Annotated in this window: 97 protein-coding genes, 1 tRNA gene and 3 pseudogenes (2 of these 101 running past the window's edge); 51 read left to right on the top strand and 50 right to left on the bottom strand. The window is 66.4% G+C overall.

The window, feature by feature from the left end:
* A protein-coding gene (locus AC0IZS_RS18085) for a response regulator transcription factor (protein ID WP_471636865.1) crosses the window boundary here: on the top strand, window positions 1-394 show its 3' portion. Its footprint begins 209 nt before the window's first position; the window shows 394 of its 603 coding nt (coding positions 210-603); its start codon lies beyond the left edge, outside the window; its stop codon occupies window positions 392-394.
* Window positions 395-400: 6 nt separating this feature from the next.
* On the opposite strand, the gene AC0IZS_RS18080 is transcribed toward AC0IZS_RS18085, so the two are convergent.
* Entirely contained in the window at window positions 401-988 is a 588-nt protein-coding gene (locus AC0IZS_RS18080; protein WP_471636864.1) for a TetR/AcrR family transcriptional regulator, read from the bottom strand.
* Between the two features lie 154 nt (window positions 989-1,142).
* Between AC0IZS_RS18080 and AC0IZS_RS18075 the strand changes: the two genes are divergently transcribed.
* The 3 genes and pseudogenes from AC0IZS_RS18075 to AC0IZS_RS18065 all read left to right on the top strand — a co-directional run.
* On the top strand, window positions 1,143-1,898 hold the full coding sequence (locus tag AC0IZS_RS18075) for an SDR family NAD(P)-dependent oxidoreductase (protein WP_057268040.1): 756 nt from the start codon (window positions 1,143-1,145) through the stop codon (window positions 1,896-1,898).
* A gap of 17 nt (window positions 1,899-1,915) precedes the next feature.
* Window positions 1,916-2,572: an NADPH-dependent F420 reductase gene (locus AC0IZS_RS18070; RefSeq protein WP_471636863.1), complete on the top strand. Its 657-nt coding sequence runs from the start codon at window positions 1,916-1,918 to the stop codon at window positions 2,570-2,572.
* Window positions 2,573-2,577: 5 nt separating this feature from the next.
* Window positions 2,578-2,823: pseudogene (locus AC0IZS_RS18065) on the top strand (response regulator transcription factor); the annotation flags it as partial.
* Between the two features lie 50 nt (window positions 2,824-2,873).
* Here the strand turns inward: AC0IZS_RS18065 and AC0IZS_RS18060 are convergent.
* On the bottom strand, window positions 2,874-3,023 hold the full coding sequence (locus AC0IZS_RS18060; RefSeq protein WP_471636862.1) for a hypothetical protein: 150 nt from the start codon (window positions 3,021-3,023) through the stop codon (window positions 2,874-2,876).
* A gap of 311 nt (window positions 3,024-3,334) precedes the next feature.
* Between AC0IZS_RS18060 and AC0IZS_RS18055 the strand changes: the two genes are divergently transcribed.
* A complete protein-coding gene (locus AC0IZS_RS18055) occupies window positions 3,335-6,040 on the top strand; it encodes a type I restriction endonuclease (protein WP_471636861.1) in 2,706 nt (901 codons plus the stop codon).
* A gap of 253 nt (window positions 6,041-6,293) precedes the next feature.
* On the opposite strand, the gene AC0IZS_RS18050 is transcribed toward AC0IZS_RS18055, so the two are convergent.
* Both AC0IZS_RS18050 and AC0IZS_RS18045 read right to left on the bottom strand, forming a co-directional pair.
* On the bottom strand, window positions 6,294-7,328 hold the full coding sequence (locus AC0IZS_RS18050; protein ID WP_471636860.1) for a purine-nucleoside phosphorylase: 1,035 nt from the start codon (window positions 7,326-7,328) through the stop codon (window positions 6,294-6,296).
* A 726-nt stretch (window positions 7,329-8,054) separates the two neighbouring features.
* Window positions 8,055-9,083: a hypothetical protein gene (locus AC0IZS_RS18045; protein ID WP_436218993.1), complete on the bottom strand. Its 1,029-nt coding sequence runs from the start codon at window positions 9,081-9,083 to the stop codon at window positions 8,055-8,057.
* A 410-nt stretch (window positions 9,084-9,493) separates the two neighbouring features.
* On the opposite strand from AC0IZS_RS18045, the gene AC0IZS_RS18040 reads away from it, so the two are divergent.
* The 5 genes from AC0IZS_RS18040 to AC0IZS_RS18020 all read left to right on the top strand — a co-directional run bounded on the left by AC0IZS_RS18040 (window position 9,494) and on the right by AC0IZS_RS18020 (window position 16,455).
* The gene (locus tag AC0IZS_RS18040) at window positions 9,494-10,168 is read left to right on the top strand and encodes a TetR family transcriptional regulator (protein WP_471636859.1); all 675 of its coding nucleotides are present in this window, start codon (window positions 9,494-9,496) and stop codon (window positions 10,166-10,168) included.
* Window positions 10,169-10,335: 167 nt separating this feature from the next.
* Window positions 10,336-12,210 (top strand): hypothetical protein, encoded by a 1,875-nt coding sequence (locus tag AC0IZS_RS18035; RefSeq protein WP_471636858.1) that lies wholly within the window; start codon window positions 10,336-10,338, stop codon window positions 12,208-12,210.
* Window positions 12,210-13,574: an alpha/beta hydrolase family protein gene (locus tag AC0IZS_RS18030; RefSeq protein WP_471636857.1), complete on the top strand. Its 1,365-nt coding sequence runs from the start codon at window positions 12,210-12,212 to the stop codon at window positions 13,572-13,574. Before AC0IZS_RS18035 ends, AC0IZS_RS18030 begins: the two co-directional genes overlap by 1 nt.
* Before the next feature lie 177 nt (window positions 13,575-13,751).
* Entirely contained in the window at window positions 13,752-14,243 is a 492-nt protein-coding gene (locus AC0IZS_RS18025; protein ID WP_471636856.1) for a nuclear transport factor 2 family protein, read from the top strand.
* A 121-nt stretch (window positions 14,244-14,364) separates the two neighbouring features.
* Window positions 14,365-16,455: a UvrD-helicase domain-containing protein gene (locus AC0IZS_RS18020; RefSeq protein ID WP_471636855.1), complete on the top strand. Its 2,091-nt coding sequence runs from the start codon at window positions 14,365-14,367 to the stop codon at window positions 16,453-16,455.
* Window positions 16,456-16,464: 9 nt separating this feature from the next.
* Here the strand turns inward: AC0IZS_RS18020 and AC0IZS_RS18015 are convergent, their stop codons facing one another.
* Entirely contained in the window at window positions 16,465-17,292 is an 828-nt protein-coding gene (locus AC0IZS_RS18015) for a sulfite exporter TauE/SafE family protein (protein WP_471639550.1), read from the bottom strand.
* A gap of 201 nt (window positions 17,293-17,493) precedes the next feature.
* On the opposite strand from AC0IZS_RS18015, the gene AC0IZS_RS18010 reads away from it, so the two are divergent.
* The gene (locus tag AC0IZS_RS18010; protein ID WP_471636854.1) at window positions 17,494-18,387 is read left to right on the top strand and encodes a LysR substrate-binding domain-containing protein; all 894 of its coding nucleotides are present in this window, start codon (window positions 17,494-17,496) and stop codon (window positions 18,385-18,387) included.
* 69 nt (window positions 18,388-18,456) lie between these two features.
* The gene (locus AC0IZS_RS18005) at window positions 18,457-19,650 is read left to right on the top strand and encodes a hypothetical protein (RefSeq protein ID WP_471636853.1); all 1,194 of its coding nucleotides are present in this window, start codon (window positions 18,457-18,459) and stop codon (window positions 19,648-19,650) included.
* A gap of 10 nt (window positions 19,651-19,660) precedes the next feature.
* Here AC0IZS_RS18005 and AC0IZS_RS18000 read toward each other — a convergent pair whose 3' ends face one another.
* The gene (locus tag AC0IZS_RS18000) at window positions 19,661-22,222 is read right to left on the bottom strand and encodes an ankyrin repeat domain-containing protein (protein ID WP_471636852.1); all 2,562 of its coding nucleotides are present in this window, start codon (window positions 22,220-22,222) and stop codon (window positions 19,661-19,663) included.
* Window positions 22,223-22,329: 107 nt separating this feature from the next.
* Window positions 22,330-22,962 carry a TetR/AcrR family transcriptional regulator gene (locus AC0IZS_RS17995; RefSeq protein ID WP_471636851.1) on the bottom strand — a complete coding sequence of 211 codons (633 nt, stop codon included), beginning with the start codon at window positions 22,960-22,962 and terminating at the stop codon, window positions 22,330-22,332.
* Between the two features lie 127 nt (window positions 22,963-23,089).
* On the opposite strand from AC0IZS_RS17995, the gene AC0IZS_RS17990 reads away from it, so the two are divergent.
* The gene (locus AC0IZS_RS17990) at window positions 23,090-23,746 is read left to right on the top strand and encodes an O-methyltransferase (RefSeq protein WP_471636850.1); all 657 of its coding nucleotides are present in this window, start codon (window positions 23,090-23,092) and stop codon (window positions 23,744-23,746) included.
* A gap of 77 nt (window positions 23,747-23,823) precedes the next feature.
* Here AC0IZS_RS17990 and acnB read toward each other — a convergent pair whose 3' ends face one another.
* From acnB to AC0IZS_RS17965, 5 genes are all read right to left on the bottom strand, one after another.
* Window positions 23,824-26,409: a bifunctional aconitate hydratase 2/2-methylisocitrate dehydratase gene (gene acnB / locus AC0IZS_RS17985; RefSeq protein WP_471636849.1), complete on the bottom strand. Its 2,586-nt coding sequence runs from the start codon at window positions 26,407-26,409 to the stop codon at window positions 23,824-23,826.
* 93 nt (window positions 26,410-26,502) lie between these two features.
* The gene (locus AC0IZS_RS17980) at window positions 26,503-27,186 is read right to left on the bottom strand and encodes a hypothetical protein (protein ID WP_471636848.1); all 684 of its coding nucleotides are present in this window, start codon (window positions 27,184-27,186) and stop codon (window positions 26,503-26,505) included.
* Between the two features lie 22 nt (window positions 27,187-27,208).
* Window positions 27,209-28,234, bottom strand: coding sequence for an HpcH/HpaI aldolase/citrate lyase family protein (locus tag AC0IZS_RS17975; protein WP_471636847.1), 1,026 nt, complete (start codon window positions 28,232-28,234; stop codon window positions 27,209-27,211).
* Window positions 28,231-29,016 carry a trans-aconitate 2-methyltransferase gene (gene tam, locus AC0IZS_RS17970; protein WP_471636846.1) on the bottom strand — a complete coding sequence of 262 codons (786 nt, stop codon included), beginning with the start codon at window positions 29,014-29,016 and terminating at the stop codon, window positions 28,231-28,233. Before tam ends, AC0IZS_RS17975 begins: the two co-directional genes overlap by 4 nt.
* Window positions 29,017-29,036: 20 nt before the next feature.
* Entirely contained in the window at window positions 29,037-30,023 is a 987-nt protein-coding gene (locus AC0IZS_RS17965; protein ID WP_007848463.1) for a malate dehydrogenase, read from the bottom strand.
* Window positions 30,024-30,259: 236 nt separating this feature from the next.
* Here AC0IZS_RS17965 and AC0IZS_RS17960 point away from each other — a divergent pair, with 236 nt between their 5' ends.
* From AC0IZS_RS17960 to AC0IZS_RS17910, 11 genes are all read left to right on the top strand, one after another.
* Window positions 30,260-31,048 (top strand): GntR family transcriptional regulator, encoded by a 789-nt coding sequence (locus tag AC0IZS_RS17960; protein ID WP_471636845.1) that lies wholly within the window; start codon window positions 30,260-30,262, stop codon window positions 31,046-31,048.
* Between the two features lie 133 nt (window positions 31,049-31,181).
* Complete coding sequence (gene sdhC / locus AC0IZS_RS17955; RefSeq protein ID WP_471636844.1) at window positions 31,182-31,616, top strand: succinate dehydrogenase, cytochrome b556 subunit; 435 nt, start codon at window positions 31,182-31,184, stop codon at window positions 31,614-31,616.
* Between the two features lie 81 nt (window positions 31,617-31,697).
* A complete protein-coding gene (sdhD, locus tag AC0IZS_RS17950) occupies window positions 31,698-32,063 on the top strand; it encodes a succinate dehydrogenase, hydrophobic membrane anchor protein (RefSeq protein WP_322591174.1) in 366 nt (121 codons plus the stop codon).
* A 33-nt stretch (window positions 32,064-32,096) separates the two neighbouring features.
* Window positions 32,097-33,902, top strand: coding sequence for a succinate dehydrogenase flavoprotein subunit (gene sdhA / locus AC0IZS_RS17945; RefSeq protein WP_471636843.1), 1,806 nt, complete (start codon window positions 32,097-32,099; stop codon window positions 33,900-33,902).
* 28 nt (window positions 33,903-33,930) lie between these two features.
* Window positions 33,931-34,632: a succinate dehydrogenase iron-sulfur subunit gene (locus tag AC0IZS_RS17940; RefSeq protein ID WP_007848477.1), complete on the top strand. Its 702-nt coding sequence runs from the start codon at window positions 33,931-33,933 to the stop codon at window positions 34,630-34,632.
* Window positions 34,633-34,654: 22 nt separating this feature from the next.
* A complete protein-coding gene (locus tag AC0IZS_RS17935) occupies window positions 34,655-34,981 on the top strand; it encodes a succinate dehydrogenase assembly factor 2 (RefSeq protein ID WP_007848479.1) in 327 nt (108 codons plus the stop codon).
* A 58-nt stretch (window positions 34,982-35,039) separates the two neighbouring features.
* A complete protein-coding gene (locus AC0IZS_RS17930) occupies window positions 35,040-36,350 on the top strand; it encodes a citrate synthase (protein WP_409960238.1) in 1,311 nt (436 codons plus the stop codon).
* Window positions 36,351-37,015: 665 nt separating this feature from the next.
* Window positions 37,016-37,741: a hypothetical protein gene (locus AC0IZS_RS17925; RefSeq protein ID WP_471636842.1), complete on the top strand. Its 726-nt coding sequence runs from the start codon at window positions 37,016-37,018 to the stop codon at window positions 37,739-37,741.
* On the top strand, window positions 37,734-38,204 hold the full coding sequence (locus tag AC0IZS_RS17920; protein ID WP_471636841.1) for a hypothetical protein: 471 nt from the start codon (window positions 37,734-37,736) through the stop codon (window positions 38,202-38,204). Before AC0IZS_RS17925 ends, AC0IZS_RS17920 begins: the two co-directional genes overlap by 8 nt.
* Window positions 38,189-40,258, top strand: coding sequence for an ATP-binding protein (locus AC0IZS_RS17915; RefSeq protein WP_471636840.1), 2,070 nt, complete (start codon window positions 38,189-38,191; stop codon window positions 40,256-40,258). The genes AC0IZS_RS17920 and AC0IZS_RS17915 overlap by 16 nt, the downstream gene beginning before the upstream one ends.
* Before the next feature lie 11 nt (window positions 40,259-40,269).
* Window positions 40,270-40,614: a DCL family protein gene (locus tag AC0IZS_RS17910; RefSeq protein WP_471636839.1), complete on the top strand. Its 345-nt coding sequence runs from the start codon at window positions 40,270-40,272 to the stop codon at window positions 40,612-40,614.
* Window positions 40,615-40,690: 76 nt separating this feature from the next.
* On the opposite strand, the gene AC0IZS_RS17905 is transcribed toward AC0IZS_RS17910, so the two are convergent.
* The gene (locus AC0IZS_RS17905) at window positions 40,691-41,734 is read right to left on the bottom strand and encodes a GlxA family transcriptional regulator (RefSeq protein WP_471636838.1); all 1,044 of its coding nucleotides are present in this window, start codon (window positions 41,732-41,734) and stop codon (window positions 40,691-40,693) included.
* A gap of 214 nt (window positions 41,735-41,948) precedes the next feature.
* Here AC0IZS_RS17905 and AC0IZS_RS17900 point away from each other — a divergent pair, with 214 nt between their 5' ends.
* The 5 genes from AC0IZS_RS17900 to AC0IZS_RS17880 all read left to right on the top strand — a co-directional run bounded on the left by AC0IZS_RS17900 (window position 41,949) and on the right by AC0IZS_RS17880 (window position 47,490).
* Complete coding sequence (locus AC0IZS_RS17900; protein ID WP_471639549.1) at window positions 41,949-43,064, top strand: S-(hydroxymethyl)glutathione dehydrogenase/class III alcohol dehydrogenase; 1,116 nt, start codon at window positions 41,949-41,951, stop codon at window positions 43,062-43,064.
* Between the two features lie 12 nt (window positions 43,065-43,076).
* Window positions 43,077-43,946, top strand: coding sequence for an S-formylglutathione hydrolase (gene fghA / locus AC0IZS_RS17895; protein WP_471636837.1), 870 nt, complete (start codon window positions 43,077-43,079; stop codon window positions 43,944-43,946).
* A 93-nt stretch (window positions 43,947-44,039) separates the two neighbouring features.
* Entirely contained in the window at window positions 44,040-45,827 is a 1,788-nt protein-coding gene (locus tag AC0IZS_RS17890; protein ID WP_471636836.1) for a phosphoethanolamine transferase, read from the top strand.
* A 131-nt stretch (window positions 45,828-45,958) separates the two neighbouring features.
* Complete coding sequence (locus AC0IZS_RS17885; protein ID WP_471636835.1) at window positions 45,959-46,249, top strand: putative quinol monooxygenase; 291 nt, start codon at window positions 45,959-45,961, stop codon at window positions 46,247-46,249.
* Complete coding sequence (locus AC0IZS_RS17880) at window positions 46,249-47,490, top strand: L-dopachrome tautomerase-related protein (RefSeq protein ID WP_471636834.1); 1,242 nt, start codon at window positions 46,249-46,251, stop codon at window positions 47,488-47,490. Before AC0IZS_RS17885 ends, AC0IZS_RS17880 begins: the two co-directional genes overlap by 1 nt.
* Here AC0IZS_RS17880 and AC0IZS_RS17875 read toward each other — a convergent pair.
* Window positions 47,453-48,352, bottom strand: a complete 900-nt coding sequence (locus AC0IZS_RS17875; protein WP_471636833.1) for a LysR family transcriptional regulator — start codon at window positions 48,350-48,352, stop codon at window positions 47,453-47,455. The genes AC0IZS_RS17880 and AC0IZS_RS17875 overlap by 38 nt on opposite strands.
* A gap of 153 nt (window positions 48,353-48,505) precedes the next feature.
* Here AC0IZS_RS17875 and AC0IZS_RS17870 point away from each other — a divergent pair.
* Window positions 48,506-48,599 (top strand) — tRNA-Leu (locus tag AC0IZS_RS17870).
* 30 nt (window positions 48,600-48,629) lie between these two features.
* Here the strand turns inward: AC0IZS_RS17870 and AC0IZS_RS17865 are convergent.
* The 3 genes from AC0IZS_RS17865 to AC0IZS_RS17855 all read right to left on the bottom strand — a co-directional run bounded on the left by AC0IZS_RS17865 (window position 48,630) and on the right by AC0IZS_RS17855 (window position 52,089).
* Complete coding sequence (locus tag AC0IZS_RS17865) at window positions 48,630-48,992, bottom strand: cupin domain-containing protein (protein ID WP_471636832.1); 363 nt, start codon at window positions 48,990-48,992, stop codon at window positions 48,630-48,632.
* Between the two features lie 985 nt (window positions 48,993-49,977).
* On the bottom strand, window positions 49,978-51,090 hold the full coding sequence (locus tag AC0IZS_RS17860; RefSeq protein WP_471639548.1) for a PA0069 family radical SAM protein: 1,113 nt from the start codon (window positions 51,088-51,090) through the stop codon (window positions 49,978-49,980).
* A gap of 132 nt (window positions 51,091-51,222) precedes the next feature.
* Window positions 51,223-52,089 (bottom strand): LysR family transcriptional regulator, encoded by an 867-nt coding sequence (locus AC0IZS_RS17855; protein WP_471636831.1) that lies wholly within the window; start codon window positions 52,087-52,089, stop codon window positions 51,223-51,225.
* A gap of 105 nt (window positions 52,090-52,194) precedes the next feature.
* Between AC0IZS_RS17855 and AC0IZS_RS17850 the strand changes: the two genes are divergently transcribed.
* Window positions 52,195-52,899, top strand: coding sequence for a haloacid dehalogenase type II (locus AC0IZS_RS17850; RefSeq protein WP_471636830.1), 705 nt, complete (start codon window positions 52,195-52,197; stop codon window positions 52,897-52,899).
* A 7-nt stretch (window positions 52,900-52,906) separates the two neighbouring features.
* Here the strand turns inward: AC0IZS_RS17850 and AC0IZS_RS17845 are convergent, their stop codons facing one another.
* Both AC0IZS_RS17845 and AC0IZS_RS17840 read right to left on the bottom strand, forming a co-directional pair.
* Complete coding sequence (locus AC0IZS_RS17845; RefSeq protein ID WP_471636829.1) at window positions 52,907-53,794, bottom strand: methylglyoxal synthase; 888 nt, start codon at window positions 53,792-53,794, stop codon at window positions 52,907-52,909.
* 44 nt (window positions 53,795-53,838) lie between these two features.
* Window positions 53,839-54,738: a LysR family transcriptional regulator gene (locus AC0IZS_RS17840; RefSeq protein ID WP_471636828.1), complete on the bottom strand. Its 900-nt coding sequence runs from the start codon at window positions 54,736-54,738 to the stop codon at window positions 53,839-53,841.
* A gap of 91 nt (window positions 54,739-54,829) precedes the next feature.
* Between AC0IZS_RS17840 and mdlC the strand changes: the two genes are divergently transcribed.
* The 4 genes from mdlC to AC0IZS_RS17820 all read left to right on the top strand — a co-directional run bounded on the left by mdlC (window position 54,830) and on the right by AC0IZS_RS17820 (window position 58,714).
* Window positions 54,830-56,461 (top strand): benzoylformate decarboxylase, encoded by a 1,632-nt coding sequence (mdlC, locus tag AC0IZS_RS17835; protein ID WP_471636827.1) that lies wholly within the window; start codon window positions 54,830-54,832, stop codon window positions 56,459-56,461.
* Window positions 56,462-56,665: 204 nt separating this feature from the next.
* Window positions 56,666-57,682: a Bug family tripartite tricarboxylate transporter substrate binding protein gene (locus tag AC0IZS_RS17830; RefSeq protein WP_471636826.1), complete on the top strand. Its 1,017-nt coding sequence runs from the start codon at window positions 56,666-56,668 to the stop codon at window positions 57,680-57,682.
* A gap of 129 nt (window positions 57,683-57,811) precedes the next feature.
* Window positions 57,812-58,225 carry a nucleoside diphosphate kinase regulator gene (rnk, locus tag AC0IZS_RS17825; protein WP_057199729.1) on the top strand — a complete coding sequence of 138 codons (414 nt, stop codon included), beginning with the start codon at window positions 57,812-57,814 and terminating at the stop codon, window positions 58,223-58,225.
* A gap of 84 nt (window positions 58,226-58,309) precedes the next feature.
* A complete protein-coding gene (locus AC0IZS_RS17820) occupies window positions 58,310-58,714 on the top strand; it encodes a hypothetical protein (RefSeq protein WP_471636825.1) in 405 nt (134 codons plus the stop codon).
* A 57-nt stretch (window positions 58,715-58,771) separates the two neighbouring features.
* On the opposite strand, the gene AC0IZS_RS17815 is transcribed toward AC0IZS_RS17820, so the two are convergent.
* From AC0IZS_RS17815 to AC0IZS_RS17780, 8 genes are all read right to left on the bottom strand, one after another.
* Window positions 58,772-59,890, bottom strand: a complete 1,119-nt coding sequence (locus AC0IZS_RS17815) for an acyltransferase family protein (RefSeq protein WP_471636824.1) — start codon at window positions 59,888-59,890, stop codon at window positions 58,772-58,774.
* Between the two features lie 183 nt (window positions 59,891-60,073).
* Complete coding sequence (locus tag AC0IZS_RS17810; RefSeq protein ID WP_471636823.1) at window positions 60,074-61,027, bottom strand: NAD(P)H-dependent flavin oxidoreductase; 954 nt, start codon at window positions 61,025-61,027, stop codon at window positions 60,074-60,076.
* A 103-nt stretch (window positions 61,028-61,130) separates the two neighbouring features.
* Window positions 61,131-62,921 (bottom strand): acyl-CoA dehydrogenase, encoded by a 1,791-nt coding sequence (locus AC0IZS_RS17805; RefSeq protein WP_471636822.1) that lies wholly within the window; start codon window positions 62,919-62,921, stop codon window positions 61,131-61,133.
* Window positions 62,922-63,001: 80 nt separating this feature from the next.
* Window positions 63,002-63,934 carry an electron transfer flavoprotein subunit alpha/FixB family protein gene (locus AC0IZS_RS17800; RefSeq protein ID WP_471636821.1) on the bottom strand — a complete coding sequence of 311 codons (933 nt, stop codon included), beginning with the start codon at window positions 63,932-63,934 and terminating at the stop codon, window positions 63,002-63,004.
* Window positions 63,935-64,684 (bottom strand): electron transfer flavoprotein subunit beta/FixA family protein, encoded by a 750-nt coding sequence (locus AC0IZS_RS17795; protein WP_471636820.1) that lies wholly within the window; start codon window positions 64,682-64,684, stop codon window positions 63,935-63,937.
* Window positions 64,685-64,822: 138 nt separating this feature from the next.
* A complete protein-coding gene (locus AC0IZS_RS17790; RefSeq protein WP_471636819.1) occupies window positions 64,823-66,148 on the bottom strand; it encodes a mechanosensitive ion channel family protein in 1,326 nt (441 codons plus the stop codon).
* An 829-nt stretch (window positions 66,149-66,977) separates the two neighbouring features.
* Complete coding sequence (locus AC0IZS_RS17785; RefSeq protein WP_471639547.1) at window positions 66,978-67,760, bottom strand: enoyl-CoA hydratase; 783 nt, start codon at window positions 67,758-67,760, stop codon at window positions 66,978-66,980.
* 23 nt (window positions 67,761-67,783) lie between these two features.
* Window positions 67,784-68,689 (bottom strand): histone deacetylase family protein, encoded by a 906-nt coding sequence (locus AC0IZS_RS17780; RefSeq protein ID WP_471636818.1) that lies wholly within the window; start codon window positions 68,687-68,689, stop codon window positions 67,784-67,786.
* A 96-nt stretch (window positions 68,690-68,785) separates the two neighbouring features.
* On the opposite strand from AC0IZS_RS17780, the gene AC0IZS_RS17775 reads away from it, so the two are divergent.
* From AC0IZS_RS17775 to AC0IZS_RS17755, 5 genes are all read left to right on the top strand, one after another.
* Entirely contained in the window at window positions 68,786-69,706 is a 921-nt protein-coding gene (locus tag AC0IZS_RS17775; RefSeq protein WP_322595541.1) for an AAA family ATPase, read from the top strand.
* Between the two features lie 11 nt (window positions 69,707-69,717).
* On the top strand, window positions 69,718-70,758 hold the full coding sequence (locus AC0IZS_RS17770) for a DUF58 domain-containing protein (RefSeq protein WP_471636817.1): 1,041 nt from the start codon (window positions 69,718-69,720) through the stop codon (window positions 70,756-70,758).
* Window positions 70,759-70,828: 70 nt separating this feature from the next.
* A complete protein-coding gene (locus AC0IZS_RS17765) occupies window positions 70,829-72,865 on the top strand; it encodes a transglutaminase TgpA family protein (RefSeq protein WP_471636816.1) in 2,037 nt (678 codons plus the stop codon).
* Window positions 72,866-72,875: 10 nt separating this feature from the next.
* Complete coding sequence (mltB, locus tag AC0IZS_RS17760) at window positions 72,876-73,961, top strand: lytic murein transglycosylase B (RefSeq protein ID WP_471636815.1); 1,086 nt, start codon at window positions 72,876-72,878, stop codon at window positions 73,959-73,961.
* Between the two features lie 42 nt (window positions 73,962-74,003).
* Window positions 74,004-75,044, top strand: coding sequence for a DUF2059 domain-containing protein (locus AC0IZS_RS17755; RefSeq protein ID WP_471636814.1), 1,041 nt, complete (start codon window positions 74,004-74,006; stop codon window positions 75,042-75,044).
* Between the two features lie 30 nt (window positions 75,045-75,074).
* Here AC0IZS_RS17755 and AC0IZS_RS17750 read toward each other — a convergent pair.
* The 10 genes and pseudogenes from AC0IZS_RS17750 to AC0IZS_RS17705 form a co-directional block, all read right to left on the bottom strand.
* A pseudogene (locus AC0IZS_RS17750) lies at window positions 75,075-75,872 on the bottom strand (LLM class flavin-dependent oxidoreductase); the annotation flags it as partial.
* Between the two features lie 270 nt (window positions 75,873-76,142).
* Window positions 76,143-76,409: pseudogene (locus AC0IZS_RS17745) on the bottom strand (LLM class flavin-dependent oxidoreductase); the annotation flags it as partial.
* A gap of 2 nt (window positions 76,410-76,411) precedes the next feature.
* Window positions 76,412-77,344, bottom strand: a complete 933-nt coding sequence (locus AC0IZS_RS17740; RefSeq protein WP_471636813.1) for a transporter substrate-binding domain-containing protein — start codon at window positions 77,342-77,344, stop codon at window positions 76,412-76,414.
* An 8-nt stretch (window positions 77,345-77,352) separates the two neighbouring features.
* Complete coding sequence (locus AC0IZS_RS17735; RefSeq protein ID WP_471636812.1) at window positions 77,353-78,282, bottom strand: ABC transporter substrate-binding protein; 930 nt, start codon at window positions 78,280-78,282, stop codon at window positions 77,353-77,355.
* Window positions 78,283-78,381: 99 nt separating this feature from the next.
* Window positions 78,382-80,235 carry an amino acid ABC transporter permease/ATP-binding protein gene (locus AC0IZS_RS17730; protein WP_471636811.1) on the bottom strand — a complete coding sequence of 618 codons (1,854 nt, stop codon included), beginning with the start codon at window positions 80,233-80,235 and terminating at the stop codon, window positions 78,382-78,384.
* A 34-nt stretch (window positions 80,236-80,269) separates the two neighbouring features.
* Entirely contained in the window at window positions 80,270-80,812 is a 543-nt protein-coding gene (locus tag AC0IZS_RS17725) for a GNAT family N-acetyltransferase (RefSeq protein WP_471636810.1), read from the bottom strand.
* Between the two features lie 22 nt (window positions 80,813-80,834).
* Window positions 80,835-82,034 (bottom strand): M20 aminoacylase family protein, encoded by a 1,200-nt coding sequence (locus AC0IZS_RS17720; RefSeq protein WP_471636809.1) that lies wholly within the window; start codon window positions 82,032-82,034, stop codon window positions 80,835-80,837.
* Complete coding sequence (locus AC0IZS_RS17715) at window positions 82,034-83,383, bottom strand: LLM class flavin-dependent oxidoreductase (RefSeq protein WP_471636808.1); 1,350 nt, start codon at window positions 83,381-83,383, stop codon at window positions 82,034-82,036. Before AC0IZS_RS17715 ends, AC0IZS_RS17720 begins: the two co-directional genes overlap by 1 nt.
* A 21-nt stretch (window positions 83,384-83,404) precedes the next feature.
* Complete coding sequence (locus AC0IZS_RS17710; protein ID WP_471636807.1) at window positions 83,405-84,406, bottom strand: LLM class flavin-dependent oxidoreductase; 1,002 nt, start codon at window positions 84,404-84,406, stop codon at window positions 83,405-83,407.
* 353 nt (window positions 84,407-84,759) lie between these two features.
* The gene (locus AC0IZS_RS17705) at window positions 84,760-86,094 is read right to left on the bottom strand and encodes a branched-chain amino acid ABC transporter substrate-binding protein (protein ID WP_471636806.1); all 1,335 of its coding nucleotides are present in this window, start codon (window positions 86,092-86,094) and stop codon (window positions 84,760-84,762) included.
* A 96-nt stretch (window positions 86,095-86,190) separates the two neighbouring features.
* Here AC0IZS_RS17705 and AC0IZS_RS17700 point away from each other — a divergent pair, with 96 nt between their 5' ends.
* Window positions 86,191-86,580, top strand: coding sequence for an Hsp20/alpha crystallin family protein (locus AC0IZS_RS17700; RefSeq protein ID WP_471636805.1), 390 nt, complete (start codon window positions 86,191-86,193; stop codon window positions 86,578-86,580).
* Window positions 86,581-86,718: 138 nt separating this feature from the next.
* Here AC0IZS_RS17700 and AC0IZS_RS17695 read toward each other — a convergent pair whose 3' ends face one another.
* From AC0IZS_RS17695 to AC0IZS_RS17655, 9 genes are all read right to left on the bottom strand, one after another.
* A complete protein-coding gene (locus AC0IZS_RS17695) occupies window positions 86,719-88,461 on the bottom strand; it encodes a protein kinase domain-containing protein (RefSeq protein ID WP_471636804.1) in 1,743 nt (580 codons plus the stop codon).
* 178 nt (window positions 88,462-88,639) lie between these two features.
* Window positions 88,640-89,452, bottom strand: coding sequence for a formate/nitrite transporter family protein (locus tag AC0IZS_RS17690; RefSeq protein ID WP_471636803.1), 813 nt, complete (start codon window positions 89,450-89,452; stop codon window positions 88,640-88,642).
* Between the two features lie 342 nt (window positions 89,453-89,794).
* A complete protein-coding gene (locus tag AC0IZS_RS17685; RefSeq protein ID WP_471636802.1) occupies window positions 89,795-91,108 on the bottom strand; it encodes a nitrate- and nitrite sensing domain-containing protein in 1,314 nt (437 codons plus the stop codon).
* Between the two features lie 61 nt (window positions 91,109-91,169).
* Window positions 91,170-91,529, bottom strand: coding sequence for a nitrite reductase small subunit NirD (gene nirD, locus AC0IZS_RS17680; protein ID WP_471636801.1), 360 nt, complete (start codon window positions 91,527-91,529; stop codon window positions 91,170-91,172).
* A gap of 20 nt (window positions 91,530-91,549) precedes the next feature.
* Window positions 91,550-94,093, bottom strand: a complete 2,544-nt coding sequence (gene nirB / locus AC0IZS_RS17675) for a nitrite reductase large subunit NirB (protein ID WP_471639546.1) — start codon at window positions 94,091-94,093, stop codon at window positions 91,550-91,552.
* Window positions 94,094-94,470: 377 nt separating this feature from the next.
* Window positions 94,471-95,676 (bottom strand): ABC transporter permease, encoded by a 1,206-nt coding sequence (locus tag AC0IZS_RS17670; protein ID WP_471636800.1) that lies wholly within the window; start codon window positions 95,674-95,676, stop codon window positions 94,471-94,473.
* Complete coding sequence (locus AC0IZS_RS17665; RefSeq protein WP_471636799.1) at window positions 95,676-96,440, bottom strand: ABC transporter ATP-binding protein; 765 nt, start codon at window positions 96,438-96,440, stop codon at window positions 95,676-95,678. The genes AC0IZS_RS17670 and AC0IZS_RS17665 overlap by 1 nt, the downstream gene beginning before the upstream one ends.
* Window positions 96,437-97,834 carry an efflux RND transporter periplasmic adaptor subunit gene (locus tag AC0IZS_RS17660; RefSeq protein ID WP_471636798.1) on the bottom strand — a complete coding sequence of 466 codons (1,398 nt, stop codon included), beginning with the start codon at window positions 97,832-97,834 and terminating at the stop codon, window positions 96,437-96,439. Before AC0IZS_RS17660 ends, AC0IZS_RS17665 begins: the two co-directional genes overlap by 4 nt.
* 168 nt (window positions 97,835-98,002) lie before the next feature.
* A complete protein-coding gene (locus AC0IZS_RS17655; RefSeq protein WP_471639545.1) occupies window positions 98,003-99,331 on the bottom strand; it encodes an efflux transporter outer membrane subunit in 1,329 nt (442 codons plus the stop codon).
* 400 nt (window positions 99,332-99,731) lie between these two features.
* Here AC0IZS_RS17655 and AC0IZS_RS17650 point away from each other — a divergent pair, with 400 nt between their 5' ends.
* The 4 genes from AC0IZS_RS17650 to AC0IZS_RS17635 are packed head-to-tail and all read left to right on the top strand — an operon-like array spanning window position 99,732 to window position 104,704.
* Window positions 99,732-101,333 carry an acyl-CoA synthetase gene (locus tag AC0IZS_RS17650; RefSeq protein WP_471636797.1) on the top strand — a complete coding sequence of 534 codons (1,602 nt, stop codon included), beginning with the start codon at window positions 99,732-99,734 and terminating at the stop codon, window positions 101,331-101,333.
* Between the two features lie 27 nt (window positions 101,334-101,360).
* Entirely contained in the window at window positions 101,361-102,500 is a 1,140-nt protein-coding gene (locus tag AC0IZS_RS17645) for an FAS1-like dehydratase domain-containing protein (protein WP_428002047.1), read from the top strand.
* Window positions 102,501-102,506: 6 nt separating this feature from the next.
* On the top strand, window positions 102,507-103,709 hold the full coding sequence (locus AC0IZS_RS17640) for a CaiB/BaiF CoA transferase family protein (protein WP_471636796.1): 1,203 nt from the start codon (window positions 102,507-102,509) through the stop codon (window positions 103,707-103,709).
* Between the two features lie 32 nt (window positions 103,710-103,741).
* Window positions 103,742-104,704, top strand: coding sequence for a Bug family tripartite tricarboxylate transporter substrate binding protein (locus AC0IZS_RS17635; protein ID WP_471636795.1), 963 nt, complete (start codon window positions 103,742-103,744; stop codon window positions 104,702-104,704).
* A gap of 43 nt (window positions 104,705-104,747) precedes the next feature.
* Here the strand turns inward: AC0IZS_RS17635 and AC0IZS_RS17630 are convergent, their stop codons facing one another.
* From AC0IZS_RS17630 to AC0IZS_RS17615, 4 genes are all read right to left on the bottom strand, one after another.
* Complete coding sequence (locus AC0IZS_RS17630; protein WP_471636794.1) at window positions 104,748-105,077, bottom strand: hotdog family protein; 330 nt, start codon at window positions 105,075-105,077, stop codon at window positions 104,748-104,750.
* Between the two features lie 66 nt (window positions 105,078-105,143).
* Entirely contained in the window at window positions 105,144-105,989 is an 846-nt protein-coding gene (locus AC0IZS_RS17625) for an IclR family transcriptional regulator (protein WP_471636793.1), read from the bottom strand.
* Window positions 105,990-106,057: 68 nt separating this feature from the next.
* Window positions 106,058-106,507, bottom strand: coding sequence for a PaaI family thioesterase (locus tag AC0IZS_RS17620; RefSeq protein WP_471636792.1), 450 nt, complete (start codon window positions 106,505-106,507; stop codon window positions 106,058-106,060).
* Between the two features lie 310 nt (window positions 106,508-106,817).
* The gene (locus tag AC0IZS_RS17615; protein ID WP_471636791.1) at window positions 106,818-107,798 is read right to left on the bottom strand and encodes an AraC-like ligand-binding domain-containing protein; all 981 of its coding nucleotides are present in this window, start codon (window positions 107,796-107,798) and stop codon (window positions 106,818-106,820) included.
* Between the two features lie 217 nt (window positions 107,799-108,015).
* Here AC0IZS_RS17615 and AC0IZS_RS17610 point away from each other — a divergent pair, with 217 nt between their 5' ends.
* The 6 genes in view from AC0IZS_RS17610 to AC0IZS_RS17585 are tightly spaced (at most 49 nt apart) and all read left to right on the top strand, a layout consistent with a single transcriptional unit that may run on beyond the window.
* A complete protein-coding gene (locus AC0IZS_RS17610; protein WP_471636790.1) occupies window positions 108,016-109,209 on the top strand; it encodes an amino acid ABC transporter substrate-binding protein in 1,194 nt (397 codons plus the stop codon).
* A 4-nt stretch (window positions 109,210-109,213) separates the two neighbouring features.
* The gene (locus AC0IZS_RS17605; RefSeq protein WP_436133803.1) at window positions 109,214-110,092 is read left to right on the top strand and encodes a branched-chain amino acid ABC transporter permease; all 879 of its coding nucleotides are present in this window, start codon (window positions 109,214-109,216) and stop codon (window positions 110,090-110,092) included.
* Complete coding sequence (locus tag AC0IZS_RS17600) at window positions 110,089-111,027, top strand: branched-chain amino acid ABC transporter permease (protein WP_471636789.1); 939 nt, start codon at window positions 110,089-110,091, stop codon at window positions 111,025-111,027. The genes AC0IZS_RS17605 and AC0IZS_RS17600 overlap by 4 nt, the downstream gene beginning before the upstream one ends.
* Window positions 111,020-111,784: an ABC transporter ATP-binding protein gene (locus AC0IZS_RS17595; protein ID WP_471636788.1), complete on the top strand. Its 765-nt coding sequence runs from the start codon at window positions 111,020-111,022 to the stop codon at window positions 111,782-111,784. The genes AC0IZS_RS17600 and AC0IZS_RS17595 overlap by 8 nt, the downstream gene beginning before the upstream one ends.
* Complete coding sequence (locus AC0IZS_RS17590; RefSeq protein ID WP_471636787.1) at window positions 111,781-112,491, top strand: ABC transporter ATP-binding protein; 711 nt, start codon at window positions 111,781-111,783, stop codon at window positions 112,489-112,491. Before AC0IZS_RS17595 ends, AC0IZS_RS17590 begins: the two co-directional genes overlap by 4 nt.
* A 49-nt stretch (window positions 112,492-112,540) precedes the next feature.
* Window positions 112,541-112,628: the beginning of an aldehyde dehydrogenase gene (locus AC0IZS_RS17585; protein WP_179684053.1), read on the top strand. The gene runs 1,364 nt beyond the window's last position; 88 of the gene's 1,452 nt are visible here — the first part of the coding sequence; it begins with the start codon at window positions 112,541-112,543; its stop codon lies beyond the right edge, outside the window.

Genomic DNA, 112,628 nt, shown 5'->3' with positions numbered 1-112,628 from the left:
CCCCGGCTACGCTGTGGTCGATTTGAAGCTCAAGGGCGACGCATCGGGTTTGGCCTGCGTGCAAAAGCTGCACGCCGCCAGCGAAGCCATGCTCATCGTCGTGCTCACCGGCTTTGCCAGCATCGCCACCGCCGTCGAGGCCGTGAAGCTGGGCGCCTGCCACTACCTGGCCAAGCCGTCGAACACCGACGACATCGAGGCTGCGTTTGGCTTGAAGGCCGGCGACACCGGGGTGGACGTGACCAACCGCTCCAGCTCACTCAAGACGCTGGAGTGGGAGCGGATTCACGAGGTGCTGGCGGAGACGGGGTTCAATATCTCGGAGACGGCGCGGAGGTTGGGCATGCACCGCCGCACCTTGGCCCGCAAGCTGGAAAAACAGCAGGTGAGCTAAAGCGGGTCAGCCCGCAGTGGGCCAGGTCGACAGCGCCTGGTCCACCACCCCATTCAGCACCTCGCGGCTGAACCCCGCCTTGGCCTGCACCCCCATGCCGTGCAGCACCGTGCACAGGTAGGTAGCCAGCGCCGCACAGTTGGCCTTGGGCGGCAGGTCCCCCTCCTGCTGGGCGCGCTCGAAGCGCTCGCGCAGCAACGCCTCGCCGTTGGCCCGAGCATCGATCAGCGCGCGCCGCACGGGCTCCGCATCGTCTGACCCGGCCAGCACGCCATTGATGCCAAGGCAGCCCGTGTGGTCCGGGTAACGGGTATTGAGCTCCACGGCATTGCGCAGGATGTACTCCGCCACCCCGCGCGAGGTGGGCTGCGTGAGCCCCACCGGGATGAAATCCATGTAGTGCTCGTAATACCGCTCTAGCGCCCGCAGGAACAGCGCCTCCTTGTTGCCAAAGGCCGAGTACAGCGCAGGCCGTTCCACCCCCGTGGCCTGCACCAGGTCGGTGTACGAGGCGCCCTCGTACCCCTTGCGCCAGAACACGCACAGCGCGGCATCCAGCGCCACGTTCACGTCGAACTCTCGCTGGCGCCCCATCAGACCACTGCCTCGGCTTTTTTCATAACGGTCGATATTAAACCGCTTGACCCTTTCTGTCGAATTTCATAACATTCGTTATCATAACGATTGTTATGTTTCGATCTGAGCCATCGTGGCGAGGGCGATCAACTCACCCACAAAGGAGTTTTTCATGCAGAAATCATTGGCAGGCAAGGTGGCACTGGTCACGGGCGGATCGCGCGGGCTGGGCGCAGCCACCGCGCTGGCACTGGCAGACAAAGGGGCCGACGTGGCCATCAGCTACGTGGCGTCGGCCGACAAGGCGCAGGCCATCGTCGAGCAGCTCAAGGCCAAGGGCGTGCGCGCCCTGGCCGTGCAGAGCGACCAGGCAGACCCAACGGCCGCCAAGCCGCTGCTCGACGCCGTGCTGGCCCACTTCGGCCAGCTCGACATCCTGGTCAACAACGCCGCCATTGCCGTGCAAGGCAAGGCGGTGGGCGACCCTGGCCTCGATACCGAAGGCCTGGACCTGCAGTGGCGCATCAACGTGCTTGGCGCCGTGGCCACCACGCGCGCCGCAGCGCCTCGGCTGGCCGACGGCGGGCGCATCGTCTTCATCGGCTCGGGCCTGGGCAGCCGCGTGGCCTTTGCGGGCGTGGCGGACTATGCCGGCACCAAGGCGGCCATCGTCGGGTACGCCAAGGGCGTGGGCCGCGACCTGGGCCCGCGCAACATCACCGTGAACGTGGTGCAGCCCGGCATCATGCCCACCGACATGGCCGCTGGCGCAGCCGGCAACCTGCCCGACAGCATCATGGACCTGCACGCCATACGCCGCATCGCCACCGTGGAAGAAGTGGCCGCTGCCGTGTGCTTTCTGGCCGGGCCAGAAGCTGGCTACGTCACGGGCGGCGTGCTCGATGTGAGCGGCGGCTTCCAGATCTAACACAGGGGCACGCACGCATGGCCACCGTCATCGGCATCATCGGCGCAGGCGAAGTCGGCAGCCACATTGCGCGCGCCGCCATCGCCAACGACTACCGGGTAGTGATCGCCAACTCTCGCGGCCCTGAGACCCTGGCAGGGCTGGTTGCCGAACTCGGCCCCCAGGCCCGCGCCTCCACCGCTGCCAGCGCAGCGGCGGCCGGCGACTTCGTGGTCATCGCCGTGCCCCTCAAGCTGGTCAACAACATGCCCGTGCAGGAGCTGGCGGGCAAGATCGTGATCGACACCAACAACTACATGGCCTGGCGTGACGGCCTGTACGCAGTGGTCGAATCGGGCGAGGCCACGGAGCACGAGCTGCGGCAACGGCAGTTGCCCACATCGAAGGTGGTCAAGGCCTTCACCCACATTCAGGCGCCGCGCATCCTCACCGCAGGGCAGCCCGCAGGGAAGCCTGGCCGGCTGGCGCTGGCGGCATCGAGCGACTACCCCGAGGCAGTGGAGGTAGTGGCGCGGCTGTATGACCAGTTTGGGTTTGACACTGTGGACCACAGCCCGCTGAGCGAGTCATGGCGGAGTGGGCCTGGGCAGCCGGCGTGGACGGCGCATTGGAGGCAGACGCGAGAAGAGCTGGCGGGGAATTTATCGAGGGGTCGTCAGATCCGCTCGGAGTGAAGCTGCTCGGCGCCTACTACGAACTGGCCAAGCCATACAACACAGACGACATCGAGGCCGCGTTTGGCCTCAAGGCAGGCGACACCGAGGTGGACGTGACCAACCGATCCAGCTCGCTCAAGACGCTGGAGTGGGAGCGGATTCACGAGGTGCTGGCGGAGACAGGGTTCAATATTTCGGAGACGGTGCGAAGGATGGGGATGCACCGCCGCACGCTGGCACGCAAGCTCGAAAAGCATCAGGTCAGCTAATAAACCCGGTTCGCTCGCGCCGCGCACACGGCGGCCGGCAGGCCGCCCATTCAAGAGCCCTTTGACGGCAAAGTCGCCAGCACTTGGTTCACCCCTACACCTAGAACCTCGCGGCTGAATTCCGCCTCGGCCTGCACTGCCACGCCATAAAGCACGGCGAACGCATCAGTTACCAGCGCGGCGCAATCAGCTGTGGGCATCAGGTCGTCCTCCTGCGGGGCGTACTCGAATTGTTCGCGCAGTCGGCCCCGCCTTTCGCTCGCGTACCGGCGAACACGCCGTTGCCCAGGCACCTAGCCGGGTACGGCTAGCGGACATTGAGGTACACGGCAAAACCCAGGTCATGGACCCATAGGTTCTTCAAGATGGCATGGAAAAACGTGAATTCAAATTCTTGCAAATTATGTGCAAATCAACTAAAACCCTTTCAAGCTAGACAGTGCAGTGCTTCAGCACATCGTTGAGGCGAGGACATTTTTAAATTCATATAAATCTTCCGACGGCATACGACATGGAAAAAATTCAAACCGGCGCAAGCGAGAGTGATGTTGAGCAAAAGTTCATACTACCGCTCTTGCTCCAAGAAAATCCCATGGGCTTAGGTTATTCAATCACCGATTTTCACACAAAGATTGACTTAAAGAAACTCATGCTGGACAAGGGCGCTCATCGGAAACTATACTATCCAGATTTTGCTATTGTTTGCGATGGCCTTCCACTTCTCATTATAGAAGCCAAGAAGCCTGGCGAGGATTTATCGGAAGCGCTACGAGAAGCACGATTGTATGCAACCGAAATTAACGCAAGCTATCCGACTGGCCTTAATCCCTGCGAACGGATTTTTGCAACTGATGGGCAAAGAATATTTGCAGCGTTTACAGATCAACGCACACCGTCAATTGAATTAACCGAACTGGATCTCACTCCAGTTAGCCAAAAATTCGATGAATTTCTATCATTTGCTTCACATTTTGTATTGAAACGTAGGGCAGATGAACTACTCAAGTCCATTCGAACCACCGCTCGCTATTGGAAACCTGTCTTTATGTTGGGTGGGCGAGCTGTAAAAAATGAAATTATTGGAGACAATTCATTCGGCACGAACGTATCGGTTGAATACAAGTATCTTTTCAACCCGGAATCTCCTGCAGATAGAGCTGCCATCGTTAAAAATGCTTACGTGCCATCTAGAAGAAAGCAAGCTCATGTAGCTCCAATCGATCGGTTAATAAGATCAGCCCTCCCAAGGCAGGTTGTAGATGCCAGAGAAATTGAAGACTCAACCAAGCCTGAGGATCTTCTTTCCGCAGTATCTGATTTTGGAAGAACAAATAGTGAAATCTGCCTACTTATAGGAAGCGTAGGCTCCGGAAAATCAACGTTTACAGATTTTCTGCGCCTTGAGGCTCTCCCAACCGGAACATCTAATAATACCGAATGGGTTAGCATCAATCTAAACAAAGCCCCCTTATCCCGCAACACGATTTACAACTGGGTTGTTAAACAAGCAATTGAAGGAATACAAGCCTTACACCCACAAGTGGATTTCGCCGAAATTTCAGTCCTACTGAATATCTTCAAGAAAGATATTTCGATCATTGAACGAGGTAGGGGTGCGCTTTTTGCCAAAGGCTCTGATCGATACAACGAAATGATATTTGACGAGCTCACCAGGTTGCAGAGTGACGCATCGAATACACTAAACGGCCTCATAGATGTGTTCTACAAACAGCGCGGCAAATTGCTGGTACTCGTTCTAGACAATTGTGACAAAAGAACCCAGGATGATCAGTTATTGATGTTTGAGGTTGCATCTTGGATTAAGAGTACATTTTTATGCATGGTATTTCTCCCGCTCAGAGACACTACCTATGATCAGTACAGAAACGAGCCACCTCTCGATACGGTAATAAAAGATTTAATATTTCGAATTGACCCACCACTGCTAGACAGGGTAATCCAAGCTCGCTTGAATTATGCACTCAGAGAAATAGGCGGCCAGCATACAAAATTCTCGTTTTTGACCGGCAATGGTTTCCGCGTGGATTGCGCCCGCTCGCAGGTAGCGACATACTTGAAAGCCATTGTTGCATCATTGTTTCAAGATCAACTTTTCAAAAGAATAATTTCTGGAATTGCCGGACGCAATATGCGGAAAGGCCTTGAAATATTGCTCGACTTTTGCAAAAGCGGGCACATTAGTACAGACGACATCTTGATGATGAAGACATCGCAAGGTGACCACAGACTTCCGCCACACATCATTGCAAAAATATTATTAAAGGGCAAGAGAAAGTACTATAGCGACATCGAGTCGAATATTAAAAATTTATTCGCATCTGATGAACAGGATGCATTGCCAGACCCGTTTGTACGCATAGCGATACTTCAATGGTTAAAAAATCGGAGCAGAGAAGCAGGCCCAAACAGAATTCTGGGCTACCACCAAGCTGGCTCACTAGTCGCCGGTCTGCAAATTGCCGGCCATGCTGAAAATCGCATCATCGAAGAGCTAAAACTATTAATTTCCTATGGCTGCGTTTTTAGCGAAGCACAGAGCGAAATTATGTCCCACGATGATCTTATATCCATCGCTCCTTCTGGGCAAATACATCTCGAATTGCTTAGAAATATTCATTATCTTTCTGCAATGTCGGAGGACGTTTATTTCAGAGAGAATCAACCGGCCAAAAAAATCGCTGACATGATTTCTGGCAATGGAGAATTCCCATCCGACGGACGTCAAGCTGTAATTTTAAATGGTCAAATTCTTCTTGATTATTTGATAAACTACAAGGACAAGTACTTTTTGGGGCATGCGAAAGTAGTAGATGCAGAAAAAGCAGAGCATCTAGTGGACCTACCCAGTATTCGCGACTACGTACAAAATCTAAAAGATAATGACGGCACTTTAAGAAACCGCACTAAAATGGAATCCGATTATCCAGTTGGAACGGAGGTTGAGGCTCAAATTCGTGCAATCTTGCGATACGGAGTTATCGTTGAATTCGGCCTTTCCGGGCGAGGCCTAGCTCACGAGTCAAATTTTAGTAATATTTCTCCAGCAACAAGAGCTGAATTCGAGGTAGGCGACTGGGTAGTAGTGAAAATCCTACAATTTGTGCCGGAAAGGCGAGGATACAGTCTTGCTTTAATCGGGATATCTACTGGAAACCAGTTTGAGGTGGAAGCACAAATAAGCTCATTGGGGAAGTAGGTCCCGATGAATTTTATTAATCAATCTCTTGTTACTATTGAAGTAGCGAGTCGTCCATACTGATCAAATCTACTTCCCCAAGGCCCCGCGCTCCCATAACAAGCGAGAGCGTGAGGGCTCTCTGATCTAGGAATGTAGGCTCAGGGAAACTTTCAATCACCCTAAAGCTCACAAGTCCGGCGTTTAAAGTCATCGATACGTGAGCGTGGCGCTCAGATACTAGCCACGCTGACAAGATACAAGTTGACGAGCTCTACCGCGCCGGCACTCCACCCCGCCATTGCCCCCAATTCCGAACAATGTGGTCCACCACCCGCGTGCCCACCAGCGCCACGTTCTCCACCGTCTCCGCAAAGCCCCCCGCCGTTTCGCCCGGCGCCGGGTCCAGATGCTGCAGCGTGGTTTCCTTGGGGTTGCCCTGGTCAAAATTGACCGCCCCGCGCAGGCTCATCATGCGGTCGGTGCCGTGGGTGCGCTTGACCACCAGGGCAATGGCGGCGGCCTCCATCTCGGTGATCACATAGTCGTCCGCCCCGTAGAGCTTGGCGATGTACTGGGCCTGCTTGGACATGCCGGGGCCGTGGAAAAACGTGTCGCCGGTCATGTGGGTGCCGGTGATGACGCTGGGGCCGCGGCGGGCGGCCTCGTCGGGGTAGCGCTGGCGGTAGACGCGGGCGCCTTCTGAGTCCTTGAGCGGTGCATCAACGCTGAGGTTCATGGCCCAGTCGACCAGCAGGGGGTTGAGCTGAAAGCGGCGGTATTCCTCATAGCCTTTGCGCGGCATGAAGGTGGGCTCGCCGGCCTTGTTTTCCTCAGGCGCCCAGCGGTGGCCAAGGTCGTAGTCGACCAGCCAGGTGCCCCAGCTCACGTCGCCAATGGTGCCCCGCTGCGGCGGCGTGCCGGCCACGCCAGAGATCACGTAGTACGCCTGCGCAAAGTCGAACTTCGGATTCAGCAGAATGGCCTGCATGGACGACGACGAGTTGACCTTGCCCATGCCCAGCACGGCGCCGCACACGCCGTCGGCGTTGCAGTACACGGGGCCCAGTGCTCCGGGTATGGTGATGGGAGTGGCGTACTTCCAATACCGCTCGTACCAGTGCTGGAACTCACCCGCGCGGTCGCCGGTGTTCTTGCCGATCTCGAACATGGCGGCGACGAAGACCTTGACGCGGATGGGCGCGGTGCTGGTTGTTGCAGAGGGCGACGTCGCGCAGCCGGAAATGGACAGCGCAGCAAGGGCCAGCAACAGCCAGCGCACGGGGTGTAAAGACGGGTTGAAGAGCATTGAAAACACCTTGGCGAGAGAAAGGAAAGCGGCTGTGTGCCATGCTGGCCAACACAAGCCAACGGCACCGCAAGAACTGCGCCATTTTGCGCCCCGAACTCGCCCGCCAACAATCAACCGATACCAGCGCACGGCAGGCTCATTTCACCAGCGGCCGCCAATCCAATCGAGTCTTGTCAACGCGCGTCAGTGGCTGCCCCAGCTCCGATGAGGTGCCGCACCGAAATTGGCGTCTGGCCTGGGTTGAAAGGCCGCGTTCGGGTCGATCAATGCACGCACTTCACCGTCGTTGAATCCGAAGGATAAAAGAACGTCGCCCGTGTGCTCGCCCACGAGAGGCGCTCTTGCGCGCCGGGTTGGACTCTGGTCATTGAAGTGAATTGAGGTTCTCGATCTCTCGGACGCCGGCAAAAGAGGCCCTTGCTGGAGGTCATCGTGATTTCATGATCTGATCCATGAAGGCGCGTCAAACAACTGCCTGCATCAATCCAGCTTGACCATCCGAAATCGTGTGTCCACCTACCGCCCCATTGCCTTTGAGCGCTCTGGCCGGATGAAATCGTCCACTCGCAGAGGGCTGCTTCTGCCTGATGGCTTCATCCAAGCGTCCTCGGCGGCATGGTGCAGGTGGGTGCCGTTGTCCAGAGCAAGCGGCAGTACGTTGGCAAGAGCGACGGCGGGCTCTTTAGGGCAACCGACCCGTGCGCGCTGGAATGAATGCTTTCGTTAGAAGATCCGCTGAATGATGAATCTAACGCGGTCTACCGTTTGTGGCGTTGGCAGGATCAGTTGCAATGAAATGACGTCTCCTACGACAAAGTCCTTCAGCATTTCGCCATCCAGTTGCGTGGTGGGATCGCCGCCGAGATTGCCGTTGCTGGCGAAGGTATATGGCACGCCATTGCGCGCTACATGGGTCTCCGTTCCAACGGGAATGCTCATTCTCATTCGAAATGAGTAGGCGATTCTGTAATGGCCGGCTGCCGTGATGGTGGTGTTCGTACCGTCACTGGTCATGCCGATCGAAGTGGGCGGAAAGACGATGGTGTTGGTCCCCGCGCTGACAACGAAAGGAGTTGACAATTGCAGGCTGGTGTAGGTTGCAGCGAATGCGCCTGTCGGCCCGGTGGGACCTGTCGGCCCTGTCGCCCCCGTGGGACCGGCAGGGCCTGTGGCACCCGTCGGCCCTGCAAGGCCCGCTGCTCCTGCGGGTCCAGCCGGCCCTGCAGGGCCCACGCCTCCCCCGCCTGACGAGCCAGATGCCCCGGCAGGGCCGGGAGGGCCTGCCGGGCCACGCGGGCCTGCAATGCTGCGTCCCACCGAGGTGTCTGCGATGTCTGTGACCGTGAACACGGAGGCGCTGCCGGCCTTGGGCATCAGGGTCAGGTCGTAATAGAGCAGCATGCCGTCTGCCCCGACGATGGCCAGGGCCGGCAATACCAGCCTGGAATTGGCAAAGCTGGCAGGCAGCCCGGGGGCGTCATTGACGGTCAGCGCCCGAAAATCCGCAATGGTCAATTCCGAACCGACCTGCAGTTTCTCGCCCGGTTTGCCACGGAAGGTGACATTGAACGCCCCGGCCCCCGGGATGTTGACGGTCGAGGCCGACAAAAGGCCGTCTGTGGTGGAGTAAATGGAATTTGCAGACGCCAGAGAAGCTGCAGCAGCCCCCATTGCAAATGCCAGGAGCGCAGCCCGGCCGATTTTTTGTAGCTTCATAAATTCCCCTGGATGTGCCGCGGCCAGATCGTCCACGGCGTGCGGGCGATGTTACGAAGGGTTGCCAAGAATGTCTGTCCTCTAACTAGATGACAAATGCCGAAAATGCACTGATCGTTTGGCCAGTGAAGCGCCCGACGCCTGGTGGCTCCCGATGCAAAGCATTCGTGATGGACGTTGGCGTTGGCGCCCTGCTGGATCAGCCATTGCCGTTGCGATGCCCCTCGACACTTACCCTGGAGGGCATGGTGCAGCGGGGTGCGCGCCAGGTCGTCAAGGTGCCGAGGCCGAGGCCGTGGCCACCGGCGGCCTGCGGTCGGCGGTCAGCGGGCGGTTCACCTCTTGCGTGCCGGCAACAGCGCGAGCGCGGTGGGCTCACTGGTCTGCACGCTCCTTCAGGGCAAGCCCTAATGCACATGAATTAATTCAAATGCATTATTCATCCCATGACGACTGCCCTTGCCTCGCCCGCCGACCCATCGGCGCCCTCCCCCACAGACCCCCAGGCCACCCGCACCCGCCTCATCGAAGAGGCCATGCACCTCATGGCGCGCGAGGGCATGAACGCCGTATCGCTGCGGCGCATCGTGATTGCGGCGGGGGCGCAGAACCCCTCTGCCCTGCACTACCACTTTGGCGGGCGCGATGAGTTGATCGAAGCGATCACCAACTTCCTGCAGCAATGGCTGGAGCCGCGGGCCTGTGCGCGGCTGGAGGCCCTGGCCCACCAGCCGGGCTACTCCGTGCGCGATGTGGTGGAGGCGGCCTTTGGCCCCGTGATCGCCATGCTGAGCGAGCCCGCGCTGGGGCGCGATGCGGTCAACTTCATCGGCCGGCTGGGGTGGGACTATGGCGAGAAGGGGCAGGAAATATCGGCCGCCCTGCACCGCCGCACGCTGGAGCTGACCTTGGCCCGGCTGCAGGCGCTGATGCCTGGTGTGGGGCGCGAGACCATCCAGTTTCGGCTGCTGCTGACCATGAACGCCGTGTACTACGGCATCTCGTACCGCAGCTATATGCGGCGCTCGCCCTTTGGGCCGATGGAGCTGGCGGGCAAGGGCGATGAAGAGCGACAACAAACCGAATTCCTCGACTACCTCGTCGCTGGGTTGAGCGGTTAATAAAGCTCTGCTGGCGTCGTTGTTTCGCCTTGCCAGCAGCGCTTTCTTAACCACTAACTCCCTGCCGATTGTCGATACGCGTGTGCGTTGCCTGTGCAACGCACCTGCAGCGCCAGCTTGCGCCCATTTTTTACCCACCGCCTCACACAACCATCAAGGAGACAGGCATGCAGAAGAACAAAAGAGATACCAAAAACCACACCGGCGCGCCCCTGCGCCGCACGCTGCTGGGCCTGACCCTGGCCGCCGCGCTCACGGCCTGCGGCGGTGGCGGGCAGGCGCTGGTGGATGGTGGTGGCACCAACCAGGGCGAGTTCACCATCAGCACGCACGAGCTGGCCAGCCGCGCCAAGGCGGCGCGCACGCCGGGCACGGCAGGCGTGACGGTGGCGGCGGGCAGCAAGCTGGCCACGCAGTTTGGCGCGGCGGGGCCGGATTTGAACCGGGTGCGCTACACGCGCTATGGGCTGGCGGCCAACGCGGGCAAGCCGGTGGATGCGGTGCTGGTAGCCATGCCGGGCACGCTGGCGGCGTCGCACAGCTACCTGATATTGGCGGAGAACCTGGTGCGCCGCATGTGGGCCGACCACCAGGCGGTGGTGGAGGTGTGGGGGGTGGACCGCCGCTCGGTGGCGCTGCAGGACATGGAGGGCCTGCAGATCGCAGAGCGCGAGCGCGATGCGGCGCTGGGCCTGAACTTCTTGTACGGCGGCGAGCTGGGGCTGCCCCTGCCGGCCAAGCTGGCGCGGCGCGCGGTGTTCCACGAAAGCCGCGAGATCCCATTTTTGGCGGACTGGACGCCGCAGGTGCATTCGCTGGACCTGGATGCGGTGGTGAGCGCAGCGCACACGGTGGCGCGCGATGGCAATGTGTTTCTGGGCGGGCATTCGGCGGGCACGGGCTTTGTGGCGCGCTATGCGGCCACGGACTTCAACCTCACGGGCACGGGGCCGGCGCAGCCGGGCTACGCCAAGCTCAAGGGGCTGGTGCTGTTTGAGGGCCCCGGCGGTGCGCTGGCAACGGGCGCGCCCACGGCGGCGCAGCTCGATGCGGTGGTGCGCGCGGCCGATGGCGGGCTGTATGCGGCGGTGGCGTCGGGGGCGGAGCCGGGTTTTGTATCGCGCCCGGGCCTTACGCCGCGCGTGAGCGCATCGACCGAGATCGCGGGCATGCAGATGGCCTTTGAGGGCACGATCAACGGCACGCAGGCGCTGCTGCAGGCGGACCAGGGGGGCGTGGCGGGCAACAACGTGTACAACCGCGTGGCGGACTTCACCAAGCGCGACTTCAGGGTGACGGCGGGCGCGGCGATTGGCACCTTCATGGACGACGACAACCTGCAGCGCACGGTGTTCTATTCGGTGTCGATGGGCGCCCTGGGCCCGGCGCGGGCCGATGGCCTGCGCACCTGGCTGGACAATACCGACCCGCTGCCGCCATCCGCGTTCCGTGACTTCGGCCCGCAGCCGGCCACGCTGGTGGCCAACCCGCCCGCCTGGGGCAAGGAGGTGGAGCCCACCAACCTCAAGCGCATGTCGCGCGCGCTGTTTGTGGGCAACACCACCTACAGCGATTGGTACTACCCCAGCTCGGGCCTGCTGCTGGGCAGCGCCGAGGGCAGCGGCGGCGCCAACCTGGGGCTGGATACCAGCGCCCTGTCGCTGCCCGCCAGCCAGGGCGGGCGCGGCCGGGCCGACATCGTGAACCAGACGCAGGCGAAGAAGATCGACATCCCCGTCATCGCGTTTGGTGGCACCAATGGCCTCACACCCGTGGCCGGCATCTGGCGCGGCTTTGCCGAGGCCATTGCGCCCTGCGCCGCGGCCAGTTGCAAGGCCGGCATTGCGCGCACGCCCGCCGGCCAGCCCACACTGGTGGCCAACCGCCAGTACGGCGGGGTGGAGGGCGGCTTCGAGGTGCACATGAGCGAGGGCTACTCGCACGTGGACATCGTGACCGCCGACGACGATGCGACGAACAACGTGATCCGGCCGCTGGCGGCCTTCATGAAGCGCAACGCGAGCGCCGGGGGTGCCAAGTGATGCGCGGTTGCCTTGCCGCAGCAGCGCTGCTGATCCTGGGCGGCCTGGGCGCCACGGCCCATGCGGCAGAACCCGCCCCGCTCGATTGCCTGGGCCCGGTGCAGCACGAATCGCCCGCACCCGGCTCGGCCGAGTGGAAGCAGCGCGATGCCGACAACATGGCCTGCGCGCGCCAGCGCATCGACGATTTTGCGCAGCAGCCCGCCGCCCTGTTCACCCCGGGCAAGACGCCCGCGCTCGACGCCTACCGCAACCCGGCCAGCCATGCGAACGTGCGCTTTCGCTACACCGAGGCGAGCACGCCATCTTCCGCATCGGGCAAGCCGATTGCGGTGGAGATCTACCGGCCCTGCGCTGCGGGCACCTGCACGGGCATGCCGGCAGGGCTCAAGACCTTTGAAGCGCCCTACCCTGCGGTGGTGATCGTGCACGGGGGCTACAGCTCCAAGCGGTTGCACCGCTCGGCCGCGCAGGTGCTGGCAGAGGCGGGGTACATGACGATCGCGCTGGAGACCACCGCGCCCATGGGCACGCACGGGCCCGATGCGCAGAGCGTGGTGGACTGGGTTTTGGCCACGCCATCCGCCCCGCTGGCCGGCGGTGCCTTCCCGCACGGGAAGGAGCTGGACACGCGCATGGTGGGCATTGCCGGCCACTCGCAAGGCGGCAGCACGGCCAGCCTGATCGGCCAGGTGGACAAGCGCATCAGCGCCATCGTGGCGTGGGACAACCTCACCGCGCTGAAAACCGGCTGGGTCGACAAGATCGGCATGGACCCACCGGCGGACGTGGCTATCCGCACGCCGGCGCTGGGCATGGGGGCAGACTATTACTTCAAGGTGGTGCCCACGGCGGAAGCGCCCGAGCCCGCCAAGACCAACACCCAGGGCGGCCGGGGGCGCGGTGCCGAGCCCCACCCCAAGGAACTGGGCTACCAGGAGCTGAAAGCCGCTGGCGTGGACACCATGCTGGTGGTGCTGCGCGCAGGCACGCACCTGGACTTTTCGCTGTTCGGCGGGCCGGCCAGCCGGTATGGCGAGTCGGTGATCAACTACTACACGCTGGCCTGGTTCGACCGCTACCTGAAAGGCGCGCACGACCCGGCGCTGGCGGCCGATGCGTTCCGGCGGCTTACGGCGCAAACGTTTGATGATTCGGCCGACCGGCACAACATCAGCCAGGGGCTGTACGACAAGGCGGCAGCGGGGGATTCGGTGCTGAAGGGCAACCGCCCCTACCTGGTGGGCGGCACGCCGGTGCGCGACCGGCTGTCGTTCTACTTCGCGTCGCGCTGCGCGATCACCAAGCCAGGCAGCACGGTGCGGGTGGGGTCGGAGGACATGCGGGCGGCGGGCTGCCGCTGAGCCGAGGGCAGCGGGTGGCCGCCATGGCCATCGGATGGCGCGCCGCAGTCATGGCGCGCCATCACGCATGAACAGCGAAACGCAAGAACTTTGGCGTGTGGGCGAAGTCCACCACCTGCCGTGAGGCACCTCGCTGCCCGCCCCGGCAGGCACCATCGTTCAACCACTCACATCACCATGCACCCATCCAAACTGCTCGCCATCGCCGCGCTCGCCATCACCCTCGGGGTGCCGGCATTCGCCCAGACGCCCGTCAGCCCCGCCATGGACCAGGCGGCGCAGCTCGCCAGCAGCGACCCCAAGATCGCCGCCAACAAGCGCCTGGTGTATGACTTCTGGCGTGAAGTCTTTGAGTCGGGCCAGGTGAGTTCGGTAGAGAAATACGTGGCCGAGGGCTACATTCAGCACAACCCCAATGTGCCCAACGGCAGGGCCGCGCTGGTTGGCTTCATTTCAAGCCGGCATGCAAGCCCCAAGCCGGTGGAAGACCGGATCAAGGCGCCCCTGGTTTCGATCACGGCCGAGCGTGATCTGGTGACGCTCAGCTTTGTGCGCGAGTACCCCGATCCGAAGGACGCATCGAAGAAGTACACCACCACCTGGTTCGACATGTTCCGCATCGAGAACGGCAAGATCGTGGAGCACTGGGATTCGGCCCTTCGGCAATGAGGCCAACGGCGGGGCGTGGGCGCGGCTGACAAGGCCGATCACCGGGGGAAGCAAGGGTTGCTGCCGCCAACGGCCCTGCCCGGGTCAGTGACAATGGCACCCCTTTCTCCCGGACATGCCTGTGCACAATTCGCCCACCCCGCCAAAGCCGCCTGCGCGCAGCTGGGCCCACACCCGGATCACCGCCACCGCCGAGCAGCGGCGCGTGCTGGACTCCACGGCGCCGGCCATCATCATCAGCGCGCTGGCGGGCACGGGCAAGACGACCACGCTGTGCATGAAGGCCTGCAACCTGCTGGCCAGCCTGCAGGGCCAGCGCGACGCGGGGCCACCGCGCATCCTGGTGCTGGCGTATTCGCGCGCAGGGGTCACGGCGATACGCGACCGCATGCTGCAGCTGCACGGCGCAGTGCCGCGCCGCATGGAGGTGCTGACCATGGAGCAGCTGTGCGAGCAGGTGCTCAAGGAACAGGGCGACCCGGTGGAGCGGCTCGACGACGCGGTGCGCAGGCGCTTCCTGATCCTGCAGGCGCAGCAGGCCCTGCGGCTGGAGCTGGAGCGCAGTGATGGCGGCTTTGGCAGCGATGGCATCGACGACGCCCTGCTGGGCCAGAACGTGGACATCGACGCCTTTCTGGCCTTCGAGGCGCTGGCCAAGAAGCGGTTGCTGGAGCGCGAGGTGGAGGACTCGGGCCTGGACCTGCGCGCGTTTTGTGAAGACCGCGACCTGGACTACGGCCTGTGCCGCCTGTACGGGCAGTACGAGCGCATGCGCGTGGGCATGAACCACGAGCCGCGCTTTTATGCCGACGGCGACTGCACCTTCGAGCTGTGCCGCCAACTGGGTGCGCTGGACTGGGACCAGCCTTTTGAATGGCTGCAGGAGCGCTACAGCGCCGTGCTGTTCGACGAGCTGCACGACCTGGACGAGGGCGCGCTGATGGTGCTGCGCAAGCTGGTGCAGGGCCGCAATGGCTTCTTCGTGGGCGCGGGGGATTTCAACCAGCACATTCACGAGGGCTCGTTCTCGGTGTTTGGTGGCGGCATGGAGCGCGTGCGCGAATGCCTGCCGGCCGACACGCAGGTGCTCACCATCAACACCACGCGTCGCTTTGGCGCCGAGATCTGCGCGGCGCTGAACCCGCTGTTCGGCGTGGAGTTTGCGCCGGTGGCGGGTAGCTCGGACGCGTTTGCGCACCAGACCTACGACAGCGACGCGCACTGCGCGGCGCAGCTGGTGGAGCTGCATGGGCAGATCGTGAACGGCTGGGGGGCGCTGCAGGAAAGCAAGGGGGACCAAGGCGCACAGCACAACAGTTCGCTGAACGTGGTGCTGCGCAACCCGCAGGACAGCATCTTGCTCGAATGGGTGTTTGGCCACGAGGGCGTGCACTACGGCTGCCAGGGCATGAGCCCCTTCTACCTGCGCCGCGAGGTGGCGCTGGCGCTGGCGTTGATGTGGGCGCTGCAGGGCGATGACGGCCATGAGCGCTACCTGACCCCGGGCATCGTGGGCGCTGCCGTGGAGGGCCTGCTGCACTATGGCCGCCGCACGGCGCGCAGCGGCGCGGCCGACGTGGACCTGCTGGCCCAGGGCCAGTTCGACAACGCGGGCTGGACCGACCTGCCCGGCGCCGACGAGGGCAGCAAGCTCGCCGCCACGCTGCACAGCGGCGCCGCGCGCATGCGCCGCTACATCGCGCACGGCACGCTGAACCCGAATGCGCCCGAGCTCAAGGATGCCTGCGCCGAAATCATGGCCCTGCCCGCTGCCGCGCGGGCCGCCGTGCTGGCCGATGCCGGCGCCTTCTGCCAGCACCCGCTGGTGCGGCGCATCTTTGCCGATGCGCCCATCAACGGCACGGAGCGCAGCGCCTGCCTGGCCAGCCTGCAAAGCCTGGCCCACCTGGCGCACGGCCTGCCGGTGGCGGAGCTGCTGGGCAGACTCACGCTGCTGGTGACGACGAGCATCAGCATGCACCAAAGCCAGGAGCCCATCAGCCTGCGCCTGTTGAGCGTGGACGCCTGCAAGGGCCGCGAGTTCACCTTTGTGGCCGTGCCCTTCGTGGAACGCGGGCGCTTTCCCGGCCCCGCATCGCACCAGGAGGCCTACCGCGAGCGCAACATGCTCTACGTGGCCACCACGCGGGCGCGGGCCGCGCTGTGGGTGCTGGAGAGTGCGGCCAAGCCGGTGTGGCCAGGGCCGGTTTAGGCCCGCCCTTTACGCCGCCTTGTCGCGGCCCATGCGCAGTGCGCCTTCGCCATCATGCGAGGCGAAGCCGTGCCAGGCCAGTGCGTCCGCCACCATGTAGACCCCCAGCGCCAGCAACCCCACCATCAGGCAGCGCCGGAACCACACCGCCGACAGGCGCTGGCGGATGCGGGTGCCCAGGGCCATGCCCAGCACCGCGGGCAACAGCATCCAGGCCGACAGCACGAGGGCGGATGCCGGGTAGCTGGCGTTGAGCGCCAGGCCGCCCGCCAGGGCGATGGTGGAGACGGTGAAGCAGATGCCCATGGCCTGCACCAGCGCGTTCTTGTGCAGGCCCAGTGCCTGGAGGTAAGGAACCGCCGGCACCACGAAGACGCCGGTGGCGGCGGTGACCCAGCCGGTGACAAAGCCCACCAGGGGCGACAGCCAGCGCTCGGCCCGGGGCGGCACCGACAGGCGCGCCCCCACCAGGCCCCAGCAGCCATAGGCGATGAGCGCAACGCCCAACAGCGCGCGCGACCAGGCGCCGGCCGGCGCCCCCAGCACCCAGGCCCCCAGCCAGGTGCCCGCGCAGATGCCCAGCTGCATGCCGCCCAGGCGGCGCAGCAGCGGCCCCAGCGTGGCCCATGGGCGCAGTTGCCACAGGTTGGTGATGAGCGAGGGCATGACGAGCAGGGCCGCTGCCTCGGCCGGTGCCATCAGCATCGCCAACAGGGCCATCGACACGGTGGGCAGCCCCAGGCCGACAATGCCCTTGACGCCGCCGGCCACCAGAAAGACGGTGACGGCACCCAACAGCCAGGCCCAGGAGCTCACGCCGAACAGGCCGGCCATCATGGTTGCGGCCCCGCCCGCAGGCTCTGGCATGCAGGACAATTTTGAAATTGTGCTGGATTCATCGCGGACATTCCTCGGCGGCCCGCACGGTGCAGCAGGCCATGGCCGCCATTCTTGGCAAGGCGGGCGCGCCTGAAAATGCGGAATGCGGCGCACCCAGCCTCAGGCTGGGCCGAAGGCGCTTGTGGTAGGTTGTGGCCCATGCGCTTTGACCTGACCGATCTGCGGCTGTTTTTGAACGTGCACGAGGCCGGCACCATCACCGGCGGTGCCGAGCGCAGCCACATGGCGCTGGCTTCGGCCAGCGAGCGCATCCGCGGCATGGAGAACGCGCTGGGCGTGCCCCTGCTGCTGCGCGCGCAGCGCGGCGTGCAGCCCACGCCCGCGGGCCACACGCTGCTGCACCACGCGCGGCTGGTGCTGCAGCAGATGGAGCAGCTGCGCGGCGACCTGGGTGAGTACGGCGCGGGCCTGGCGGGCCATGTGCGCGTGCTGTGCAACAGCTCGGCCCTGAGCGAGTACCTGCCGCAGGCCATCGCCGGTTTTTTGGCGCGGCACCCGCGCATTTCGGTGGATGTGGACGAGCGCTCCAGCCAGGAGGTGGCCGACGCGGTGCGCGCCGGCCTGTGCGACATGGGCCTGGTGTCCGACGCGGTGGACCTGGAAGGCCTGGCCACGCGGGTGCTGCGGCCTGACCCGCTGGTGCTGGTGGTGCCGCAGGGGCACGCACTGGCCGCGCGCCGCAGTGTGGCGCTGGCCGAAGTGGCGCACCTGGACTTCATCGGCCTGGCCGAAGGCAGCGCGCTGCAGGCCCTGGTGGTGCGCCACGCCCAGCGCCAGGGCCAGCGGCTGCGCTACCGGGTGCGGCTGCGCCAGTTCGAGGCGGTGTGCCAGCTGGTGGGCCTGGGGGTGGGCGTGGGCATACTGCCCCGTGCGGCGGCGGCGCGCCACGCCCGTGCGCAACGCGTAAAGGCCGTGCGCCTGACCGATGCCTGGGCAGACCGGCAACTGGTGCTGTGCCTGCGCAAGCTGGAAGATTTGCCACAGCATGCGCAGCAGTTGGTGCAGCATTTGCTGCCCGTTGCCCAACTCTGAGAAGATGGGTGCCATGCTGCTGCAAAGCCTCCGTCTTGAGACCGCCCCACCCTCTTTCACACCCGCACCATGAGCTACGACCTTCGCGTTTGGGAACCCCCGGCCGGCCAGGCCATTCCGACGTCGTTCGAGGAGGCCCTGCGCAACTGGTTCGAGCTGGAGCTGCTGGAGCCCGGACCCAACCCGAAGTTTGCTGCCTTGGCTGCGCAGATGGCAGCCTACAAGGACTGCGGCGAGGCGCCCTGGGACGGCGATCCGGTCAACGATGCGAAAAACTGCCGCAAGGCCGTGTGGACGTTTTCACTGCCCGCCGAGAACCGCATGAAGCTGCTGGGCGCCGTGGTGAAGCGGGCCAACGCGCTGGGCCTGACGGTGCTGGACGACCAGGTGGGCCTGGCGCTGGTGGCGCCCAACCGCGTGCTGCCGCCCGAGCGCACCGACTTCTGGACACAGGCGATGCAGGTGCTGGAGAACGCGCCCCTGGACTCGGCCACACCCACGCCCGCACTCACTCCCACACCGGCCCCCACGCCCGCCGCAGCGCCCGCGCGTGCGCCCCTGTCCATGGCACTTGCGTCGGCGCGCGATGAGATGCGCTCGGTGCTCTCGTCGATGCTGCCACAGCACGGCTTCATTTCACCCCGGCAGGCGATCGAGGTACCGTACTACAACGCCCAGGCGGAGGCGACGTATTTTCGGCCCACTCCGGCGGGTGGGCAGGGCGTCACCCTGCTGACGTCGAACACCAACCACCTGCCGTGCCTGACCATCGACGTGAATGTGTTCAGTGAAGAAATCGCCAACATCCTGAGGGCCGTCTTTCCCGAGCATGACGAGATGTATTTCCGGCGCCAGCTGAATTTTTATGTCGGGATTTTTCAGGACACTTATGCCTATTTCCCCATCAAGGGTTCGGCAGACCTGCAGCGCATGGTGAAAGAGGTGCAGGACCCGGTGGGGCCCATTCTGGAGATGACCCGCACGCCGCTGGGCATGCACGCCATCATGTCGGGCACCACCGTGTTCCCGCTGGCCGGCAACCCCCAGGGCCACAAGACGCTGGCGGAACACGCCCAGAAGAACTTCGGCTACGCCGCGCTGGTCAGTGCCTGGCTGTATGGCGGAGACCAGTTCCAGGAGATGGCGCAACAGAAACGCGCGCATGAAGAGCGCACCGCGCCTGCCGCCATGAAAAAGGAAATGGTGCAACGGGTGGACAGGCTGGTGGCACACCTGCGTGCGCAGGTGAAGCGAAAAGCATAGGCTGCCACGCTCAGCGCGTTCGCTCCAAGAGCCACCGCTCCGCTTCAGCCTGTTGCTTGAAGCGCGCCCAGTCCAGCGCGGTTTTGCCATGGGGGTCCTTGCGCGCCAGGTCGATGCCCCGGGCCTTGAACCACTGCAGCGCCTGCACCCGGCCCCGCCCTGCGGCCAGCATGGTGGGGGTTTCGCCCCGGCTGGCCATTGCGGGTTCATCGAGCGGCTGGCCTTGCGCGGCCAGCCATTGGAGGCAGGCGATACAGCCGCTTTGCGCGGCCATGTGCACGGGGCCCCAGTCCCAGCGGTTGCGGGCCGACAGGCCGGCCCCGGCCAGCACCAGGCGCTGGGCCGCCGCCAAGTGGCCGCCGTAGAAGGCGCGCAGCAGTGCGGTGTCGCCCAGTTCGCTGTCCTTCTGCGTCTGGCGCAGGTCGGGCTTTGCGCCTGCGCCCAGCAAGGCCTCGATGTGCTCCAGTTGGCCGCGGTGCGCGGCCAGCATGAGCACGCTGGAGCCGTTGGGTGCGAGCAGGTTGGGGTTGGCGCCGGCCGCCAGCGCGGCGCGCAGGGCGGCGGCGTCGCCGGCGTTCTGGGCGTCGAGCAGGCGGCCATCCACGGGGGAGTACGACACGGCGGGCGCCGCCGCCTCTGCCGCTGGCGCCCGGCGCGCCGTGCCAGCCCCCTTGGGCCCCACGACCCACCAGACCACCAGGGCCAGCACCAGCAGCGCGCCCCAGGCCGGGCGGGAATGCTGGGCCCGCACGGGCCGCTGCATGCCGGCCGCAAAGCGGCCACGCCGGTGCGCCCAGGCCTGGGCGAGCGATTGGCCCAGGGCAGTGGCCGCGGCCTCGCCGCCCAGGCCGGGGGTCAGCCGCACCAGCGTGTCACCGGCGCCGCGCGCATACACGGCGTGGTAGCGGTGCTCGCTGGCGCCGCTGCCGCTGGCGTAGAGCAGCTTGTGTACCAAGGTGCGGCTGGCATCGCCGGGCACGGTGTCGGCGCGCGACCAGAGCCACGAGTGGCGGCGCGCGGTGATGCCCCCGTCCTGCACGGTCAGGCTCCAGCGGCGGGTGGCGGCATGCAGGGCAAAGGCGGCCAGGCCGATCCAGGCGCCCGCCGCGAAGAATCCACGCGGCAGCACCAGCCCCTGTGCGCCCAGGCGCCCGTTGATGGCGGCCTCCACCGCCAGCCCGGCCAGCACCAGGCCGGCGGCCCAGCGCCAGCCGGTCTGGGTGAATTCGTAGTGCCAGGCCTCTCGGGTTTCCTGCAGCGTGACCGCAGGGGGCAAAGGCAGGGGGCCCTCATCCGCTTCTTCGGCCTGGCTCAGCGGGGCGATGGGCACCACCAGATTCCAGCCGGCGCGCCGGTCGAAGCGGTCGGGCAGTTCGTCGCCCCCACCAGCGCCGAAGCCGCGCGGTGCGGTCTGCACGGGCAGGTCGTAGGTCAGCTCCACCGAGCCGTCCGGCCCGTGCAGCAGTTCCAGCCGCCAGTCCACCCGCTCGCCGGAGCGCTGGCTGCCGTGCGGGGGCGCATCCGCCGGCAGATCGAAGCGCACGACCAGCCGCAGCCCGCCATCGGCCGTGCGCTGCATGCGCGCCGCTTCGGTGAAGGACTCCACGCAGCGCTCGGGCGAGCCCGAGCTGGATTCGTCCACCCGGTACTGGGCCAGGCGCAGCTGCGGGCGGTGCTCGTGCTGGTGGGCAGCGGCGCGCTCGGGCAGCAGCAGCGTCAGCTCCACCGGGTGGCCGGCACGCGGCCGGGCCGGCAGCGCCGTGAGCGCCGCGCCCGCATAGCGCCAGGCCTGGCGCGTCTGGTGCAGTGCCAAGCCGATCAGCCCCACCCCCACCATGACGAAGATCGAGACGAAGGCCTTGGCGAACCAGGGCGCGCTGTTGTTGGTCCACAGCATGGCGGCCATGGGGAAGGCGATGCCGCACCAGAAGACGGTGAAGAACCAGGTGGCGCCCGCCGACTTGCTGGCAGCGCCCTTTTGCAGCGGCTCGGGCGCAGCGCCCAGCTCGGCCTCCTCCTTCCTGCCGCCCCCGCCCAGCAGGATGTGCACGAAGAACCAGGCCGCCACCAGCCCCACGCCCGTGAAGACCAGGGCAAAGGGCACGCGGAACATCTGCAGCGCCCAGCGGATGGAGGGGTCGATGAGGGCCTGCGCGGGCGCCTGCGGGTTGACCATGATGGTGATGGGCTGCCCACGGGACTGGGCGCTTTGCAGCAGCCCGTGCCAGTGCTGGTGCCAGTCGCCGATGTTGTCGGCGCCGGCCTCGGGGTCGAGCCCCACCCGGGTGCCCTCGTACTGCCGGCCCGCGAATTGGTAGCGGTAGCGGGCGTGCACCCGGTAGGTGGTGCCGTCGCTGGACGTGTGGCGCTTGAGCTCGGTGCCCAGCACCTGGGCCGCCACGGGCTGCCAGCTGCGTACCTCCAGCGCCGCGCGGAGCGTCTGCGCCAGGGGCTGGAGCCCCGCGAAGTAGCCGCCCAGGCCAAAGGCCGCTGCGAAGAGCCCGCTGAACAACAGCATCCCCAGGCGCTTGCCCAGGGTGTCTATGTTTTCGGGGTTGTTCTCTCTTGCCATGGATGTCCCTCCATTTCTTTTTGTTGTTGTTATGGGTGAAGAATGCAAGCCGATCATGACAATTGCATGACAAACAGGCGGCAAACGTGTTGCAACCGCGTGGCAGATCAGCCCTGCTGCAGCGCCTGCAGGTAGGCGCAGAACATGTCGGCCATGCCGTCGGCATAGGCCTTCATCTCGGCCTCGGTGCGCGGGCTGGCGGAAAACTGGCTGCCCAGCGCGCCCATGGTGTCGGTGACCATGGCGCCGGCCAGAGCGCGCCGGTTCGCCGGCGCGTGGGGCAGCACCTCTTGCATGAACGCATCGATGATGCTGTCGGCACTGGCGCGCATGGCCTGCGCCTCGGGTGCATCGCGGTACAGCGGGGCGGCATCGCTCAGGGCGCTGCGCATGCCGGCCTCTTCGCACTCCGAACGGATGAAGGCATGCACCAGCGTGCGCAGGCGCGCCAGCGGCGGCTGGCCGGCATCGCTGAGGATGCTGCGCAGCATGTCCTGCGTCTGCTGCCACTCATCGGCCTGCAGGCGAAACAGGATGGCCGCCTTGTTCGGAAAGTACTGGTAGACCGAGCCGACGCTGACGCCGGCCTTCTCGGCCACCCGTGCGGTGGTGAAGCGGGCCGCCCCTTCCTTGGCCAGAACCTGAACAGCGGCCTCCAGGATGGCGGCCACAAGCCCGGCCGAGCGGGCTTGCTGGGGCTGCTTTCTCGAGGAGATCTGGGGGCGGCGGGGTTCGGTCATGGGGGTGCAAAAGGGCTGCGGCGAATGCGACTGGTGAATGCGACGAATTCATCGCATACTCAAAACGCGACGAATTGATCGCATTCTACGGGAGTGCCCACCGGGCGCTTCCATCCAGGACAATTCCATGAACACACTGCACACCCTTCCCCTGGCGCCCCTGCTGGAGCGCCTTTTTCAGCAGGCCGATGCGGCCACCAGCCCGGCACTGGCCGGCATCTCGCGCGAAGAGCGCGAGCGCCTGATGCACAGCAAGACCGAGTACCTGGATTTCTACAGCCGCATCAAGGACCTGTGGCTGCCGGTATCGCGCAGCACCGGCACCCTGCTCTACCTGCTGGCGCGCAGCACGGGCGCACACCACATCGTCGAGTTCGGCACCTCGTTCGGCATTTCCACCCTGCACCTGGCCGCCGCACTGCGCGACAACGGCGGCGGGCGCCTGGTCACCAGCGAGTTCGAGCCCGGCAAGGTGGCCCGGGCGCGCGAGCACCTGGCCCAGGGCGGCCTGGACGACCTGGTGGAGGTGCGCGAGGGCGATGCCCTGCAGACCCTGGCCAGCGGCCTGCCCGAGGCCATCGACCTGCTGCTGCTCGATGGCGCCAAGGCGTTGTACGCCGACGTGCTGGCGCTGGTGGAGCCCCGCCTGCGCCCGGGCGCGCTGATCGTGGCCGACAACGCCGACTTCAGCCCCGACTACCTGGCGCGCGTGCGTGCGCCGGGCAGCGGCTACCTGAGCGTGCCCTTTGCCGGCGATGTGGAGCTGTCGATGCGGCTGGGCTGATCGGGCATGAAAAAAGCGGCTCCGGGGAGCCGCTTTTTCGTGAGGGGATCGATCAACGATCCCCTGGGGGGCCTCTATCAGGCGGTGACGCCGTCTGCCACGTCCTTGAACTCGGCGATCTTGTCGAAGTTCAGGTATTGGTAGATCTTGTCGCCGTTCTGGTTGATGACACCGATGTCGGCCAGGTACTCTTCCTTGGAAGGAATGCGGCCCAGCTTGGAGCAGATGGCCGAGAGTTCGGCCGAGCCCAGGTAGACGTTGGTGTTCTTGCCCAGGCGGTTGGGGAAGTTGCGGGTGCTGGTGGACATCACGGTGGCGCCCTCCTTCACCTGGGCCTGGTTGCCCATGCACAGCGAGCAGCCGGGCATTTCCATGCGGGCACCGGCCGCGCCGAACACGCCGTAGTGGCCTTCTTCGGTGAGCTGGTGCGCGTCCATCTTCGTGGGCGGGGCCATCCACAGCTTGACGGGGATGTCCTTCTTGCCTTCGAGCAGCTTGGAGGCTGCGCGGAAGTGGCCGATGTTGGTCATGCACGAGCCGATGAACACTTCGTCGATCGCGGCGCCGGCCACGTCCGACAGCGTCTTGGCGTCATCGGGGTCGTTGGGGCAGCAGACGATGGGTTCGGTGATCTCGGCCAGGTCGATCTCGATGATTTCGGCGTAGTCGGCGTTCTCGTCGGGGGCCAGCAGCTGGGGGTTGGCCAGCCAGGCTTCCATGGCCTTGATGCGGCGGCCGATGGTGCGTGGATCGGCGTAGCCCTGGGCGATCATGTTCTTGAGCAGCACGATGTTCGAGTTGATGTACTCGATCACGGGTTCCTTGTTCAGGCGCACGGTGCAGCCGGCGGCAGAGCGCTCGGCCGATGCATCGGACAGCTCGAACGCCTGCTCGACCTTCATGTCCGGCAGGCCTTCGATTTCGAGGATGCGGCCCGAGAAGATGTTCTTCTTGCCCTGCTTGGCCACGGTGAGGTGGCCGGCCTTGATGGCGTACAGCGGGATCGCATGCACCAGGTCGCGCAGCGTGACGCCGGGCTGCATCTTGCCCTTGAAGCGCACCAGCACCGATTCAGGCATATCGAGGGGCATCACGCCCGTGGCGGCAGCAAACGCCACCAGGCCGGAGCCGGCGGGGAAGCTGATGCCGATGGGGAAGCGCGTGTGCGAGTCGCCGCCGGTGCCCACGGTGTCGGGCAGCAGCATGCGGTTGAGCCAGCTGTGGATGATGCCGTCGCCGGGCTTGAGCGAGATGCCGCCGCGCGTGCTGATGAAATCAGGCAGCTCGTGGTGCATCTTCACGTCCACGGGCTTGGGGTAAGCGGCCGTGTGGCAGAAGGACTGCATCACCAGGTCGGAGCTGAAGCCCAGGCAGGCCAGGTCCTTCAGTTCGTCGCGCGTCATGGGGCCGGTGGTGTCCTGCGAGCCGACCGAGGTCATGCGCGGTTCGCAGTACGTGCCGGGCACCACGCCCAGGCCTTCGGGCAGGCCGCAGGCGCGGCCGACCATCTTCTGCGCCAGGGTGAAGCCCTTGCCGGTGGCGGCAGGCACTTGCGGCAGGCGGAACAGCGTGGACGCTGCCAGGCCCAGGGCTTCGCGGGCCTTGGCCGTGAGGCCGCGGCCGATGATCAGCGGAATGCGGCCACCGGCACGCACTTCGTCGAACAGCACTTCGCTCTTGACGGTGAACTCGGCGATGACCTGGCCGTCCTTCAATGCCTTGCCGGCATAGGGCAGCAGCTCGATCTCGTCGCCCATGTTCATCTGGCTCACATCGAGCTCGATGGGCAGAGCGCCCGCGTCTTCCATGGTGTTGTAGAAGATGGGAGCGATCTTGCTGCCCAGGCACACGCCGCCGAAGCGCTTGTTGGGCACGAACGGGATGTCTTCGCCCGTGAACCACAGCACGCTGTTGGTGGCCGACTTGCGGCTGGAGCCGGTGCCCACCACGTCGCCCACGTAGGCGACCAGGTTGCCACGGGCGCGCAGGTCTTCGATGAACTTGATGGGGCCGCGCTTGCCGTCTTCTTCGGGCGTGATGCCGTCGCGCTTGTTCTTGAGCATGGCCAGGGCATGCAGCGGGATGTCGGGGCGGCTCCAGGCGTCGGGCGCGGGCGACAGGTCGTCGGTGTTGGTTTCGCCGGTGACCTTGAGCACGGTGAGCTTGATGCTCTGGGGCACTTCGGGGCGGCTGGTGAACCACTCGGCATCGGCCCAGCTTTGCAGCACGGACTTGGCGAAGGTGTTGCCCTTGTCGGCCTTTTCCTTGACGTCATGGAACTGGTCGAACATCAAGAGCGTCTTCTTGAGCGCTTCGGCGGCGACGGAGGCCACGGCCGCGTCGTCCAGCAGGTCGATCAGGGGGGTGAGGTTGTAGCCACCCAGCATGGTGCCCAGCAGCTGCGTGGCGCGCTCGCGGCCGATCAGCGTACACACCTCGGTACCGTGGGCCACGGCGGCCAGGTAGCTGGCCTTGACCTTGGCGGCGTCGTCCACACCGGCAGGCACGCGGTGCGTGATCAGGTCCACCAGCGTGGCTTCTTCACCAGCGGGCGGGTTCTTGAGCAGCTCGATCAGCTCGCCGGTTTGCTTGGCCGTCAGGGGCAGCGGTGGGATGCCCAGCGCGGCGCGCTCGGCCACATGGTCACGGTAGGCTTTCAACATCATTTTTCTCCGGTTGCGTTCTAAAGTGGGGTGGTTGCGCCGGGGCTGCACAGGCCCTGCGGCGCGGGGGTACCGTGTCTCGTCGGGTTCTGGTTATTTGGTGGCGGTGGCCGCAGGGGCGGCAGCAGCAGCAGCTGTAGGCAGCGGATCGAACACGCTCTGGGGCGGGGCCTTCTTGGCAGCCTCGGCCACCAGGGTCTGCTCGGCGCTCATGCACTCGTCGGCCAGACGCTGGCCCAGCTTCTGGTTCATCAGCATGGACTTGTTGGCGATCTGCAGCCACACGGCGCCGCCCTTGGCGTCTTCCAGGCGCACGGCGCCGGTGCTGGTGACCACGGGGGTCATGTGGTACTTGAAGCCCTTGCCTTCGATGTGGAAGCGGCCAGGGACGGCGGCATCGGCCGTCACGTTGACGAAGGCGCCCAGCTCGCAGGCGATGCGGCCGGTATGCACCTTCTGGGCAATGGCCTGTTCTTCAGGGCTCAGCGCGGCATCGGCGGCGATGAGGCCGGACGCCACCTGGTTGGCCGCCGTGTTCAGCTGCTGGCGGCTGCTGGTGGGCTCGGCCTTGGCGGTCTTCTTGGCGGGGGCCTTGTCCTTGGCCGCGGCCGACTTGGCGGCAGGCTTTGCGGCCGGCTTGGCGGCGGTTTCCTTCTTGGGAGCGGCTTCCTTCTTGGCGGCGGGCGCGCTCTTCTTGGCGGGCTCGGCTGCGGCCTGCGCCAGGGCAAGGCCAGGGGCCACCAGCATCAGGGCGGACGTGAGAATCAGTGATTTCATGGGGAAGTCCTGGAAAAAGGGTTCAGGCGTCGTGGTGGGGAGCGGGGGAAGCAGCAAACCAGTGGGCCACTTCGGGCGGCAGTGCGCGCCCGGTCTGGTGGGCGCGTTCAAGCACCTGCCAGTAGTAGCGGTAGCTGGCGCGGTCGTGCAGGGTGCCATCATGGCTGATGGGCGCCCAGTCGGCCTGCGCCGCCGAAACAATGATGCGGGCCGACAGCGCGATCTCGTCCTGCTGCGGCGCAAAGGCCTGCAGGATAGGGCGGATCTGGCCGGGGTGGATGCTCCACATGCGGGTGTAGCCCAGCTCCTGCGAAGCACGGGTGGCGGCGGCCTGCATGGCAGCGGTGTCGGAAAATTCGGTGACCACGCAGTGCGAGGGCACCTTGCCGTGCGCGTGGCAGGCGGCAGCGATCTCGAGCTTGGCGCGCACCACCAGCGGGTGCTCGAACTGGCCGCGCGAGCCCATGGCCGACGAAGGGATGGCGCCGCCATGCGCCGAGACGAAATCCATGAGCCCGAAGCTGATGCTCTGCACGCGCGGGTGCGCGGCGATCTCGAAGGCGCGGTGCACCGCAGCCGGCGATTCGATCAGCACATGCAGCGGCAGGTGGCCGGCCGATGCGGCGAGCAGCGCCTTTTCGGCGTGCAGCACGTCGTCCACCGACTCGACCTTGGGCACCATGATGTGCGACAGGCGGTGGCCGGCCTCGCCGGCAATGGTGGCCATGTCGTTGGCAAAGGCGGCGTGGTCCACGGTGTGCACGCGGGCGGCCACACGCGCACCGTCGGCGGCGCCCAGCACCAGCGACGCGACCAGGGCGGCGTGCTCACGCTCCTGGCCCACGGGGGCGCCGTCTTCACAGTCCAGGGTGACGTCGAACACGCAGTGGCCGAACTCGGCCGTCATCTCGGCCTGCAGCTGCAGGCTCTTTTTCATGCGCGCTTCCACACCGCTGTAGTGGTCGCACACGGGCAGGCGCAACGCGGCCGCCTGGGCGCCCAGCAGCACGCTGGCGGGGTGGGCGGCGGAGGCAACAACGGCGTTCATGCGGGGCGCTGCGCGACGATGAACATGCGCGGGAAGGACAGCAGGCGGTTGCCGTCGCTGCGCTCGGGGTAGGCCTCGGCGATGCGGCGCTCGTACTCGGCCAGGAAGCTGGCGCGCAGTTCGTCCGTCAGCGGGTCGAGAAAGGGCCTCAGCCCGGTGCTGCGCAGCCAGTCGACGATGGCGCCGGCCGTGGGCATGACGTGCTGGTAGACGGTGTGCCACACGTCCACCACAGCGGCCTCCCTGGCCAGCATGTCGTAGTAGCCACCGATGGTGGCCAGCTCGGTGCGCACGGCATCGGCGTCGCCGATGGGCTCGCGCCAAGGTGCTTCGCCGGCCACGGCGCGCATCAGGCGGTGCGAGGGCTCCTGCCGGTTGTCGGGCATCTGGATGGCCAGCACGCCGCCGGGGGCGAGCAGGCTGAACAACCGGGGAACCAGGGTGTCGTGCCCCGCCACCCATTGCAGGGCGGCGTTGGCGTAAATCAGGTCGGGTGCCACGGCGGGCACCCAGGTGGCGATGTCGCCTTGTTCAAAGGCCGTGCCGGGCAGGCGCTCGCGCGCGCTGGCCAGCATGGCCTCGGAGGTGTCGATGCCGGTGACCTGCGCTTGTGGAAAGCGCCGCACCAGCAGCTCGGTGGAATTGCCCGGCCCGCAGCCCAGGTCCACCACGTGGGCGGCACTGGACAAATCGGCCAGGGGTACCCGCGCCAGCAGCTCAGCGGCCGGGCGCGTGCGCTCGTCCTCGAAGCGGCGGTAAAGCGCGGGGTTCCAGTCGGCCATGAAGGACTTTGGGCTACCGATTACAGCAGGTGCTTGACGCCGTCTTGCTCGCCTTGCAGCTCGGCCAGGGTCTTGTCGATGCGCTCTTGCGAGAAGGCGTCGATTTCCAGGCCTTCGACCAGCTTGTACTCGCCGTTTTCGCAGGTGACGGGGAAGCCGAACATGGTGTCCTTGGGGATGCCGTACTGGCCGTCCGAAGGGATGCCCATGGTGACCCACTTGCCGTTGGTGCCCAGAGCCCAGTCGCGCATGTGGTCGATGGCAGCGTTGGCAGCCGATGCAGCCGACGACAGGCCGCGTGCTTCGATAATGGCCGCACCGCGCTTGCCCACGGTGGGCAGGAAGGTGTTGGCGTTCCACTCCTGGTCGTTGATCATCTTGGCGACGCTTTCGCCGTTGATGGTGGCGAAACGGTAGTCGGCGTACATCGTGGGCGAGTGGTTGCCCCAGACGGTCAGCTTTTCGATGTCGGCCACGGCCTTGCCGGTCTTGGCAGCGATCTGGCTGGCAGCGCGGTTGTGGTCCAGGCGCAGCATGGCGGTGAAGTTCTTGCGTGGCAGGTCAGGTGCCGACTTCATGGCGATGTAGGCGTTGGTGTTGGCAGGGTTGCCGACGACCAGCACCTTCACGTTGCGCGAAGCCACGGCGTTCAGGGCCTTGCCCTGTGCCGTGAAGATGGCGCCGTTGACGGCCAGCAGCTCGGCGCGTTCCATGCCCGGGCCGCGTGGGCGCGAGCCGACCAGCAGGGCGTAGTCGGCGTCCTTGAAGGCGGTCATCGGGTCGCTGTGGGCTTCCATGCCGACCAGCAGGGGGAATGCGCAATCGTCCAGCTCCATCATCACGCCCTTGAGCGCCTTCTGGGGGCCCTCGACGGGAACTTCGAGCAGTTGCAGAATGACCGGTTGGTCCTTGCCCAGCATTTCGCCGGAGGCGATACGGAACAGCAGTGCGTAACCGATTTGACCAGCGGCGCCGGTGACGGCAACGCGAACGGGCTTCTTGCTCATGGTGAGAACTCCAGGGAAGTGAGGAAATCAGGGGGTGTGTGCAACGCAAGCACCAGCGCCTGTTACCAGCAGCCCGTGCCCCGCAAAACAGCCTTGGAGTGTACTGCCGATTCAATACCCCGGTCAATTTGTCTTATGTCTTATATAAGATATGATCGAAGCTCCGAATGCCAGGCTGGGCGAGGCATGTGCCCGCCCGGCCAAAGCTCCCCGCACGGCCCCATTTTTCGACTGCCATGTCCTCGCTACCGCTCAACGCCGACACCCCTGCGCAGGCAACGACTGGCGCGGGCGCTGCCACGCCGGCGTTCAGCCCGCTGTACCAGCAGATCAAGGGGCTCATCCTGCAGAGCCTGCAGCAGGGCGAGTGGAAGCCCGGCGAAGCCATCCCCAGCGAAATGGACCTGGCGGCGCGCTTTCGCGTGAGCCAGGGCACGGTGCGCAAGGCCATCGACGAGCTGGCCGCCGAGAACCTGGTGATGCGCCGCCAGGGCAAGGGCACCTTCGTGGCCACGCATGCCGAGCAGCATGTGCAGTACCGCTTCTTGAAGCTCATGCCCGACACCGGCGATGCCCGCGTGGAAGGCCGCGCCCAGCGCCAGGTGATCGACTGCAAGCGCGTGCGCGCCAGCGCCGACGTGGCGCGCGCCCTGGCGCTGCGCAGCGCCGACCCGGTGATCCAGGCGCGGCGCGTGCTGTCGTTCGCGGGCGTGCCCACCATTCTGGAGGACATCTGGCTGCCGGGCCAGGCTTTCAAAGGGCTGACGGCCGACCAGCTGGCCAGCTACGAAGGCCCTACTTACGCCATGTTCGAAATCGACTTCGGCGTGCGCATGGTGCGTGCCGAAGAGAAAATACGCGCCGTGTTGCCTGATGCCGAACAGGCTGCGGTGCTGATGGTGGCACCGGGCACGCCGCTGCTCAGCGTGGAGCGCATTGCGTACACCTACAACGACGTTCCCATGGAGTTACGGCGCGGGCTGTACCTCACGGACACCCACCACTACCGTAATGAACTGAGCTGACACTACCCTGGCAACTGAGCGGAAATGTCGGCATTAGGGGCGACTTGAAACCGTGTGTGTTGCGTTGCAATAGAATTTTGCGTTCTTTGCATGTCCAAATTACAAAGCAGTTACATCCACGAAAGCACAAAACATGACCGAACTCGCCAAAAAACGGCCTGAATTCCGCAACATCAATGCCTTCAAGGACCTGACCACCTACCGCATGACGCCTGCAGCGTGGGTTTCGATCCTGCACCGCGGCAGCGGGCTGATCATGTTCCTGCTGCTGCCTTTCATCATCTGGATGTTCGACACCTCGGTGTCGTCCGAAATCTCGTTCGCCAAGTTCACCGCGGCGTTCAGCATCGGCATCGGCTTCGTGCCCGGCTGGTTCATCAAGCTGGTGGCCCTGGCGCTGATCTGGTCGTACCTGCACCACTTCACGGCCGGCCTGCGCCACCTGTGGATGGACGTGAGCCACAGCGCCGTGAACAAGCAGTTCGGCAAGACCTCGTCCATCGTGGTCTTCGTGGTCAGCATCACCCTGACCGTGGTGCTGGGCGCCAAGCTGTTCGGCCTGTACTGATCGATCGATAACCCACCCATAAAAAAAGCGGTGAACGCTGCCATCCCGCAGCCAACACCGCCGCACAAGAGGAAAGCACCCATGTCCGTCAATTACGGTTCCAAGCGCGTCGTCGTCGGCGCCCACTATGGCCTGCGCGACTGGCTGAGCCAGCGCGTCACCGCCATCCTGATGGCGCTGTTCACCCTGGCCCTGCTGGCGCAGGTGATCTTCAACAAGGGCCCCATGGGCTATGACAAATGGGCCGGCATCTTCTCGGCCCAGTGGATGAAGGTGCTGACCTTCACCGTGATCATTTCGCTGGCATGGCACGCCTGGGTTGGCGTGCGCGAAGTCCTGATGGACTACATCAAGCCCGTGGGCCTGCGCCTGGCGCTGCAGGTTTTCACCATCGTCTGGCTCGTCGGCTGTGCCGGCTGGGGCATCCAGGTTCTGTGGCGTCTCTGATACCGATCCCCCGCGACTGAAGGCAAACAACAAATGAGCTACTCCAAAGCTAACATCACCAAGCGCAAGTTCGACGTCGTCATCGTCGGTGCCGGCGGCTCCGGCATGCGCGCATCGCTGGAACTGTCCCGCGCAGGCCTGAACGTGGCCTGCCTGTCCAAGGTGTTCCCCACCCGCTCGCACACGGTGGCAGCGCAGGGCGGCGTGTCCGCATCCCTGGGCAACATGAGCGAGGACAACTGGCACTACCACTTCTACGACACCATCAAGGGCTCTGACTGGCTGGGCGACCAGGACGCCATCGAGTTCATGTGCCGCGAAGCACCGAACGTGGTGATCGAGCTCGAACACTTCGGCATGCCGTTCGACCGCAACCCCGACGGCACCATCTACCAGCGCCCCTTCGGCGGCCACACCGCCAACTACGGCGAAAAGCCCGTGCAGCGCGCCTGCGCAGCGGCCGACCGCACCGGCCACGCCATGCTGCACACGCTGTACCAGCAGAACGTGAAGTCCAAGACCAACTTCTTCGTGGAGTGGATGGCGCTGGACCTGATCCGCAACACCCAGGGCGACGTGGTCGGCGTGACCGCACTCGAGCTGGAAACCGGCGACCTGTACGAGCTGCACGCCAAAGCCGTGCTGCTGGCCACCGGCGGCGCGGGCCGCATCTTTGCGGCATCGACCAACGCCTTCATCAACACCGGCGACGGCCTGGGCATGGCGGCACGTGCCGGCATCCCGCTGCAGGACATGGAGTTCTGGCAGTTCCACCCCACCGGCGTGGCCGGCGCGGGCGTGCTGCTGACCGAAGGCTGCCGCGGCGAAGGCGCCATTTTGCTCAACAGCAATGGCGAGCGCTTCATGGAGCGCTATGCGCCCACCCTGAAGGACCTGGCACCGCGTGACTTCGTGTCGCGCTCGATGGACCAGGAAATCAAGGAAGGCCGTGGCTGTGGTCCGAACAAGGACTACATCCTGATGAAGCTCGACCACCTGGGCGCGGACACCATCCGCAAGCGCCTGCCATCGGTGGAAGAGATCGGCCACAACTTCGCCAACGTGGACATCACCAAGGAACCGATTCCTGTGGTGCCCACCATCCACTACCAGATGGGTGGCATCCCCACCAACATCAATGGCCAGGTCGTGGTGCATGACGGCCAGCAGAACCACGTGGTCAACGGCCTCTACGCCGTGGGCGAATGCTCGTGCGTCTCGGTGCATGGCGCCAACCGCCTGGGCACCAACTCGCTGCTCGACCTGCTGGTCTTCGGCAAGTCGGCCGGCAAGCACATCGTGGGCTACGTGAAGGGCTTTGGCGACAACCTGGCAGTGCCTGCCGACGGTGCAGAGCGCACCCTGGCGCGCCTGAACCAGCTGCAGGACTCGACCGAAGGCATCTACGCCCAGGACGTGGCCAACGACATCCGCTCCAGCATGCAGCAGCACGCCGGCGTGTTCCGCACGCAGGCCAGCATGGACGAAGGCACGGTCAAGATCAACGCCATCCGCGAACGCGTGGGCGGCGTGACCTTGAAGGACAAGTCCAAGGTCTGGAACACGGCCCGCATGGAAGCGCTGGAAGTCGACAACCTGATCGAAGTGGCCCAGGCCACGATGACCTCGGCCGCGGCCCGCAAGGAATGCCGTGGCGCGCACACGGTGTACGACTACGAGCACGCTGCCGACCACGCCGAGTTCCCGCTGGGCCGCAACGACAAGGAGTGGATGAAGCACACCCTGTGGCACAGCGCGAACAACAGCCTGACCTACAAGCCTGTGAACCTCAAGCCCCTGACGGTGGACAGCGTGCCTCCCAAGGTCCGTACGTTCTGAAGATCCAGCAGCCTCACGAAAGAACAACATGAAGCGCACCTTTCAAATCTACCGCTACGACCCGGACAAGGACGCCAAGCCCTACATGCAGACCATCGAGATCGAACTCGACGGCCACGAGCGCATGCTGCTGGACGCCCTGGTCAAGCTCAAGGAGCAGGACCCGTCGCTGTCGTTCCGCCGTTCGTGCCGCGAAGGCGTCTGCGGCTCGGACGCCATGAACATCAACGGCAAGAACGGCCTGGCGTGCCTCACGAACATGAACACCCTCAAGGGCACCATCGTTCTGAAGCCCCTGCCCGGCCTGCCGGTGATCCGCGATTTGATCGTGGACATGACGCAGTTCTTCAAGCAGTACAACTCGATCAAGCCGTACCTCATCACCGAGGACCTGGCCCCCGAGAAGGAACGCCTGCAGAGCCCCGAAGAGCGCGAAGAGCTCAACGGCCTGTACGAGTGCATTCTGTGCGCCAGCTGCTCCACGAGCTGCCCCAGCTTCTGGTGGAACCCCGACAAGTTCGTGGGCCCCGCCGGCCTGCTGCAGGCCTACCGCTTCATCGCCGACAGCCGCGACGAAGCCACGGGTGCGCGCCTGGATAACCTGGAAGACCCGTACCGCCTGTTCCGCTGCCACACCATCATGAACTGCGTGGACGTGTGCCCCAAGGGCCTGAACCCCACGATGGCCATCGGCAAGATCAAGGAACTGATGGTGCGCCGCACTGTCTGACCCTCCTGAGACCCGTACTGCCATGTCCGAGACCCTGACCCCCGTCGCCCAGACGCCGGCCCCTACCGACCTGCTGGACGACCGCGAGCGCGCCAAGCTGCACTGGCGCTCGCGCCGCGGCCTGCTGGAGAACGATCTCTACATCGAGAACTTCTTTGCGCTGCACGGGGCCACCATCAACTGGCGCCAGGCCTACGGCATGACCCAGTTGATGGACCTGGCAGACAACGACCTTTTGGACCTGGTGCTCGCCCGCCGTGAGCCAGAAGGTCCGCTCGATACAGAAGAAGTGCGTGAAGTACTCGGCATGCTGCGGCTCAGTGGTGGCGCAGCGCGGCCCCGGGCCTGACCTGGAGACAGGCCCCCTACCACCGGAATTCCGGCAAACCTACCCAAGGAAAGTAACAATGAAGCTAGCTGACAACAAAGCCACCCTGTCGTTCAGTAACGGCAGCCCCAGCGTGGACCTGCCGGTCTACCAGGGCAGCATTGGCCCGGATGTCATCGACATCCGCAAGCTGTACGCGCAAACGGGCATGTTCACCTATGACCCGGGCTTCCTGTCGACGGCAGCAACCCAGTCGGCCATCACCTATATCGATGGCGACAAGGGCGAACTGCTGTACCGCGGCTACCCCATTGAGCAGTTGGCCCAGAACTGCGACTTCCTGGAAACCTGCCACCTGCTGCTGTACGGTGACCTGCCCAACGAAGCGCAGAAGACCGACTTCACCAGCCGCGTGACCAACCACACCATGGTCAACGAGCAGATGCAGTTCTTCCTGCGTGGCTTCCGCCGTGACGCGCACCCGATGGCGGTGCTGACCGGCCTGGTGGGCGCCCTGTCGGCCTTCTACCACGACAGCACGGACATCAACAACCCGCAGCACCGCGAGATCGCTGCCATCCGCCTGATCGCCAAGATGCCCACCCTGGTGGCCATGGCGTACAAGTACGGTGTGGGCCAGCCCTACATGTACCCGCAGAACAACCTGAGCTACGCAGGCAACTTCCTGCGCATGATGTTCGGCACCCCCTGCGAAGAGTACAAGGTCAACCCCGTGCTGGAACGCGCGCTGGACCGCATCTTCATCCTGCACGCAGACCACGAGCAGAACGCATCGACCTCCACCGTGCGCCTGTGCGGCTCGTCGGGCACCAACCCGTTTGCAGCCATCGCCGCCGGCGTGGCCTGCCTGTGGGGCCCTGCCCACGGCGGCGCCAACGAAGCAGCCCTGAACATGCTGTACGACATCCAGGCCCAGGGCGGCGTGGAAAAGATCGGCGAGTTCATCAAGCAGGTCAAGGACAAGAACTCCGGCGTCAAGCTCATGGGCTTTGGCCACCGCGTGTACAAGAACTACGACCCGCGCGCCAAGCTCATGCAGGAAACCTGCAACGAAGTGCTGGCCGAACTGGGCCTGGAAAACGACCCCCTGTTCAAGCTGGCCAAGGAACTGGAAAAGATCGCCCTGGAAGACGACTACTTCGTGCAGCGCAAGCTCTACCCGAACGTGGACTTCTACTCCGGCATCGTGCAGCGCGCCATCGGCATCCCCGTGAATTTGTTCACCGGCATCTTCAGCCTGGCCCGCACCGTGGGCTGGATCGCCCAGCTGAACGAAATGATCGGCGACCCCGAGTACAAGATCGGCCGCCCACGCCAGCTGTTCACGGGCTCCGTGCGCCGTGATGTGCCGCCGCTGGACAAGCGCTGAGCGTTTGCGCTTGCACTGGGAAGGCTTCGGTCTTCTTGGGACAGACAGGAAAGCCCGCTTCGGCGGGCTTTTTTCATGGCTGGAGTGGTTAAAAGGCCGATGCCTTTTGGTCTGCCCCCGGACAGCCAGCAGGCAAGCAGCTGTTGCTGCTAGCAGTTACCTTGGGATGCTCAACGTCCAGCCCGTTGTTCGTGCACTTCCACGATAGTCACTTTTGACGATAAGTAGAACTTCCATACTGCACCTTTTTTCTTTACAAATAGCTACGAATGTCCAAGAATGCGATCCAAATAAGTGCATTGCGGCGCTTTTCGGGCTCTGCAGTGACAACGACATCGGAGGACTACTTGCGCCTTGAGCTACACATGGTCAGGATTTACCAGGACTTGGCCTCCCGAAGTCCATCTACGGCATTCAGTGCTTTGCACCGTCCCGAAACATGCGTTAAGCGCGGCTAAAGCACCGTGTATACAACTCCATACGGCCCGTTTGACGGGAATAGCTGGGAACGGCTCTGCCAGCTTGTCTTCAAGCGAAAATTCGCTGAGGAGGGCTATCTAAATATACCGGCCACGCCAGGTGATTATGGCTTGGAGGGCTTCACGAAAAGCACCGGCTGTGGATACCAATGCTATTGTCCAGACAAATCATACCCAACTAGGGATTTGTACGCCAAACAGCGCGACAAGATCACGACGGATCTAAAAAAACTGCAGGCCAATGAGCTGGTTCTGAGGAAAATTTTGGGCCCCACAAAGCTGCGACGCTGGTATTTGGTCACCCCAACCATCGCTCACAACGATCTTCTAATGCACGCTCAGACGAAAGAAGCGGAGGTCCGTGGGTGGAGCCTTTCAATTCTTGAGCCGGATTTCCAAATACTTGTGCACGACGGAGATCACTATGCGGCAGAAATTCAGGAGATGTTGATCGCAGCAGGCCAAGCCATGAACTTCGGGGGACTTGATACAACGCTCCAGCAAGTAGATGTAAGCGCCAATATATACCAAGCCAATATTACCCGTAAAACGAGAGCGAGATTTGAAGGACGATTCCATGCAGAGAAGGTGCACTTGTTGACCGAGAAAATTTCTCGACAAACATTGCAAGAGTTTCTCGGACATGACGCTCACTTCCGGAGAATAAATGAAGAGGCGCCAACCGTTCACTCGCGGCTTGCGAAGCTCATCAACGGCTATGAGGCATACGTAGTCGAAGCTTGCGCAACATGGGAAGGAACGCCGCAGGAACTTACTGACAAAATTCGCGACGGCTTGACGGACCGCATCGTCAGAGAATTGGCCCCCGCCATTGACGAAACTGAAGCAGCATTGATCGCTCGGCTAATGGTCTCGAGGTGGATTGCTGTGTGTGAGGTTGACTATGGCTGACCTTGTGCCAGAAAAGCGTCACCTCCGCTTTGTGCGCCGTCCATCACCTGTTCTCGTTGAACATCGCCCGCTCTACAAGATCACACAGTTGCTGCTAGTGCTCCAGTTGTCCTCGCGGGGCGGGAAGTCCACACTTGCGCGCCTTCATTTGTTCAATTGGGCAATGAAAAGAACTGACCGCATTCAGAAACTTGTCGAAGCGGCGAAATTAGAGGCCCTCCTCATTACCGCCTGGGGATTTGATCCTGCACTCGCCATTGCCATCCGGTTCGCTATTGCGGAGGACCTGGTGCAACAGACATCGACCGGGTACCGGATTGCAGATAAAGGTAAGGCTTTTATTGCGGAAGTGCTCAAGGACTCCGAAGCATTCGCTAAGGAGCGCAATCTACTGACAGAGATTGGCAAGGACATAACCGAAACTATGGTCGACAAAGTTGCCAAGGGATGGGCGTCAGCATGATAATCCGCGCTATAAAGCTAAGAATCTCAACCAATTCCGGAGAGTTCGGTTTTAAATTCCAGTTTGGACGAGGTCTAACAGTGGTGCGCGGGAGTAACTCAAGTGGAAAGAGTACGCTTTTCAACTGTCTGATCTACGGACTAGGCATGGAGGAACTCATTGGCGGCAAGGGGGAGAAGGTTCTCAACTACGCAGTCAAAGATCACTTCTTACAGGGTGAGACGCGCATTTACTCAGACATGTCAGAAGTCCTTCTAGAGTTGGAGAATGCCAAAGGACGAGTCGTCACCCTTCGCCGTGCCATCCGCGATTCGGCTCGTCACACCAAATTGGTGGAAGTGTTCGAGTGTGCACATGTGACCAGTGATACGCCGTTAGAGTCACCTCGACCGACCTATCTATTCGATCCAGGTAGTGCGCAAAAGGAAGAGGGGTTCTTCCTTTTCCTTGAGGAATTTTTGGGCTATGAGCTTCCTCAAGTCCCGACTACGAACGGAGGCATGACCAAGCTCTATCTCCAGACGATCTTTGCAGCTCTGGCTGTAGAACAGAAGCGCGGTTGGACCGATTACATCGCCAACGCACCCTTTTTCGGGATTCGTGATACCCGCATTCGAGTGACCGAATTCCTTTTGGGCTTGAGCGTTTTTGAACGGCAAGCGCAACGTGCAACGCTCGATGCGGAGTCGCTAGCCATCGACTCCGATTGGCGCAAAGCTTATGACACGCTCCGTCAAGCAACAAGTGCTAACAGGGTCGTAGTCGAGCGTCTCTCTCCCACGCCGACCGCGACGTTCGATGCCTTGACAGTACAACTCGTAAAGTCAGACGGAAAGACGCAGACATCGCTTACTGAACACATGAGCGCCATGCGTAATGAGCACGAGGCGCTAGCTTCCAAGGCGGCAGCCTACGGCAAAGCTACAGGGGCTGAAGCGCTCCAAGAGCTTGAGGCAGTCTCGGCGGAGCTTCAGCGACTGAGCGTTTTGCATGAACGTGCAACCACGAATCACACCTTGCAAAAGGCATCCCTAGAAGAGCTTCGACAGTTGCTTGCGGAAGCCAATGAGGATCTAGAGCGTAACAAGACCGCACTAAAGCTGCGTGTGCTCGGAGCCCAAATGGAGCTAAAGGTTGCCATCGATCTTTGTCCCACCTGCCATCAGGAGGTCGAAAATACCTTGCTTGCGGGAATCGTCTCAGGGCCACAGATGGACCTCGATACGAACATCAAGTATCTCGACAGCCAGCGGCTCATGCTGCAAAGCCAAATCAACGGCGCGCGCGAGGAGATTCGACAGTCTGATATTGCAGTAACTGACATAGCGGCGCGCCTTGCAGCGATACACGACTATCGGAATTCGTTACGCGGGGACGTCAGTACCGGTGTTGCCGAGTCGCGAGCCATCGTGCGTAGGCAAATTCAGATCGAATTGGAGCTGTCCAACCTGCAAGCACTTGAAGCTCAAGCAGCCTCGCTGCTGACCACCCTTGGACAGGTGTCTGATCGCTTGGATGCCAACCAAACAGCTCGGCGCGCGCTTCCAAAAGAGACTTATAGCGCCGCAGACCAGACCCGAATCTCAATTTTTGAAAACTTCTTCCGAAGCAACGCCAGTTCATTCGGCTACGAAAGCGCAGAGATCAAAGACATCCGTATCAGTCTAGACACTCTGACACCCATCCTCTCCGAGATTGAGCTGAGGGAAATTATCAAAGCTAAGGGGCAGCAGACAAGCCTCACCGCTGACTCCAGCGCCAGTGACTTCGTTCGGCTCATTTGGAGCTATCTGCTGGCTCTCTACCAAGCGTCTTCGAGACCAGAAGTCGGAGGTAAGCACCCTGGCATCCTTCTGATGGATGAACCTGGACAACACTCGATGCGAGCCATAAGTCAACATGCTCTACTGCAGTTGTTGAGTGGGCAGGTCGGGCTGCAATCTATCGTCGCAGCTTCGTTTGACGAGATGGAATCGGTGTTTTTGGAAGCGACTGCCGGCTTGGAGTTCCAGCTAATTCGCTGGGAAGGCAAGGTAATTCAGAAATTGAATTGAGGAGCACGACTATGGGAAAAACTGTCCCTATCAGCTTACCCAACGGCCGTAACTGGGCGCGAAAGGGCGATGCGGTTGACCACTTCAAGGACATGCTTGCAAAGTACTCCGACGGGCAACGTGTTGCCGATCCCACCGATCACGAAGACCTTGTTGCGTTACTGCAGGTCTACGACTCGGTGGTGGTCGCAGGGCTGCCCACCAAGACTGGGTCAGGCGTATCGCACTTCGAGCGACGCAAGGATCAAGACCACCCTGGAAATACATCATGTTTCTTCGTCGTGCGTATAGATGGAACATGTATCGATTTCAGCACCCGACGGGCTCTAGACGTCGCGGGCGCCAAGCAAGTCTGACTTCAACCGTGCAGTCGTCACCTAACGATCCGTCTCTGCGCTGCTAGCGGCACATTGCTAAAGATGAGCAAGAGAGTTATCGCCTCCCTGGTCCCCCAAACCTCTCCCGATACGCCTGAGGCGTGATCCCCAACTGCCGCACAAACAGCTGCCGTAGTGCCTGCTCCGACCCCATCCCCACGCGCGCAGCGACGGTCTTGATGGGCAGTGCTCCAGCCTGCGGGGATGACTCCAGCAACCGCCGCGCCCCTTCCAGCCGCGCGGCATCGACAAACGCCGAAGGCGTCTGCCCCGTCTCCTGCACAAACACGCGGCGAAAGTGCCGCTCGCTCATGGCCGCGCGCGCTGCCAGGGCGGCCAGGGGCATGGGTTCGGCCAGATGGTCCAGCACCCAGGTCTGCACGGCCTGGATGTCGCGGTGGGCGGTGCCCTGGCTGGCCAGTTGCACGCTGAACTGGGATTGGCCGCCGGGGCGCTTGAGGTACATGACCAGGTCGCGCGCCACCTCCAGTGCGAGGGCGTGGCCAAAATCTTCTTCCACCAGGGCCAGGGCGAGGTCGATGCCGGCAGTGACGCCGGCCGATGTCCACAGCGGGCCGTCGCGCACGTAGATGGCGTCGGGGTCCACGTCGATGGCGGGGTAGCGCTGGCGCAGCAGGGCGGCCACGCTCCAGTGGGTGGCGGCGCGCCGGCCGTCGAGCAAACCGGCGGCGGCCAGGAAGAAGCTGCCGGAGCACAGGGCGATCATGCGGTCCACACGCGGGGCCACGCGGGCGGCCCAGGCGACCAGGTCGGGCGAGGCGGCCAGCACCTGCTCGATGTTGCGCGAGCCGACCAGCACCACGGTGCAGCCTGTGCCGCCACCATGCCCCTGCTGCTGCTCCAGCTCGGCCAGGGTGTGGGTGGCGTTCAGGGCCATCAGGGTGTCGGACTGCACGGCCCCCGCCTGGGCTGCGACCACGCGCACGGCGTAGCCGTCGGGCCGGCCGTGCTGGCGCAGGTGCACGTTGGCGTAGTCGAAAACGGACATGGGGCCCACGGCCTCCAGCGCCTTGAAGCCGGGGTAGACGACGAGGTCGATGCGGTGGGGCTGGCCGGCGGGGTGGTGGTGTTGATCCATTGAACTAATGGGTGGAAAGAACGCGATGGACTATACGGGAGGCGATGTCCGCCCAGGGCATGTACCGTTGAATTCGGCCATACCCCCAAGGTCTGCGGCCATGGGTTTCTGTATGCCCCACACATGGCCTACAGTCATGCAGTCAATCCGTGCCCGGAGTTCGCAGAGCCTCTGGCCTCCTCCCCCTACCAACCCATTCCCCAACACCATGACCATCAAATCCAAAGCCGCCGTGGCCTTCAAGGCCGGAGAACCCCTGCAGATCGTCGAGATCGACGTGGCGCCGCCCCAAAAGGGCGAGGTGCTGATCCGCATCACCGACACGGGCGTGTGCCACACGGATGCCTTTACCCTGAGCGGCGACGACCCCGAGGGCCTGTTCCCCGTGGTGCTGGGCCATGAGGGCGCGGGCATTGTGGTGGAGGTGGGCGAAGGCGTGAACAGCGTGAAGCCGGGCGACCATGTGATTCCGCTTTACACCGCAGAGTGCGGCGAGTGCCTGTTTTGCAAGAGCGGCAAGACCAACCTGTGCGTGGCCGTGCGCGCCACGCAGGGCAAGGGCGTGATGCCCGATGGCACGACGCGCTTTTCGTACAACGGCCAGCCGATCTACCACTACATGGGCTGCTCGACCTTCAGCGAGTACACGGTGGTGGCCGAGGTGTCGCTGGCCAAGATCAACCCCAAGGCCAACCCCGAGCAGGTGTGCCTGCTGGGCTGCGGCGTGACCACGGGCCTGGGCGCGGTGAAGAACACGGCCAAGGTGCAGGAGGGCGATACGGTGGCGGTGTTTGGCCTGGGCGGCATTGGCCTGGCGGTGATCCAGGGTGCCAAGCTGGCCAAGGCCGGGCGCATCATCGCCATCGACACCAACCCCTCCAAGTTCGACCTGGCCCGCACCTTTGGCGCCACCGACTGCGTGAACCCCAAGGACCATGACAAGCCGATTCAGCAGGTGATCGTGGAGATGACGACCTGGGGCGTGGACCACAGCTTCGAGTGCATCGGCAACGTGAACGTGATGCGTGCGGCGCTGGAATGCGCGCACCGCGGCTGGGGCCAGTCGGTGATCATCGGCGTGGCGGGCGCGGGGCAGGAGATCTCCACCCGCCCCTTCCAGCTGGTCACGGGCCGCAAGTGGATGGGCACGGCCTTTGGCGGCGTGAAGGGCCGCAGCGAGTTGCCCGGCATGGTGGAAGACGCGATGGCCGGCAAGATCCAGCTGGAGCCGTTTGTGACGCACACCATGGGGCTCAAGGACATCAACGAAGCGTTTGACCTGATGCACGAAGGCAAGTCCATCCGTTCCGTAGTGAAGTACGCGGCCTGAGGCTTGGCGCATATGTCCACGACGTTTGAACTGCTCAGCGAGCACGCCTGCTTTGGCGGCGTGCAGCGCTTTTACCAGCACGCATCCACCGAGATCGGGCTGCCGATGAAGTTCTCGGTCTTTCTGCCGCCGCAGGCGCAGCAGGGGCCTGTGCCGGCCCTGCTGTTCCTGGCGGGGCTGACCTGCACGGAAGAGACCTTCATGGTCAAGGCCGGGGCGCAGCGCCTGGCGGCGGAGCTGGGGCTGGCGCTGATCGCGCCCGATACCAGCCCGCGCGGCGCCAACGTGCCGGGCGAGGCCGACAGCTGGGACTTTGGCGTGGGTGCGGGGTTTTACGTGGATGCCACAGCCGAACCCTGGGCGCGCCACTGGCGCATGGAAAGCTATTTGATGAAAGAGCTGCTGCCGCAGGTGCTGGCGCAGTTGCCTTTGGACGGCGAGCGCTTGGGCATTTTCGGCCACTCGATGGGCGGGCATGGCGCGCTGACGCTGGCGCTGCGCCACCCGGGGCGGTTCAAGAGTGTGTCGGCCTTTGCGCCCATCTGCGCGCCCACGCAGTGCCCTTGGGGCGAGAAGGCCTTCACCGGCTACCTGGGTGCGGACCGCACGGGCTGGATCGAGCACGATGCCACGGTGCTGATGCAGCACCAGCCGGTGGCGCCCTACCCTGCGGGCATATTGATCGACCAGGGGCTGGCCGACAAGTTCTTGCCCACGCAGTTGCACCCGGAGCTGTTCGAGGCGGCCTGCCAGGCCATTGGCCAGCCGCTCACGCTGCGCCGGCACGAGGGGTACGACCACGGGTACTACTTCATCCAGAGCTTCATGGCGGACCACCTGGCGCACCATGCGGGGCAGTTGGACGTCCAAACCAAGGTGTGAAGTCCGGCTGGCGCCAAGCCAGCCCGGCCGACGCTAAGCAAACGCTAAGCCGGCATTAATGGCCACTTAAGCCTGGGGCGGGAGACTCCCGCCATGCACCAGACCCTGCCGCTGCTGCGGCCCCTTCCGCCCTCTTCTTCCACCCCGCATGCCACCAGCCCCGACCCCACGGCACCGCCGCGGGAGGAACTGCACCCGGCCTGGGTGGTGCTGCTGATCAGCCTGTGGCTGGCCACGGTGTGCAACGTGCCGCTGTGGCGCGATGTGGCTACGCTGCCCGGCCACGGCAGCCTGCGCGGCTGGGGCTTTGCGCTGGCCTTCGGGGCCATCGTCACGGCCGGCAACGCCGGGCTGCTGGCCCTGCTGGCCTGGCGCTGGACGCTCAAGCCCGCTGCCGCCCTGCTGGTTGTGATGGCGGCCTTTGGCGCGTACTTCATGCTGGCCTATGGCATTGCCATCGACGCGAGCATGCTCACCAACGTGCTGCAGACCGACGTGCACGAGGCCGGCGACCTGCTGAGCCTGCGCATGCTGGCCACGGTGGCCGCGCTGGCCGCACCACCCCTGCTGTGGCTGGTGCGCACGCCGGTGCGGCGGCTGCCGCCGATCAAGCAAGTGGCGCACAACGGCTTGCTGCTGGCGGGCTCCGTCGTGGTCATCGTGGCCAGCCTGCTGGTGGTGTTTCAGGATTTTTCGTCCACCATGCGCAACCACACCAAGCTGCGCTATTTGATCAACCCGCTCAACAGCGTGTACGCGTTGGGCAACGTGGCGACCCGGCCCCTGCGCATGGACAACCGCACGCTGGTGCCTGTGGGCCGCGATGCCCACCTGGGCGCCAGCTATGCGGGCCAGGCCAAGCCGCCGCTGCTGGTGCTGGTGCTGGGCGAGACCGGGCGCAGCGGCAATTTCGGCATCAACGGCTATGCACGCGACACCACGCCCCTGCTGTCGGCGCGCCGCAAGGAGCTGGTGAGTGCGGGCAATGCCTGGTCGTGCGGCACCAGCACGGCGGCATCGGTGCCGTGCATGTTCTCGCACCTGGGCAAGAGCGGCTACGAGGGGCGATCCGCCAACTTCGAGAGCCTGATCGACGTGCTGCACCACGCCGGCCTGGCCGTGCTGTGGCTGGACAACCAGTCGGGCTGCAAGGGCGTGTGCGATCGCCTGGGCGACACCAACACCGCCAACCTGAAAGACCCCGAGCTGTGCGCCCACAAGGGCGAGTGCCTGGACCGCATCATGCTGAAAGACCTGGACGCGCGCATCGCCGCCCTGCCGGCCGAGCAGCGCCAGCGCGGCACGGTGGTGGTGATGCACCAGTTGGGCAGCCATGGGCCGGCGTACTACAAGCGCTCTGCGCCCGATGCCAAAAAGTTTCTGCCTGAATGCGCCTCCGCCGCGCTGCAGGAGTGCGACCGCCAGCAGGTGGTGAACGCCTATGACAACAGCGTGGTGGAGACGGACCGATTTCTCGACGGCGTGCTGCAATGGCTGGGCCGGCAGGACGCCACGGCCCAGACGGCCATGGTGTATGTGGCCGACCATGGCGAGTCGCTGGGCGAGAACAACATCTACCTGCACGGCCTGCCCTATTCGATCGCGCCCGATGTGCAAAAGCACGTGCCCTGGATCACCTGGCTCTCGCCCGCCATGCAGGCGCGCATCGGTGCCAGCACGGGTTGCCTGCAGCGCGACCTGCGCGAGCGGCGCATCACGCACGACCATTATTTTCATTCGGTGCTGGGGTTGATGGACGTGCAGACGGGGGCTTACCAGCCGGAGCAGGACATGTTCACGCCCTGCCGGGATGCGGGGGCTGCGCAGGCGAAGGCCGATGGGGCGGCGCTGCCTGCGGCGGCGGCGCCCCGCAAGTCCTGAGGGCAGTCCGCCGGACGGCGGGATTATTCTTTCCGCCCGGTGCACAGTCTGTGCACTGCACACCGGTTTATCTGCAAGGCACGGAGACCTATCTTCGGTGATCCCATTCACCACCAGGAAGGTTGTCTCCCATGCCGGATCTCATCATTGTTGCGCACGTCAAGGCCAAGCCCGGTCATGAAGCGGCGCTGGTTGCCGCCCAGGTCGAACTGGTCGGCGTCGTCCGCAGCCTGCCGGGCTGCATTGCCTACGAACTGCACGAAGCCGAGGCCACGCCCGGCGAAGTGATCTTCTACGAGCGCTGGCGCGACCGCGCGGCATGGGAGGCGCACATGGCCGGGCCGCACATGGACGCGTTTCGCGCCCATGCGGGGCCGATGATCGGCGTGTTCGAGCTGTTCCAGATGCGGCAGGTGGCGTGATGCGCGGGCTTATCCACCATTCCGCCCTGCAAGCTGCTGCCATTGCACTTGTCGCCGTGCTGGCTGGCACGTCCGCGGCCCATGCGGGTGACGCACCGGTGCTCGAACGTTGGCGCTCCTACTCCGGAGTGAGCTGGGACAACAAGGCAGACGCGGCAGGCCGCACGCCCGCCCGGTTTGCCAACTCGGTCAACGCGCCGATTGCCGGGTTGCACTTCGATGCCAGGGGCCGCGCCTTCGTGAGCACGCCGCGCCTGGTATCAGCCGATGCACCGGCCACGCTGAGCATTCTGGACACCACGGCAAAAAGCGGCCCGGCGCGGCTCACGGCATTTCCGTCGCAAGCCGCCAATGCCGTGGCCGGCCCCGTCGGCGAAGCGCTGCGCAATGTGCTGGGCTTCTATGTGGACCGGCACAACCAGTGGCTGTGGGCGCTGGACATGGGCTTTGTGGCGGGCGAGAAGATGTCCCCGGAAGGCGCGCAGAAGCTGGTGGTGATCGACCTGCGCACGGGCCGCACCGTCAAGGCCATTGCGCTCGATGGCGTGGCGGACCGCAGCGGCAGTTTTTTGAACGATGTGGCGGTGGATGAGCGCCGCAAGGTAGCCTACATCGCCGACAGCGGTATGCGCAGCGCGCCCGACAACCAGGTGGGCCTGATCGTGGTGGACTTTGCCAGTGGCCAGGCGCGCCGCGTGCTCGACCGGCATGCCAGCCTGCAGATCGAGCCGGGGGTGAAGGTCGTCTCGCATGGTGAGGAGGTCTGGCCCGGCAACCCGCTGCTGCTGGGCGTGAACGGCGTGGCGCTGTCGCCCGATGGGCAGACGCTTTACTGGACGGTGACCACCGGCACGCGCCTGCGCGCAGTGCCCACGGCGCTGCTGCGCGATGCGGGTGCCGGCGATGCAGAGCGTGCAGCTGCCATCCGCGACCTGGGTGCCGTGGGGGGCAACACCGATGGCATCGTGGCAGATGCGGCGGGCCGGGTCTACATCACCGACGTGACGCGCAACGGCATCGTGCGCTATGAGCCCGCCACGGGCACCCTGGCCCTGCTGGCCGCAGACGAGGGCGTGCAATGGCCCGACACGCCGGCCATCGGCCCGGGTGGCGCGCTGTACTTCACCTCCAGCCACCTGAACGACCACTTTGCGGACGCGGTGAAGGCCGGGGAGGAGCGCTACGAGCTGTGGCGGCTGCCGCTCAAGCAGGCCCGGGCACGCGCGCGAACCAGTCCTTGAGAAAGGCCACGCACAGCGATACCTTGCGCGGCACGAGCCGCCGCTCGGGGTAGATGGCGTAGAGCACCAGCGGCGGGCGCTCGACGGTGGGGAACAGCTCCACCAGGGTGCCTGCAGCCATCTCATTGCGGGCCACGAAATCGGGCAGCACGGCAATACCCAGGTCGGCCATCACCAGCCGCTTGAGGAACAAGGTGCTGTTGGCGCGCATGCGCGGGGCCACGGTGACATGCGTATCACCCGCCCAGCGCAGAGGCCAGCGTGCGCCGGCCGTGGCGTATGAATAAGCAAAGCAGGCATGGCCCGACAGGCCGTCGGGCGAGGCGGGGTGACCACAGCGGGCCAGGTAGGCCGGCGTGGCGCACACGTGCAGGTCGAACGACGCGATGCGCTGGGCCGTGTAGCTCGAATCCTTGGGGTCGGTGGTGGCGCGCAGGCCCAGGTCAAAGCCTTCGGCGAGCAGGTCCACATGGCGGTCGCCCAGCTCCAGGTCGAGCTCGACCTGCGGGTGTGCGGCCGCAAAATCGGTGAGCGCCGCGCCCAGGTCGGCCAGGCCCAGGGCCATGGGCGCGTTCAGCCGCAGCCGGCCTGCGGCGGCACCGGCCGCACCGGCGGCCTCGGTGTCGGCCTCTTCCACCGCGAGCAGCACCGAGCGGGCCCTCTCCACGTAGCCCGCGCCCACCTCGGTCATTGACACGCGGCGCGTGGTGCGGTGCACGAGGCGCGCACCCAGGGTCGCCTCCAGCTCGGCAATGGCCTTGCTGGCGGCGGATGCGGACATGTCGAGTTCTGCCGCGGCGGCGGAGAAGCTTTCAAGCTCTGCCAGGCGCACCAGCAGGCGGAAGGTGGCGAGTCGATCCATGCACTGGACTGTAGCCGGAGCGGGTGGTCATGGCAGGCTTCAGACGGGTTCGCATTCAACCGTATGGCCAGACGGGAACTGCAGGCGGTGCTGCAGCACAGCAAGGCGATGCAATGACGTCAGGCGGTTGCACGACCGCCTTGGCCAGAAGGTGCCCCGATGGTGACATTTAGAGACGCTGCGGACCTAAAAATCCGCCGCCTTCCGGCCAAGGGGCGTGCCGGTTCGACCCCGGCTCGGGGCACCAGCTTGCCTCCGCCGCAGAAGGAAAGCCCTATCAGGTCGTTGGCACTGCCATCAGTACATAGACCTTGCGCAGGGTTTCGTGCACCTGCCACTCGCCCGTGGTGTGGGCGGGGAAGAACACGGTATCGCCCGCGCGGAAATCCTGCGGTGTGCCATCGGTGGGCGTGAAGGTGCACGACCCGGCCAGGATGTGCATGACCTCGGCATTGGGCAGGTGGCGTGCAAAGCGGCCGGGGGTGGATTCCCAGATGCCGGTGGCGTTGCCGCCGGCGCCCACGAGGTCGATGTCGATGCCGCTGAACTGGGCGGGGGGTTGGGTCAGGGGGCGGGCTGCGGGGCCTTGGCTTTCCAGACCCTGGAGGGTGGCGGTCTGGGGGAGGATGGTGATGTTCATGGAGGGTGCAGGGTTCTGAAAAGAGAAGCTGCAAGCAAGAGCTGGACCGGCGTTGCTGTGGTCCAAGATATGGGTAAACCACGTGCCGATCGATTCAACGGCTTTGGTGTGGTGGTTGCTGCATGCCTTTGCTGTAGTCGGAGGCCGGGGTGTGCGCCCGGCGGCGCAGTGCTTCTGTTAGACCTCATGCCTATGTTGCGGGCGGGAGCCGGGTCTCGGCCCGGCGGCCGAGGTACCTTTCTTTGCGTCGCCAAAGAAACGTACCCCAAAGAAAGGCGACCCCGCTGCCCGTGTCCCCCTCGTACTGCGTACGAGGGGGCAGCCTGCGATGCTCGGTCCTGGGGTGACGCCGAAGAACTCCCTGCGCTGCCTCTGCGAGGCAGCTCCGGTCAGACAGCTTCGGCGAGCCAGATGACGAGGCGCGTGTCCTTCGGCACGCGCTCACCCCAGGCCCTGCGCTTCTCGGCACGGTCAGAAGGGGGTGGGAGCGGGCTCCATACGGGCCATTGCTTCGCTCGGCCCCAACTGCCTCGCTGCGCTTGGCCTGGACAGGGCGGCTGCGCCCGCACCGTCGGCAGCGCACAGCGCGAACCGACCCCAGGCGCAGCTGCGAAGCAGCAGCCGTGTTTGTCCCCGCTCCCCACCCCTGCTGGCTGCGCCGAGAAGCGCAGGGGCTGGGGTGGGCGTGTGTGCCGAAGGACACACACGCTTCGTGGTCTGGCTTGCCGATGCTGTTTGAGCGGAGTTCGAAGAACGCAGCGAGTTCATCGGCACCACCCCAGGCCCGAGCATCGCAGGTTGCCCCCATCGCCCGACAGGGCGATGGGGGTCGCAGACTGGGGGCCGCCTTCTCTTTGGTGACTTTCTCTTGGCGGCCAAGAGAAAGTTACTGCGCCGCCGGGCGCACATCCCGGCTCCCGACCTCCAACAAAGAAGAGAAGCAACCACCAACCCAGAACTCCCCTGCAAGATCGAGGCAAGCCGCTTAAAACAGACACCCCTGATTCCTCGCAAACGCAGCCCGGTACTGCGTCAAATCCAACTCCGTCCGCCCCCGGTTAAGCCCCAACTTGCGGCAAGTGGCCGCAAAGCGCTGTCGCAACATATCGGCCCACAATCCCGTCCCCTTCATCCGCGTGGCAAAGTCACTGGCATAGACCTTGCCCGCAGCGCGCTGCGCAGGGTCCAGCGCATGCAGGTCCTGCACCCGGGCCATCACCCGCGCCGCGCGCTGCGGGTAGTGCAGCTCCAGCCACTCGCGAAACAGGGGGTCCAGCTCCCACGGCAGGCGCAGCACGGTGTAGAAGGCGCTGGTGGCCCCGGCCTCGTGCGCGGCCTGCAGCACCTGTTCCATGTCTTCGGTGATGAAGGGGATCTGCGGCGCCACGCTCACGCCCACGGGGATGCCCGCCTCGGCCAGTGTGCGGATGGTGCGCAGGCGCCGGTGGGGCGCAGCGGCGCGCGGCTCCATGCGGCGCGCCAGGGCGGCATCGAGCGTGGTGATGGTGACGTACACGGCCGTCAGGCGCTGCGCCGCCAGCGGGGCGAGCAGGTCGAGGTCGCGCTCCACCCCGGCGGACTTGGTGATCAGCGAGAACGGGTGGCGCATGTCGCGCATCACCTCGATCAGGCCGCGCGTGAGTTTCAGCTCGCGCTCCACAGGCTGGTAGCAGTCGGTGGCCGAGCCGATGTTGATGAGCTGCGGCACATGGCTGGCCCGGCCCAGTTCGTCGCGCAGCAGCGCGGCGATGTTGTGCTTGGCGATGATCTGCGTTTCGAAATCAAGCCCCGGCGACATATTGAGATAACTGTGCGTGGGCCGCGCGTAGCAGTACACACAGCCATGCTCGCAGCCCCGGTAGGGGTTGACCGAGAGCTCGAAAAATATGTCCGGCGAATCGTTGGCGCAGATGGCGCTCTTTGCCGTCTCCAGATGCACCTGGGTGGTGAGTGGCGCGGGTTGTTCGTCGCCCTCTTCCGCACAGGCGTCCCAGCCGTCGTCCACCACCTCGCGCGTGTCGCGCACGAAGCGGTGGGCCAGCGCCGTGGCCGCCCCCCGACCGCGCACCGCCTGCAGGGGGATGCGCACCTCCTGCATCACCTGGGGGGCGTTGTCGTCGTCGGGCGGAGGCGGCTTCATAACTGTATAAATATACAGTTATTTGGCTTTTCATGCCGGGCTGTTACGTGGTGCGGCCTGCATCGCAATCCACCTGGCGCTGTCGCTGGCTCAGCGCCGCTTGCCGAGTTGTCCTACCAGGTAGTCGGCCAGTTGCTTCAGCCCCCGACCCAGGGGCATGCCACGGGGGCCGGCGCCCACCAGGGCGAGCTCGGTGGGGGGCGGGGGCTCGAAACCTGCAGCGCGGCCCAGCGTGCGGTGTTCGGCCAGCAGCGCCGAGCGGGGCAGCACGCTGACGCCCAGGCCCGCAGCGACCGCTGCCTGCACGGACGTCAGGCTCTGGCTGCCGAAGGCCTGGCGCCAGGGGCGACCCGCCTTCTCCAGCAGCCGCACGGCGCGCAGGCGGTAGATGCAGCCCGCAGGGAACAGCACCAGCGGCACCGCGCCATCGGCGTCTGGTGCGAAGCCCTGGCCGACGGCCCACACCAGGCGCTCGGGCCAGGCGGCGACGCATTCGCCGCTGCCGGGCTCGCGCTTCATCAGGGCCAGGTCTATTTCGCCGTGGACCAGCCGGCGCTGCAGGTCGCTGCTCATGCCGCTCACCGTTTCCAGCCGCAGGGCGGGATGTGCGGCGCTGAAGCCCGCCAGCACGCCGGACATGCGCCGGGCGTCGAAATCTTCCGGCACGCCCAGGCGCAATGCCACCTGCCCCGGGGTGGCGGCCAGCGCGTCTTCGGCCTCCTGCGCCATGGCCAGCAGGCGGCGGGCGTAATGCACCAGCAGCTCGCCCTGTTCGGTGGGCAGGGCCTGTTTGCCGCTGCGGTCGCGCTGCAGCAAGGGGTGGCCTACCCGCTCTTCGAGCTTGGCGATCTGCTGGCTGACGGTGGACTGCGTGCGGTGCACGCGCTCGGCCCCGCGCGTGAAGCTGCCCTCTTCAACGACGCACACCAGGGTTTTCAACAGTTCCAGGTCCAGCATGGCTCATATCCAAAATTCAACTGCATTGCATTTGAACATTTAATTTTCCAATATCGCAAGCCTTGCGCATGCTACGCATCTCATTGAAACGATGCGAACCGAACCATGCCTTTGCACAACACCCCCCGCCCTTTGTGGCTGACCTTCGACTGCTACGGCACCCTCATCCAGTGGGATGAAGGCTTGCAAGAGGCCGTGCGCGAGCTGCTGGCGCGCAAGGGCGCCGCGGGCACCCCGCCCGAAGAACTCATCGCGGTCTACGACCGGCACGAACACGCGCTGGAGCAGACGCCGCCGCACCGCAGTTTTCGCGAGGTGTCGGGCGAAGGGCTGCAGCGCACCCTGGCGCAATTGGGGCTACCTGAATCGCCCGGCGATGCCGGGCTGCTCGCCGGCCGCATCGGCACCATGCCGCCCTTCGCCGAGGTGGTGGGCGCGTTGCGGGCGCTCAAGGCCGCAGGCCACCGCCTGGCCATCGTGTCCAACACCGACGACGACATCATTGCCGGCAACGTGGCGCAACTCGGCGGCTTGATCGACCGGGTGATCACCGCCCAGCAGGCCGGCGCCTACAAGCCCGACCGCCGGCTGTTCGACCATGCCCATGCGCAACTGGGCGTGCAGCCGGCCGAGGTGGTGCACATCTGCGCGAGCCCGCACCTGGACCACGCGGCAGCGCGCGACATCGGCTTTCGCTGCATCTGGGTGGACCGGGGCACCGGGCGGCGCCTGCTGCCCGACTACCAGCCCGATGCCACCGTGGGCGATCTGCGCGGGGTGGTGGACCTTTTTGCGACGCTGGGCTGGTAGCGTTTATCTACGCCCAGGCCCTTGCCCAGGCGTCGGCCATGGCGGGCGTGTGGTAGCAGGCGGCCTCGAAGCTCTTGGTGCATACGGCACGCTCCAGCAATTGGATGTCCGCCTCATGCTGGCGCGCCACATGCACGTCCTCGAAGAAGAGCACCTTGTCGCAGCGCTTGTCGAGCACCAGCTCGGCGATCTGCGCGTCACCCCCCAACGGGCCGCTGCGCAGGGGCTGCACCCACGGCAGGTCGCGCGGCCAGCCGCGGGACCAGGCCATCTCGTTGAGCCGGCCGCCCGTGGTGCCGGTGGCAAAGCGCTCACGTGTCTGCGAGAGCAGGTCGAAATGCCGAAAGGCAAAGTCCACCATGGCCGACTTCAAGGCATCGTGGGCGATCAGTGCGACGGATTGCTTGTCGATGGAAGGCACCATCGCCGGCGGGCGCTCGCGCAGCGAGACCCCGGCCTGCAGCGCAGCCTCCACGGCCACCCATTCGATGGCAGCGGCCACCGTGAGCAGCAGCGGCTTGCCGTGCGAGATGCACTGGCGCTTGAGGGCCTGCGCCTCGGGGTACAGGGACGAGGGGTCGAGCGGGTCCAGCAGGTAGATGGCACCGGTCAGTTCCTGTTCGGGGTGCACGCCCCCCGCAATGCGCGAGACCACCCGCATCACGCCACCCTCACGCCCATAGGGCAGGCGCAGGAGGCGCGGGAAGTGGCCTGCCAGGGCATGCTGCTCGATGGCGTCGGCGCAGCCTCCCACGGCGGCGATGCCCAGTTGCAGTTCTTGCAGGGCAGTGTGCGACGCCGCGGCCCATTGGGCCAGGCCGCCGTCGGCGGTGGAGCGGTGCAGGCGGTGGGCGGCCAGGCCGAAGGTTCGTGGGGGAAGGGTTGTCGTCACCATGTACTCCGAATTCGCATGCCAGTCTAACGCCCGCTCTGGCGGCTCTACTCCTTGAACAGCCCCTCGATCACCGCGCGCAGCCACTGGTTGCCCGGGTCGGCCTCGAAGCGTTTGCTCCAGTGCAGCGACACGGTGAAGTCGCGCAGCGGCAGCGCAGGCTCGATGATGGTGTAGCCGCCCTGCGCCGCAAAGCCGCGTGCGATGTTGCGCGGCATGACCACGGCGAGATCCGTACCGCGCACGATGGAGGGCAGCACCATGAAGTGCTCGGTGGTCAGGCGCAGGCGGTCTTCGAGCTGCAGCAGGGCCAGGATGCGCAGGGTGTCCGAATGCGAGCGCACGGCGACGAATTCGAGCTGGCGCAGGTCGTCGAGCAATGCCGTGGCGTTGCGCCGGCGTTTGGCAAAGGGGTGGCCTTCGCGCAGCAGCACGATGTAGCGGTCATTGAGCAACTGCACGCGCTGCGTGTCCTTCACCGCGGGCAAAAAGCCGAAGGCGAAGTCGATGCGGCCGCTGTCGAGCAGGGGCGCGATCTGGTCACCCGCCACGGGCAGGGTTTCGAGCCGCACGCCGGGCGCCTGCTGGCGCAGTGCGAGCATGAGGTCGGGCAGAAAGCGGCCCTCGCCGATGTCGCTCATGTGGATGCGGAACACCTTGCGCGACTGCAGCGGGTCGAACAGGGCGGATTCGTTGAGCGCCTCTTCCAGCGTGCCCAGGGCGCTGCGCACGGCGTCGGCCAGGCGGTCGGCCTTGGGGGTGGGCTGCACGCCACCGCCGGCGCGCACGAACAGCGGGTCCTTGATCAGCAGGCGCAGCCGCGTGAGCGCCTGGCTGGCTGCGGGCTGCGTCAGGTCCATGAGCTCGGCGGCGCGGCTCACGCTGCGCGTGCGGTAGACCGCATCGAACAGGCGCAGCAGGTTGAGGTCGATGTCCTTGATATGCATTGGGCGAATACCGCTTAGTCGTTTCATTGTATTGATGGATGTGCGGCGGGGGCCGAAGATCGGTGCTTCCTTTTGCTATCCACCCTGCCCCATGCTCCAGGCCCTTGATTCCCGTGCTGCCGGCACCGCCCCCGCCACCGACCTGCGCCCCAGCGTGCGCGAGGTCGTGCTCGACTTGCTGCGCGGCTTCGGCATCGACACCATCTTCGGCAACCCGGGCTCGACCGAGCTGCCGCTGTTCCTCGACTTCCCCAAGGACTTTCGCTACATCCTGGGCCTGCAGGAGGCGGTGGTGGTGGGCATGGCCGACGGCTATGCCCAGGCCACGCACAACGCGGCCTTCGTGAACCTGCACTCGGCGGCGGGCGTGGGCCATGCCATGGGCAATATCTTCACGGCGCACAAGAACCGCACGCCGATGGTGATCACAGCCGGGCAGCAGGCGCGATCCATCCTGCCGTTCGACCCCTTCCTGTTCTCGGGCCAGGCCACGGAGCTGCCCAAGCCCTACGTGAAGTGGAGCATCGAGCCGGCGCGCGCCGAGGACGTGCCGCTGGCCATTGCCCGCGCCTACTACATCGCCATGCAGCAGCCGCGCGGGCCGGTGCTGGTGTCCATTCCCGCGGACGATTGGGATAAGCCCTGCGAGCCGCTGGCAGCACGCACAGTGAGTACCGAAGCGCGGCCCGAGCCACGCGTGCTGGGCGCCATCGGCGACGCGCTCGATGCGGCGCAGCGCCCGGTCTTCGTGGTCGGTGCGGCGGTGGACCGCGATGGCGCATGGGACGATGTGGTCGCACTGGCCGAGCGGCACAACGCGGCGGTGTGGATCGCCCCCATGTCGGGGCGCTGCGGCTTTCCGCAGGACCACCGGCTGTTTGCCGGCGTACTGCCGGCCATGCGCGAGAAGATCGTGGCGCTGCTGGGCGGGCACGACCTGGTGTTTGCGCTGGGCGCAGCGGCCTTCACCTACCATGTGGAGGGCCACGGCCCGCACGTGCCGCCCGGTGCGCAACTGGTGCAGCTGATCGAAGACCCCGGCACGGCGGCCTGGACGCCCGAGGGCACCTCGGCCGTGGGCGGGGTGCGCCTGGGCGTGCAGGACCTGCTGGCACGTCCTGCTCCGCCCACACTGTCTTCGCGCACCACGCCCCCGCTGCGGGCCGTGCGCCCGCGCGCCGAGCCCTCGGCCCTGATGAGCGTGCAGTACGTGATGCAGACCCTGGCCGAGGTGCGCGACGCGCATTCCATCGTGGTGGAAGAGGCCCCGAGTTCGCGCGCCGCCATGCATGCCTACCTGCCCATCCTGCACAGCGAAACCTTCTACACCATGTGCAGCGGAGGCCTGGGCTATGCCATGCCGGCCGCCGTGGGCGTGGCCCTGGCGCACCCGGAGCGCAAGGTCATCGGCCTGCTGGGCGATGGCTCGGCGATGTACTCCATCCAGGCGCTGTGGAGCGCGGCGCAGCTGCGCCTGCCCATCACCTTCATCATCCTCAAGAACCGGCGCTATGCGGCACTGCAGGAGTTTGCGCCGACCTTCGGCTTCGGGCCCGACGACAAGCTCGAAGGCACGGACCTGCCGGACCTCGACTTTCTGGCGCTGGCGCGCGGCCAGGGCTGCGATGCGGTGCAGGTGAGCGACCCTGCGCAACTGCACCAGGTGCTGCGCGAGGCGCTGGCGCACCCCCGCCCCATCCTGGTGGAGGTCGATGTGGCCTGAGAGTGTCTAAAAAATCCCTTCTGGCGTCGTTGCTGCGTCTTGTCGTACTACCCGTACTGCCTGCGACGCAGCGCCTAGCCAGAACCGCTTCGCTGGGCTTTTTTAGCCGCTCAAGCAGCCAAGGATTTGAAAACCCATTCAATTCGCCACCACAAGACAGCAGACCCGGCTCTACCGGGCGCCCCAAGTAACGGAGACAAAACCATGACCGACACCAGCACACGCCTGAACCATCCATCCCTTCATCGCCGCAGCCTAGCCGGCGCCTTAGCCCTGGCGGCGCTCACGGGCAGCGCCCTGCTGCCGGCCAGCGCAATGGCCGATACCTATCCGGCCAAGCCCATCCGCGTGGTGGTCAACTTCCCGGCGGGCGGCGCGGCCGACCAGATCGCGCGCGCAGTGACGGTGCCGCTGCAGGCGGCGCTGGGCCAGCCGGTGGTGGTGGAGAACCGGGGCGGCGCGGGCGGCAACATCGGTGGCGAGGCGGTGGCCAAGTCGCCGGCCGATGGCTACACGCTGCTCATGAGCTCGGGCGGCATGGTCTCGGTGAACCCGCACATCTACCCCAAGATGCCCTTCGACCCGGTGAAGGACCTGGTGCCCGTGGCCGCGGCGGCGCGCGTGCTGGTGTTCCTGGAGGTGCGGCCCACGCTGCCGGTGAACACCATCCAGGAGTTCCTGGCGCACCTCAAGGCCAACCCGGGTAAGCTGAGCTTCGGCACGCCGGGCAACGGCAGCTCGCCGCACCTGGCGGCCGAGATGCTCAAGGCCCAGGCCAACGTGTTCGCGGTACACGTGCCCTACCGCGGCGCTGCGCCCGCCATGCAGGACCTGCTGGGCGGACAGGTGGACTTCATGTTCGACCCGGGCATCGGCCTGCAGCACGTGAAGGCCAACAAGCTCAAGCTGCTGGCCGTGGGCAGCTCCAAACGCTCGCCGCTGTTCCCCGATGTGCCCACGCTGGCCGAGGTGGGCTTGAAGGGCTTTGACGCCGACACCTGGTTCGGCTTCTATGCGCCCGCAGGCACCCCGGCCGAGGTGGTGACGCGCCTGAACCGCGAGATCAACAAGGTGCTGGCCACGCCCGCCGTGCAGGAGCGCATCACCGCCCTGGGCGGCGTGCCCGCGCCCATGTCGCCCGCCGACTTCAATGAGCGCGCAAAGATCGACAGCACGCGCTTCGGCGCGCTGATCAAGGCGCGCAACATCAAGGGCGATTGATCCCTGGGGCGGCAGCGCGGCCAAGCGCCGCGCGCCAAAGCCCGCACGGTGCAGTGCGAGATTGACGGCAAACCCGGCCTGCCGGCCTATAGTCCCGCCCTTTGCAACCACCACCCTGCGAGGTACCCCATGGCGCGCAAGCCCCAGATCATCCTGTCGTCCCTGGACGTCGACCGCATCGAAGCCCTGCTGGCCGCTATTCCCGCCAGCGTCTTCCCCGGCAAGGCCGATCTGCAGGCCGAGATTGACCGCGCCGACGTGGTGGCGCCCGAGGACATCCCGCCGCATGTGGTGACGATGAACTCCACGGTGCAGTTCGCCATCGAAGAAACGGGCAAGGAGTTCTGCCTGACGCTGGTGTACCCGCGCGACATGGACGGCAGCGCCGACCGCCTGTCGATCTTCGCGCCCGTGGGCAGCGCCCTGCTGGGCCTGGCGGTGGGCGATGCGCTGGTGTGGCCCGGCCCCGGCGGCAAGCCGATGACGGTGCGGGTGAAGGCCATCCTGTACCAGCCGGAAGCGGCTGGCGAACTGCACAGGTAAGCCTCACCCCGGGAGGCGTGGCGCATCCGCTGCAAATTGCAACAGGTGTTGCGTTGTCATGCCCTGCTGCGACAATCGACGGCCATGACCGCGCCCCCGCAACTGCCCGATGAACCCAACGCCACGGCAGCGACCCTGGCGGCCGACCCCTTGTTCGACCCGGACTCCACCACCGCCTTCCAGCAGCGCATGGAGCGGGCCCCCGAATGGTTCTGCTCCTTCCTGGCCGGCAACATCCGCGAGAAGAGCCGCCTGAAGCGTGAGATGGCGACCATGAAGGGATCGGTGGCCTGGCTCATGAAGCAGCGCCGCCAGGGCAACTGGACCGCCGAGGAACGGGAGCAGTTGCGCGACGTGATGCGCTCGGCCTCGTCGGTCAGCCCCTACCTGTTCATCTGGGTGATCCCCGGCTCGATGCTGCTGCTGCCCTTCATGGCCTGGTTCCTGGACAAGCAGCGCAAACGGCGCGAAGGCCCGCCACCGGTCTGACGGCCCGCAGGCAGCCCAAAGCCTGCTTCGGGGTAGTACCCACGCGCCTCCGGCGAATCACGCCCAGTTGCTGCCGAGGGCCACCAGCATGCCCGCCCCCACCAACCCAGCCTGCCAGCGCAGCGCCATGGACCAGGTGGGCACGTGGCGCTCCACCCGCTGGTAGAGTTCGCGGCCTGCCAGCAGCGACAGGGCAAAGGCCAGCGCCATGCCCAGGGCGTTGAGCACGGGCGATTCGGGGAACAGGTGCCCCACCACGGCGTTGACCAGCAGGCACACGGCAAAATGTACGAGGAACACCGAGTAGGACATCTGGCCCAGCCGCACCAGCGGCGCCACGCCCTGCCACTGGCGCAGGCGCACCGAGCGCAGGGCAACCACCAGCAGCACGGCGGTCACCAGCGCGACGGCGATGCGGCCGCGGTATTCCAGCGCCAGCGCGGCGCCGCCGAGCAGCACGATCAGCGCAAGCCAATCGGTGGCGCGCGGCGCCTTCACGGCCCAGTAGGCCATCATGCCCAGGCCATAGGCGCCAAAGAAGTACCAGGCCCACATGTCCTGGCCGCTGTCGAGGTTGAACACCAGCAGCGATGCCGCCGTGAGCGCCACCAGCAGGCCCTGGGCCAGCACGGACCCATGGCGGCGCGCCCAGTCGCCGGGAAGCGCCCGTACAGCGGCCCAGACCAGAACGCTGAGCGTGAACAGCTGGAAGTCGATGGCCACGTACCAGACGCCGGCCGACAGCGCGTCCTCGCCCACGATGTCCTGCAGCAGCAACGCATTGGCCAGCAGTTGCGCCAGCGTCGGCTCATCGGGCACGGAGTGGTGGCTCATCCAGGAGCGCACCAGCGCGGCCACGAGCACCGCCAGCAGCAGGGCCACGGCGTAGGGCACGATCAGGCGCACGAAGCGTTTGGTGACCGCCGTGAGCGCGCTGTCGAAGCGCGCCACGCCCTGGGGCGCCAGGCTGGCCGCCGCCAGGTAGCCACCGAGCACCAGGAACACCTGCACCGCCATGCGCCCATAGTCGTACAGCCAGGCCATCAGCCAAGGCGCCAGTGGCGCGGCGATGTCGGACATCGGGCCGTAGAAGGCCAGGTGGTGGCAGACGATGGCGGCGCACGCCAGCCCTTTGACCATGTCGATCAGGGGTGTGCGGGAGGTGGCGGAGGACATGGAGACGGAAGAAGCGAAATGGAATGACCCGCCCGCCGATGCGGGCAAAAGCCCCTGATTATCGCTTGTTACAGAAATTTGCGCTTCGCGGCGCCTGCACGGACACCCGCGGCCAGGCACCGCGCAGAAGGGGGCTCGGGCGGACGTGGGCAGGGCCCGGCGACCGCCTGCGCAGCCAGGCGCTCAGAGCGCCAGGCGCGCGCGGGCGGCCTGGTACTCGCTGCGCAGGCGCGCCACGAACTCGGCCGTGCTGGTCACGGCGTCGATGGAGCCGATGCCCTGGCCGCAGCCCCAGATGTCCTTCCAGGCCTTCTTGGCGTCGCCGCCGAAGTTCATCTTGCTCGGGTCGGATTCCGGCAGGTTGTCCGGGTCCATGCCGGCGGCGCGGATCGAGGGCGCCAGGTAGTTGCCATGCACACCGGTGAAGAGGTTGCTGTAGACGATGTCGTCGGACGTGCCGGCGACGATGGCCTGCTTGTACTCGTCGCTCGCGCGCGCCTCGTGCGTGGCGATGAAGGCCGAGCCGATGTAGCCGAAGTCGGCGCCCATGGCCTGTGCGGCCAGCACCGCATCGCCGCTGGCAATGGCGCCGCTGAGCGCGATGGGGCCGTCGAACCACTGGCGGATTTCCTGGATCAGGGCGAACGGGCTCTTCACGCCCGCATGGCCCCCGGCACCGGCGGCCACGGCGATCAGGCCGTCGGCGCCCTTCTCGATGGCCTTGTGCGCGAACTTGTTGTTGATGATGTCGTGCAGCACGATGCCACCCCAGGCGTGCACGGCCTGGTTCACGTCCTCGCGCGCGCCCAGGCTGGTGATGATGATCGGCACCTTGTACTTGGCGCAGACCTGCATGTCGTGGTCCAGGCGGTCATTGCTCTTGTGCACGATCTGGTTGATGGCGAAGGGCGCAGCCGGCTTGTCGGGGTTGGCCTTGTTGTAGGCCGCCAGCGTCTCGGTGATCTCGGCCAGCCATTCGTCGAGCAGTTCGGCAGGGCGCGCATTGAGCGACGGCATGGAACCCACCACGCCGGCCTTGCACTGCTCGATCACGAGCTTGGGGTTGCTGATGATGAACAGCGGCGAGCCGATGACGGGCAGGGACAGGTTCTGCAATGCGGGAGGCAGCTTGGACATGGCGGGTTCGTTCCAGTTTGAAAGGATGGATGAATGGATCAGGTTCTTGTGGGGTACAGGGCCCGCGCACATCGCGCCGGCCCCGCATGTCTCCCCCGTGCGCTCAGAAGGAGTCGAGCGCCAGCTCCGTCACGCTGTCGGCGCCTTCGACGATGCTGTCGCGCAGGCCCGGTGCCTTGACCAGGATGTGCTCGGCATAGAACTGCGCCGTGGTGATTTTTGCCTGCATGAAGGCGGCATCCTGTCCCTTGTGCAACAGCTCCTGGGCCGCCAGCAGGCTGCGCGCCAGTTGCCAGCCTGCCACCAGATTGCCCGCCAGCATGAGGTAGGGCACGCTGCCGGCGAACACGGCGTTGGGCGAGGTCTTGGTACCACCGGCGACGAAGTCCACCACGTCCAGGAAGGCCTGGCGTGCGGCGGCCAGGCGGCGCGCCACGGCCTTGGCGGCGGGGCTGCCGTTGACCAGCAGTTCGGCCTCGGTCTTCTCGATCTGTGCGGCAATGCCCTTGGCGGTCTGGCCGCCGTCGCGCGCGGTCTTGCGGCCCACGAGGTCGTTGGCCTGGATGGCCGTGGTGCCTTCGTAGATGGTGAGGATCTTGGCGTCGCGGTAGTACTGGGCGGCGCCCGTTTCCTCGATGAAGCCCATGCCGCCGTGCACCTGCACCCCCAGGCTGGTGACTTCCAGGCTCATCTCGGTGCTGTAGCCCTTGACCAGCGGCACCATGAATTCGTAGAACGCGGCATTCTGCTTGCGCGCATCGGCATCGGGGTGGTGGTGCGCGGCGTCGTAGGCGGCGGCGGCCACAGTGGCCATGGCGCGGCAGCCCTCGGTGTAGGCGCGCATGGTCATGAGCATGCGGCGCACGTCAGGGTGGTGGATGATGGGCGCGCTGGCGGCAATGGAGCCATCCACGGGGCGGCTTTGCACGCGGTCCCGGGCGTAGCCCACGGCCTTCTGGTAGGCACGCTCGGCAATCGCAATGCCCTGCACGCCCACGGCGTAGCGCGCGGCGTTCATCATGATGAACATGTATTCGAGGCCGCGGTTCTCCTGGCCCACGAGGTAGCCCACGGCGCCGCCATGGTCGCCGAACTGCAGCACGGCCGTGGGGCTGGCCTTGATGCCGAGCTTGTGTTCGATGCTCACGCAGTGCGCGTCGTTGCGCGCGCCCAGGCTACCGTCGGCGTTGACCAGGAACTTGGGGCAAACGAACAGGCTGATGCCCTTGACGCCCTCGGGCGCACCCTGCACACGGGCCAGCACCAGGTGCACGATGTTGGCGGCCATGTCGTGCTCGCCATAGGTGATGAAGATCTTGGTGCCGAAAACCTTGTAGCTGCCGTCGGGCTGGGGCTCGGCACGCGTGCGCACCAGGGCCAGGTCGGAGCCGGCCTGGGGCTCGGTCAGGTTCATGGTGCCGGTCCACTCGCCGGTCACCAGCTTTTCGAGGTAGGTGGCCTTGAGCTCGTCGCTGCCGGCCGTGAGCAGCGCCTCGATGGCGCCATCGGTCAGCAGCGGGCACAGCGCGAAGCTCATGTTGGCGCTGTTGCACATCTCGATGCAGGCGGCGCCGATGGTCTTGGGCAGGCCCTGGCCACCAAAATCGGCCGGGTGCTGCAGGCCCTGCCAGCCGCCTTCGCCGTACTGGCGGAAGGCGTCCTTGAAGCCCGGGGTGGTGGTGACCACGCCGTCTTTCCAGCTCGACGGGTTCTTGTCACCCTCGAAGTTCAGCGGAGCCAGCACGCCCTCATTGAACTTGGCGCACTCTTCGAGCACGGCCTGGGCGGTATCGAGGCCCGCGTCTTCGAAGCCGGGAATCTGTGCGATCTGTTCAATGTTGGCCAGGTGCTCGATGTCGAACAGCATGTCCTTGACCGGGGCGGTGTAGCTCATGGATGTCTCCGGGAAAAATTCTCAAAAAAAAGGCACCGCAAGCGATGCCCTTCTGTGGCAGTTGGTGCCGTCAGGCCGCCTTACAGCGCCTTGACCAGCTCCGGCACAGCGGTAAACAAGTCCGCCTCCAGCCCATAGTCCGCCACACTGAAGATCGGCGCCTCCGCATCCTTGTTGATCGCCACGATCACCTTGGAGTCCTTCATCCCGGCCAAGTGCTGGATGGCTCCCGAGATACCGGCCGCGATGTACAGCTGCGGCGCCACGATCTTGCCCGTCTGGCCCACTTGCCAGTCGTTGGGCGCGTAGCCCGCATCCACCGCAGCGCGGCTGGCGCCCAGTGCGGCGCCCAGCTTGTCGGCCAGCGGGGTCATCACTTCGTCGAACTTTTCCTTGCTGCCCAAGGCCCGGCCACCGGAGACGATGATCTTGGCGGCGGTCAGCTCGGGGCGGTCGCTCTTGGCGATCTCGCTGTCCACAAAGACGCTCTTGCCCGTATCCGCCGTGGCGGCGGAGGTTTCGGTGGCGGCACTGCCACCGGATGCTGCTGCCGGGTCAAACCCCGTGGTGCGCACGGTGATGACCTTGGTGGCGTCACTGCTCTGCACGGTGGCAATCGCGTTGCCGGCGTAGATGGGGCGCTCGAAGGTGTCGGGGCTGACCACCTTGGTGATGTCGCTGATCTGGGCGACGTCGAGCTTGGCGGCCACGCGGGGGGCCACGTTCTTGCCGCTGGCGGTCGCGGGGAACAGGATGTGGCTGTAGTTGGAGGCGATGGCCAGGACTTGCGCGGCCACGTTCTCGGCCAGGCCGTGTTCCAGGCCGGGGGCATCCGCATGGATCACCTTGGCCACGCCGGCGATCTGGCCGGCGGCCGTGGCTGCAGCACCGGCATTGTGGCCGGCGATCAGCACGTGGACGTCGCCGCCGCAGGCAATGGCGGCGGTCACGGTGTTCAGGGTGGCGCCCTTGACGGCGGCGTTGTCGTGTTCAGCAATAACGAGTACCGACATTTAGATCACCTTCGCTTCGTTCTTGAGTTTCTCGACCAGGGCGGCGACATCGGCCACCTTGACGCCGGCACCGCGCTTGGCGGGCTCGGTGACCTTGAGGGTCTTGAGGCGCGGCGTGACGTCCACACCCAGGTCTTCGGGCTTGAGGGTATCGAGCTGCTTCTTCTTGGCCTTCATGATGTTGGGCAAGGTGACGTAGCGGGGCTCGTTCAGGCGCAGGTCGGTGGTGATGACTGCGGGCAGGGTCAGGGCCAGGGTTTCCAGGCCGCCGTCGACTTCGCGGGTCACGCTGACCTTGTCGGCAGACAGTTCCACCTTGCTGGCGAAGGTGGCCTGGGGCAGGTCGGCCAAAGCGGCGAGCATCTGGCCGGTCTGGTTGGCGTCGTCGTCGATGGCCTGCTTGCCCAGGATCACGAGGCCTGGCTGTTCCTTGTCGACCAGGGCTTTGAGGATCTTGGCCACGGCCAGGGGCTGCAGTTCGACGTCGGTTTCCACCAGGATGGCGCGGTCGGCGCCAATGGCCATGGCGGTGCGCAGGGTTTCCTGGCACTGGGCCACGCCGCAGGAGACGGCGATGACTTCGGTCACCAGGCCTTTTTCTTTCAGGCGCACGGCCTCTTCGACGGCGATTTCGTCAAAGGGGTTCATGCTCATCTTCACGTTGGCGATGTCCACACCCGTTTGGTCCGACTTGACTCGGACTTTGACGTTGTAGTCGACCACGCGCTTGACAGGGACCAAGACCTTCATTGCTGCGGCTCCTAGAGTTGGTTGAATTGACGTTTACGTAAACTGGAACATTCTATGCCGCAGTGCACCCAAAAGGGTGCAGGCCGGCGCCCCATCGGCTGCAGGGGCATAAAAAAGAACGATCGTGCTTTTTCGTGATTATAGGGCACTTGGCGAACCGCCCGATGTCTCGCCGGAGGCACCGGGCTGAACGGCGCCGGAAGGGACGGAAATGCCCGCGGGTGCGGCACCGTCCTTGAACTGCACCACGCGCTGGGGATAGGGGATGTCGATGTTCGCGGCGCGCAGGCCTTCGAGGATGGCGATGTTGATGGCCGAGCGCAGGTTGAGCGAGCCGGCCGAGGGATCGCTGATCCAGAAGTTGAGGCTGAATTCGAGCCCGTCGGGCGCGAAGTTGACGAGGAAGGCCACGGGCTCGGGCTCCTTGAGCACGCGCGGCTGCGCTGCGGCGGCGGCGCACAGGATGGCCTGCACCTGGCCCACGTCGCTGTCGTAGCCGACGATGATGTTGGTGGTGACGTTGAACTTGCGGTCGGCGTCGGACAGGTTCTCCACGCGCTGGGTGATCAGCGTCTCGTTGGGCACGATGGACTCGCGCCCGTTGCCCGCACGGATCAGGGTGTAGCGGGTCTTGATGTCGGTGATGCGGCCCTCGAAACCATCGACGCGCACGTTGTCGCCGATGCGCAGCGAGCGCTCCAGCAGGATCACGAAGCCGCTCACATAGTTGGAGGCGAGCTTTTGCAGGCCAAACCCCAGGCCCACGCCGACCGCCCCGCCCAGCACCGACAGCGCGGTGAGATCCACCCCGACCGCCGACAGCGCGAACAGCATGCCCACGAGCAGCAGCACGGCGCGCACGGCGTTGCCGGCGACCTTGCGCATGGACAGATCGGTGACGGCCGTGCTGAGCACCCGCCGCTCGAAGGTGGCCGAGATCCACAGCGCGGCCACCAGCACCAGGCTGGCCGACAGCGCGCCCTCGATCAGCGTGGCGACACTGACGGTGGACTTGCCGAAGTTGAGCGTGATGCTGTCGAGCTCGCTGCGCACCACGGGCAGCAGCCCCACGATCCACAACACGGCCGCGCCCCAGATGACCCAGGAGAACAGCCCTTCGAGCAGGCGTACCAGGGCCGAGGTAGGGAACGCCATGCGCAGCACGCGGGCGATGAAGCGGATCAGCGCGAGCGAGACCAGCATGGGGACTGCGATGCGCAGCACGAAGACTGGGTGGTAGTGCTCGACCGCCAGGCGGCCTGCAAACGTCAGGACCAGGGCGATCAGGGGGAAGAGCAGGCCGTCGATGGTGTTGCGGCCGATCCAGACGGAGTCGGGGGGTTGGTTGCGGCCTATCAGTCTGGCGGTGAACAGGGCGATGGCGATGGCGATGGCCAGGACGCCGAGTTCCAGCCAGACGCTGGAGTGATTGAAGTCGGTGAGGAGTTTGTCGAGGATTTCCATGCGGTGGTGGTCTGTGTCACACGGGGCTATTTTTTGCCGATGGTGACTGTTTGCTTGGGTGAAAGGCGGAGGCCGGGATGTGCGCCCGGCGGCGCAGTAACTTTCTCTTGCGTCGCCAAGAGAAAGTCACCAAAGAGAAGGCGACCCCCAGTCTGCGACCCCCGTTCGCCCTGTCGGGCGAACGGGGGCAACCTGCGATGCTCGGATCTGGGGTGGGCGTCGATGAACTCGCTGCGTTCTTCGAACTCCGCTCAGACAGCATCGACGAGCTAGACCACGAAGTGCATGTGTCCTTCGGCACATGCACCCACCCCAGCTCCTGCGCTTCTCGGCGCAGCCAGCAGGGGTAGGAAGCGGGTACCACACGGCTGCTGCCTTGGCAGCCGCGCCGGGTGTCGGTTACGCGCTGCGCGCTGCCGACGCAACTGACGCGATCGCTTTGGCGAGCCGAGCGCAGCGAAGGACCACCAGGCCGAGCGAAGCAATGGCCCGTATGGGGCCCCCAGTCCCTTCTGGACGTGCCGAGAAGCGCAGAAGCTGGGGTGGCGCGTGTGCCGCAGGACACACGCGCATCGTCATCTGGCTCGCCGAAGCTGTTTGACCGGAGCTGCCTCGCAGAGGCAGCGCAGGGAGTTCTTCGGCGCACCCCAGCTTCGAGCATCGCAGGTTGCCCGCAGCGAAGCGAAGGGACACGGACAGCAGGGTCGCCTTTCTTTTGGGTACTTTTCTTTGGCGAAGCAAAGAACAAGTACCTCGGCCGCCGGGCCGAGACCCGGCCTCCGCCTTCAGCAAAGGAACTGAAGCAATAAGAACCCATGTCGGCCGACCATCATTTCCAGGCCGGAGCCCGCTTCTCAACAAACGCCCGAGCCCCTTCTTGAGCAGCCCCATCCATCATGTTCACCGCCATCGCCTGTCCCGCCAACTGGTATGCCGCTTCCACTCCCAACTCCCGCTGCTGGTACACCAGCGCCTTGCCCATGGCCACAGCAACCCGCGGCTTCTGCAGGATGGACGCCACCAACTTCTCCACCTCCGCATCCAACCCAGCCGCAGGCACCACCCGATTCACCAGCCCTTGCTCCAGAGCCGTAGAAGCATCAATGAAATCCCCAGTCAACAGCATCTCCATCGCCCGCTTGGCAGGCACATTGCGCACCAGCGGCACACTGGGCGTAGCGCAGAACAGGCCGTAATTGATCCCGCTGGTCGCAAAGGTCGCGCTGTCCGCCGCCACAGCCAGATCGCACTGCGCGACCAGCTGGCACCCAGCCGCAGTGGCCATGCCCTGCACCCGTGCGATCACCGGCACGGGCAGCTTGTGGATGGTGAGCATCATGCGGCTGCACTGCGCGAACAGCTGCTGGTACCAGGCCAGGTCCGGGTGGGCCGCCATGTCCTTGAGGTTATGGCCAGCGCAAAAAGCCTTGCCTTCGGCCGCCAGCACCACGACACGCGCAGTGTCGTCGCGCGCCACGGCATCGAGCGCCTGCTGCAGGGCGGTGAGCATCTCCGAGCCCAGGGCATTGAAGCGCGCAGGGTCATTGAGCGTGAGGGTCACCACGCCGCGAGCGTCCCGTTCCACGCGCAGAGGCTGTTGAGGTTCCGTCATGGTTGCTCGTTTCAATCCAAAAATCACAGGTCGGCCAGCACGCGCAGATGGGCTTCCACACTGCGTGCCAGGGGCCCCATCACATAGCCGCCCTCCAGGCAGGAGACGATGCGCCCTTTGGAATAGCGCTGCGCGATGTCCTTCACGCGCTGGGTGATCCAGGCATAGTCCGATTCGGTCAGGCCCAGCTGCCCCATGTCGTCCTCGCGGTGGCCGTCGAAGCCGGCGCTCACGAAGACCATCTCGGGCTTGAAGGCCTCGAGCCGGGGGATCCACATCATCTCGATGATCTCGCGGATGTCCATGCCGCGCGTGTAGGCCGGCACCGGCACGTTGACCATGTTGGGCGCGGGATCCTGGTCGCCGCTGTAGGGGTAGAACGGGTGCTGAAAAATGCTGACCATCAGCGCCCGCGGGTCATTGGCGAGGATGTCCTCGGTGCCATTGCCGTGGTGTACGTCGAAATCGACCACCGCCACGCGCTGCAGGTTGTAGCGCTGCAATGCGTACTTGGCGGCCACGGCCACGTTGTTGAAGAAGCAGAAGCCCATGGCCTTGCTGCGCGTGGCATGGTGGCCCGGCGGGCGCACGGCGCAAAAGGCGTTCTCCATCTCGCCGGCCATCACCGCGTCGGTGGCGGCCAGGGCGGCCCCGGCGGCGCGCAGCGAGGCCTTCCAGGTGTGGGCGTTGATGGAGGTGTCGGGGTCGAGCTGCGAGTAGCTCGGGCCGCCGGCCAGGATCTCCTCGTTGAGCCGGTCGGACAGGCCGCGCATGGCGGCCACGTGCAGGCGGTCGTGGGCCAGCTCGATGTCGGCCAGGGATGCCTCGGGCGCCTCGCGGCGGTCCAGCGCATCGCCCACGCCGGTGATCAGCAGCCGGTCTTCGATGGCATCGAGCCGCTCGGGGCACTCGGGGTGCCCGGGGCCCATTTCATGCTTCCAGCAATCGCGGTGGGTGAAATAGCCCGTTTTGCTCACAGTCAATCCCCGTCAATTGTCTTTTTCGGATAACGTCGCGCTATGACTATGAATGCACAGCACAAGATCAAATCGCTTCTGGACCAGCTTAACACGGTGATCGTGGGCAAACAGGCCCAGGTACAGGACTGCGTGGCCTGCCTGCTGGCCGGCGGCCACCTGCTGATCGAGGATGTCCCGGGCGTGGGCAAGACCACGCTGGCCCATGCGCTGTCGCGCACCTTCGGGCTGCAGTTCTCGCGCGTGCAGTTCACGGCCGACCTGATGCCCAGCGACCTGACCGGGGTGTCGGTGTACGAGCGCGGCAAGGAGTCCTTCGTGTTCCACCCCGGCCCGGTGTTCGCCCAGGTGCTGCTGGCCGATGAAATCAACCGCGCCAGCCCCAAGACGCAAAGCGCGCTGCTCGAAGCCATGGAAGAAAAGCAGGTGTCGGTGGAAGGCGAGACGCGTGCCCTGCCCCACCCCTTCTTCGTGATCGCCACGCAGAACCCGCACGATCAGCTCGGCACCTTCGCGCTGCCCGAGTCGCAGCTGGACCGCTTCCTGATGCGCATCTCCATCGGCTACCCCGACCGCGCGGCCGAGCGCGTGCTGCTGGCCGGCGCCGACCGGCGCGACATGGTGGACTCCATGCTGCCCCAGTTGTCGGATGAAGAACTGGCCGAGCTGCAGCGCCAGGTGCTGGCGGTGCACACGGCCGATCCGCTGCTCAACTACGTGCAGGACCTGATCGCGGCCACGCGCTCGGGCCGCTGGTTCCTGCAGGGCCTGTCGCCGCGCGCCGGCATCGCGCTGGTGCGCGCGGCCAAGGCGCAGGCGCTGATCAGCGGGCGCGACTATGTGGCGCCCGACGACGTGCAGGCCGTGCTGCCCCAGACCATTGCCCACCGCCTGGTGCCGGTCGGCGATGCCGGCCGCGGCGCGGTGGAGCAGGTGCGGGCCATGGTCGAGTCCGTGCCCTTGCCTTGAGCCCGAGGGACATGGCAACCGCCACATCGCCCACGCCATCGCCCGGCCGGCTGCGCGCCGCCCTGGCGGCGCTCAACCCGCTCACGCGCGTGCGCAAGCGCTTTGAGGCCTGGTGGATGGTGCGCCGGCCGCTGAGCGACACGCTCACGCTGACGCAGCGCAATGTCTACATCCTGCCCACGGGCGCGGGATGGATGCTGGCGCTGACGCTGTTGATCCTGCTGATCGCCTCCATCAACTACCAGCTCAACCTGGGCTACCTGCTGACCTTTTTGCTGGCCGGCAGCGCGGTGATCGGCATGCACATCTGCCACGCCACGCTGCGCGGCATCACGCTGCACCTCAAGGAGCCCGAGCCGCACTTCATGGGGACCAGCGCCACCATCGAGGTCCAGGTATCCAGCGAACGCAAGACGCCGCGCTATGGCATCGGTCTGGCCGTGCATGGCAGCGGTGGCGAGGCGCACCACTGGGCCTGGACCGATGTGCCCGCACAGGGACGCTCCACCGTACACGTGGCCTTCGCGCCCCCGCGCCGGGGCCTGCACCGCGTGCCCGTGCTCACGGCCGAGACGCGGTTTCCGCTGGGCACCTTCCGCGTGTGGACCTATTGGCGCCCGGCGGCCCAGGTGCTGGTGTACCCGGCGCCCGAGCTGCCGCCGCCGCCGTTGCCGCCTGGCGAGCCGCGCGGCGCCGGCACCGGCAGCGCGCCGTCCCAGGGCATCGGCGAGTTCGATGGGGTACGCGCCTACCGGCGTGGCGACCCGCTCAAGCTGGTGGTCTGGAAGAAGGCCGCCAAGACGCTGGGCACCGGCACCGACGACCTGGTAAGCCGCGATTCGCAGCAGGCCCAGCGCCACGAACTCTGGCTGGACCCGGCCCTGGCCGCCCTGCCCGACCCGGAAGCCCGCATCTCGCGCCTGGCGGCCTGGGTGCTGCAGGCCGACCGCCTGGGCCTGGACTATGGCCTGCGCCTGCCCGGCGTGGAGATCTCGCCCGACACGGGCACCGCCCACCGCCGCCGCTGCCTGGAAGCGCTGGCGCTGTGCTGAACTTCTGCCGGCAACAAGCCATCCAAACGCATTGCCCCTTGCCTCCTTTTTTGCGGAAAACCGACGCTCCATGAGCCTGCGCCAGACCCTCGCCACCTTGCCACGCGACGCGCGGGACACGCTGTTCCTGCTGTTCGCCACGGCCTGGGTGATCGCGCCCCAGGTGGCCAACCTGCCCGCCTGGGCCAGCGCGATGGCCTTCGGCATGCTGCTGTGGCGCGGCTGGATGGCCTGGAAAGGACGGCCGCTGCCCGGACGCTGGCTGCTCACGGTGCTGGTCATCGTGGCCGTGGGGGGCACGCTGCTCACCCACCGCACCATCCTCGGGCGCGATGCGGGCGTCACGCTCATGGTGATGATGCTGGCCTTCAAGACCCTGGAGCTGCGTGCGCGGCGCGACGCGATGGTGATCTTCTTCCTGGGCTTCTTCACGATGCTCAGCAACTTCTTCTTCTCGCAATCGCTGCTCACGGCCGCTGCCATGCTGGTGGCGCTGCTGGGCCTGCTCACGGCCCTGGTCAACGCCCACATGCCGGTGGGGCGCCCGCCGCTGGCGCAGACCTTCCGCATGGCGGGCACCATGGCCCTGCTGGGCGCGCCCATCATGGTGGCGCTGTTCATGCTGTTTCCGCGCATGTCGCCGCTGTGGGGCATGCCCAGCGACAACCTCACCGGGCGCAGCGGCCTCTCGGGCACCATGAAGATCGGCGACATGGCCGAGATCGCGCTCGATGAGCGCGTGGCGATCCGGCTGCGCTTCGAAGGTGCGCCCACCGACATCCCCCAGCAGTCCACGTTGTATTTCCGCGGGCCGGTCATGGCCGCCTTTGATGGCCGGCAGTGGCAGGCCGAGCCCTTTCGCGAAGACAGTGCCTGGGCGGCGCGCGTGGCGGTGCCAGCCAATCTGCAGACCCGCGGGCCGGCTGTGCGCTACGAAGTCACCCTGGAACCCCAGCGCCAGCCCTGGCTGATGGTGCTGGAAGCCACGCCCGAGGCACCCGAAGTGCCTGGCATGCAGGCCTACATGACCCAGGACCTGCAGTGGATGACCACGCGCCCCATCACCGACGTGCTGCGCTACCAGGCCGTGAGCTACCCCGAATTCCGCCACGGCCCGCAAGAGTCCATACGCCAGCTGCGCGTGTACACCGAGCTGCCGCCCGGCTTCAACCCGCGCACCCTGGCCCTGGCGGCTGAGATGCGGGCCGACCCCGCGCTGGCCGGGGCCAACACCCAGGCGCTGGTCAATGCCGTCCTGCAGCGCCTGCGCACGGGCGGCTACAGTTACTCACTGGACCCCGGCGTCTTCGGCGAGCACACGGCCGACGAGTTCTGGTTTGACCGCAAGGAAGGCTTTTGCGAGCACATTTCCTCGGCCTTCGTGATCCTGATGCGGGCGATGGACGTGCCCTCGCGCATCGTCACCGGCTACCAGGGGGGCGAGCGCAACCCGGTGGATGGCTACTGGACCGTGCGCAACGCCGATGCCCACGCCTGGGCCGAGGTCTGGATGGAAAACCGTGGCTGGGTGCGCGTGGACCCCACGGGCGCGGTCTCGCCAGGCCGCGTGGGCCAGTTCCAGCGCCTCAGAGCCCCCGAGGGCGCGTTTGCCAGCGCCATGGGCACCATCAGCCCGGGCATGGTGCAATCCTTGCGCGCCGTCTGGGAGGCCGTGAACAACAGCTGGAGCCAGTGGGTGCTCAACTACAGCCAGAGCCGCCAGTTCGACCTGCTCAAGGCCCTGGGCTTCGAATCACCGAGCTGGCAGGACCTGACCACCGTGCTCGGTGCGCTCATCGTGATCGCCGCCAGCGGCGGCGGGCTGTGGACGCTGTGGGAACGCAGCCAGCACGACCCCTGGCTGCGCCTGTTGACCCGCGTGCGCCAGCGCCTGGCCAAGGCCGGCCTGGTGCTGCCCGACACCTTGCCACCCCGCTCCATGGCCCAGCAGGTGACCGCCCACTTCGGTGACAGCGCCAACGGCCTGGCGGCCTGGCTGCTACGGCTGGAGCAGGTACGCTATGCCCCTCTACCTGCCCAGCAGTTCGGCGCCCTGCGCCGCGAATTCAACACCCTTGCCTGGCCCCCGTCCGCACGGGGCCGATGACCCGAACGACATGCGCCTCCTGAAATCCGTTGCCATCGCCTGCATGGCGGTGGCCTGTGCCCTGCCCGCCCTCGCCAGCCCCTCCAAGCCCCCCAAGCAGGCTGCCGCCAAAAAAGCCGCTGCGAATTCCACCGTGCAGGGCGGCGTGCCCTATGCCAACCGACCCGATGCCATGGCCTTTGCCGACGACCTGGCCGCGCGGCGTGGCCTGGACCGCGAATGGGTGCGCCAGGCCATCGGCCAGGCGCGCCTGCTGTCCCAGGTGCCGCGCCTCATGCTGCCGCCGCCCGTGGGCACGCCCAAGAACTGGCGCGTGTACCGCAGCCGCTTCATCGACCCGGTGCGCATCCGTGCGGGTGTGCGCTTCTGGCAGGAGCACCGCGAAGCACTGGAACGCGCCGAGTCCGAGTACGGCGTGCCGGTGGAGATCATCGTCGGCATCATCGGCGTGGAGACCATCTACGGCCAGCAGATGGGCAACTTTCGCGTGATGGACGCGCTGGCCACGCTGGCCTTCGACTTTCCCAATGCCCACCCGCGCGCCAAGGAGCGCCGCGAGTTCTTCCAGCGCGAGCTCGAACAGTTCCTGAGCCTCTCCAACCGCAGCAACATCGACCCCTTCGAGCCGCGCGGCAGCTACGCGGGCGCCATGGGCCTGGGCCAGTTCATGCCATCGAGCTGGGTGCGCTACGCGGTGGACTTCGATGGCGACGGCCGCATCGACCTGTTCCGGAGCCCGGTGGACGCCATCGGCTCGGTGGCCAACTACTTCAAGGGCCACAACTGGACCACCGGCATGCCCACGCACTTTGGCGTGCAGTTCGACACCGCGCGGCTGCAGCTCGACACCCTGCTGGCCCCGGACATCCTGCCCACCTTCAGCGCCGCCAGCATGCATGCCAAGGGCGCGGTGCTCGACGCCGCAGGGGCCCAGCACACGGGCCCCATGGCGCTGGTGGAGTTGCAGAACGGCGGCGACACCCCGACCTATGTGGCGGGCACGGAGAACTTCTACGCCATCACCCGCTACAACTGGTCGAGCTACTACGCCATGGCCGTGATCGAGCTGGGGCGCGAGGTGGCGGCGGCGCGGTAGGAAGGCCCTTACCATGGCGGCTTCGCCAACGGACCCCACCCGATGCACGCCATTGCCCCGCCGCCCCACCCCCGAACCGCACGCGCCCCCCTCCTGACCACGGCGCTGCTCCTCGCCCTTGCCACCCTGGTGCCGCCCGCAGGCGGTGCGGGCACGGCCCATGCCGCGCCCAAGGCCGCCGCTGCCGCCCCAGCGACCGCGGTGAGCGAAGCCACGCTGCATGCCCTCTTCGACGCCGAGCAGATGCCCGAACGCATGCGCCAGATCATGCAGGCCGTGGACCAGGCGCAGCTCGATGCCATCGAGGGCATTGCCAACCCGGCGGAGCGGGAGCGCAAGCGCAAGGCGTATGCCACGGCGCAGCCGGTGCTGCAGCAGCACTTCGCCTGGCACAAGCTGCGCCCCCTGGTCACCGAGGTGTACCAGACCCAGTACACCGAGGCCGAAGCGCAGGCCCTGCTGGCCTTCTATGGCACGGCGCCGGGCAAGCTGCACCTGAACAAGTTGCAGCCTGCCATGATCGAGGCCACCCTCGCACTGGCCAAATTCATGGACGAGCGGGTGGACGCCCTTTTCGAGTCCAGCGACGACCAGGGCCGCGCCAAGGGCCCCAAGCCGCCCAAGCCAGCGGCCTGGACCGCTGCGGATGCCCACGATGGCCTCGCCGCCGACCTGACCCGGCTGCTGATGCAGGACGAGTTCAACGCGCGCATGCAGCGCCTGGAATCCGCCATGCGTGCGCAAACCGGGCTGGTGCAATCCGAAGCCCCCAGCAAGCAGCAAAAGCAGTGGTTTGCCAACATCTCGCAGCGCATGCGCGCGGAGATCCGCTTCGATACCGTGCTGCCCCTGATCGTCCAGGCCCTGCGTGCGCACCTGGCTCCCGAGGAACTGCGCGTGCTGCTGGGCAGCGAACGCAGCCCCGCACGCAAGGCGCAGCGCGCCAGGGCTTTGGCCGCCAGCGACGCCTTGAGCGCCCGCCTGCAGCAGACGATCCGCACCGAGATCTTCCCCGAACTGCTGGCGGCCATGGCGCGTGCCGACAACGCGGCGACACCCGCCAGCGGCGAAACGAAGCGCTGACGCGCGGCCCGCGCACCGGCACTGCAGGCCTCAGGCGACCCAGGGCTCGCCGGCTCCGGCCGTGATGTCCTGCGCGGCCCCTGCCCGCCACCCCAGTTCCGGCGCGATCAGCCGCGCCGTGTCCTCCAGGATCTGGCGGTACTCCTCGGGCGCGAAGTCGTAGGGCAGCTCCAGCCGCAGCTCCTGCACCAGGGGCACGATGGGGTCTTCGCGCAGCCACTGCAGGATCTGCTCGCTGCGGCCCACCAGGTCGCGCGCAAACAGCGTGCGCCGCTCGCCCTGGGGGCCCAGGGTGCGCGCCTGCCGCGTGGCGGCCCAGGCCAAGTAGCGGGCGCGGGTGGAGGCGTCGGCGCCGTCGAGCGGCACGATCACCCGGCCCAGGGCCACGCGCGGCACGCTGGACGGCGGCTGCTGCGCACGCCAGCGGGCGTGGAACAGGTCGAGCTGGGCGCGCTGCGCCTCGAAGAACTGGTCCGTCTGCTCGCCCCGGTTGATATTGCCGATGAGCAGGTGGTAGCCCTGCTCGCCCGCCCACTGGGCCGAGCGCAGCGAGCCGCCGCCGTACCACAGGCGCTCGGCCAGGCCCGGCGCATACGGTTGCAGGCGCGGCCGCTGGCGGCCTGCGGGGGACTCGACAAAGGTCTCCTCGTCGCCGAGCAGCTCGCCCTGCAGGTTGCGGCGCAGGCGCTCCACACGGGCGTGCGAGAAGTCGATGCTGCCCGCATCGCCATCGAACAGGCGCTCGCCCAGCAACGTGCCAAAGGGCGGCGCCCCCGCGCTCAGCCCCACATGCAGGCGCCCACGCGAGAGTACATCCACCGTGGGCAGGGTGTGCCATCACCCATTTCACCCCCGCGAAAGCCTGCAGCGCGGTGCAGTGCAAGGCGCCCTGAGAGCCGTGTAGCACGGCTACACAAGCGAAGGGCAACGCCGCAATGTGCCGCGCTGCAGGCTTTCCCTTCGGGCTGGCCCCGGCATGCGGCGTCTGCTTTGTCGCACGGCTTGCCAATAGCCCGGCTATTGGCTGCGCCGCGCTTCGCGCATCCATCCGCATGCTGGGGCCAGCGCGGGGGTGAAATGGGTGATGGCACGCCCTGCGTCCTCGGCCAGGCGAAACGGGTTTTCGTAGCCCATCTGCACCACTGCCGTACCCAGGGCTATGCGCAGCGTGCGCTGGCTCGCAGCAGCGAGGAAGGTCGCGGCCGAGGACACCCCGCGCTCCAGATGCCGCTGGCGCACCCAGGCGCTGTCGAAACCCAAAGCCTCGCCGTACGCGAACAGCTGCAGCGTGTGCTCCAGCCCGTCGAAGGGGTCGGTGTCGGGGAAATTGCCCGGCGACAGAAAGGCAAGGTGGCGGATGGCCATGGTCAGAACTTTGGCAGGCCAGGCGGGTTGGTTTCCGAGCGCGGCAGCGCTTCTTCCGCCAGGCTCCAGCGCGCCAGCGTCTGCGTGTACTTGCCGCTCTGGATGATGGCGTTGCCTGCCAGCGTGAGCGCATCGGCCAGGCCGATGCCCTTGCGCGTGGTGATGGCCACGTCGGACTTGAGCGGCCAGCCCGCATTCACCGTGCCCACCAGCCGGATCTTGCCATCCTTGGCCGCATGGTAGGCCTGGGGGGCGTTGGGGTTGAAATTGGCATCGGCCCGGCCCGAAACCACGCCCAGCAGGCGCGCCGCATCGTCGTCGAAGTAGACCAGCTCCGCAGGCTTGAGCCCCGCGGCCACGTTCTTCCTGTTCCATTCGAGCAGGATGCGCTCCTGGTTGGTGCCCGAACCGGTGATGACCTTGAGGCCAGCCACGTCCTTGGGCTCCTTGATGGAGGCGATCTTGCTGTCGGCGCGCACATAGAAGCCGTGCAGGCCCAGGCGGTAGGTGGAAAAATCGAACTTCTCCTTGCGCTGTTCGGTCACGCCCACGTTGGAGATCACCGCGTCGTACTTGCCCGAGGACAGGCCCAGCGGCCAGTCCGCCCAGGCGATGGGCACCAGCTCCAGCTTGAGGCCTAGCGCATCGGCAATCAGCAGCGCGTAGTCGGGATCGAAACCCACCACGGTCTTGGCGTCGGTGGCATAGGTAGAGATGGGCGGCGCGAACGGTGCGATCGCGACGGTGAGCACGCCTTCCTTCACGAACTTGTAGTCCTTGGGAATGGCGGCGATGGCTGCGGCGTTGCGCTCGGTGCGCAGGCGGGCCTTCTGCTCCGGGCTGAAATCGAAGGCCTGCGCGAAAGCACTGCCGCCCAGCGCAGCCAATGCCACCACGGCGAGCCAGCGCTTGAAGGAAAAAGAGGTGTTTCCCATGGTTTGCCTCACTTCTTGGGCAGGCCGGGCGGGTTGGTGCGCGAGACCTGGATGGCCTCGGACTGCAGGTTCCAGCGCTCCAGCGACTTGGTGTAGTTGCCGTTCTGGATCTGCGTGTTCAGCGCCGCCGTGATGGCATCGGCAATGCCCGATCCCTTGCGCGAGGTCACGGCGATCTCGGCGTTCTGTGGCCAGCCGCCCGAGAAGGCGCCCACCAGCTTGGTCCGGCCATCGCGCGCGTTGTGCGCGGCTATGCCGTTGGGCGCGAGGTAGGCGTCCGCCCGGCCCGAGAGGATGGCCAGGTACAGCACCACATCGTCGTCGTAGTACTGGATCTCCACGGGTTTCAGGCCCGCGGCCACGTTCTGCTGGTTCCAGCGCAAGAGGATCTGCTCCTGGTTGGTGCTGGCGCCGACGATGATCTTCAGGCCCGCCACGTCCTTGGGCTCCTTGATCGCGGTGATCTTGCTGTCGGCCTTCACGTAGATGCCCAATTGGTCATTGCGGTAGGTGGAGAAGTCGAATTTCTCCTTGCGCTCCTCGGTCACAGTGACGTTGGAGATCACCACGTCGAACTTGCCCGACTGCAGGCCCAGCGGCCAGTCGGCCCAGGCCACGGACACCAGTTCGAGCTTGCGCCCCAGGCTGTCGGCGACCAGTTGCGCCACGTCGGGCGCATTGCCCACGGGGGTCTTGTTGTCGGTGGCATAGGCGCCAAACGGCAGGCGTCCGGTGGTGGTGCCCACGGTGAGCACGCCCTCCTTGGCAAACTTGAAATCCTTGGACACGAGCTTGAGCGCCTCGTCGACCTTGGCCGAGCGCGGGCGCCCGGGCTGTTCAGGGCTCAGGTCCACGGCCTGCGCCGTGGCCTGCAGGGGGGCCATGGTCGCGGCGGCCAGCGCCAGGGCAAGAAAGGTGGAGCGGCGGGTGAAGTTCATCGGATGGTTCCTGACAAAGGACAAGAGAAAAGAGGGGCATGCGCGCAGGCTGGCGCCCGGCCGGGCGCCGCGCATGCAAAGAGGAAGAAAAGCGGGGAGCTACAGGACCTTGGCCAGGAACTCCGCAGTGCGCGGGTGCGCGGGGCGGTTGAACACCTGCTCGGGCGTACCGGTCTCCAGCACCCGGCCCTGCTCCATGAAGACCACGGTGTCGGCCACTTCGCGGGCAAAGCCGATCTCGTGCGTGACGATGACCAACGTGGTGCCCGAGCGCGTCAGTTCCTTGATCACGTCGAGCACCTCGCCCACCAGCTCGGGGTCCAGCGCCGAGGTGGGCTCGTCGAACAGCAGCACCTTGGGCCGGAGGGCCAGCGCCCGCGCGATCGCCACGCGCTGCTGCTGGCCGCCCGAGAGCTGGCGCGGGTAGCTGTGCGCCTTGTCACTCAGGCCCACCCGGGCCAGCAGCTCCTGCGCCAGGGCCTCGGCCTCGGGGCGCAGCACGCCGCGCACGCTGATGGGGGCCTCGACGATGTTCTCCAGCACCGTGAGGTGGGGGAACAGGTTGAAGTTCTGGAACACCATGCCCACATCCACGCGGCGCGAGAGGATGTCCTTCTCTCCCAGCTCGTACAGGGTGTCCGCATCCTGGCGGTAGCCGATCAGCTCGCCGTCGATGGCGATGAAGCCACCGTCCACCCGCTCCAGGTGGTTGATGGTGCGCAGCAGAGTGGACTTGCCCGAGCCCGACTGGCCCAGCACCACCGTCACGCTGCCGGGCGGCACGGTGAGCGTCACGTCCTTGAGCACCTGCAGCGCGCCGTAGTGCTTGGAGACGCCGTGGATCGTGACCTCGCCGCCGCGCGTGAGGCCGCCGCTCCAGCGCGGCACGGTGCCGGCGGGTGCGGCCTGCGGTGCGGCCGCGGGCTCTGCAGACTGCGGCAAGGCCTTGGGAGCAAACCCCAGGCGCCGCACGATGGCCGTGAACAGCGAAGGTGGCGGGTTGCGCAGCGCGCCCTTGGCGAAATGCCGCTCGATGTAGTGCTGCATGATCGACAGCACGGTGAGGATCACCAGGTACCAGACGGTGGCCACCATCAGCAGCGGGATCACCTCCAGGTTGCGCCGGTAGATGATCTGGATGGTGTAGAACAGCTCGGGCAGCGCCAGGATGTAGACGTTGGACGTGCCCTTGGCCAGGCCGATGATGTCGTTGAAGCCGCTGGGCAAAATGGAGCGCATGGCCTGCGGCAGCACGATGCGAAACGCCTGGCGCCGGCGTGGCAGGCCGAGCGCGGCCGCCGCCTCCAACTGCCCCTGGTCCACCGAGAGGATGCCCCCACGCACGATTTCCGAGGCAAATGCCGCCTGGTTGAGCGTGAGCCCGATCAGCGCCGCCACGAAGGGGCTGATGAGCTGCGTGGTGGGGTAGGAGAAGAAGGTCCACCCCGTGAACGGCACGCCCAGGCTCACCGTCTCGTAGAGGTAGCCGAGGTTGTTGATGATGAGCAGCAGCACGATCACCGGGATGGAGCGGAAGATCCAGACGAAGGTCCACGACAGCCCCGCCAGCAGCGGCGAGCGCGACACCCGGGCCAGCGCCAGCGCCGTGCCCAGTGTGAAGCCGAACAGCGCGCCCAGCGCCGTGAGCAGCAAGGTACGGCCCAGGCCCACGAGCACCGGCTCGGCGAAGAACCACTCGGCAAACACCCCCCAGCCCCAGCGCGGGTTGGTGAGCACCGAGTACAGCACCAGCGCGATGACCAGGGCGGCGAACGCCGTGCCCACGGCCCGCGCGCGGTAGCGAGCGGGAACCACCCGGTAGTGCGAGTAGTCGCCCTTCACGGGCGGCGCTGCGGCCGGAGTCGGCACAGGTGGCGCGGGGTGGTACTGAGCGGCCGGTGCAGGGCCCGAAGGCAGCGCGTGCGACGCATCGAGCGTGGTAGTGGTGGACATGGTTGTTCTTGTGGGTGAAGCGAAGAAGCAAGGCTCAGGCCGCTCGGGCCAGAGGTTCCGGGGCAGCCGTGGCGAAGGCTGGTGAAGAGGGCACGAGGGTTTTCTCGAACGGCAGCGAGCGATAGCTGCCTTCGGGCGCCGAGCGGTCGAACAGCGCTGCATAGCCCTGACCCAGGTACAGCGCCACGGCCTCGGGCTGGCGAAAGCCCGTGGTCAGGTAGATGCGCGTGTAGCCCTGGCGCAGGGCCTGGGCTTCGAGCTCCTGCACCACCTTGCGCGCCAGGCCCTGGCGGCGCAGGGCCGAGTGCGTCCACACGCGTTTGAGCTCGGCCGTGCCCGGGTCGGGGTGGCGCTTGAAGGCGCCACCGCCGATGGGCGCGCCATCGCGCAGCAGCAGCACGAAGTTGCCACCCTCGGGCGGCGAGAACAGCTCGGCGGGGTATTTCTCCATCTCGCGCGGGCCGCCCTCGCGCTCGTAGAAGTCGCCGTAGCGGCTCTGGTACTCGTGGCCGAGTTCCTCGACCAGCGGGTGCGCCAGTGGGTCCAGGGGGGTGGTGTAGACGAATCGTTCGCTCATGGTGTCGCGTCCAGGAAAAATGTCATGCAGGCGCCAGGAAGCGCTCTGCCAGGCGCACCCAGTAGGTGGCCGAGGGCGCCAGGATGGCGTCGTTGAAGTCGTAGTACGGGCTGTGCAGCGAGGCGCCGTCGCCATTGCCCACGAAGACATAGCTGCCGGGGCGCTTGAGCAGCATGAAAGCGAAGTCCTCGCTGGCCGTGCGCGGGCGAAAGCCGGCATCCACGCGTGCGGCGCCGAAGGTGTCCACGGCCACGCTGCGTGCCAGCGCCGTCTCGGCATCGTGGTTCAGCACCGCGGGGTAGCCCGGGCGGTACTGCACCTCGGCCGTGGCACCAAAACTCTCGGCCTGGGCCCGCGCGATGGTCGGAATGCGCTCCTTCAGGATCGCCCGCACCTCGGGCTTGAAGGCCCGCGCCGTGAGTTTCAGTTCCACGCTCTCGGGAATCACATTCGGGGCGGCACCGCCGTGGATCGAGCCCACGGTGACCACACCCATGTCCAGCGGATCGACGTTGCGCGAGACCACCGTCTGCAGCGCCGTGATGATGTGCGCTGCGGCCACCACCGGGTCCACCGTCTCGTGCGGCGCGGCGCCATGGCCTCCCTTGCCGCGCACGGTGATGGTGATCTGGTCCACCGAGGCCATCGCCGGCCCGGTGACGCAGCCGAAGTGCCCCTCGCCCACGCAGGGCCAGTTGTGCAGGCCGAACACCGCATCGCAGGGAAAGCGCTCGAACAGACCCTCGGCGATCATGCGGTTGGCGCCGCCGCCGTTCTCCTCTGCGGGCTGGAAGATCAGGTTCAGCGTGCCGTCGAAGCGGCCCGACTCGGCCAGGAAGCGCGCCGCCGCGAGCAGCACGGTGGTGTGGCCGTCGTGCCCGCAGGCATGCATCACGCCGGCGTTTTCGCTGGCATAGGGCAGGCCCGTGGCCTCGGTGATGGGCAACGCGTCCATGTCGGCGCGGATGCCCAGGGACTTGCCGCTGCTGCCACGAACGAGCCGGCCCACGACGCCCGTGCCGGCAATGCCGGCCGTGACCTCGTAGCCCCAGGCCGCCAGGCGCTCGGCCACGATGGCGGCGGTGCGGTGCTCCTGGAAGGACAGCTCGGGGTGGCGGTGCAGGTCCTGGCGCAGGGCCTTGAACTCGCCGATGAAGGCAGCGATGCCCTCCTCCACGCGCGCCACATCGTCAGCGCCGACCGCAGGCAGTGCGGCGCCCATCAGGCGACCTTCCTGTCGGTGGCGCCCAGCCCATCCACAGCCGCATACCGGCTGGCCTTGCGCGGCAGGCCCAGGTGGTCGCGCAGCGTGGCGCCGGGCAAGGTGCGCTCGTAGCGGCCACGCGCCTCCAGCACGGGGATCACATGGGCCACGAAATCTTCGAGTCCCTGCGCCAGCACCGGGAAGCCGAGGATGAAGCCATCGGCCGCCCCCTCGTCCACCCAGCGGATGATCTCGTCGGCCACGCGCTCGCCCGTGCCCACGAACTGCGAGCGCGGCGTGGCCGCCTCCAGCGCCACCTGGCGCAGCGTGAGGCCGCGCTCCTTGGCATCGGCCTTGATGCGGTCGGTGGTGGAGCGAAAGCTGTTGCGCCCGATCTCGCCCAGCTCGGGGAAGGGCGCGTCCAGCGGGTACTGGCTGAAATCGTGGTGGTCGAAATAGCGGCCCAGGTAGGCCAGCGCTTCCTGCACCGTGAGCAGTTCGCGGATGGCCTGGTACTTGGCCTCGGCCTCCTCCTGGGTGGCGCCCACCACCGGGCCGATGCCCGGGAAGATCTTCACGTCGCTGCCCTGGCGGCCCTGCGCCACCGCGCTGGCCTTGACCTGGCGCAGGAAGGCGCGCGTGGCCTCGAGGTTGGGCGAATGCGTGAACACCGCGTCGGCGTACTTGCCCGCCAGGCCCACGCCCGCATCGGACGAGCCGGCCTGGAAGATCACCGGCTGCCCCTGGGCCGAGCGCCCGATGTTCAGCGGCCCGGCCACCTGGAAGAAGCGGCCCTTGTGGTTGAGCGTGTGCAGCTTGGCGGGGTCGAAGAACTGGCCGGTGGCGCGGTTGCGCACCACGGCGTCCTCGTCCCAGCTGTCCCACAGGCCCTGGGTGACCTCCAGGTACTCGTCGGCGATCTCGTAGCGCAGCGCGTGGTCGGGGTGTTGGCGGCTGTAGTTGCTGGCCGTGCCTTCGAGCGGTGTGGTCACCACGTTCCAGCCCGCGCGGCCCTGGCTGATGAGGTCCAGCGAGGCGAACTGGCGCGCCACCGTGAACGGGTCGCTGTACGAGGTGGAGATGGTACCCGCCAGGCCGATCTTGGTCGTGGCCACGGCCAGTGCCGAGAGGATGGAGATGGGCTCGAAGCGGTTCAAAAAGTGCGGAATGGACTTCTCGTTGATGAACAGGCCATCGGCCACGAAGGCAAAGGCGATGCCATTGGCCTCAGCCTTGCGCGCGGTGTCGATGTAGAACTGCAGGTTCACGCTCGCGTCGGCCGGGCCGGCGGGGTGCTTCCATGAATTCATGTGGCCGCCTGCGCCGTGCAGCATCAGGCCGAAGCGGATGGGTGTCTTGTTGCTCATGGTTTTTTCCTTCTTGGGGGGTCAGGCTTCGGCGGTCTGCAGGGCACCGGCGAGCAGCTCCACCGACGCGAGGCGCTCGGCAAAGCCGGTGACGGGTGTGTCGACCACGAACTCCTCGATGCCGTAGCGCTCTGCCAGGGCATCGAGCGCATGGCGCACGAAGGCCTGCGAGCCCGCGATCACGTGCGGGCGGGTTTCTTCGAGGCGGTAGTCGCTCACGCCGGCCTGGCGCGCGAACTCGGCGGCGGCCTTTTCAGTGGGCAGGTTCACGCTCTGGCCGGTGGACAGGTGCAGCTTGAACACGCGCAGCGCGCCCACCAGGCGCTCGGCCTCCTCCTGCGTGTCTGCGACCAGGGCATACAGCGCGAGCAGCGGCGCACGGCCTGCGGCCTCGCGGTAGACCTGCAGCGAGCGCTCGATGTTCACGGGGTCGCCATTGAAATGCCCGGCGTAGACGAACTGCCAGCCGTGGCGTGCGGCCAGCGCGGCGCTGTCGGGGCTGCCGCCGAGCAGAAAGCGCTCGGGCAGGCTCGGTGGCTCGGGCAGGGCCACGGCGCCGGCCAGGGGGTGGTCGGCCGCGAGGGTGTTGGAAACAAAGGCGTCGAGCTCGGCCAGTTGCGCTGCGAAGTCGGCCTTGCGCGCGGGGTCGCGGGCGGCCTGCAGGGCGCGGGTGGCCAGCGGCAGGCCGCCGGGCGCCTTGCCCACGCCCAGGTCTACACGGCCCGGTGCCAGTGCCGCCAGCAGCTTGAAGGCCTCGGCCACCTTGAAGGGGCTGTAGTGCTGCAGCATGACGCCGCCCGAACCCACGCGGATGCGCGTGGTGCGCGCCAGCAGGTGCGCCACCAGCACCTCGGGCGCCGAACCGGCCAGGCCCGGGTTGCCATGGTGCTCGGCCACCCAGAAGCGGCGGTAGCCCAGTTGCTCGGCGCGCTGCGCCAGCGCTACGCTGCGCTGCAGCGCCTGGGCCGCAGTGGCACCCTCAGGAACAGGGCTCTTGTCGAGCAGGGACAGGGCATAGGACACGGTGGGGGCGATTCGCGCATGGATGAACAATGCTGCAAATTCTGTGGCCCCGGGCCGGCGCGCGTTGCGCTAACTTGTCATATCGATATGCGGACAAAAGGCGCCCCCACCCTTTGCCCGTACGGGCTCTCGGCTGGCCCGCTCACCCCGAGGTGATGGGCGCGCGCAGCGTTCGACACTGGCGCGCGCAAGGCCAGGGCACCCGCGCAAGGGCCGCCCCGCCGCGCTGGGTGCGTCCCCCCGGGGCTGAGTGCCGCGGCTCCAAGCCTGCCTGCGCAGGCTTGGACGGCGACGAAGAGCGGCCGTCTCTGGCGGACGCACCGTGGCGCGAAGCGACTCAGGGGGGCTTCTGATCAGGGGCGCTGCATGGTGCAGCTGTGGGGCTGCTGGGCCTTGGCCGGCGTGATCTGGCGCACCACGCGAAAGCCGTAGCCCGAGCCTTCGACGTCGAACTTGACGCCCGGTGCGCCCTTCTTGTCCATCACGCCCACCACCAGCGCCTGCTGGAACTGGTGGTCCGCCGCGCGCATGCTGCCGCCCTGGCCCGAGAGCTGCACGCTGGCCTTTTCCATCTGGCGCGCCACGGCCACCGGGTCGCTGCTGCCCGCACGCTCGATGGACTGGGCGAGTGCCTCCACCATGAGCTGCATGCGCATGTGGACGTAGTCGTCCTGGGGCTTGGGAAAGCGCTCGCGGAAGGACTGGTAGAAGGCCTCGCTCGCTGCGCCCGGCACGTTGGGCAACCAGTCGGCCACGGCCACCACCTTGCCGATGCCGGCATCGCCAATGGCGGCCGGCGCACCCAGCGCATTGCCGTAGAAGGTGTAGAAGCTGCCTTCGTAGCCCACCTCGCGCGCGGCCTTGACCAGCAGCGTGAGGTCGTTGCCCCAGTTGCCCGTGACCACGGCCTGCGCGCCGCTGGTCTTGATCTTCACCGCGTAGGGCGCAAAGTCCTTCACGCGGCCCACGGGGTGCAGCTCTTCGCCGACCACGGCCACGTCGGGGCGCTGGGCCGCCAGCTGCTTCTTGGCCTCGCGCAGAACGGCTTGGCCAAAGCTGTAGTCCTGGCCGATCAGGTAGACGTTTTTCAAGGCCTTGTCGTCGCGCATCACCTCCATCAGCGCGGCCATGCGCATGTCGGCATGGGCGTCGAAGCGGAAGTGCCAGAAGCTGCACTTCTCGTTGGTCAGGATGGGGTCCACCGCCGAGTAGTTGAGGAAGATCACGCGCTTGTTCGGCTCGCGCTCGTTGTGCTTGTTGATGGCCTCGATCAGCACCGCGGCGGTGGCCGAGGAGTTGCCCTGCAGCACGACCTGCGCACCATCGTCGATGGCCGCGCGCAGGGCCGACAGGGCCTCCTCGTTCTGGCCCTTGCTGTCGTAGCGCTCCAGCGCCAGCGGGCGCGGGCCGCCAGCACTGGCTGGCAGTGCGACGCCACCGCGTGCGTTGACGCGCTCCATGGCCCAGTAGATGTTGCGGTAGACGGCCTCGCCGGTGTTGGCGAAGGAGCCCGAAAGGCTTTCGATCAGCGCCATCTTCACGGGCTTGGCGGGTGCCGTGGCGGCCGCCTGCGCCCAGCTGCTGGAGGCGGGCGCCAGCGTGCAGGCGAGTGTGGCGGCGACGGCCAAAACGGAATGACGTAATGCCGCAGCGCCTGATTTCAAGCCCGCGAACCGCAATTTATTCATGCTCTTTTTCCCCTTGAAAACCCACGCGGCCGTACACAAGTTCTGTCCATGCGGCGACCACGTCGAGAGCCGCGCAGTGTATAGGAGTCCTTTTCCATGATCTTCGCCCCCGTCGCCCACCGTTCCGCCTTCAACAACGCCCCCCGCTCTGCCGACCTGGCGCTGCAGCGCTTTCTGCTCGGCAGCTTTGCCAATGCCGCCCCCGCACGCTCTGCCGGCGTGACCGTCACCCAGGACGACAAGGCCACCACCTTGCAGCTCGATGTGCCCGGCCTGGCCCGTGAGCAACTGCAGATCGCCATCGAAGGCAATGTGGTGCGCCTGTCCAGCGTGGAAGGCGCCCCGCGCCAGGTGCAGCGCGCCTGGGAGCTGGCCACCGACATCGATGCCGCAGCCAGCAGCGCCAAGCTCGAAAACGGTGTGCTCACGCTCACCCTGGTGCGCGTGGAGCCCGTCAGCCGCGCCACCACGCTGAGCATCCAGTAAGTCAATACACGGCGCAGTGGAGCGTGGCCTGGCGGCCGCGCTCCACCCGTGCGTGCCGTTTCCCCTTGTGCGGCAAAGGCCTTATCCCATCAGGGCTTTGCCCCCGCTTTTCTCGCGCGCCGAACCGCAAGGGTTCATTCAGTTTCCGTAAGCGCGCATTCCCAACAGCACCAGCACCGCCAGCCCCAGAAGGCACGACACGGCCTGCCAGAACCGCACCGGATTGCGCTCCACCAGCGGTGGCGCGCGCAGGCGCTGGAACTGCGCGCCGGGCGATTGCAGGTCGTACAGGAACTCGGACACCGCCTCCTGGCGTTTGGATGCCTCGGGTTGCAGGGCTTTTTGCAGCACGCCATCGAGCCAGGCCGGCAGCCCGGGCCGCAGATGGCGCACGGGCACATAGCGCAACTGCCTGAGCTCTGCCGGTGAACGCAGGCGCACCACCTGCAGGCCATAGGGCAGCTGGCCGGTGAGCATCTGGTAGGTCAGCACCGCCAGCGAGAACAAATCCGAGCGGGCATCGCCCTCGCCGCCCACGAAGTACTCGGGCGCGGTGTACTGCAGCGTGCCGGCAATGGCATCCGCGCGTGCAGCGCGCGTCCCTTCGGCAAGGCCCGCCACATGCACCGACCCGAAATCGATGAGCTTCACGGTGCCGCTGCGGTCGATCAGCAGGTTCTCGGGCCTGAGGTCCTGGTGCAGCATCTCGCGCGCATGGAAGGCCTGCAGGCCCTTGCCGATCTGGGCGACGAGGCTGCGCACGGCATCCAGGTCCGGCAAGGGGTGGTCGATCATCCACTGGGCAAGGGTCTGCCCGTCCACGAACTCCATGGCCACATGGACATGCTGGCGTGGCCGCTCGCTGCCCGCGGCCCGCAGCACGTGCGGGCTGTGGATGCGCCGTGCCACCCATTCCTCCAGCACAAAGCGGTCCAGATAGTCCTTCTCGGCGGCCAGGTCCACCGACGGAGTCTTGATCACCACCTGCTGGCCCGTGGTGTCGTCCACGGCCAGGTGCACGTGGCTGCGCGAGCTCGCATGCAGCTCGCGCACGATGGTGTAGCCCTCGAAGCCCATGCGCGGTGCTAGCGGCGGCGGCAGGGATAGCCCCTCGCGCTGCGGCGGCAGGTGTGCCAATGCCCGGTCCTCGGGCAGCGCGTCGATGCGCAGCAACTGCACCGTCAGGTCGTCGGTGGCCCCGCGCGCCTGGGCCGCTGCGACCAGCGCCCGCGCGGCTGCGTCCAGGTCATCAGCGTGCGCGATGGCGGCATGCACAGCCGCCACATCCAGGTGCGTGTACGCCCCGTCGGTGGCCAGCAGGTAGAGGTCACCCACCTCGGCCGGCAGGCTGCGGTAGTCGATCTCCACGTTCGGGCCCATGCCCAGGGCCCGGCCCAGGAAGGACTCGACCGAGGACAGGTGCACGCGATGGTCCTCCGTCAGTTGCTCCAGCGCCTGCGCATGCACGCGGTAGATGCGCGCATCGCCTACGTGCAGCAGGTGCACCTCGCGCCCTTTCAGGATCAGGGCGCTGAAGGTGGTGACATAGCCCCGGTCCTTGTCGAAGCGCGCGTGGCTGCGCATGGTCTGGGCGTGCAGCCAGGCGTTGGTGGCGCCCAGCACGCGCTGGGCCGAGCGGCGCACCGACCAGGCCTCGGAGGTGGCGTAGTAGTCTTCCAGGAAGCCGCGCACTGCCGCGGCACTGGCCTCCTGGCTCACCGCGCTGGAGCCTATGCCATCGGCCAGCGCCAGCGCGATGCCCTTGGTGCCGCGCTGCGGCCCCGTGGGCAGCATGGCACCGTGGAAGTCCTGGTTGACTCCCTTGTGCCCGGCCTCGGAATGCTGGCCGAGTGTGACGTTCAAGCTATTGCTGTCGCTCATAGGGAGGCAGGCAGGAAGGCGAGGGTGAATGGGTCTTCACGATGGCGCGTGCCCTGATTTGGGATGGGATGCTAGGCGCAAAGCGCAGCCATAGCCCGTGCTATGGCGAGCATTTGCTTGCGCCGAGACCGCCCAAAGCAGGGTGCGCGGCGCGTGAGGGACCCGTTCAGCCTCGTCTTTAGGCGATCTTGCGCTTGGGGGCGGTCTTGTAGTGCGTGGAATACAGCATGGCGCCCACAAAGGTCAGGCCGCCCACCAGGTTGCCGATCACGGTCGGGATTTCGTTCCAGACCAGGTAGTCCATGACCGTGAAGTTGCCACCCAGCAGCAGGCCCGAGGGGAACAGGAACATGTTGACGATGCTGTGCTCGAAACCCATGTAGAAGAACAGGGCGATGGGAATCCACATGCCGATGGCCTTGCCCGACACCGAGGTGGACATCATGGCCGCCACCACGCCGGTGGACACCATCCAGTTGCACATGACGCCACGGATGAACAGGGTCAGCATGCCGGCGGCGCCGTGCGCGGAGTAACCCACCGTGCGGCCCTCGCCAATGTGGCCGATTTTTATGCCGACGGCGTTGGGTGCCTCGCTGAATCCGAAGGTGAAGATGATGGCCATGAACACCGCCACCATGAAGGCACCTGCGAAGTTGCCGCAGAACACCAGCGTCCAGTTGCGGAAGACGCCGGCCCAGGTGGCGCCAGGACGCTTGTCGAGCACCGCCAGCGGGGCCAGCGTGAACACACCGGTCAACAGGTCATAGCCCAGCAGGTACAGCAGGATGAAGCAGCCCGGAAAGAGCATTGCGCCCAGCAGCGCGTTGCCGGTGTTCACCGTGACGGTGACGGCGAAGGCGGCGCCCAGTGCCAGCATGGCACCGGCCATGAAGGAGCGGATCAGCGTGTCGCGGGTGGACATCAGGAGCTTGGATTCACCGGAATCGACCATCTTGGTCACGAACTCGGCGGGGGCGAGGTAGGCCATTGCACTTCCTTTGGGACGGGGAGACTGACATGCGCCCCCAAGTGATCCACCCGGGGAAACGCGCAAGAAGAAGAGGAAAAGAAAACGGCGTCCGCTGCGCCCCCATGCAGATGGGGAACGCAATGGACGCCGTTATCCTCGGATGCGCGATTCCTGGACCTGCGGTGAACCGCAGGCGGTGGACAGCAGGCCGCCGTTAGCCCGCCATCCAAGGCATTCCATGCAATTTCCGTACCCTCGCTGGGGCAGCCGAGAGTGCCTTGCGTCCCGCATTCCGTGCATGCGCAGGGCTTGCGGGGCAAAAATGGCTTCAAGGCGGTGCAGGCAAGGCACCACCATGGATCAGGCGGGCTTGTCGCCCTTGCGGTCGGGGTGGGCGAACGCCAGGTCCGGCAGGGACAGCGTGGCCTCGGCCACATCGAGCAGGCGGCGGTTCTGGTCCATCGAGGTCTTTTGCAGCACGCGGAAGGCCACTTCCTCGTTCATGCCCAGGCGGGCCATGAGCACGCCCTTGGCGCGCTCGATCACCTTGCGCTCGTTGAGCGTGCGGCGGGCGGCCTCGAGCTCGGCCTCCATGCTGGCCATGCGCGCCGACTGGGCCTGCAGCAGCTCCAGCAACGATGCCGATTCACCGGCAGGCGCGCTGGCGGCCTGCTCGGGGACGGCTTCGGGTGCGATGGCGATGTCGAAGAAGCGGTCCACCGCGTGCGTGCGCTGCGGCGGGTTGTCGCGCAGGCCGCGCAGCAGGCCCCTGGAGTCCTGCAGGTCCTGCTGGGCTTCGAGGATGCGGGCCGCGCAGTCCTCGCGCAGGCGCTGCACCAGCTCGACCTGCAGCAGCCACAGCGCGTTGATGCGCTCGGTGGACACGTCGAACCAGGCGTCGCTCAGGTTGCTGTCCAGCGCGGCGCCGGGGCGGGCCACGCACAGCGTGCGCCGCAGGCGTTCCAATTGGGCCATGCCCGGGGCCAGTTGCTGCTGCTCCCAGCGCGTGCGCAGGGCCGGGTCGGCAAATTCGGAAAACACGCGCAGGCTGCGCTCCTGCGCATCGATCAGGTGCAGCACGCGCTGCTGGTGGGCGTCGCTGCCCAGGCCTGAAGCAAAGAGCAACGCACCCATGGCACGCTCCTGCCCCGCCTCTTCCTGCGCCTGCACCAGGTGCAGCAGGGCCACAAGCTGGCGCGAGACGCTGGGCAGAGCGGCCGCATCGGCCACGTGGAAGACCAATTCGATCAGCCCCGCGATCAGGTGGCTGAACGCGGCAATCGAGTCGTGCGCCGCCATCGCCTGCTTGTCGATCTGGCTGCGCAGCGCGGGCAGCGAATCGAGCCCCAGCAGTGCCCAGGCCATCAACGACAAGGCCTTGGCCGTGGCGCCCTGTGCGGGCTCGACATGCTGGGCAAACTCCGCGCGCAGCTTGGCTTCCAGCAACACCACCTCCTGCACGGTGCGGCCGCGCAGGTCGGCAAAGCGCTGTGCCTTGGAGGCAAGGTACACGCCCGATGCACCGCGCTCGCGCTGCAGGCCCTCGATCAGCTGGCCGACCACATCCACCAGCGCGGCCCGGCTGGCCAGGTGGTGCACCGCATCGATCTCGAGCTGGCGCGAGCGCAGCACGAGGCTGGAAACGGTCAGGGGCGCGGCGGCCAGGTCGGGCATGCGGTGACTCCGGGATTGAGGATACGCAGATGCTAACCCCGCCAGACGCCTCCCAAAGCGTTCAAGCGACTGCCACGCTGATGCGCCCGCCCTCGGCGCGCACGCCGTGCGCCTGCACCGAATGCTCGGGCGCCTCCAGGCATTCGCCGGTGCGCAGGTCGAAATGGTTCTTGTACAGCGGCGAGGCAACCACCACGCGCTCGCCCAGGTTGCCGATGAGCCCGCGCGACAGCACGCTGGCGCCCGACTTCGGGTCCACGTTGTCGATGGCAAAGAACTGGTCGCCGCCGGTGCGGAACACGGCCACGTGGCGGTCGGCCACCAGCGCGCAGACGCCGGTGCTGGGCAGGATGTCGTCGACCGCACAGATGTCGGTCCAGGCGAGGGAGTCGGTGCTGCTGTTCATGGGGAGTGCGCTCATGGTGTTCTCTTCCTTCTTCTTCAAGCGGCCTGGTGGATGGGGATGACCTTGGCTGGGCCGGTTCCACGCTCCTCAGCGCGCGCCGGGCGGATCTGGCCGCGTTCCTCGACGAAGAGCACGTTCTCGTCGGCCTTGTCGCTGTTCACGAACGAGCGAAAGCGCTTGCGCGTCTCGGGGTCGGTCACAGCCGTCTTCCACTCGCACTGGTAGGTGTTCACCACGTGCTGCATCTGGGTTTCGAGCTCGTCGCACAGGCCCAGGCTGTCTTTTTGCAGCACGTCCTTGAGGTAGTCGAGGCCGCCCTCCAGGTTCTCGCGCCAGGTGCTGGTGCGCTGCAGTCGGTCGGCGGTGCGCACATAGAACATCAGCACCCGGTCGATCATGCGCACCAGGTCGTCCTTGGTCATGTCGGACGCGAACAGCTCGGCGTGGCGCGGCTTCATGCCGCCGTTGCCGCAGATGTAGAGGTTCCAGCCCTTTTCGGTGGCGATGATGCCGATGTCCTTGCCCTGCGCCTCGGCGCATTCGCGCGTGCAGCCCGAGACGCCGAACTTGATCTTGTGCGGGGCACGCAGACCCTTGTAGCGGTTCTCCAGTTCCACCGCCAGGCCCACGCTGTCGCCCACGCCATAGCGGCACCAGGTCGATCCCACGCAGCTCTTGACCGTGCGCAGCGACTTGCCGTAGGCATGGCCGGACTCGAAACCGGCGGTGATCAGCTCCTCCCAGATCAAGGGCAGTTGCTCCAGGCGCGCACCGAACATGTCCACCCGCGCACCGCCCGTGACCTTGGTGTACAGGCCGTACTTCTTGGCCACCTGGCCCACGGCGATCAGGCCGTCGGGCGTGACCTCGCCACCGGGCATGCGCGGCACCACCGAGTAGGTGCCGTCCTTCTGGATGTTGCCCAGGTAGTAGTCGTTGCTGTCCTGCAGGCCGGCCAGCTCTTTCTTGAGCACGAACTCGTTCCAGCACGAAGCGAACACGCTGGCTGCCACCGGCTTGCAGATGTCGCAGCCCATGCCCTTGCCATGCTGGGCGAGCAGGTCGCCGAAGCTCTTGATGTTGCCCACGCGCACCAGGTGGTAGATCTCCTGGCGCGAGTACGCGAAATGCTCGCAGATGTGGTTGTTCACCGCCATGCCGCGGCGCGCCATCTCGGCCTTCATGACCTGAGTCACCAGGGGCACGCAGCCGCCGCAGGTAGCGCCGGCCTTGGTGCAGGCCTTCATCTCGGCGATGGTGCAGGCGCCGTTGCCCACGGCCTCGCAGATGCCGCCCTTGGTGACGTTGTTGCACGAGCAGATCTGCGCCGTGTCGGGCAGCGCGTCCACGCCCAGGCCGGGTCTGGCCTTGCCGTCGCTGGACGGGAAGATCAGGAACTCAGGGTCCTCGGGCAGCGCGATGCCGTTGAGCGCCATCTGCAGCAGGGTGCCGTATTCGGTGGCGTCGCCGATCAGCACCGCGCCCAGCAGTTGCTTGCCGTCTTCGCTGATGACGATCTTCTTGTAGACCTGGCGGCGCTCGTCCACGTACTGGCAGGTGCGGCTGTGCGGTGTTTTCGCGTGCGCGTCGCCGATGCTGGCCACGTCCACGCCCATGAGCTTGAGCTTGGTGCTCATGTCCGCGCCCACGAAGGCGGCGTCGGCGTCGCCTGCGATATGGCGGGCGGCCACACGCGCCATGTCGTAGCCGGGCGCCACCAGGCCGAAGGTCTGCTCGTTCCACGAGGCGCATTCGCCGATGGCGTAGACGTCGTGGTCGCTGGTACGGCATGCACTGTCGATGGCCACGCCGCCGCGCGGACCGACCGCCAGCAGGCTCTGGCGCGCCAGGTCATCGCGCGGGCGGATACCGGCGGAGAAGACGATCATGTCGGTCTCCAGCCAGGTGCCGTCGGCGAACACCATGCGGTGGCGCGCGCGGGCGCCATCGGTGATCTCCTGCGTGTTGCGGCCGGTGTGCACCTGCACGCCCAGCTCCTCGATCTTGGCGCGCAGCACGCGGCCGCCGCCCTCGTCCACCTGCACGGCCATGAGCCGCGGGGCGAACTCGACCACGTGGGTTTCAAGACCCATGTCGCTCAAGGCCTTGGCGCACTCCAGGCCCAGCAGGCCGCCGCCCACGACCACGCCGGTCTTGGACTTGGCGCCCGAGGCCTGCATGGCCTCCAGGTCTTCGATGGTGCGGTAGACGAAGCAGTGCTCGCGGTCGCGCCCCGGCACCTGGGGCACGAAGGGGTTGGAGCCGGTGGCCAGCACCAGCTTGTCATAGCTCAGCACCTCGCCATCGGCCGTGGTCACGGTGCGCGTGCGGCGGTCCACCGATGCGGCGCGCGCCGCCAGGCGCAGCGTGAAACCGGTGCGCTCGAAAAAGCCGGGCTCGACCAGGGAGAGCTCATCGGCCGAGGTGCCGCTGAAGAAGGCCGACAAATGCACGCGGTCGTAGGCGGGGCGCGGCTCCTCGCACAGCACGGTGACTTCGACGCCGGTGATGCCGGTTTCGGCCAGGCTTTCGAGGAACTTGTGGCCGACCATGCCGTGGCCAATGAGAACGATTTTCATCATGCTTGCGCATCCTGCAAGAACCCGGGGAACCGTATCGAGGGGTACAGGATGTGCCGTGCCTTGTGGCACAACGCACCCTCCGCGGAACCACGGGCGTGGGTTGGAACTACCAGGCAGCCCGCTGCGACGCTGCGGCTTGCCCGGGTGTTCCGCCATCATTAGCGGAGGGGTTGTTTATCAGTGCGCAGGCAGCTTTACCGGCGGACAACCAGTGTTCAGCAATAAGCGTGCCCGGCTTTTCGAGGGGGATTCATCGCCACGCGCCCAGGCTTTGCCCTCGGGGCGCCTCGCTGCGGTGCAGCACGTCACCAATTTGGGGCGGGCGCCTGGCGAGCCCCCGCCCTGCCCCGGTGCTGCGGCAACGGGGAGGCGCTTCACTCGTGGCGCAGTGCGTCGATGGGGTCCATGCGCGCGGCCCGGCGCGCGGGGAAGTAGCCAAACACCACGCCGATGCCGGCCGAGAACACGAAGGACAGCAGGTTCACGCCCGGGTTGAACAGGTAGGGCACGCCCATCAGCACCGACAACCCCAGCGACGCGGCCGTGGCCAGCACGATGCCGATGAGCCCGCCCAGCGCCGCCAGCACCACGGCCTCGATCAGAAACTGCAGCAGCACCTCGCGCTCGAGCGCGCCGATGGCCAGGCGCAGCCCGATCTCGCGGGTGCGCTCGGTCACGCTGACCAGCATGATGTTCATGATGCCGATGCCGCCCACCAGCAGGCTCACGGCCGCCACCGCGCCGAGCAGCGTGGTCATGACCTTGGTGGTGCCCGACAGCGCCTCGCCCAGCTGCTTGGTATCGAGCACGTTGAAGTTGTCCTCATCGGTGTCGGAGAGCTTGCGCAGCTCGCGCAGCAGCTGGGTCAGGCTGGCCTTTACGCGCTCGGGTTCGCTGCCGTCCTTCATCGACACCAAGAGGGTGTTCACGCGGGTGTTGCCCGTCACACGGCGCTGCAAGGTGCGCAGGGGCACCAGCACGGTGTCGTCCTGGTCGTTGCCGAAGGCGCCCTGCCCCTTGGAGGCCAGAACGCCCACCACCTCGCACGAGAAGGCCTTCACGCGCAGTTGCTCGCCCACCGCGTCGCGCGTGCCGTAGAGCTCGCGCCGCACGGTCTCGCCGATCACGCAAACCGCAGCGCCGGCGCGCAGCTCATCGTCGGTGAATTCGCGGCCGATGCGCAGCGTCCAATTGCCCGTCTGCAGCCAGGCATTGGTGCTGCCGATGATGCTGGTGGACCAGTTGCGCCCGCCCGCCACCACGGTGGCGGACGCACGCGACTCGGGCGCCACGGCCAGGATGCCGCCGATCTGCTGGGCGATGGCATCGGCATCGGTGTCCTTGAAGGCCGCGGCACCGGTGCCGCCGCCCGGCCCCATGCGCTGGCCGGGGCGCACCTGCAGCAGGTTGGTGCCCAGGCCCGAGATCTGGTTCTGGATGGACACCGTGGCACCATTGCCCAGCGTGACCATGGTGATCACCGCGCTCACGCCGATCACGATACCGAGGATGGTCAGGAAGGAGCGCATGAGGTTGCGCCGGATTGAGCGCAACGCCAGCAGGATGGAACTGAGGAACATCAGCGCACCTCCGCCGGCAACACTGCAGCGGGAGCGGCCAGGCCGCGCGGGTGCGGGTTCGGCTCGTCGCTGCCCACCACGCCATCGACAAAGCGCACGATGCGCCGCGCGTACTCGGCCATGTCGCCCTCGTGCGTGACCATCAGCACGGTGATGCCCAGGTCCACGTTCAGGCGCCACAGCAGCTCCATGATCTCGTGGCTGCGCTGGGTATCGAGGTTGCCGGTGGGCTCGTCGGCCAGCAGCACGGCCGGTTCGGTGACGATGGCGCGGGCGATCGCCACGCGCTGCTGCTGCCCGCCCGACAACTCGGCCGGCGTGTGGTGCTCCCAGCCCTTGAGGCCCACGGCGGCCAGCGCCTTGGCCGCCGCCGCATGGCGCGCCGCTGCGGGCTCGCCGCGGTACAGCAGGGGCAGCTCCACGTTCTCCTGCGCCGAGGTACGCGCCAGCAGGTTGAAGCCCTGGAAGACGAAGCCAAAGAAGCGCCGGCGCAGGCGCGCGCGCTCGTCGCGCTGCAGCGCCTCCACATGCACGCCCTTGAACAGGTAGTCGCCCGTGGTGGGCCGGTCCAGGCACCCGAGGGTGTTCATGGCCGTGGATTTGCCCGAACCGCTCGGCCCCATGATGGCCACGAAGTCGCCCTGGGCGATGTCCAGGTCCACGCCCTTGAGCGCCTGGAAGGCGAGCGCGCCTTCGCCGTACACCTTGGTCACCGAGCGCAGTCGTATCAGCGGCACGCCGCTGTCCTGCAGCGCGCCCGTCATCGCGCTGCCCCGTTGCTGCGCTGGTCGGTGATCACCGCCATGCCGGCGGCGATGCCCTCACCCGTCACCTCGGTCATGCGGCCGTCGCTGATGCCCGCGCGCACCTTCAAGGCCTGCGGCGTGCCATCCTTGAGCACCCAGACCTGCTTCATCTTCGATGCGGCGTCCTCGCCCGGCGCACCGCCGGCTCCGGGGCGGCGCCCGCCCTGGCCACCCGGGCGCGGCATGCGCGGCATGAGCTGCCCCATGATGCCCCCACCTTGCTGCGCCGCCGGGGGTTTGCCACCGGCAGCGCCCGGCGCACCGGCCGCGCCCGCAGCCTGCGCTGGCGTGAAGCGCAGCGCCGTGTTGGGCACCAGCAGCACGTCCTTGCGCTCGGTGGAGGTGATGGTGGAGGCCGCCGTCATGCCGGGGCGCAGGCTCATGTCGCGGTTGTCCACCTCCAGCCAGGTGACGTAGGTGACGACGTTGTCCGTCTTGGTGGAACCGAAGGAGACGCGCGTGACCGCGGCCGGGTAGCGCCGCGAGGGGAAGGCGCTGACGGTGAAGCTGGCCTTCTGCCCGACCTGCAGCGAGCCCACGTCGGCCTCGTCCACGCTCACGTCCAGGCGCAGCCGCGTGAGGTCTTCGGCCACGGTGAACAGGGTCACGGCCTGCAGCGACGCGGCCACGGCGTTGCCCGGCTCCACCGTGCGGGTGAGCACCACGCCGTCGATGGGCGAACGGATGGAGGCCTTGGACAGGCTGGTTTCGTCGGTGGACAGCGCCGCACGTGCGTCGTCCACCGTGGCGCGGGCGCTGGCTTCGTCGGCGCGGGCCCGCTCCAGTGTGGCGCGGCCGGTGTCGAGTTCAGCGGCCGAGGGCACCTTGCCGCCGGACAGGCGCGCCACTTCTTCGAGGCGGCCCAGACTTGCCAGCGCCTCCTTGGTGGTGGCCGCGGCCTGTGCCTGCCGCGCCTGCGCGGAGGCCAGCGAGGCGCGCGAGCGCAGCACCTGCGCATCGAGCTTGGCGGTATCGAGCTCCACCAGCACCTGGCCCTTCTTGACCTTCTCGTTCACGTCCACCATCACCTGGCGCACCGTGCCCGACAGCTCGCTGCCAATGGTCACCAGCCGCGTGGGCTGCAGCGTGCCGTTGGCCGACACAGAGAGCGTGAGGTCACCTGTCTTGACCTCTTCGGTCACGTAGACCGGCGCGGCACTGGCCTGCTTTTGCAGCTGCCAGGCGTAGATGCCGCCGCCTGCCAACGCCAGGGCGGCCACGCCCAGCCACAGCGAGGTGCGCCGGTACCAGCGGCGCGGCGGCTCGCCGCCCAGCAAGGACTGCAGGTCGGCCGGGGCACGGGCCCCGGAGGCGGCAGCGCCGGGCTGCGATGGCTTGGTGTTGTCGGTCATGGCGATGGGCTCGGAAAAAGACAAAAAGAGAGGGGCTGAACGGCCCGCGCACGGGCCGTGCGCGGGTTCAGTGGCCTTTGGCTGCCAGGTGTCCGTGCGCCGTGTGCGCGGGACCTCCAGGTGGCTGTGAAGAGAGAAGAAACTGCGTGCAGTGCGTGCGGCCGGCGGCTACTGCGGCTGCCAGCCGCCGCCGAGCGCCTTGTACAGGCGCACATGGTCGGCGGACAGGCTGGCCACCGTGGTGGCCACGCCCTCCTGGGTGGACAGCAGCGTGCGCTGGGTCTCCAGCACCGACTGGAAGTCGATCAGCCCGCTGCTGTAGCGCTGGCGCGCCAGCAGCTCGGCATTGCCGGCGGCGTCGGCGGCGGAGCGCAGGCGCACCAGGCGCTCGCGGTTGCCGCGCAGGGACACCAGCGCATCTTCCACATCCTTGAGTGCGGTGAGCACGGCCGCCTGGTAAGCGATGCGCGCCTGCTCCAGGCTGGCCTCCTGCGCCCGCACCTGGGCGCGCGCAGCACCGCCGTCGAGCAGCGGTACCGAAATGCTGCCCAGCAGCGACGCAGCCACGGCGCTGCCGCCGCTCAGGGCGCCGAGGGTCAGCGCACGCAAGCCCAGCGATCCGCTGATGCCAAAGTCCGGGTAGCGTGCCGCATCGGCCTGCGAAACGCGGGCCAGCGCGGCAGTGATGCGCTGCTCGGCGGCGCGCACGTCGGGCCGCTGGCGCAGGGTGTCGGCAGGGATGGCCATGGCCAGTTCATCGCCGGGCTGGGGCACGGCCACGCTGGCGGCCAGTTGCGCATCGAGCGCAGCCGGCGCCTGGCCCGTCAGCACGGCCAGGCTGTGGCGCGACTGGGCCAGGCTGGCTTCGAGCGCGGGGATCTGGGCGGCGGTCTGCTCCGATGCCGCACGCGCCTGCTCGGCCACGAGCGAGGTGGTCAGGCCCGCCTGCAGGCGCCACTGCGTGATCTGCAAGGTCTCGCCCTGGCTGGCCAGGTTGCTGCGCGCGATCACCAGGCGCTGCTGCAGCCCGCGCAGCTCGATGTAGTTCACCGCCACCTCGGCCGCCAGCGACACCTGCACGTCGGCCAGGCTGGCCTCGGCGGCGCGGGCATCGGCCTCGCTGGCGTTGACCCCGGCGCGCACACGGCCAAACACGTCGGGCTCCCAGCTCGCATCGAAGCCCAGCTGGAAGTTGTTGCCGGTGCCGCTGTTGCCCGAACGACTGCGCTGCGCCGAAGCCGATGCGCCCACCTGGGGCGACAGGCCTGCGGCCTGCACATCCACCTGGGCGCGCGCCTGCCGCAACGCGGCCTGGGCGGTGCGTACGCTGGTGTTGGCCGTGAGGGACTGTTCGACCAGCGCGGTCAGCTGCGGGTCACCCAGGCGCTGCCACCACTGGGCCAACGAAGTGGCCGTGACGCCATGCGCAGCCGTTGTGCCGGCGGCCCATGCCGTGGGCACGAGTGTGTCGGGCAGGCGTGCGTCCTGCGGGGCCATGCCGGCGCAGCCGGACAGGGACGCAGCCAGCGCCAGCACGGCAAAAGGCACGCCACGGCCCAGGGGCCGCGACGGTGTCTGGCCGGAGGCTGCGGGGGAAAGGAAGGACAGAAGGTTCATGGATGCTCAGGGTGCGCTCTCGCTGGTGCTGCCATTGTGCAAAACCGATCCGTCGCAATGACTGCCAACGTGTGAACCCCAGGTAAAGAATCGACACAAACCGGCCGCGCATGCCTGCGCGCCCCGACCTTCCACCCCCTGCCAGCCATCCCTTCGAAGCGTGTCTTTCGCACAGGGAGTCGCATCCACAATTTTTGTACATAGACAATCAATGCACTCATTTGACAAAAACAGGTGAAATCAAGAAACTGAATCACCTCAATGAACGACCTCTGAAGCCATGCAGCGACTCACCGACTACACGCTCTACGCGGATGCCCAGGCCCACTTCTCGCCCGACCGGCTGTGGGAGCTTTTCGATGGAAATCGCGAGCGGTTCAACATCGCCCATGAGTGCGTGGACCGGCATGCGGACACCGGCCGCGATGCGCTGGTGGTGGTGCATGCGGGCGGGGAAGACGAGGTCATCACCTATGCAGACCTTGCTGCGGACTCGTCGGCATTTGCCCACTACCTGGAGTCCTGCGGCATACAGGCCGGGGACCGCGTGGCCATCATGCTGGAGCCCTCGCGCGCCTTCTACACGGCCATGTTCGGGGTGATCAAGCGCGGGGCCATCGCCGTGCCGCTGTTCACGCTGTTCGGCCCCGACGGCGTGCGCCTGCGCGTCAACGACTGCAAGCCGGCCCTGCTCGTCACCAACGAGCACAAGGAAGAAGTCGCCCGCTCCATCGACGGCCTGCAGGTGCTGGTCTTCGATGCCGGCTTCTTCAAGCGCCTGGCCGACTTTCCCACGGTGTACGAGGCCACATCCCGGGCCGACGACCTGGCCGTCTTCCAGTACACATCGGGTACCACGCGGGAGCTGCCCGAGGCCGTCAGGCACACGCACAAGGCGCTCGTGACCCTGATGGTCGCGGCCCTCTATGGCACGGGGCTGCGGCCCGGGGACCGGTTCTTCTGCCCCTCGTCCCCGGCCTGGGGCCATGGCCTGTGGCATGGCACGCTCGCGCCGCTGGCACTGGGCCTCACGGTGGGCGCCTACAGCGGGCGCTTCAATCCCGAGCGGCTGCTGCAGGCCCTGTCGCAGCACCGCTTCACCAACATGTCGGCCGCCGCCACGCACTACCGCATGCTCAAGAACTGCGGCAAGGCCGACGAGTACACCTTCCATTTCGAGAAGCTGTCCTTCACGGGCGAGCCCATTGACGACGACACGGCGGACTACGTGCACCAAAAGTTCGGCCTGGAGGTCTGCAGCATGTATGGCACCACCGAGATCGGTGTGGTGCTGGCGAGCTACCCCGGCGCGGCGGACTTCCCGGTCAAGCGCGGATCGCTGGGCAAGGCCGTGCCCGGCACCCGGGTGGAAGTGCACGACGCACAGGGCCAGGTGTGCCCCGTGGACGTGACCGGCCAGCTGATGGTGCTGCGCCGCGGCGAATGGGTGCCCACCAAGGACCTGGGCCGCATGGATGGCGACGGCTACTTCCACCACGGCGGGCGTGCGGACGACGTGATCATCTCGGCCGGCTGGACCATGAGCGCGGTGGAAATCGAGAACGTGATCCTCATGCACGGCGACGTGCTCGAGGCCGCCGCCATCGGCGTGCCCGACGCCGTGCGCGGCCAGGTGGTCAAGGCCTTCGTGGTCAGCGCGCGGCCGGCCAGCGAGGCCTTTGCCCAGGAAATCCAGGAACTCGTGAAGACCAAGCTGAGCCAGCACGAGTACCCGCGCCACGTCGAGTTCTCCCCCGAGCTACCCAAGACCCCCGCCGGCAAGGTGCACCGCAAGGTGCTGCGCGAGCGCGAGGCGGCAGCCATCGCCACGGCTGCGGCATCCACGGCATCCCTTTCCACAGCCCTTTCCACAGCCCTTTGATTTTTTACCACCCCAAGGAGACAACCCATGAGCAGTTCCAACCCCCGCAGTTTTCCCAAGATCACGGAGAGCGGCCTTGACGACCTGCGCCAGCGCATCGGCGTGAAGATCGGCCAGATGGCCGAACCCTGGTGCTTCGAGGCCACGCGCGACAACATCCGCCACTATGCCCATGGCATCGGCGACGACAACCCGCTGTGGTGCGACCCCGAGTACGCCGCGAAGTCCCACTACGGCGGCATCGTGGCACTGCCCAGCTTCCTGTTCTCCACCAGCCGCATCGTCTCGGGCTATGTTGGCGGGCTGCCTGGCGTGCATGCCATGTGGTCGGGTTCGGACTGGACCTGGCACAAGCCCCTGCACCGCAACGACGAGATCCGCACCGAGGCCTACCTCAAGGACCTGGTGGAGCACCAGACGCGCTTTGCCGGCCGCGCCGTGCAGCAGATCTACCACGTCGACTTCTTCAACCAGCAGGGCGACAAGGTGGCCGAGGCGGACAGCTGGTGCTTTCGCACCGAGCGCGACCATGCACGCGAGCAGGGCACCAAGTACAAGGAGGTGCGCGCACGCGAGCCGCGCCGCTACACCGACGAGGAACTGGCCGAGGCCTTCAAGCTCTACCGCAACGAAGAGATCCGCGGTGCCACGCCCCGCTACTGGGAGGACGTGAAGGAAGGCGAAGACCTGCCCGTGCTGTTCAAGGGCCCGATGACCGTGACGGGCTTCATCGCCTATGCCCAGGGCTGGGGCGGCCTGTACATCCGCGCCAACAAGCTCGCCTGGAAGCTCATCGACTCGCACCCCGGCGTGGGCATCAAGAACCGCTTCGGCATCCCTGACGTGCCAGAGCGCGTGCACTGGGAAGAGGACTTCGCGCTGGAAGTGGGCGCACCGGGCGCCTACGACTACGGCCCGGAGCGCACCTCGTGGCTCACCCACCAGCTGACCAACTGGATGGGCGATACCGGCTTTCTGCAAAAGGCGAGCTGCAAGATCCGCCGCCACAACCCCGAAGGCGACCTGCTGTTCATCAAGGGCAAGGTCAAGCGCAAGTACATCGAGAATGGCCAGCACCTGGTCGAGATCGAGCAGGAAGCGCACAACCAGGACGGCGAGCTCTCGGTGGTCGGAAGCGGCGTGGTGGCGCTGCCATCGCGGGGATGACACCCGATGCGCACGACCAGTAGCGGCGCACTGCGGGGGCTGAAGGTCATCGACCTGACGCGTGTGCTCGCCGGGCCGCTGTGTACCCAGGTCCTCGCGGACCAGGGTGCGGACGTGGTGAAGATCGAGCCGCCCGCGGGGGATGAGACGCGCCGGCTCGGGCCGCCCTTTGACAGCTCGGGCAGTGCGGCCTACTTTTCCGCACTCAACCGGGGCAAGCGCGCGATGAGCCTGGACCTGTCGATGCCGCAGGCGCAGGAAGTGCTGCACCGGCTGCTCGGCGATGCCGACGTGCTGGTGGAGAACTTCCTGCCGGACACCATGGAGCGCTGGGGCCTGGGCTACGAACAGGCCCTGGCCGAGCGCTACCCGCGCCTGGTCTACTGCAACATCACGGGCTTCGGGGCGGACGGCCCGCTGGGCGGGCTGCCCGGCTACGACGCGGTGCTGCAGGCCCTGTGCGGGCTGATGAGCGTCAACGGCGACGAATCCTGCGGCGCCACGCGCATCGGGATTCCCGTGGTGGACCACCTGACCGGCTACGTGGCGCTCTCGGGCATCCTGATGGCGCTGCATGCACGGGGTGCGGATGGGCGCGGCCAGCGCGTGGAGGCGGCGCTGTACGACACCGCGCTGAGCCTGCTGCTGCCGCACGCCTCGAACTGGCTGGCATCGCAGAAGGACCCCGAGCTGCTGGGCAGCGCGCACCCCAACATTGCGCCCTACGACAAGTTCCGGGCCAGCGATGGGGAGCTGTTCATCGGGATCATGACCGACGTCCAGTTCCAGCGCTTTTGCAGCCACGTCGGCCTGCAAGGTCTGGTCGTGGACGAGCGTTTCACCTCCAACGCCCAGCGGCTCGTGCACCGGGACGCGCTCAAGCAAGCCATCGAGACGGCCATTGCGTCCATGGACTGCGAGCCGCTGTGCGAGTCGCTGATGCGCGCGGGCGTGCCCGCCGGTGCGGTGAACTCGATCCCGAGGGCACTGGCCCATGCGCACTGCGCGCACCGGCAGATGCTGGTGCAGCGGGACGGCTACACCGGCGTGCGCTCGCCGATGCGGCTGATGGGCACTCCGGGCGTGGCCGGGGCGAGCCCGCCCCGGTTCGCGCAGGACGCGGAGCAGATCCTGGAAGGCCTGGGCTTCGGCCCAGAGGAGCGAGACCACCTGCAGGGCAGCGGCGCGGCCCCCGCAACACGGCGATAGCGTTTCGATCAAGAATACACAAGGAGACAACAATGCGACTGATTGCTGCAGTGATGGCGGCCGCCTGTGCCATGGCGAGCCCGGCACCGGTGGGCGCCCAGACCTACCCCGCCAAGCCGATCAAGATCATCGTGGCCTACCCTGCCGGGCAGGGCACGGACATCGCCACCAGGTACCTGGCCGAGCAGATGTCCCGGGACCTGGGGCAGGCCATCGTGATCGACAACCGGCCGGGCGCCGGAGGCAACCTGGGCACGGAGATCGCGGCCCAGGCCGCGCCCGACGGCTACACCCTGACCATGGGAACCAATGCCACCCATGCGCTCAACCAGTACCTGTATGCGCGCGTGCCGTTCGATGCGGAGCGGGACTTCGAGCCCATTGTCCTGGTGGGCACCTTTCCCATGGTCGTGGCCGTCAACAGCCAGTCGCCCTTTCACACCCCGAAGGAGCTGGTGGACGCGGCCACCCGCAGCACGCGGTCCGCCGACATTGCCATGCCCAGCACCAGTGCGCGCCTGGTGGTGGAGCTGCTCAAGCAGCGCTCGGGGGCACCGGTGTTTGGCGTGCCCTACAAGGGCTCGGGCACTGCGATGACCGATGTGCTGGGCGGGCAGTTGCCGGTGATCGTGGACACCCCCACGGGCTTGAGGCCCCACCTCGCTGCGGGCAAGGTGCGCGCCATTGCCGTCACATCGGGCAAGCCCAGCAGCCTGGTGCCGGGCGTGAAGACCATGGACGAACAGGGCTACGCCGGCTTCGAGGTGATTGCCTGGAACGCCTTGTACGCGCCCAGGAACACCCCTGCAACCGTGATCGCCACGCTCAACGCCGCCATGAACAAGGTGCTGCAGCGCCCCGAAGCGCGGCACAAGCTGCTGGAGCTGGGCTTTGAGCCGGCGGGCGGCACTGCCACCCAGCTGCGTGAATTTGCGCTGTCCGAGCGCAGGAAGTGGCAGCCCGTGATCCAGGCGGCCGACATGAAGGTGGATTGAGCCAGACAGCCCGGCGCGGGCTCCATGCCAGAGGCCCGCAAAGCTAGTCGGGCGTGTCGCCTTCGGCGGGCAGCGGCACATACACAAGGCAGGTGCGCAGAACCTGCTCCTGCTCCGGGCCTTGAGCGCCGCGTGAGGTTCTCAGGGCCTGCACCTCCACCCTGGCGCGCTCGGCATCTGCGTCCAGCAGGCGGGCACGGAAGGTGACGAAATCCCCAAGCATGGGCATCGCCTCGACCTTGATGGCATCGAGCTGCACCAACGCCACATTGCGCCTGAAATGACCACCCGGCAGCACGGCACCTGCCTGGTCCAGTTGCGCCAGCACCCAGCCGATGGGGAGCTGCCCACCGATCCCCAGATCTGCAGGCATGGGAATGGTGCGAAGCACCGTCTGGAGACCTTCGCCGGGAATGGGGGAGCTATCGAACGCCATGCGCTAGCTCCGCGCCACCAGCAGGTTGCCGATGGCCTGGGCTTCGCGCAGCATCGTCGCGGCCAGCTCGGTGGTTTCGGTGGCATTGAGCTGGCTGGACATGCCGGCCGCCACCAGGGTGTGCGTGAGGCTTCCGCCAGGCGAGCAAATGGGCACGGCGACCACGGTGAGGCCACTCATGAAGTTGTCGCGGTCCAGGCTCCAGCCCTGCGCCCGGGCCAGTTCCACCTCCCGCTTCCAGGTGTCGAAGGCGGGCTTCTTGTCCCACTGCGTGGCATTGAACTTCTGGCGCAGCTGGGTCCAGTTCTCGCCGCTGTAGGCGGCGATCAGCCGGCCGGTGGCACTGGCCAGGTGGGAGAACTGGCTGCCCACGTCGGTGTGCAGGCGAAACGGCTGGTTCGAGCGCGACAGCGCGAGCACCACGACGGATTGCTTGGGTGTGATCTCCACGCCCATGGCCGTGACCCCCCGGGTGGACGCCAGCCGGTCGAGCGCGGGCTGCACGAGCTGCGCAAAGCCGCTGCTCTCCAGCACGCTGCGGGCCAGGCTGATCATGCCGCTGCCCAGCAAGTAGCGCTTGGTCGCCGGGTCGACGCTGACCAGCTCCTCGCTGACCAGCACGCGCAGGATGTGCAGGCAGGTGCTGGGCACCAGGCCCAACTCATCGGCAATGGCCTTGACGCCCAGGCCCTGTTTGGCGTTTCCGAGGAAGCGCAGGATGGCAATGGACCGGCTGACGGCCGGCACGGGCCGCACGCGCACGGCAGGCTTCTGGGGGGTCGGCGGCGCCGGCTCGGGCGACGGTGTGCGCTTTGGAGGCATGACAAGGGACGAGGGCCAAATTTGCATGATAGTGCAGGGCTGCTGGGGCAAGCCCCTGGAACCTCGCGCCGTCCCCGGTGCAGGGAGGCCGGCCCTCATGCGAGTCGCTCCGCAGGCAGCATTTTCATGATCGCCTGCGCCCGCAGGACCATCTGGCCATCGACCGCCACACTGCCCTGCATGAAGAGCATCTGGTGGGTGCGGTGCGTGATCTGCGCCCGCGCCTGTGCAAACTGCCCCTGCCGCACGGCGGTCAGAAACTGCGAATCCAGCTGCAGCGTCACGCACGGCACCCGGCCGCTGGCCTCCCACGCCACGGTGCTGATCGCATGGTCCACCAGGGTGAGCAGCGCACCGCCATGCACCACCCCGGCAGGATTGAGGTGCGCCGGTGCCATCTGGAAGCCATAGGCCCATCCGTCCCCTTCTCGCCGGGTCCACAGCGGCCCTGCCGTGCCGGCGAAACCCGCCAGGGATCGCACCTTCCAACCACCCTCCTCCGGGGACGGGGGCGCTCCACCCGGTACTGCCTGCGCATCGGTCATGGCGATCACTCCATTTTTTGTACAAAACACCGTTCAATTGTCTCCAGACAATTTTATGGCAAAGGTACAAACAATGGAAGGCATTGCGCCATGCGCGATGCGACCCGCACCACGGACGGCGCCAGGCGAAAGGTTTTTGACGGAACAAGACGAAGTGCCGGGGATGGCAGGCGCTGCGCGCGGGGTCCCGGGCCAGCAATGCAGCGCGGTACTGGGGAACAGCCCGATGGAGGCCCCGGAAGCCCAGAAAAGGCCAGACACACCAACGGCGCACGGCGTTGCGCCGCGCCCTCAGACCGAGTTCACGTGCTCAGTGCGTGTGCAGCGCGGGCGCTGACAGCGATGCCCGCCCGCGGTATTCGCTCGGGCTGTAGCCCGTGTGGGCCTTGAACACGCGGCTGAAGTGGCCGCTGTTGCGAAAGCCCCAGGAGATGGCGATGTCCGTCACCGAGCGGTGGGCGTGCGCCGGGTGGCGCAGCTCGCGCAGGCAGGCTTCGAGCCGGCGCTGCTGGATGGTGGCAGCCAGCGTGTCGCCATCGTCGGCCATGGCGTTGTACAGGTGGCGCCGGCTGCAGTTGAGCGCCTGCGCGATGCGGTCAATGGTGAGTTCGGGGTCCGCCAGGTGGCGGTCGATGTACTGGCCGATGCGGTCGCGCAGGGCCTCGCGCTGCGACACGGCAGTGTGCTGGCCGTTGCGCTCGAGCAGCGACAGCTGAACCAGGTGCGTGATCACGTCGGCCACGCCGTCGGCTGCCGCATCGGACATGCGGGGTAGCTCGGTGAAGGCGGCGCGCATGGTGTCCCAGGCCAGGCGCGAAACACCACTGGTGCCCGAAAAGCGCTGCACCATGAGGTCGTCGAGCTTGAGCTTGCGCTCGGGCATCTGCTCCTTGGGGATCATCAGCACCATCTGGCGCACGGCCTCGGGGTTGCTTACGGCATAGGCGCGCGTGGTGTCGTACACGCTCCACTCGCCGGGCGACAGCCACACCTGGCGGCCGTTCTGCTCGAAGCAGGCGCGCCCTTCGAGCTGCGCCACCACCTTGATGTAGGCCCGGTCGCTGCCGCGGATCAGGCTGGGGGTGCGCACCACGCGGTGGCGGCTCACGTCGAGCTGGCACAGGTTGACATAGCCGGCCTGGCCCGAGGTGATGTGGCCGGCAAAGGCCTCGTCGCCAAAGGCATCCGACTCCAGCCCGCCAATGAGCCGCCACACCGCGTCGCCCCACAGGTGCAGGCGGTCGCGCGGTGCCACGGTATCGGTGGATACCTCGGTCAGGGGGTGGGCCATGGTGTCTCCAGTGCAGCGGCTGGCGCCGCCGGTATGCCCGGATTATCCGGCGCAGGCCTATTCCCCGGCGCAGCACGGAAATCCGGGTAAACCCGCTGCGCCGTGCACGCTGGGACCAGTGTTTTGTGCACGCTCAGCGCAGCGCCCCAAAGCCCTCCTGCCTACGATCGGTCAACGGCCCGCACCATGCGCGCCGCCCATTCCAGGAGACACGAAAATGGTTCAACAATCCAAACGCCAATGGATCAAGGGCGTGGCCGCCACCGTGGGTGCCATGTCGGTCGCCCCGCACCTGCTGGCCCAGTCCGGCCCCGTGCGCGTGGGCTACGCCATCGCCCGCACGGGCCCCTGGGCGGCAGGCGCCCAGGTCAGCCAGGAGCCCAACTACCTGCTCTGGGCCGAGCAGGTGAACGCGGCGGGCGGCCTGGCCATCAAGGGCGCGAAGCGCCCCATCGAGCTCATCGGCTACGACGACCGCAGCGAGACCGAGACCTGCGTACGCACCTTCGAAAAGCTCATGGGCAGCGACAAGGTGGACCTGATCCTGCCGCCCTGGGGCTCGGGCGCCAACTTCGCCATCGCACCGCTGGCCAACCGCTTTGGCTACCCGCTGCTGGCGCCCACGGCGCTGTCGCGCAAGCTGATCGACATGAACCTGCCGTACTTCTTCTCGCTCTTGCAACAGCCCGACAAGATGATGGGCGCGCTGGTGGACATGCTGGTGGCCAACGGCGTGAAATCGATCGCCATCGTCTACATGGACGATCTGTTCGGCCTGGAAAACTTCGCGGCGCTGAACAGCGCGCTCAAGAAGACCAGCATCCAGGTGGTGGAGAGGAAGAGCTACCCCCTGGGCGTGAAGGACCTGGCGCCCGTGCTGCGCGGCATCAAGGATTTGAACCCCGACGCCTTCATCGGCATCACCTACCCGCCCGACACCATCCTGGCCAGCCGCCAGGCGCGCGAGGTGGGGCTGAACCCCAAGTTCTTCTACGCCTCCGTCGGTACAGCATTCCAGCTGTACAAGAACGTGATGCAGGCCAACACCGAGGGGGTGATCGGCATGGGCTCGTGGAGCGTGAAGACCAGCCCCGAGGCCAAGGCCTACTTCGACGCCCATGTGAAGAAGTTCAGCAAGGAGCCCGACCGCTGGGCCAGTGGCCATGCCTGGGCGGGCCTGCAGATCCTGCAGCAGGCCGTGGAGAAGGTGGGCCTGGACCGCAAGGCGCTGCGCGAACACATCGCCAAGAACGAGTTCAAGACCATCCTGGGCGGCATCCGCTTTGCGGGCAGCGAGAACGCATCCATCCCCGGCACCGTGAGCCAGTGGCAGGGCAGCGACTTCGAGGTGGTGTGGCCCAAGGACCGCGCCACGGCGCAGCTCAACACGGCTAAACCCGTTTGGAAATAACAAAGTGTCTTTGACTTCCTGGGCCGAACTGGTCGCCAGTGGCCTGATTACCGGCGGCATCTATGCGCTGGTGGCCATGGGCCTGAACCTGCAATACGGGCTGATGCGCATCATGAACATCTCGCATGGCGAGTTCCTGATGCTCGGCGCCTTTCTGACCTGGTGGGCGCACACCGCCTGGGGCTGGTCGCCGCTGGCGCTGATGCCGCTGGCCTTCATCGCGCTGTTCGTGCTGGGCGTGGCGGTGCATGCACTGTGCTTCAAGCGCCTGGCGGCGCGCGCGCCGAACGTGGACGTGTTCGAGGCACGCAGCCTGATGGTGGGCTTCGGCCTGATGTTCCTGGTGCAGAACACGGCCCTGCTGATCTGGGGCGGCGATCTGCGCGGCTACGAGTACTTGGCCGACCCGGTGCAGATCGCAGGCATGCGCTTCACCGAGAACAAGCTGGTGCTGTTCGGCGTGGCGCTGGCGCTGTCGGCCGCGCTGATCGCGCTGCTCAAGCTCACGCTGCTGGGCAAGGCCGTGCGGGCGCTGATGCAGTCGCCCACCGGGGCACAGCTGGTGGGCATCAACACCCGGCGACTGCACCCGATGATGTTCGGCATTGGCCTGGGCCTCTCGGGCGTGGCGGGGGCCCTGCTGTCGATGACCTACGAGATCTCCCCCTCGATGGGCGAGCCCTACACCGTGACGGCGCTGATCGTGATCACGCTGGGCGGCTTCGGCAGCCTGGCGGGTAGCCTGGCCGGCGGCCTGCTGCTCGGTGTGGTCGAAGCCCTGGGCATGCACTTCAGCAGCCCGTCTCTCAAGATGCTGCTGAGCTATGCGGTGTTCATCGGTGTCCTCATCTGGCGCCCCAACGGGCTCTTTAGCAAAAAATGACGTTCCATTCCAACAAGCCCTGGCTCGCGCTCGCCGCGGGCACGGCCGTGGTCGGCACCCTGCCCTGGCTGGTGTCCGAGTTCATGGCCTCGGTGCTGCTCAGTTGCCTGATGTACATCGCGCTGGCGACCAGCTGGTCGCTGTTCTGCGGTGCCACGCGCTACCTGTCGCTGGCCACGTCGGCCTTCTTCGGCATCGGGGCGTATGCCAGCGCCACGCTGCTCAACGTGCTGCCCTGGCCGCTGGTGATACTGGCCGGTGCGCTCATCGCGGCGGTGGTGGCCATCGTGATGGGCGCGGCCGTGCTGCACCTGCGCGGCACCTATTTCGCGGTGCTCACCTTCGGCATGACGGAGCTGATCCGCCACGCCGTGACCTTTGTCGAAAAGCAGGTCTCGGGCACGGTGGGCCGCGTGCTCACCGTGGTGCCCAGCAACGAGACGGTGTACCTCACGGTGCTGCTGATCGCGGCGGCGGCCATTGCCACGTCGATTGCGGTGAAGCGCAGCCGCTTTGGCCTGGCGCTTGCAGGCATCGGCGCCGACGAGCAGCGCGCCCAGACCCTGGGCGTGGATACGCGCCTGGCCAAGATCGCGGGCTTCGGCATCACGGCAGCATTTGCGGGCGCCGTGGGCGCGGCCATGGCCGTGCGCTGGACCTACATCGAGCCGGCGGCCGTGTTCAGCCCCTTCATCGGCTTCCAGACGGTGCTGATCGCGCTGATCGGCGGCGCGGCCAGCATTGGCGGCCCGGTGCTGGCGGCCATCGTCTTCAGCCTGCTGGCCGAGACGCTGCGCCTGCAGCTGCCCTATGGCTACATGATGGTGCTGGGCCTGCTGCTCATCCTGTGCGTGATGTACCTGCCCAACGGACTGGCCACGCTGTGGCAGCGCAAGCGGGCGGCCACGCCTGCAACGGAGGCCGGCCATGTCTGAGGCACTGTTGACCATCGACGCCGTCACCGTGCGCTTTGGCGGGCTGACCGCCGTGGACGGCGTGAGCGCCACGCTGCATGCCGGCGAGCTCATCGGCATCATCGGGCCCAACGGTGCGGGCAAGACCACCTTCTTCAACGCCATCTCGGGGGTGCAGCCCCCCACCTCGGGCACATTGCACTGCGGGGCCGACAACCTGACCGGCAAGGGGCCGCACCACTATGCGGCCCATGGCATCGCGCGCACCTTCCAGACGCCGCGCGTATTCCCGGACATGACGGTGCGCGACAACGTGCGCTTCGGCATGCAGTTCGCGGGCCGCCACCGCCAGGGCCCTGTGGGCCTGCGCAATGAGGACGAGATCCTGGCCATGCTGGGCCTGTCGGCCCTGGCCGAGCGCCCTGCCGCCGACGTGACCCCTTCGCAGCAGCGCCTGCTGGAGATCGGCATGGCCCTGGGCACGCGCCCGCGCCTCTTGCTGCTCGACGAGGTGGCCGCCGGCCTGACCGAGGCCGAGGTCGACGCCATGGCCCAGCGCATCCGCCGCCTGCGCGATGACTGGGGGCTGACGGTGGTGTGGATCGAGCATGCGGTGACCACCCTGCTCAAGTACGTGGAGCGCGTGCTGGTGCTGCACCAGGGTCGCAAGATCGCCGACGGCACGCCCGCCGAGGTGGTGCGCAACCCGGAGGTGATCGAGGCCTATCTGGGCGATGAGATGGGCACACCGGCAACGCCCGAAGGAGCCACGGCATGAGCGGCGCACACCTCACGGTACAGGGCCTGACCACGGGATACAACGGCTTTCAGGTGCTGCAGGACCTGTCGCTGGAGGCCCAGCCCGGCATCACGGTCATCGTCGGCCCCAACGGCGCGGGCAAGACCACGCTGCTCAAGGCGCTGGCCGGCCTGCTGCCGCGCCAGGGCACGGTGCAGCTCGACGGCCAGCCGGTGCCCGCGATGAATGCCACGGCCTGCGTGCAGCGCGGCCTGGCCCTGGTGGCCGAGGGCCGCCAGCTGTTTCCGCAGATGACGGTGACCGAGAACCTGGAGCTCGGCGGCTGGCTGGTGCCTTCGCGCATGCGCGCCGTGCGCCTGGCCCAGGCCTTCGAGGACTTTCCGCGCCTCAAGGAGCGTGCGCAGCAACTGGCGGGCACCATGAGCGGCGGCGAGCAGCAAATGGTGGCCGTGGCCCGCGCCATGATGAGCGGGCCGCGCCTGTTGATGCTGGACGAGCCCTCGTTGGGCTTGGCGCCGCGCATGGTGGACGAGCTGCTGGCCATCGTGCAGCGCATCGCGGCGCAGGGCGTCACGGTGCTCATGGTGGAGCAGAACGTGCGCAAGGCGCTGCAGGTGGCGCAGCGCGGCTATGTGCTGGAGCGCGGGCGCATCGTGGCGTCCGGCGACGCATCCACTTTGTTGCAATCGGACGCGGTTCGCCAAGCGTATCTCGGGGTAGCCTGATCTCTTTTTCCTTGTTTTTTCTTTCCTTGTTGTCCAGGAGACTTGTTCCATGACTGCCATTTCCATGCTGATCAACGGCGAGCGCGTGCAGGCCGCCGGCGGCGCCACCTTCGAGCGCCGCAACCCGCTCGACGGGT

This window comes from Acidovorax sp. AC410 (assembly GCF_979253235.1).
The sequence above is the reverse complement of the archived record's forward strand: the minus strand, read 5'-3'. Positions and strand labels throughout refer to the sequence as shown.

What these genes read in the sequence shown, in the direction of transcription:
- AC0IZS_RS18080 (WP_471636864.1), bottom strand. Translation starts at nt 988, where the DNA reads ATGGGGCGCCAGCGAGAGTTCGACGTGAACGTGGCGCTGGATGCCGCG.
- AC0IZS_RS18075 (WP_057268040.1), top strand. Translation starts at nt 1,143, where the DNA reads ATGCAGAAATCATTGGCAGGCAAGGTGGCACTGGTCACGGGCGGATCG.
- AC0IZS_RS18070 (WP_471636863.1), top strand. Translation starts at nt 1,916, where the DNA reads ATGGCCACCGTCATCGGCATCATCGGCGCAGGCGAAGTCGGCAGCCAC.
- AC0IZS_RS18060 (WP_471636862.1), bottom strand. Translation starts at nt 3,023, where the DNA reads ATGCCCACAGCTGATTGCGCCGCGCTGGTAACTGATGCGTTCGCCGTG.
- AC0IZS_RS18055 (WP_471636861.1), top strand. Translation starts at nt 3,335, where the DNA reads ATGGAAAAAATTCAAACCGGCGCAAGCGAGAGTGATGTTGAGCAAAAG.
- AC0IZS_RS18050 (WP_471636860.1), bottom strand. Translation starts at nt 7,328, where the DNA reads ATGCTCTTCAACCCGTCTTTACACCCCGTGCGCTGGCTGTTGCTGGCC.
- AC0IZS_RS18040 (WP_471636859.1), top strand. Translation starts at nt 9,494, where the DNA reads ATGACGACTGCCCTTGCCTCGCCCGCCGACCCATCGGCGCCCTCCCCC.
- AC0IZS_RS18035 (WP_471636858.1), top strand. Translation starts at nt 10,336, where the DNA reads ATGCAGAAGAACAAAAGAGATACCAAAAACCACACCGGCGCGCCCCTG.
- AC0IZS_RS18030 (WP_471636857.1), top strand. Translation starts at nt 12,210, where the DNA reads ATGCGCGGTTGCCTTGCCGCAGCAGCGCTGCTGATCCTGGGCGGCCTG.
- AC0IZS_RS18025 (WP_471636856.1), top strand. Translation starts at nt 13,752, where the DNA reads ATGCACCCATCCAAACTGCTCGCCATCGCCGCGCTCGCCATCACCCTC.
- AC0IZS_RS18015 (WP_471639550.1), bottom strand. Translation starts at nt 17,292, where the DNA reads ATGATGGCCGGCCTGTTCGGCGTGAGCTCCTGGGCCTGGCTGTTGGGT.
- AC0IZS_RS18010 (WP_471636854.1), top strand. Translation starts at nt 17,494, where the DNA reads ATGCGCTTTGACCTGACCGATCTGCGGCTGTTTTTGAACGTGCACGAG.
- AC0IZS_RS18005 (WP_471636853.1), top strand. Translation starts at nt 18,457, where the DNA reads ATGAGCTACGACCTTCGCGTTTGGGAACCCCCGGCCGGCCAGGCCATT.
- AC0IZS_RS18000 (WP_471636852.1), bottom strand. Translation starts at nt 22,222, where the DNA reads ATGGCAAGAGAGAACAACCCCGAAAACATAGACACCCTGGGCAAGCGC.
- AC0IZS_RS17995 (WP_471636851.1), bottom strand. Translation starts at nt 22,962, where the DNA reads ATGACCGAACCCCGCCGCCCCCAGATCTCCTCGAGAAAGCAGCCCCAG.
- AC0IZS_RS17990 (WP_471636850.1), top strand. Translation starts at nt 23,090, where the DNA reads ATGAACACACTGCACACCCTTCCCCTGGCGCCCCTGCTGGAGCGCCTT.
- acnB (WP_471636849.1), bottom strand. Translation starts at nt 26,409, where the DNA reads ATGTTGAAAGCCTACCGTGACCATGTGGCCGAGCGCGCCGCGCTGGGC.
- AC0IZS_RS17980 (WP_471636848.1), bottom strand. Translation starts at nt 27,186, where the DNA reads ATGAAATCACTGATTCTCACGTCCGCCCTGATGCTGGTGGCCCCTGGC.
- AC0IZS_RS17975 (WP_471636847.1), bottom strand. Translation starts at nt 28,234, where the DNA reads ATGAACGCCGTTGTTGCCTCCGCCGCCCACCCCGCCAGCGTGCTGCTG.
- tam (WP_471636846.1), bottom strand. Translation starts at nt 29,016, where the DNA reads ATGGCCGACTGGAACCCCGCGCTTTACCGCCGCTTCGAGGACGAGCGC.
- AC0IZS_RS17965 (WP_007848463.1), bottom strand. Translation starts at nt 30,023, where the DNA reads ATGAGCAAGAAGCCCGTTCGCGTTGCCGTCACCGGCGCCGCTGGTCAA.
- AC0IZS_RS17960 (WP_471636845.1), top strand. Translation starts at nt 30,260, where the DNA reads ATGTCCTCGCTACCGCTCAACGCCGACACCCCTGCGCAGGCAACGACT.
- sdhC (WP_471636844.1), top strand. Translation starts at nt 31,182, where the DNA reads ATGACCGAACTCGCCAAAAAACGGCCTGAATTCCGCAACATCAATGCC.
- sdhD (WP_322591174.1), top strand. Translation starts at nt 31,698, where the DNA reads ATGTCCGTCAATTACGGTTCCAAGCGCGTCGTCGTCGGCGCCCACTAT.
- sdhA (WP_471636843.1), top strand. Translation starts at nt 32,097, where the DNA reads ATGAGCTACTCCAAAGCTAACATCACCAAGCGCAAGTTCGACGTCGTC.
- AC0IZS_RS17940 (WP_007848477.1), top strand. Translation starts at nt 33,931, where the DNA reads ATGAAGCGCACCTTTCAAATCTACCGCTACGACCCGGACAAGGACGCC.
- AC0IZS_RS17935 (WP_007848479.1), top strand. Translation starts at nt 34,655, where the DNA reads ATGTCCGAGACCCTGACCCCCGTCGCCCAGACGCCGGCCCCTACCGAC.
- AC0IZS_RS17930 (WP_409960238.1), top strand. Translation starts at nt 35,040, where the DNA reads ATGAAGCTAGCTGACAACAAAGCCACCCTGTCGTTCAGTAACGGCAGC.
- AC0IZS_RS17920 (WP_471636841.1), top strand. Translation starts at nt 37,734, where the DNA reads ATGGCTGACCTTGTGCCAGAAAAGCGTCACCTCCGCTTTGTGCGCCGT.
- AC0IZS_RS17915 (WP_471636840.1), top strand. Translation starts at nt 38,189, where the DNA reads ATGGGCGTCAGCATGATAATCCGCGCTATAAAGCTAAGAATCTCAACC.
- AC0IZS_RS17910 (WP_471636839.1), top strand. Translation starts at nt 40,270, where the DNA reads ATGGGAAAAACTGTCCCTATCAGCTTACCCAACGGCCGTAACTGGGCG.
- AC0IZS_RS17905 (WP_471636838.1), bottom strand. Translation starts at nt 41,734, where the DNA reads ATGGATCAACACCACCACCCCGCCGGCCAGCCCCACCGCATCGACCTC.
- fghA (WP_471636837.1), top strand. Translation starts at nt 43,077, where the DNA reads ATGTCCACGACGTTTGAACTGCTCAGCGAGCACGCCTGCTTTGGCGGC.
- AC0IZS_RS17890 (WP_471636836.1), top strand. Translation starts at nt 44,040, where the DNA reads ATGCACCAGACCCTGCCGCTGCTGCGGCCCCTTCCGCCCTCTTCTTCC.
- AC0IZS_RS17885 (WP_471636835.1), top strand. Translation starts at nt 45,959, where the DNA reads ATGCCGGATCTCATCATTGTTGCGCACGTCAAGGCCAAGCCCGGTCAT.
- AC0IZS_RS17880 (WP_471636834.1), top strand. Translation starts at nt 46,249, where the DNA reads ATGCGCGGGCTTATCCACCATTCCGCCCTGCAAGCTGCTGCCATTGCA.
- AC0IZS_RS17875 (WP_471636833.1), bottom strand. Translation starts at nt 48,352, where the DNA reads ATGGATCGACTCGCCACCTTCCGCCTGCTGGTGCGCCTGGCAGAGCTT.
- AC0IZS_RS17865 (WP_471636832.1), bottom strand. Translation starts at nt 48,992, where the DNA reads ATGAACATCACCATCCTCCCCCAGACCGCCACCCTCCAGGGTCTGGAA.
- AC0IZS_RS17860 (WP_471639548.1), bottom strand. Translation starts at nt 51,090, where the DNA reads ATGCAGGAGGTGCGCATCCCCCTGCAGGCGGTGCGCGGTCGGGGGGCG.
- AC0IZS_RS17855 (WP_471636831.1), bottom strand. Translation starts at nt 52,089, where the DNA reads ATGCTGGACCTGGAACTGTTGAAAACCCTGGTGTGCGTCGTTGAAGAG.
- AC0IZS_RS17850 (WP_471636830.1), top strand. Translation starts at nt 52,195, where the DNA reads ATGCCTTTGCACAACACCCCCCGCCCTTTGTGGCTGACCTTCGACTGC.
- AC0IZS_RS17845 (WP_471636829.1), bottom strand. Translation starts at nt 53,794, where the DNA reads ATGGTGACGACAACCCTTCCCCCACGAACCTTCGGCCTGGCCGCCCAC.
- AC0IZS_RS17840 (WP_471636828.1), bottom strand. Translation starts at nt 54,738, where the DNA reads ATGCATATCAAGGACATCGACCTCAACCTGCTGCGCCTGTTCGATGCG.
- mdlC (WP_471636827.1), top strand. Translation starts at nt 54,830, where the DNA reads ATGCTCCAGGCCCTTGATTCCCGTGCTGCCGGCACCGCCCCCGCCACC.
- AC0IZS_RS17830 (WP_471636826.1), top strand. Translation starts at nt 56,666, where the DNA reads ATGACCGACACCAGCACACGCCTGAACCATCCATCCCTTCATCGCCGC.
- rnk (WP_057199729.1), top strand. Translation starts at nt 57,812, where the DNA reads ATGGCGCGCAAGCCCCAGATCATCCTGTCGTCCCTGGACGTCGACCGC.
- AC0IZS_RS17820 (WP_471636825.1), top strand. Translation starts at nt 58,310, where the DNA reads ATGACCGCGCCCCCGCAACTGCCCGATGAACCCAACGCCACGGCAGCG.
- AC0IZS_RS17815 (WP_471636824.1), bottom strand. Translation starts at nt 59,890, where the DNA reads ATGTCCTCCGCCACCTCCCGCACACCCCTGATCGACATGGTCAAAGGG.
- AC0IZS_RS17810 (WP_471636823.1), bottom strand. Translation starts at nt 61,027, where the DNA reads ATGTCCAAGCTGCCTCCCGCATTGCAGAACCTGTCCCTGCCCGTCATC.
- AC0IZS_RS17805 (WP_471636822.1), bottom strand. Translation starts at nt 62,921, where the DNA reads ATGAGCTACACCGCCCCGGTCAAGGACATGCTGTTCGACATCGAGCAC.
- AC0IZS_RS17800 (WP_471636821.1), bottom strand. Translation starts at nt 63,934, where the DNA reads ATGTCGGTACTCGTTATTGCTGAACACGACAACGCCGCCGTCAAGGGC.
- AC0IZS_RS17795 (WP_471636820.1), bottom strand. Translation starts at nt 64,684, where the DNA reads ATGAAGGTCTTGGTCCCTGTCAAGCGCGTGGTCGACTACAACGTCAAA.
- AC0IZS_RS17790 (WP_471636819.1), bottom strand. Translation starts at nt 66,148, where the DNA reads ATGGAAATCCTCGACAAACTCCTCACCGACTTCAATCACTCCAGCGTC.
- AC0IZS_RS17785 (WP_471639547.1), bottom strand. Translation starts at nt 67,760, where the DNA reads ATGACGGAACCTCAACAGCCTCTGCGCGTGGAACGGGACGCTCGCGGC.
- AC0IZS_RS17780 (WP_471636818.1), bottom strand. Translation starts at nt 68,689, where the DNA reads ATGGGCCCCGGGCACCCCGAGTGCCCCGAGCGGCTCGATGCCATCGAA.
- AC0IZS_RS17775 (WP_322595541.1), top strand. Translation starts at nt 68,786, where the DNA reads ATGAATGCACAGCACAAGATCAAATCGCTTCTGGACCAGCTTAACACG.
- AC0IZS_RS17770 (WP_471636817.1), top strand. Translation starts at nt 69,718, where the DNA reads ATGGCAACCGCCACATCGCCCACGCCATCGCCCGGCCGGCTGCGCGCC.
- AC0IZS_RS17765 (WP_471636816.1), top strand. Translation starts at nt 70,829, where the DNA reads ATGAGCCTGCGCCAGACCCTCGCCACCTTGCCACGCGACGCGCGGGAC.
- mltB (WP_471636815.1), top strand. Translation starts at nt 72,876, where the DNA reads ATGCGCCTCCTGAAATCCGTTGCCATCGCCTGCATGGCGGTGGCCTGT.
- AC0IZS_RS17755 (WP_471636814.1), top strand. Translation starts at nt 74,004, where the DNA reads ATGCACGCCATTGCCCCGCCGCCCCACCCCCGAACCGCACGCGCCCCC.
- AC0IZS_RS17740 (WP_471636813.1), bottom strand. Translation starts at nt 77,344, where the DNA reads ATGGGAAACACCTCTTTTTCCTTCAAGCGCTGGCTCGCCGTGGTGGCA.
- AC0IZS_RS17735 (WP_471636812.1), bottom strand. Translation starts at nt 78,282, where the DNA reads ATGAACTTCACCCGCCGCTCCACCTTTCTTGCCCTGGCGCTGGCCGCC.
- AC0IZS_RS17730 (WP_471636811.1), bottom strand. Translation starts at nt 80,235, where the DNA reads ATGTCCACCACTACCACGCTCGATGCGTCGCACGCGCTGCCTTCGGGC.
- AC0IZS_RS17725 (WP_471636810.1), bottom strand. Translation starts at nt 80,812, where the DNA reads ATGAGCGAACGATTCGTCTACACCACCCCCCTGGACCCACTGGCGCAC.
- AC0IZS_RS17720 (WP_471636809.1), bottom strand. Translation starts at nt 82,034, where the DNA reads ATGGGCGCCGCACTGCCTGCGGTCGGCGCTGACGATGTGGCGCGCGTG.
- AC0IZS_RS17715 (WP_471636808.1), bottom strand. Translation starts at nt 83,383, where the DNA reads ATGAGCAACAAGACACCCATCCGCTTCGGCCTGATGCTGCACGGCGCA.
- AC0IZS_RS17705 (WP_471636806.1), bottom strand. Translation starts at nt 86,094, where the DNA reads ATGAATAAATTGCGGTTCGCGGGCTTGAAATCAGGCGCTGCGGCATTA.
- AC0IZS_RS17700 (WP_471636805.1), top strand. Translation starts at nt 86,191, where the DNA reads ATGATCTTCGCCCCCGTCGCCCACCGTTCCGCCTTCAACAACGCCCCC.
- AC0IZS_RS17695 (WP_471636804.1), bottom strand. Translation starts at nt 88,461, where the DNA reads ATGAGCGACAGCAATAGCTTGAACGTCACACTCGGCCAGCATTCCGAG.
- AC0IZS_RS17690 (WP_471636803.1), bottom strand. Translation starts at nt 89,452, where the DNA reads ATGGCCTACCTCGCCCCCGCCGAGTTCGTGACCAAGATGGTCGATTCC.
- AC0IZS_RS17685 (WP_471636802.1), bottom strand. Translation starts at nt 91,108, where the DNA reads ATGCCCGACCTGGCCGCCGCGCCCCTGACCGTTTCCAGCCTCGTGCTG.
- nirD (WP_471636801.1), bottom strand. Translation starts at nt 91,529, where the DNA reads ATGAGCGCACTCCCCATGAACAGCAGCACCGACTCCCTCGCCTGGACC.
- nirB (WP_471639546.1), bottom strand. Translation starts at nt 94,093, where the DNA reads ATGAAAATCGTTCTCATTGGCCACGGCATGGTCGGCCACAAGTTCCTC.
- AC0IZS_RS17670 (WP_471636800.1), bottom strand. Translation starts at nt 95,676, where the DNA reads ATGTTCCTCAGTTCCATCCTGCTGGCGTTGCGCTCAATCCGGCGCAAC.
- AC0IZS_RS17665 (WP_471636799.1), bottom strand. Translation starts at nt 96,440, where the DNA reads ATGACGGGCGCGCTGCAGGACAGCGGCGTGCCGCTGATACGACTGCGC.
- AC0IZS_RS17660 (WP_471636798.1), bottom strand. Translation starts at nt 97,834, where the DNA reads ATGACCGACAACACCAAGCCATCGCAGCCCGGCGCTGCCGCCTCCGGG.
- AC0IZS_RS17655 (WP_471639545.1), bottom strand. Translation starts at nt 99,331, where the DNA reads ATGGCCCCGCAGGACGCACGCCTGCCCGACACACTCGTGCCCACGGCA.
- AC0IZS_RS17650 (WP_471636797.1), top strand. Translation starts at nt 99,732, where the DNA reads ATGCAGCGACTCACCGACTACACGCTCTACGCGGATGCCCAGGCCCAC.
- AC0IZS_RS17645 (WP_428002047.1), top strand. Translation starts at nt 101,361, where the DNA reads ATGAGCAGTTCCAACCCCCGCAGTTTTCCCAAGATCACGGAGAGCGGC.
- AC0IZS_RS17640 (WP_471636796.1), top strand. Translation starts at nt 102,507, where the DNA reads ATGCGCACGACCAGTAGCGGCGCACTGCGGGGGCTGAAGGTCATCGAC.
- AC0IZS_RS17635 (WP_471636795.1), top strand. Translation starts at nt 103,742, where the DNA reads ATGCGACTGATTGCTGCAGTGATGGCGGCCGCCTGTGCCATGGCGAGC.
- AC0IZS_RS17630 (WP_471636794.1), bottom strand. Translation starts at nt 105,077, where the DNA reads ATGCCTGCAGATCTGGGGATCGGTGGGCAGCTCCCCATCGGCTGGGTG.
- AC0IZS_RS17625 (WP_471636793.1), bottom strand. Translation starts at nt 105,989, where the DNA reads ATGCAAATTTGGCCCTCGTCCCTTGTCATGCCTCCAAAGCGCACACCG.
- AC0IZS_RS17620 (WP_471636792.1), bottom strand. Translation starts at nt 106,507, where the DNA reads ATGACCGATGCGCAGGCAGTACCGGGTGGAGCGCCCCCGTCCCCGGAG.
- AC0IZS_RS17615 (WP_471636791.1), bottom strand. Translation starts at nt 107,798, where the DNA reads ATGGCCCACCCCCTGACCGAGGTATCCACCGATACCGTGGCACCGCGC.
- AC0IZS_RS17610 (WP_471636790.1), top strand. Translation starts at nt 108,016, where the DNA reads ATGGTTCAACAATCCAAACGCCAATGGATCAAGGGCGTGGCCGCCACC.
- AC0IZS_RS17600 (WP_471636789.1), top strand. Translation starts at nt 110,089, where the DNA reads ATGACGTTCCATTCCAACAAGCCCTGGCTCGCGCTCGCCGCGGGCACG.
- AC0IZS_RS17595 (WP_471636788.1), top strand. Translation starts at nt 111,020, where the DNA reads ATGTCTGAGGCACTGTTGACCATCGACGCCGTCACCGTGCGCTTTGGC.
- AC0IZS_RS17590 (WP_471636787.1), top strand. Translation starts at nt 111,781, where the DNA reads ATGAGCGGCGCACACCTCACGGTACAGGGCCTGACCACGGGATACAAC.